Origin of the sequence: Pseudomonas sp. AS2.8, from assembly GCF_014190935.1 — a bacterium.
Lineage (GTDB): Bacteria > Pseudomonadota > Gammaproteobacteria > Pseudomonadales > Pseudomonadaceae > Chryseomonas.
The window spans coordinates 679,953-795,295 of record NZ_JACHVV010000001.1 but is presented as its reverse complement, the minus strand read 5'-3'; the positions used below and the strand labels follow the sequence as shown (position 1 = coordinate 795,295).

Sequence of the window (115,343 nt, the reverse complement as noted above, 5' to 3'; positions counted from 1 at the left end):
GCCGACCGGTGTGGAAGTGGCGTGGGCATTGATGTGTTGCACCTCGGCGGCGGCGATCCCGGCCTGGCGCAGGGCCTGCTCCATGGCGCGGCGGGCACCGCTGCCGTCTTCCGGACCGGCGGTGAGATGATAGGCATCGGCGCTGGTGCCGTAGCCCACCAGCTCGGCCAGGGGTGTGGCGCCTCGGGCCAGCGCGTGATCCAGTGACTCAATGACCAGGAGCCCTGCACCCTCGGCCATGACGAAGCCTGCCCTATCTCGATCGAAAGGCCGGGACGCCTCTTGCGGACGATCATTGTAGCCGGCTGCCAGGGCGCGGGCCGCAGCGAAACTGCCCAGGGTCACCGGATGGAGAGCGGCTTCGGTCCCCCCACAGATCGCGATGTCCGCCTCCCCTGCTCGGATAAGGCGGGCAGCATCGCCGATGGCCTGGACGCTAGCGGCGCAGGCTGTAACCGGTGCGCCGAGTGGCCCCTTGAAACCATGCTCGATGGATACATGGCCGGCGGCCATGTTGGCGAGAAATGACGGCGCGGTGAACGGCGAGAGCCGTCGCGCGCCGCGGGTATCCGTGGTGCGCACGGCACTGGCGATGGCATCGAAGCCGCCGACGCCCGAGGCAATAAGCGTGGCGGTTCGTTGCTGGGCGGCATCGTCACCGGGATGCCAGTTCGCCTGTTCGAGGGCCTCCCGCGCCGCGACCAGGGCAAACTCGATGAAGCGATCCATCTTCTTGCGATCCTTGGCATTGATATGGAGCTCGGGGTCATAGCCAGCCGTCGGATCCTCCGCCAGACCGGGCACCTGTCCGGCGATGCCGCAACCAGTGTCTCCGGCTACGCTCTCAGGTAACGCCCGTAGGCCTGACCGGCCGGCGAGCAGGCGCGACCAAGTCACCTCGGCTCCACATCCCAGCGGACCGACTAGGCCAACCCCGGTAACGACGATACGGACTGGATGCTGCTTGTTCATATGACTCCTCGGTAGACGGGACTGAAGGTCCAGCCGTCTGGACTGGTATCCCGTTGATGCAGGACCACTGCCCCATAAGATGATGGCCGACATATAAATCATATGATAGTCATCATGTAAAGGCTGTTAGCTGGCTTGCGTGGTTACCTATGAAAGCTGATCAGATGATCAGGCGCCTTCGCTGGATGCCGCGAAGGCATCTGGCTGGCGCGGGATCACATGCTTCGACCCTTGAGTGCGGAGATCAGGATCCAGTCAGCACTGGGCGCCCGACGACTTCGCTTCGAGCAGTTCGAGCAGCGCCGAACGGGCAGCATCAAGGATATGATCGGACAGCTTAGGATCTGCCACCCCACGCGACAGTACTAGAGCGCCAACCAGCGTGCTCAATACCAAGACAGCGTCCTGGGAATCCGGCAAGTGTTCGCCAAGCTGCCCCAACCTTGCCAGGAGCGCTTGGTCGGTTGCGGGGTGCGCCGCCCCGCGCTGGCCAAGTTCGGCGGAGACGGTCGGAAAGATACAGCCTCTGGCTGGCTCGTCCCGGTGAACAGTGGAAAGATAACGCTGGATGAATTCAGGCAGCGGCCGATCCCCGGTCAAGCTCACGGGCGTTACGGCCCCGATCTCCAGCAGGCAGTAGCGCAGCGCTTCATCGATCAGTTCGTCCTTGGACGTGAAGTGCCCGTAAAACCCTCCATGCGTCAACTTCAACGCCTTCATCAGGGTCTGCACGCTGGTCGCATTCACGCCGTCGCGGCGAAAACGCTTGGCAGCTTCTTCGATGATCCGCTGCCGAGTCTTCGCCTTGTGCTCTTCATCGTAACGCATGGGGTTCTCGATGCTTGGTATGTCAGTTGTCATGCTACGCCGCCAAGCCCACCGGTGGAATCGGCAGCCCATGATTGCTCATCGGCCGTTCAGCAGCGGGCGCCACCGAGCGCGCCGCTAGCGGCGTATCACGGCTACGTCCGGCCGCCTGCGGTAAGCCCGCTCATTACGGTCACAGAGGCACACGCCGCCTGGCGATCCGGGATCTCGTATTGCTCCTGCCGCAAGGCCGCGAAGCGCACCTGGGACAGCGGCCGCTGCAGGTGGAAGCCCTGGGCCTGGTCGCATTTGAGGTCGGCGATGCGCGCCAGCTGGCCGGCGGTCTCGATGCCCTCGGCCACCACCGTCAACGACAGTGCCCGCCCCATGCTGACGATGGCCTCGACGATGGCGGCATTGCTCTCGCTCACCTCGATGTTGGAAACGAAGCTGCGATCGATCTTCAGGCAATCGAAGGGATAGGTACGCAGATAGCTCAGCGAGGAATAGCCGGTGCCGAAGTCGTCCATGGACAGCCGCACACCCAGCGCCTTGAGCTTCTTCATCAACTCCAGGGCGCCCGCGGCGTCGTCCAGCAGGACGTTCTCGGTCAGCTCCAGCTCGACCCGCGCCGGGTCGATGCCGGTGCGATCGAGCACCTTGCGGATGCGGGCCACCAGGTCATCGCGCTGGAACTCCAGCGGTGACAGGTTGATGGACACGATCAACTCCGGCGCCCAGTCCAGCGCCTGACTGCAGGCTTCCTGCAGCACCCAGTCGCTCAGCCCCAGGATCAGCCCGGTCTCCTCCGCCACCCCGATGAACTCGGCGGGTGCCAGCCGACCGCGAGCGGGATGATTCCAGCGCACCAGCGCCTCGGCACCCAGCAATCGCTGGCCATTGGCGGCGAAGCGCGGCTGGAAATCCAGCTCGAATTCCAGTCGCTGCAGTCCCAGCCGCAATTCGGTTTCCAGCTGGCGCCGTTCGAGGATGCGCTGGTTCATGGTGGGTTCGTAGAACCTCAGGGTGTTGCGCCCCGCGGCCTTGGCCTCGTACAGGGCGATGTCCGCATAGCGCAGCAGGTCCTCGGCGCCGTGACCGTCCTGGGGCGCCCGGGCGATGCCGATGCTCGCGCCGATGTTGATGTCGTGCTCGTCGATGCGCATGGGCCGGCCGATGCCCTCCAGCATCCGGTTGCACAGCACGCTCACCTGCTCGGCGCTCAGGCAGCCATTCACCGCGATGACGAATTCATCGCCGCCGATGCGCGCGACCAGATCGCCTTCACGCACGCCGGCGCGCAACTCCCGGGCAACCTGGCAGAGCACCTGGTCGCCGGCGCCATGGCCGAGGGAGTCGTTGACCGGCTTGAAGCGGTCCAGATCGAGGGCCAGCAGATGCAGCGGCTGACTGGCGTTGACGCCCTCGGCGAAGCGCTGCGCCAGGTAGCGGTGCAGTTGATGACGGTTGGCCAGTCCGGTGAGGGCATCGTGCTGGCTGATGTGTTCGATGCGCGCCTTGGCCTCGATCTCCTCGGTCACGTCGCACACGGTGCCGCGAAAGCCCGCCAGCAGGCCACCGCTGATGATGGGTTGCGCCGTCAGCTGGCAGTACCTGAGCTTCGCCTGGGCGTCGCGCATCTCGCAGCGCAGGGGGCGCCGGGTGCGGCCGGCCGCCAGCGGCGTCCGGGCCACTTCCTCGACCTGGCTCGGCGGATAGCCGAGCAGTTCGTGCAGCGGGCGGCCCAGCCAATCCTCGCGGCTGAAGCCGGTCACCGCCACGAAGCGTTCCGAGAGATAGACCAGCCGCTGCTCGGCGTCGCTTTCCCAGATCCAGTCGGACGAGGCCTCGGAAACGGTGCGAAAGCGCTGCTCGCTGTGCCTCAGGGCATCTTCGGCCACATCCGTCTGCCGTGCGGCCAGGCCGATCCGGCGGCGCAGGTACCAGACCAGTAGCAGCGCCAGACCACACATCGCCACCAGCAACGGCAGGAACTGCGCCAGCAGGCGCTGCCCCATGCCATGCACCTGCCAGTGGAAGGTCACGGCGATACCCGGATCGGACTTCACCACCAGGGTCGGGCGCTCCGCCAGGGCAGGCAGTTCTCCGGGCTCCGCGGTCAGCCCGGGCAATTCGAAGGTCTGGCCGAGCTGGGCCAGCTTGTCCGGCGTGAGGATGTCGACGAACACCATGTAGGACAGCCGCTTGAAGTCCTGATAGGTGGCGTCCGGGCGGATCACCGCGGCCAGCACGCTGGCCGGCTTGCCTTCGATCAGGAAATAGCCCTGGGCATAGCCATCCTTGAGCGAGCGCTCCCGTGCCTGCGCCAGCAACGGCGCCTGGTCGTCGCCCAGCCAGGTATCCAGTTGCACCTTGCTGCGGCCGCCGCCGACCACGGCGTAGCGCGTCACACTGTTGGGCGCCAGGATGAAGGCGCCATTCACGCCGTAGCCGCTGTAGAGGGATGGCCCGACGTTGTCTTCTTCGTAGGCCCAGTTGACGTCGACCTTCTTGCTGGTCCGCGCATAGGCCTCCAGCCAGAAGGAATAATCGGTCAGCACCCGGCCCAGTTTGTCCACCCGCGTCTCCAGCGCGCGCTGGGCGTCCGCCTCGCTGTGATAGCGTTGCTGCTCGTCGATGCGCGCGCACAGGTCGAGCAGCATCAAGCCCGCCAGGGCAAAGATGAGGGTGACCAAGGCGAAGAAACCCAGAGAGGCCTGACGGGCGACACGATTGAGTTGGGTAGGCACGATAGCGACCTGTTGCAACGGGTTGTACGAGGGTGCTGACGGCAGGCGGCCAGGCCGAAATCGTCTGCCTTTATATCGGCACTGCTCCAGGCAGCTTGAAGTCCCCGCATAGATATTCCGAAGAAGGGCTCGCTAGAGCGGCTGTTTTTGCACCATGCATGGGCGCTGACGAACCGAATGCGCCAGGACGGCGCAGCCTTTCCAGGACCTCTTGCTTAAAAACGACAGAGGGGCGCCACTCACCCGGGCAAATGTTGACCTATCGGTCAGCTTTACCCACCATCAAGGCATTCGAGACCAGGTGGAGAGCGGCCGTGATCAGGTTTCTGCTGGACCAAAAGCTGCGCAGCGAAGAGCAGCTCGACCCCAACCTCACCGTGCTGCAGTACCTGCGCGAGCGCTGTGGCAAGACCGGCACCAAGGAAGGCTGCGCCTCGGGCGACTGCGGCGCCTGCACCGTGGTGCTGGCCGAGCGGGAGGGCGATCGGTTGCGCTATCGCACCGTCAACAGTTGCCTGACCTTTGTCGCGGCGCTAGACGGCCGGCAGCTGATCAGTGTGGAGGCCCTCAAGCACCAGGGTCGGCTGCACCAGGTGCAGCAAGCCATGGTCGACTGCCACGGTTCCCAGTGCGGCTACTGCACCCCGGGCTTCGTCATGTCGCTGTTCGCCTTGCAGAAGAACGTGGCCGCGCCCGATGACGCCGCGACCCACGAGGCCCTGGCCGGCAATCTCTGTCGTTGCACCGGCTACCGGCCGATCCTGGCCGCGGCCGAACAGGCTTGCACCAGCCGCCAGCCGGATCAGTTCGATGCCCGCGAGCAGCAGACCCTGGAACGCCTCAAGGCCCTGGCGCCAGCACCCGATACCCGACTGGAAGGTGCCAACCGGCGCTGCCTCAGCCCCACCACCCTGAGCGAACTAGCCCGTCTTTATCTGGCCCATCCCGAGGCGCGCCTGCTGGCCGGCGGCACCGACCTGGCCCTGGATGTCACCCAGCAGCATCGCCGCCTGGAGACCCTGATCTACCTGGGCAATCTGCCCGAACTGCGCGGCGTTACCGTCGGCGACGATTCTATCGAGATCGGCGCCGCCACCCCGCTGGCCGACTGTGCCGCCGCCCTCGCCGCCGACTACCCGGACTTCGGCGCCCTGCTGCAGCGCTTCGCCTCCCTGCAGATCCGTAACCAGGGCACCCTGGGCGGCAACATCGGCAATGCCTCGCCCATCGGCGACAGTCCGCCCTTGCTCCTGGCGCTGGGCGCCCGCCTGCTGCTGCGCCAGGGTGAACGCCTGCGCGAAATGGCGCTGGACGACTTCTTCCTCGACTACCGCAAGACCGCCCTGGAGCCGGGCGAATTCATCCAGGCGGTGCGGGTGCCGCGGGCGCGCGAAGGTCTCGTCTTCCGCGCCTTCAAGGTGTCCAAGCGGCTGGACGATGACATCTCCGCGGTCTGCGCCGCCTTCGCCCTGGAGCTGGAGCAGGACCGCGTCGCCAGCGTGCGCATCGCCTACGGCGGCATGGCCGCCACCCCCAAGCGGGCGGCGCGCTGCGAACAGGCGCTGCTCGGCCAGCCCTGGAACGCCGCGTCCATCGAGCGCGCCGCCCAGGCCCTGGCCGAGGATTTCGCCCCGTTGTCGGATTTCCGCGCCAGTCGCGAATACCGTCTGCTGACGGCGCAGAACCTGCTGCGCAAATGTCACCTGGAAACCACCCAGCCCGCGCTCGCCACGAGGGTCACCGCCCATGTCTAGCACCCTGCCCACCCGTACCCCCGAGGAAATGGCCGCGGCCTTCGCCGCCGGCCTGGCCACCGGCGTCGGCAAGCCGCTCAAGCACGAGAGCGCCGACAAGCATGTCAGCGGCGAGGCCCTGTACATCGACGACCGCCTGGAGTTTCCCAACCAGCTGCACGTCTATGCGCGGATGAGCGAGCACGCCCATGCGCGGATCAAACACATCGATCTCGCGCCCTGCTACGGGATCCCCGGCGTGGCTCTGGCCATCACCGCTGCGGACGTACCGGGCCAGCTCGACATCGGCGCCGTATTGCCCGGCGATCCGCTGCTGGCCGATGGCGAGGTGCAGTACCTGGGCCAGCCGGTGCTGGCGGTGGCCGCCACCAGCCTCGACGCCGCCCGCCGCGCCGCCCAGGCCGCCATCATCGAGTTTGAGCCGCTGGAGGCCATCCTCGACGTCAAGGAGGCGCTGCGCCGCGAGCACTTCATCTCGCCCAGCCACAGCCACCAGCTCGGTGACGCGGCCGCCGCCCTGGCCGCCGCGCCCCATCGCCTGCAGGGCGAACTGGCCATCGGCGGCCAGGAGCACTTCTACCTGGAAACCCAGGTGGCCTCGGTCATGCCCACCGAGGACGGCGGCATGCTGGTCTATTCCTCCACCCAGAATCCCACCGAGGTGCAGAAACAGGTGGCCGAGGTGCTGGGCGTCTCCATGAACAGGGTCACCGTCGACATGAGACGCATGGGCGGCGGCTTCGGCGGCAAGGAAAGCCAGGCCGGCATGCCGGCGGCGCTCTGCGCGGTGTTCGCCCATCTCACCGGGCGCCCGGTGAAGATGCGCCTGCCGCGGTTCGAAGACATGCACATGACCGGCAAGCGCCATCCTTTCCACGTCGAGTACGACGTCGGCTTCGACGACGACGGCCGGTTGCTGGGCATCCGCTTCGAACTGGCGGGCAACTGCGGCTATTCGCCGGATCTGTCCAACGCCATCATCGATCGCGCCATGTTCCATGCCGACAACGCCTATTTCCTCGGCAACGCCCAGATCACCGGCCACCGCTGCAAGACCCACCTGGCGTCCAACACCGCTTACCGCGGTTTCGGCGGCCCCCAGGGCATGCTGGCCATCGAGAACGTCATGGACGCCATCGCCCGCCATCGCGGCCTCGATCCGCTGGAGGTGCGCCGGCGCAACTATTACGGCAAGGAGACGCGCAACCTCACCCACTACCACCAGGTGGTGGAAGACAACCTGCTCGAGGAGATGACCGCGGACCTTGCCGCCAGCAGCGACTACCAGGTCCGCCGCGAAGCCATCCACGCCTTCAACCAGGCCAGTCCGGTACTGAAGAAGGGCCTGGCGCTGACCCCGGTGAAATTCGGTATCTCCTTCACCTCTTCCTTCCTCAACCAGGGCGGCGCCCTGATCAATGTCTACACCGACGGCAGCATCCACCTGAACCATGGCGGCACCGAAATGGGCCAGGGGCTCAACACCAAGGTCGCCCAGGTGGTGGCCGAGGTCTTCCAGGTCGATATCCAGCGCATCCAGATCACCGCCACCAACACCGACAAGGTGCCCAACACCTCGCCCACCGCCGCCTCCAGCGGCACCGACCTCAACGGCAAGGCCGCGCAGAACGCCGCCCAGACCATCAAGGACCGGCTGATCGACTTCGCCAGTCGGCACTTTCACGTCGGGCCCGAAGAGATCGACTTCCGCAACGGCCACGTCAGGGTGCGCGATCGCCTGCTGAGCTTCGAGGAGCTGATCCAGCTGGCCTATGTCGGCCAGGTGTCGCTGTCCAGCACCGGTTACTACCGCACGCCCAAGATCCACTACGACCGCGACCAGGCCCGCGGCCGGCCCTTCTACTACTACGCCTTCGGCGCCGCCTGCTCCGAGGTGCTGATCGACACCCTCACCGGTGAATACCGCCTGCTGCGCACCGACATCCTCCACGACGTCGGTGCCTCCCTGAATCCGGCCATCGACATTGGCCAGGTCGAAGGCGGCTTCGTCCAGGGCCTGGGCTGGCTGACCATGGAAGAGCTGGTGTGGAACGACGCCGGCAAGCTGCTCACCGCTGGCCCCTCCACCTACAAGATCCCCGCCGTAAGCGACGTGCCGCCGGACCTGCGGGTCCGCCTGGTGGAAAATCGCAAGAATCCCGAGGCCACGGTGTTCCACTCCAAGGCCGTGGGCGAGCCGCCCTTCATGCTCGGCATCTCGGTGTGGTGCGCCCTGCAGGACGCCGTGGCCAGCGTGGCCGACTACCGCTTCCACCCGGCGCTGGACGCACCGGCCACCCCCGAACGGGTGCTCTGGGGCGTGGAGCGCATGCGCCGCCTGGCCGCCGAGGCGCAGGCCGCCCAGGTCCCCGCCATGGAGGAGCCGGCATGAACACCAAACGTGGCTGGCTGGCCTTGCTGGCCGATTTCGAAGCGCGCGGCGAACCCTGCGTGCTGATCACCGTCGCCGACGAGCAGGGTTCCACCCCCCGCGAGGCCGGCACCAAGATGCTGGTGGGCCGGGACGAGCAGCACCTGACCATCGGCGGCGGTCATCTGGAATACCGCGCGGTGGAGATCGCCCGGGAACTGCTCGCCGCCGGCACCCGCCAGCCGCGCCTGGAGCGTTTCTCCCTGGCCGCCAGCCTTGGCCAGTGCTGCGGCGGCGTCACCACCCTGCTGTTCGAACCCCAGCTGGCGCAGGACGTCCCGGTGATCGTCTTCGGCGCCGGCCATGTCGCCCGCGCCCTGGTGCCGCTGCTGGCCGGGCTGCCTTGCGCGGTGCGCTGGGTGGACTCGCGTGCCCAGGAATTTCCCGCCGTCCTGCCCGCCGGGGTGGAAAAGCGCCTGACCGACGAGCCGGTCGACGAGATCGCCCAGATGCCGGCGGGTGCCTACTACATCGTCATGACCCATAATCACCCCCTGGATCTGGAGTTGACCGACGCCATCCTCGCCCGTGGCGACCATGGCTATTTCGGTCTGATCGGCTCCCGGACCAAGTGGGCCAAGTTCCGCCACCGTCTCGCGGCGCGCGGCCACGGTGCCGACCGCCTGGCCACGGTACGCTGTCCGCTGGGCCTGCCCGAGGTCCAAGGCAAGCTGCCGCTGGAGATCGCCATCGCCGTTGCCGGCGAGGTCATCGCCCACTACGGCCGCCAGGCCCAGCAGGCGGAGCTGCCGCTGCGCCTGGTCACCGCCACCCCCAATTAGCGCTATCCCTATCCGAGATCGTTATGACCGCCATCGCCCATCGCGCCGCCCTGCTCCACAGCCTCGCCGACCCGGCCGAGGTGGGGCTGGACGCCTCCTACGAATACCATGCCGACGGCCTGCTGCTAGTCGCGGACGGCCGCATCCAGGCCATGGGCCCGGCCGCCGAGTTGCTGCCCACCTTGCCCGTCGGCACCCAGGTCATCGAGCATCGCGACGCTCTGATCACCCCCGGCTTCATCGACACCCATATCCACTATCCGCAGACCGGCATGATCGCCAGCTACGCCGAGCAACTGCTCGACTGGCTGGACACCTACACCTTTCCTACCGAGGGCGCCTTTGCCGATCCGGCCAAGGCCGCCGAGGTGGCCGAGCTCTTCGTCGGCGAACTGCTGCGCAACGGCACCACCACCGCCCTGGTGTTCGGCAGCGTCCATCCGCAGTCGGTGGACGCCTTTTTCGAGGTCGCCGAACGCCTCGACCTGCGCATGATCGCCGGCAAGGTGCTGATGGACCGTAACGCCCCGGACTACCTGCAGGACACCGCCGAGTCCGCCTATGCCGACAGCAAGGCGCTGATCCAGCGCTGGCACGGCAAGGGCCGGCTGCACTACGCGGTCACCCCGCGCTTCGCCCCCACCAGCACGCCGGAACAACTGGCAGCGGCCGGTCGCCTGCTGGCCGAGCACCCGGACGTCTACCTGCACACCCACCTCTCCGAGAATCTCAAGGAGATCGACTGGGTCAAGGCGCTGTTCCCGGAGCGCAGCAACTACCTGGACGTCTACGACCACTTCCAGCTGCTTGGCCCACGCTCGGTGTTCGCCCACGGCATCCACCTCTGCGACGCCGAGTGCCAGCGCCTGCACGACACCGGTTCGGCGGTGGCGCACTGCCCCACCTCCAACCTCTTCCTGGGCAGCGGACTGTTCGATCTCGAGCGGATGGAAGCCTTCAGGGTCAACGTCGGTCTCGGTACCGACGTCGGCGCCGGCACCAGCTTCTCGCTGCTGCAGACCCTAGGCGAGGCCTACAAGGTGCAGCAACTGCGCGGCCATCGCCTGCACCCCTTCAAGTCGCTGTACCTGGCCACCCTTGGCGGCGCCCGCGCCCTGCGCCTGGACGATCGCATCGGCAGCCTGGCCCCCGGCCACGACGCCGACTTCGTAGTGCTCGACCTCAAGGCCACCCCGCTGCTGGACTACCGTCTGCAGCAGGCGAAGAGCCTGGAAGAAACGCTCTTCGTCCTCACCACCCTGGGCGACGACCGCGTGATACGGGAAACCCATGCCGCCGGCGGCCGGGTACACAGCCGCGACGCCTGAGCCTGCTGGGCTTCGGCGACGGAGCCCCCCCCCAACCCAACCTACCGGTCACCGTAGGTTGGGTTGAGCGTCAGCGAAGCCCAACAGCCCCAAGCGACTGCGACCGATCGAGCCTCAATCCGGTAGCGTGGAAAACCGCGCAGCGTTTTCCACGGGTGGGCCAAGGTCGGAGCCAAGATGCCCCGGTCTGCCGGGCTTCGGCGACGGAGCCGCCTCAACCCAACCTACCGGTCACCGTAGGTTGGGTTGAGCGTCAGCGAAGCCCAACAAGAACCACTTACACCCCATCCGACACCCACAAAAAAGCCGCCCCGAAGGGCGGCTTTCGCGTTTCAGCCTAAGCCGACTCAACTGCTGCGATAACGCTCCAGCCAGTGGGCGTAGGGCGCCGGCAGCACCCAGGACGGCTTGTCGACACCCAGGGCCTTGGCCGCATAGTAGGGCCAGTGCGGATCGGCCAGGTGGGCGCGACCCACCATCACCAGATCCAGCTGCCCATCGGCCACCACCTGGTTGGCCAGCGCCGGGGTGTCGATGTTCCAGGCCGAAGCGACCTTGAGGCCAGTGGCCTTGCGCACCTGTTCGGTGACGGGTGCCAGCAGGCCGGGGCCCCAGGGGATGTTGGCGGTCGGGGTGGAGAAGCCGATGCTGACGCTCAGCAGGTCGAGGCCTTCGCGCTTGAAGCCCTGGGCCAGCTCGATGGATTCGGCCAGGGTCTCTTCATCGCGACCATCGTATTCGATCACGCCGAAACGCGCGGTCAGCGGCAGGTGCTCCGGCCAGACCTGGCGCACCGCGGCCAGGGTCTCCAGCAGGAAGCGGCTGCGGCCGGCGAGGTCGCCACCGTACTGGTCGTCACGCTGGTTGGAGTGCACCGAGAAGAAGCTCTGGGCCAGGTAGCCGTGGGCGAAATGCAGCTCCAGCCACTCGAAGCCGGCCTCATAGGCACGCTTGGCGCCATCGACGAAGTCCTGGCGGACCCGGGCGATATCCTCCAGGGTCATGGCCTTGGGTACCTTGGGCAGGTTGGCACCAAAGGCCACCGCGGACGGGGCGATGGTGTCCCAGCCACGGGCGTCGTCGGCGGCGATGTGGTCATCGCCTTCCCAGGGACGGTTGGCGCTGGCCTTGCGACCGGCGTGAGCGATCTGGATGCCCGGTACCGAGCCGGCGGCCTTGATCGCCTGGACCACCGGCACGAAGGCCTGGGCATGGGCGTCCGACCAGATGCCGGTGCAACCGGGGGTGATCCGACCTTCCGGCGAGACTGCCGTGGCCTCGACGACCACCAGACCCGCACCACCGCGGGCCAGGCCGGCATAGTGCACCTGGTGCCAGTCATTGATCATGCCGTCGATGGCGCTGTACTGGCACATGGGCGGGATGGCGATGCGGTTGCGCAGCGTCACGTCCTTGAGGGTAAAGGGTTGGAACAATGCGGACATCTGAGCGGTCTCCAATATGGCGGATGCTGGTTCGTTATTTCGATATTAATCGAACATAACATAATCGCCAACCCCCGGTGTATGATTAGCGCATGCGCCCTTTCAAACATCCCAGTCCCGACGAATTCTCCCTTGAGCGCCTGTTCCATGCGCTCAGCGATCCGGTGCGTCTGGACATCGTCCGCTACCTGGCGCGGGTCGCCGAGGCCACCTGTGGCGAACTCGACGGGGGTCGTCCCAAGTCCAGCATGTCGCACCACTTCCGCGTCCTGCGCGACGCCGGCCTGGTGCACACCCGCAACGCCGGTACCACGCACATGAACCAGTTGCGGCGCGACGACCTGGATCAGCGTTTCCCCGGCCTGATGGCAGCCATCCTGTCGCAGTCTTCCGATCCCGTGAGCAAGCCGGACTAGCCCAGCCGCTGGGCATGCGGCTACGGCCGCGAAACCTCGGGCCCGCCCTTGCTATCCCGTGCTGATCGTCGCCTGCCGCTTCGGCTGGTCCGGCCGCCGGGAACTCCCGCCGGCCTTTTTCGCTCTTCCCGGTATGAAGGTTGCAAAAGACAAAGGCAGCACCGACGCTGGACGCTGCCGGGAGGTGGACGATGGGCAAGCACTGGGGATTGGCGACCGCACTCGCAGGTGTCGCCACGCTGCTCGCCCTCGTCCCTAGTCCCGAGCCCATCGCCGAGGCGCGGGGTATCCAGAGGGTCATCGCCTTTGGTGACAGCCTGATGGACTGCGGTACCTTCGGCCACATCTACGCGACCAATCCGGGGCGTACCTATCCCCAGGAAATCGCCGACGCCTATGGCATCGAGCTGGGTCCCAATCGCCAGGTGGAAGGCTATGGCCACGAGGGTCCGAGCGATCCCGACGGTCTCTGCTACGCCGAAGGCGGCGCCGTGACCGGCAGCTTCACCGAACCGGGCTTCGACCACAACGAGGCACCCCTGGCGTTTTCCCAGCAGATCCGCAACTTCGAGATGCAGCATGGCCGTTTCCGTCAGCAGGACCTGGTGCTGGTGCAGATCGGCGGCAATGACATCATCGGGCCCTTCTACGACAAGAAGCTCAAAGCCGCGCTGATGGCCGATGCCCCGCTGCCCCCCGAGGTCCGCGAGCAGGTCGAGGCTCGGATTCGCCACACGGCCATGAACGAGGTCAAGTTGCTGCGCTACCTGCTGGGCCTGGGTGCCCAGCGGCTGGTGGTGCTCAACAACACCGACTACGGCAAGGCGCCCTATCTCGAGCCCTGGACCGAGCAGGTCGCCCAGCGTAACCATGACCTGGTGAAGCTCTACAACGATACCCTGCAGGCCAACCTGCCGGCCGGAGACCGCCTGCTGCTGGTGGATGCCTACCGGGTGATGGAAGAGGTCTTCGCCCACTACGGCAACTATGGGTTCACCCATGCCGAAGGCGATGCCTGCCTGCCGGGTCGCGAGTTCTGCGATCCGGACAGCTACGTCGAACCCGGCGCCGACCAGGCCTATATCTTCGGCGCCCGGGGTCACTTCGCCAGCCGCACCCACAGCATGCTGGCCCAGGTGGTGCTGGAGCGCATCGCCCAGACCTGGCCGGGCAGTGCCGTACCGGATCGCCCGCTGCTGGCCAGCGCACGGCTGAACAGCGAGCCGACCTTCCACTAGCCCTACCGGATCTGCGCCCTAGGCTGGTGCCGGTTTACCTCCGCGCGCACCGCCGCGGAGCAAGCTTCCCTAACTGCCGCGATAGGTCGAATAGCTGTAGGGCGAAACCAGCAGCGGCACATGGTAATGCGCCGCTTCATCGGCGATGCCGAAACGCAGGACCACGGTGTCGAGAAACGCCGGTTCCTCCAGCGCCGTCCCCCGTCGCCGATAGTAGTCACCCACCTCGAACTCCAGCTCGAAGATACCCGTCGTGAAGGCTTCGCCCTGCAAAAGTGGCGCATCGCCGCGGCCATCGGCATTGGTCCGCAATTCACCCAGAGCCTGCCGCGACGCCCCCTCCAGGCGGTACAGGCGGACGACGATATCCGCGCCCGGGCAGCCGCCGGTGGTGTCCAGCACATGAGTCGTCAGGTAACCGCCAGGGGATGAAACGGACATGGGAGAGCTCCTGCAAGGGGATGAGCCAGCCTAGCAGTTTTTTGCCAGACGATTGTATACAGCCCTTTGCCCCGCCCTATCCAAGGGATCGCCGCCCTCCAGCGCATGAAAGTCTTCAGACTGGTCAGACCAGTTAGGCAGGATTCTTGCTGGGACTCGGCAAAGGTCTCCAAACATTGTATACAAAACATCTCGACTGCCAGGATGCCCTTCCCATGACCTATCCCCGCGATCTGATCGGCTACGGTGCCCAGCCGCCCCACCCTCGCTGGCCGGGAGATGCCCGCATCGCCCTGTCCTTCGTGCTCAACTATGAAGAAGGTGGCGAACGCAACATCCTCCACGGCGACAAGGAGTCCGAGGCCTTTCTTTCCGAGATGGTCGCCGCCCAGCCACTGCAGGGCGTACGCAACATGTCCATGGAGTCGCTCTACGAATACGGCAGTCGCGCCGGCGTCTGGCGCATTTTGGAGCTGTTCGCCAAGCACCAGGTACCCCTGACCATCTTTGCCGTGGCCATGGCCGCCGAGCGCCACCCCGAGGTCATCCGCGCCATGGTCCAGGCCGGCCACGAGATCTGCAGCCACGGCTATCGCTGGATCGACTACCAGTACATGGACGAAGCCGAGGAACGTGCCCATCTGCAGCGCGCCATCGAGATCCTCACCGAACTGACCGGCGAGCGTCCGCTGGGCTGGTACACCGGCCGGACCGGTCCCAACACCCGGCGCCTGGTAATGGAGGAAGGCGGCTTCCTCTACGACAGCGACACCTACGACGACGACCTGCCCTACTGGGAACCCGATACGCCCACCGGCAAGCCGCACCTGGTGATCCCCTACACCCTCGACACCAATGACATGAGATTCACCCAGGTGCAGGGCTTCCATACCGCCGAGCAATTCTTCCAGTATCTCAAGGACGCCTTCGACACCCTCTACGCGGAAGGCGCCAGCGCGCCCAAGATGCTCTCCATCGGCCTGCACTGCCGGCTGATCGGCCGCCCCGGTCGCCTGGTGGGCCTCAAGCGCTTCCTCGAATACGCCCAGAGCCATGAGCGCGTCTGGTTCGCCCGCCGGGTGGACATCGCCCGTCACTGGCACAGTGAGCATCCGCCGGCATGAGCACCTTCCAGACCGTCACCCCCAGCCAGCTGGCGCGCGCCGCCTTCGTCGCGACCTTTGGCGGCATCTACGAGCACTCCGCCTGGGTCGCCGAGCGCGCCTTCGACGAGGGCTCGCCGCTGCCGGACAGCGTCGAGGCCCTGCACCAGCGCCTCGCCGCCCAGGTCGCCCGGGCCAGCCGGGCCGAACAGCGGGCGCTGATCCAGGCGCACCCGGATCTCGCCGGCCGCGCCGCCCTGGCCGGCGAACTGACCGCCGCCAGCAGTGGCGAACAGGCCGGTGCCGGCCTCGATCAGTGCGCCCCGGACGAGCTCGAGCGCTTCACCCGCCACAACGCGGCCTACCGCGCCAAATTCGGCTTCCCCTTCATCATGGCGGTGAAGGGCAGCAACCGGCATCTGATCCTGGCGGCCTTCGAAGAACGCCTGCCCAACAGCCCGGAGCAGGAATTCCAGCGCGCCCTGGCCGAGATCGACCGCATCGCCCTCTTCCGCCTGCAGACCCTCTGACCTTCCCCGACAAGAGCACCCCATGAAACGCACCTACGCCGCGCCCTTCGAGAAGTACCTCAACCTCGCCGACGCCCGTCTCGGCACCCGCGTCATCAGCGTCACCGACGACTGGTTCGCCGCCGCCGATCGCATGCTCCAGCCCCATGAGCCGGAGTGGAAGGAAGGCGTCTACGACGACAACGGCAAGTGGATGGACGGCTGGGAATCGCGGCGCAAGCGTTTCGAAGGCTACGACCATGCGGTGATCCGCCTGGGCGTGCCCGGCTCGATCAGGGGCGTCGACATCGACACCCGCTGGTTCACCGGCAACTACCCGCCTTCCGCCTCCCTGGAGGCCTGCTTCTGCGCCGAGGGCGATCCGACCGCCGATGCCGCCTGGACCGAGGTGCTGCCGGCCATCGAGATGCAGGGCAACAGCCACCACTACCATGCCATCGCCGATGACCGTCCCTGGACCCACCTGCGCCTGAACATCTTTCCCGACGGCGGTGTGGCCCGCCTGCGGGTCTATGGCATTCCCCATCGCGACTGGTCGGCCCAGGCCGAAGACGAGGTGCTGGACCTGGCCGCCGCGCTCAATGGCGGTCGCGCCCTGGCCTGCAACGACGAGCACTACGGCCGCATGAGCAACATCCTCAACCCGGGTCGCGCCGATAGCATGGCCGATGGCTGGGAAACCGCGCGCCGTCGCACCCCCGGCAACGACTGGGTGATCATCGCCCTGGGCCATGCCGGCACCGTCGAGGAGATCCTGGTGGACACCCTGCACTTCAAGGGCAACTACCCGGACAGCTGCCAGATCCAGGGTGCCTTCGTGCGCGGCGGGACCGATGGCCAGATCGAGACCCAGAGTCTCTTCTGGAAGGAGCTGCTGCCACCGCAAAAGCTGCAGATGCATCAGGAGCACAGCTTCCGCGAGCAGGTGCGCGACCTCGGCCCCATCACCCATGTGCGCCTGAACATCTTCCCGGACGGCGGCGTCAGCCGGCTGCGACTGTTCGGCAAGGTGGCGCGGGGCCAGGCATGAGTCGGACCCTGCGCATCGAGCCGCTGACCGCCGAGGGCTTCGCGCCCTTCGGCGAGGTCATAGAGACGGCGGGCCGGGACTGGTATCCCATCAACAACGGCTCGACCCAGAGATACCACGCCCTGGCCCGGGTCGAGACGGGGCCGGCGGACGGCGCGGCGATCATCAGCATCTTTCGCGCCCGGCGGCTGGACTATCCGCTGACCATCGCCATGCTCGAACGCCATCCCCATGGCAGCCAGGCCTTCGTGCCGCTGCGCGGCGAGCCCTTTCTGGTGGTGGTGGCACCCCCCGCGGCGGAGCCGGATGCCGGCGCCATCCGCGTCTTTCGCACCGATGGCCAGCAGGGCATCAACTACCACGCCGGCGTCTGGCACCACCCGGTGCTGGCGCTGCGCGACGAGGATGAATTCCTCATCGTCGATCGCGCCGGCAGCCTGCCCAATTGCGACGAGTTCTTTTTCACCGCGCAGGAATGCCCGGTCCTGGCGCTCTAGGGCACAACCGGTGTGCGCCTGAGTTGCTTGCGCAGCAGGCGCGCGCTGTCCAGGCAGACCCAGGCCACCGCCAGCCAGATGGGGCCATAGGTCCAGATCGCGCCCTCCGGCAGTTGCTCACCGAGCACATAGAGGGCGACGAACACCAGCAGCGCCGGCTCCACATAGCTGAGGATGCCGAACAGACTCAGCGGCAGCATGCGACTCGACGCCAGCATGGCGGCGAAGGCGATGGCACTGAGCAGGCCAAGGCCCGGCAGGAGCGCCCAGAGCCAGGGCGACTGCTGCAGAATGGTGCCAGGTGAGAACCAGTGCAGGGCGAGCAGCGCGAAGGGCAGCAGGCAGCACATCTCCAGCACGAAGCCCGACAGCGCATCCACCGCCATCCAGCGGCGCAGGACGAAATACGGCGGATAACCCACCACCGGCAGCAGACTGACCCAGGACAGCGCCCCGGTCACCCAGACCTCGTTGACCACCCCCAGGAGCGCGCAGACCACCGCCACCCGCTGCAGCGGCCGCAGGCGCTCGCCATAGACCAGGCGGCCGGTCAGCACGATGGCCAGCGGCAGCAGGAAGTAGCCCAGCGACATGGCCATGGCCTCGCCATTCATGGTCGCCCAGACGAACACCCACCACTGGATGCCCATCAGCAGCGCCGCCGCCGGGATGGCCAGGCACAGCCGAGGTTCGCGCACCAGCCGCTTGAGCGTGGCCCACAGGGCGCGGCCCTCCCGCAGCACCACCACCAGCAGCAGCACCATCGGCAACGACCAGACCACCCGCAGGGCCACGACCTGCAGGCCATCCAGTGGCGCCAGCCAGGCGAAGTACACCGGCATCAGCGCGAACAGCACCGACGACAGCACCGAAAGGCCCAGCCCCTTGCCGGACAGCACATTCATGACGGGCGCCCCAGACGATTGATGAACAGTGACAGCAGGATGATCCCGCCGCCCAGCAACAGCCTAGGCAGATCGGCCGGGTGCTGCCAGATCAGCAGGCTGACCAGCAGGCCGGCCGGCACATGGGCCTCGTTCATGATCGCCAGGGTGCCGCCATTGACCCGCAGCGAGCCCAGGGTCCACCAGTACAGGCCGAACGCCGTGGCGAAGACGCCCATCCACACCAGCACGCCCCACTGCAACAGGGTGCTGGGCAGCCGCGCCGGATTGCCGAACAGCAGGAAGGACAGCGCCGCCACCAGCAGGGCACCGAGAAAGAACAGCCCGAAATGGCGATGCAGGGCGCCCTGCCCGGCATAGGCATGGCCCAGGTGCTTGCATAGCACCTGGCCGGCGGCGAAGGTCAGGTTGGCCACCTGCAGCAGGAGGAAACCCAGTAGATAGTCACCGGTCAGCGGCTGGAAGCGGATCAACGCCGCGCCGCCCACCGCCACCACGGCCGCCAGCAGCGACCAGAGGCGAAAGCGCCGCTGCCAGGCGTCGTCCAGCAGGGTCACGTAGATCGGCGTGAGCACGGTGAACAGCAGCACCTCGGGCACCGTCAACACCGCGAAGCTGCGGTACAGGCACAGATAGGTAATGCCGAATTGCAGGGCGCCCGCCGCCATCAGGCCCAGGGCGAAGCGTCCCGGCACCCCGCGCCAGCGGGTGAACGGCAGGAACAGCACGAAGGCGATGGCCACGCGGACCAGCACGGCGAAATCGCTGTCGACCCGACCGGCGAGGTACTCGCCGATCAGGCTGAAGGAAAACGCCCAGATGAGGGTGACGAGCAGGAGATAAGGCATGGTGGCGACGCACGAAAAAGGTGCGCGACCTTAACGTGCCCGCCGCCGGAGGGAAACCCCCGACCGGTCGCTGGCTAGCGGGTGGCGTTGAGGCCCGAGGGCTCGCCGCCGGTAAGCGCCGCCACCGACTGATTGGCCTGCAGCACATTGTCGGCGCCGGAGACCAGGGTCTTGGGTTCGGCCACGCCCGCGGCGCGCGACCAGTAGACCTGCTGGTTGGAGCCGCCCACGGCGATGTCGGCCTGGCTGAGCAGGGTCAGGCGCGCCTTGGCGCCGTAGCCGTAGGCATCGATCTTGGCCAGACCGTCGTTGCCGCGCACATTGGCCTGCACCTGCTGGTAGCCGCCGCCGATGCTCAGGCTGGCCACCGCGCCCTTGACCGTGGTCACGCTGCCCAGGCCATGGATGGTCAGCGCCCGGGCACTGTCGAGCACCAGGCGATGATGGCTGCCATAGACCGACACCTCACCGCACTGGCCCTTCAAGGTCAGGGTATTGCCCTCGCCGGACAGGGACACGTCCCGCCCCTCGCAGTCGAGGGTCCGACTGATGTTCATGCCTTCGATATCGATCGGCTCGGCGGCCGCCGCGCGGGATTCCTCGGCCTGGACCAGCAGCGGCGCGATGACCAGACAGCAACCCAGCAACGCCTTGAATGAGGACATGGAGACTCCTTGTCTTGCCTAGAGTGGGAAACTCATCGGCTGGCTTTGAGGGCGGCGCCGGCAAGACATTTGATCCTGCCGGCGGGATTTTTTCATGCCGTGATGGACGCCGCGTTTTGCCATTGCCACCCTAGGCACTAACATGCGCCCTTTCGTGGCCCCAGAGCGCTCGATGAAGACTCCTCGCGTTTCCCTCGATCAGTGGCGAACCCTGCAGGCGGTGGTGGACCACGGCGGCTACGCCCAGGCCGCCGAGGTGCTGCATCGCTCCCAGTCGTCGGTCAGCTATACCGTCGCCCGCATGCAGGAGCAGCTCGGCGTGCCGCTGTTGCGCCTGGAGGGTCGCCGCGCCGTGCTGACCGATGCCGGCGCCGTGCTCCTGCGCCGCTCGCGCCGCCTGGTGCAGCAGGCCAGCCAGCTCGAGGAACTGGCCTACCACATGGAACAGGGTTGGGAATCCGAGGTGCGGCTGGTGGTGGACGCCGCCTACCCGACCCGTCCGCTGCTGCTCTGCCTGCGCGAATTCATGCCACAGAGTCGTGGTTGCCGCATACGTCTGCGCGAAGAGGTCCTGTCCGGGGTGGAAGAGGCCCTGCTCGACGGCTCGGCGGACCTGGCGATCACCGGCCTGGTGATCACCGCCCATCTGGGCGCTTCCCTGGGCAATGTGGAATTCGTCGCCGTCGCCCATCCCGAGCATCCGCTGCATCTGTTGCAGCGCACCCTGGTGACCGCCGATCTGGAAGAGCAGTTGCAGATCGTCATCCGCGACAGCGGCCGCGCCCAGCCCCGGGATGCCGGCTGGCTGGCCGCCGAACAGCGCTGGACGGTGGGCAGCATCAGTACCGCCGCCACCTTCCTGCGCGACGGCCTGGGCTTCGCCTGGCTGCCGCGGGACGCCATCCAGACCGATCTCGACGCCGGCCTGCTCAAGCCGCTGCCGCTGGAACAGGGCGCCCAGCGCTTCCATCCCTTCCAGCTCTACAAGACCCGCCAGCACGAGCTGGGCCCGGCGTCGCAGATCCTCATGAACCTGCTGCGCAAGCATGCCCTGCCACGCTGACCGTGGCGGGGTGCCAGCCGGGTTGCTATCGTTCGCCAGTCGTCTCTGCCACTCAAGGATCCATCATGTTCAAAGCCCTGCTTGCCGCCTGCGCGCTATTCGTCGCCTCCACCACCTGGGCCGCGGACAATCCGCACGTGCTCATCAGCACCAACAAGGGTGACATCGAGGTCGAGCTGGATGCGGCCAAGGCGCCAGTCAGCACCGAGAACTTCCTCGGCTACGTCGACAGCGGCTTCTACAAGGGCACCCTGTTCCACCGCGTCATTCCCGGCTTCATGATCCAGGGCGGTGGCTACACCCGCGACATGCAGGAAAAGCGCACCAAGGCGCCGATCAAGAATGAAGCCGACAACGGCCTGAAGAACCTGCGTGGCACCCTGGCCATGGCGCGGACCTCGGACGTCAACTCCGCCACCAGTCAGTTCTTCATCAACGTCGAGAACAATGCCTTCCTCGACCACGGCTCGCGCGACTTCGGCTACGCGGTGTTCGGCAAGGTCGTGCGCGGCATGGAAGTCGTCGACCAGATCGCCGGGGTCCAGACCACCCGTCAGGGCATGCTGCGCGACATTCCACGTGAACCGGTCATGATTCTCGCTGCCAAACGGCTGTAGCCGACCCGTCCTGCCGGACGATCCGCTGGCGGTCGTCCGGTAAACCAGGCGAGGCCCCAGTGCGAGACGCCGTCTCCCCCTCACAAGGACCCCGCATGATCTTTCGCCGCTTCGAACGCATCATCGATGCGTTTCGGGAAGCCCCCGATGAAATGCCGCCCACTGGCATTGGCGCCTTCTATCTCCACTTCCTCAAGCAAGCCTGGCCGGCCTTCGCCCTGCTGCTGGCAGTGGGGCTGATCGGCGCCCTCGTCGAGGTCGCCCTGTTCAACTTCATCGGCCAGATCGTCGACCTGGCCGGCAGCGCGCCCAACAGCACGGTGTTCTTCCAGGAACACGGTGGCACCCTGATCTGGATGGCGGTGGTCACCCTGGTCATCCGACCCCTGTTCATCAGCCTGCACGACCTGCTGGTGCACCAGACCATCACCCCCAGCCTCACCACCCTGATCCGCTGGCAGAACCATCGCTACGTGCTCAAGCAGAGCCTGGGCTTCTTCCACAGCGACTTCGCCGGGCGCATCTCCAGCCGCATCATGCAGACGGGCGTCTCCCTGCGCGATTCGGCGGTGCAGGCGGTGGACGCCATCTGGCACGTGCTGATCTTCGCCGTCACCTCGCTGATCCTGTTCGCCCAGGCCGATGTCTGGCTGATGGTCCCGCTGATCCTCTGGATCATCGGCTACATCATCGCCCTCTGGTATTTCGTGCCCCAGACCAAGGAGCGTTCGGCCATCGCCTCCGAAGCCCGCTCGCAACTCTCCGGGCGTATCGTCGACGGCTACACCAACATCTCCACCCTCAAGCTGTTCTCCCACTCGGCCCAGGAAGAGCAATACGCCCGCCAGGCCATGGAAGAGCAGACCGAAAAGGCCGAGAGCGCCGCCCGGCTGATCACCGCCATGGGCGTAACCATCGCCATTCTCAGCGGCTTCCTGATCGCCGGCACCACCGGCCTCGCCCTCTGGCTCTGGCACCAGGGCGTCATCTCCGTCGGCGCCATCGCCCTGGCCACCGGCCTGGTGATCCGCATCAACAGCATGTCCGGCTGGATCATGTGGGTGGTCAACGGCATCTTCGAGAACATCGGCATGGTGCAGGATGGCATGAGCACCATCGCCAAGCCGCGCCAGGTCGGCGATGCCGAGGACGCCAAGCCGTTGCAGGTGACCCGCGGCGCGGTGCTCTTCGAGGACATCGCCTTCCACTACGGCAAGGGCGCCGGCATCATCGAGGGCCTGACCCTCGACGTGGCCCCGGGCGAGAAGATCGGCCTGGTCGGGCCCTCGGGCGCCGGCAAGTCGACGCTGATCAACGTGCTCCTGCGCCTCTATGATCTGGAAGGCGGTCGCATCCTGGTCGACGGTCAGGACATCGCCCATGTCACCCAGGAAAGCCTGAGATGCCAGATCGGCGTGGTCACCCAGGACACCTCCCTGCTGCACCGCTCGATCCGCGAGAATCTGCTCTACGGCCGTCCCGAAGCCACCGATGAAGAGCTGCACGCCGCCCTGCGCAAGGCCAAGGCCGACGACTTCATCGCCCGCATCACCGACGCCCATGGCCGCACCGGCCTGGACGCCCAGGTGGGCGAACGCGGCGTCAAGCTCTCCGGGGGCCAGCGCCAGCGCATCGCCATCGCCCGCACCCTGCTCAAGGACGCGCCGATCCTGCTGCTGGACGAAGCCACCTCCGCCCTCGATTCCGAGGTGGAAGCGGCGATCCAGGAAAGCCTGGAAACCCTGATGGAAGGCAAGACGGTGATCGCCATCGCCCACCGGCTGTCGACCATCTCGCGCATGGACCGGCTGGTGGTCATGGAGCGCGGCCAGATCGTCGAGATGGGCTCCCACGACGAGCTGATCGCCTACAACGGTCTCTATGCCCGCCTATGGCGCCACCAGACCGGCGGCTTCGTCGGTCATGGCGTGCCGGGCAGGCAGCGGGTGCGCAGCAGCTCCAGCTGACGCTGCTGGTCCAGGCCCGGATAGAAGCCTTCGATCTTCTGCAGGCCGCCCAGCCAGCTGCGCTTCTCCACCACGCACTCGAACACCGGGCAGGCGGCCTGCCCGGTCTTGCCGCAGTCCTGGTAGTAGCTGAGGCGCTGGCTCTTCTGCGCCGTACCCTGGAACGGACCGTGGCGCTCCTGCAGCACATAGAAGTCGATATCCGCGGCACTGCGATGATTCTCCCACTGGAACGCCAGGGTGCTGGGATAGAAGAGCACCAGCAGGCCCGCCAGCAGCACCCAGAGAATGCCCGCCGTCACCGGCAGGGGCAGCCGCGAACGGAAGCGCTGGCCACCGCGGATGATCAGCGCCGTCACCACCGTGACCAGCGCCAGGGCGATGCACAGCGACGGCAAGCCGGTGATGACCTGCCCCGCCCCGCCGATGTCCAGGCCGCTGGGCGACGGTACCGTCCGGTAGCCGATCTCCACGCGCTCCCATCCCACCTGATTGCCGATCAGACCGACGAGGCCGAAGACGGCGGCCAGGCCAAGGAGCACCCAGAAGGTACGGGGATTGCTGCTGCGCATAGGGAATCTCGTCCGGACAAAGACCGGGAGACTGCCTAAGCCCGCCGGCGAAGGCAAATCGGAATTCCGCCGGTCCCGGCGCCTGCAGCCGGAGGTTCGGCAAGCCGCTGCCGAGCTGATAGACTGCCGCCCCGCAGCCGCCACACACCGTGGCCCAACGCGAGTGGTTATCGTGGAAATTTTCAAAGAATTCGTTTTCGAAGCCGCACACTTCTTGCCCAATGTTCCGGCCGGGCACAAGTGCGGTCGTCTCCATGGGCATTCCTTCAAGGTAGGCCTGCACCTCGAGGGTGCCATCGACCCTCATACCGGCTGGGTCCGGGATTTCGCCGACATCAAGACGGTCTTCAAACCCCTGTACGAGCGTCTCGACCATCACTATCTGAACGACATCCCGGGCCTCGAGAATCCCACCAGCGAAGTGCTCGCGCGCTGGATCTGGCAACAGCTCAAGCCCCTGCTGCCCGAGCTCAGCCAGGTTCGCGTCCACGAGACCTGCACCTGCGGCTGCATTTACCGCGGCGACTAATTCGCCCCTCCCATTCAAGGCGGCGATGGCGGCAGTCATTTTTCTGCCATAATTCGCGCCTGCCAACTGTCGACGTATCCCCATGTTCGAACTTTTCAGCGGACTCCACGCCTGGGTCGCCATCAGCCTCGTCTTGGCCCTGGCCTTTGTGCTGGCCTTTGAATTCATCAACGGCTTCCACGACACCGCCAACGCCGTCGCCACGGTGATCTACACCAAGGCGATGCCACCGCACCTCGCGGTGTTCTTCTCCGGCATCTTCAATTTCCTCGGTGTGCTGCTCGGCGGGGTCGGCGTCGCCTATGCCATCGTCCACCTGCTGCCGGTGGAACTGCTGATCAACGTCAACACCGGTCACGGTCTGGCCATGGTGTTTTCGCTGCTCGCCGCGGCCATCACCTGGAACCTGGGCACCTGGTACTTCGGTATCCCCGCCTCCAGCTCCCACACCCTGATCGGCTCCATCCTCGGCGTCGGCGTGACCAACGCCCTGCTGACCGGCCTGCCGGTGAGCGAGGGCGTGAACTGGCAGAAGGCGATCGACATCGGCCTGTCGCTGATCTTCTCGCCACTGGCCGGCTTCGCCGTCGCCGGTCTGCTGCTGCTCGCCCTCAAGCGCTGGCGCCCGCTGTCGAAGATGCACAAGACCCCGGAACAGCGTCGCGAACTGGATGCCAAGAAGCACCCGCCCTTCTGGAATCGCCTGATGCTGGTCCTCTCGGCCATGGGCATGAGCTTCGTGCACGGCTCCAACGACGGCCAGAAAGGCATCGGCCTGATCATGCTGGTACTGATCGGCATAGTCCCGGCCAAGTTCGTGCTGGACCTGGACAGCACCACCTACCAGATCGAGCGCACCCGCGACGCGGCCATCCACCTGGGCCAGTTCTATGAGCGCCAGGGCGACAACCTCAAGGACTTCCTCGCCGAAGTGCCCGGCAATCGCGACCTGCCCCAGGAATTCCGCTGTGCCCCGCACATGACCGTGCCGACCCTGCAGGCACTGCTGGCCGATCTGGAAGGCATCACCGACTACCGCGCCATGAGCGACGACCATCGCCAGCAGGTGCGCCGCTACCTGCTGTGCCTGGACGACACCGCCAAGAAGGTGAGCAAGCTGCCGGTGCTCACCGCACGCGATCGCGACGACCTCAGCCGCCTGCGCAAGGACCTCACCAGCACCACCGAATACGCGCCCTTCTGGGTCATCATCGCGGTCGCCCTGGCCCTGGGCATCGGCACCATGGTCGGCTGGCGCCGCGTGGTGCTCACCGTGGGCGAGAAGATCGGGCGCCAGGGCATGACCTATGCCCAGGGCGTCAGCGCCCAGGTGACGGCCGTGGCCGCCATCGGCATGGCCAACGTCTTTGCCCTGCCCGTCTCCACCACCCACGTGCTGTCCTCGGGCGTGGCCGGCACCATGGTCGCCAACCGCAGCGGCCTGCAGGGCAGCACGGTGCGCAACATCCTCATGGCCTGGGTCCTGACCCTGCCGGCCTCCATGTCCCTCTCCGCCGGCCTGTTCTGGCTGGCGCACCTGTTCCTGTGACCCGTACCGACCGGGCCCCGCGCGAGCGGCGCCCGGTCGGACCCCTCGTCGGGAAAGCCTGAACAGGATAGCTATTGACGAGTCTAGTGAAATGTGTCCCAGCAGAGACACCTTTCCGAGACAGCCGTACGGTGAACGTCAATGACTCCTGCGACCTACATCCTTCTTCTGGTACTTGGCTGGCTGGCCCTGGCGCTGGCCATACTCTGGGCCATGCTGCGCCTGGCACGCCGCGCCAGACCCGCGACCACGTCTGCGCCCAGGGAGCTGCCCACGGCAACGCCCACCGCCCCCGTGAGTCCGGGCAAACACATGGTCTGCTAGCGCTGCGGACGTGACGAGGCCACCTCGACACCCAGGGAGTGCGCGGGAGAAAAAAGAAGGATTCTTATTGTTTGAAAGGAAGGGATTCGAACGGAGGCGAATCAGGTGAGCAGGGTATTTTCCTGAGCACTGCGGCTCATCTGCTCGAGGATCTGGTCTTGCTGCTGCGGGGTCAGGGTGTCCCAGCAGTGGTGCTTGATGAACAGCCCGGCGCCAAAGGCGACGTACAGCGACAGGGCAACGATGACGAGCGTTTCCAGCCCGACGATAGCCCAGGAACGACTCTTGGACGCATTGTCCTTGGTTTTCATAACGACCTCATCAGATTAAGAGGGGCAATAGTTTAGTCCCTTAAGCAACTGCCGTGCAGCGCCAGCCGTCGAATGGTCAAGTCTCTTGACCTGGTTGCTCGATGCAGCTGATCGCTTCTACCGGACCCGTCACATCGGCAACATCTCTCCGCAGCCAGGCCGCGGTGGCGCGAATGCACGCCAGGCGCCGCGCTGGTATACTCCGCCGACTGACGGGTCGCTGCAGGCCCTGCCGGTTCCGCTGGCTGTATCGGCCGATCCCGCAATTTCCGCAGCGACGCTTTGTCGCATCGCACGTCCATCGCCGCCGCGCCTGTCGCGCGGCCCGATAACGCCTTCTTGGGGCGTCTATCGACTCAAGGGTCGATCCTCGCTCGCCCGGCTTCGCGCCACAGCTGTGATAAAGAGGAGTTAAAGCAAGACATGTCCACCACGTCGAAGATCATCTACACCCTGACCGACGAAGCGCCCGCCCTGGCGACCTATTCGCTGCTACCCATCGTCGAGGCCATCACCGCCTCCTCCGGCGTCGCCCTCGAAACCCGTGACATCTCCCTTGCCGGCCGCATCATCGCCCTCTTCCCCGAGCACCTGAAGGAAGAGCAGCGCATCTCCGACCACCTCGCCGAACTCGGCGAACTGGCCACCACTCCCGAAGCCAACATCATCAAGCTGCCCAACATCAGCGCCTCGGTACCGCAGCTCAAGGCCGCGATCAAGGAACTGCAGGGCCAGGGCTACGCCCTGCCGGATTATCCGGACGAGCCCAAGGACGACAAGGAAAAGGACGTCAAGGCACGCTACGACAAGGTCAAGGGCAGCGCCGTGAACCCGGTCCTGCGCGAAGGCAACTCCGACCGCCGCGCGCCGCTGTCGGTCAAGAATTATGCCCGCAAGCACCCCCATCGCATGGGTGCCTGGAGCGCCGACTCTAAGTCCCACGTCGCCCACATGGACGCCCATGACTTCTATGGCAGCGAGCGCTCGGCCACTATCGAGAACGCCGGCAGCCTGAAGATCGAACTGATCGGCAAGGACGGCAGCAGCAAGGTCCTGAAAGAGAAGACCGTGGTCAAGGCCGGCGAGATCGTCGATGCCTCGACCATGAGCCGCAAGGCCCTGCAGAGCTTTATCGCCGCCCAGATCGAAGACGCCAAGGCCAAGGGCGTGCTGTTCTCCGTGCACCTGAAGGCCACCATGATGAAGGTCTCCGACCCCATCATGTTCGGCATCATCGTCGGCGAGTTCTACAAGGACGTGCTGGCCAAGCACGAAGCCGCCCTGAAAGAAGCCGGCTTCGACCGCAACAACGGCATCGGCGACCTCTACGCCCGCCTGTCCAGCCTGCCGGAAGCCACCCAGGCCGCCATCAAGGCCGATTTCGACGCCCAGTACGCCCAGCGTCCGGCGCTGGCCATGGTCAACTCCGACAAGGGCATCACCAACCTGCACGTACCGAGCGACGTCATCGTCGACGCCTCCATGCCGGCCATGATCCGTGACTCCGGCAAGATGTGGAACACCGAAGGCAACCTGCAGGACACCAAGGCCATCATCCCCGACCGCTGCTATGCCGGCGTCTACCAGGTAGTGATCGAGGACTGCAAGCAGCACGGCGCCTTCAACCCCAGCACCATGGGCAGCGTGCCCAACGTCGGTCTGATGGCGCAGAAGGCCGAGGAATACGGTTCCCACGACAAGACCTTCCAGATCCCCACCGACGGCAACGTGCGCGTGACCGACGACCAGGGCAAGGTGGTCTTCGAGCATCCGGTCGAGGCCGGTGACATCTGGCGCATGTGCCAGACCAAGGACGCGCCGATCCAGGACTGGGTCAAGCTGGCCGTCAACCGCGCCCGTGCCAGCGGCACCCCGGCGATCTTCTGGCTGGACCAGAATCGCGCCCACGACGCCCAGGTCATCGCCAAGGTCGAACGCTACCTCAAGGATCACGACACCAACGGCCTGGACATCCGTGTCCTGGCGCCCGAGGAAGCCACCCGTGTCTCCCTGGAGCGCATCCGCAAGGGCGAGGACACCATCTCGGTGACCGGCAACGTCCTGCGTGACTACCTGACCGACCTCTTCCCCATCATGGAACTGGGCACCAGCGCCAAGATGCTGTCCATCGTCCCGCTGATGAACGGCGGCGGCCTGTTCGAGACCGGCGCCGGCGGCTCCGCGCCCAAGCACGTCCAGCAGTTCGTGCAGGAAAACCACCTGCGCTGGGATTCCCTGGGCGAGTTCCTGGCCCTGGCCGAATCCCTGAACCACCTGGGCGAGACCACCGGCAATGCCAAGGCTAAGATCCTGGCCAAGACCCTGGACCAGGCCAACGGCCAGTTCCTCGACAGCAACAAGTCGCCGTCGCGCAAGGCCGGTGAACTGGACAACCGCGGCAGTCACTTCTACCTGGCGCTGTACTGGATCCAGGCGCTGGCCGAGCAAAGCGAAGACGCCGAGCTCAAGGCCCAGTTCGCACCGGTGGCCAAGTCGCTGACCGCCGACGAAGCCAAGGTGGTCGCCGAGTTGAACGGCGTCCAGGGCCAGGCCGTGGACATCGGTGGCTACTACCACCCCGACCAGGCCAAGACCCGCCAGGCCATGCGTCCGAGCGCCACGCTCAACGCCGCCCTGGAACAGCTCAAAGGCTGAACCTGAGGGCTGCGCCCGCAGCCTTTATGGGTGATCACAGCGAACCCCGGCCCCGGCCGGGGTTCGCTGCATTTGGGGCACGCAAAGCTTAAGGCGTATACTGCGCGATTACCGATAGCGGAGTCCGAGATGGATTGGCACGCCCACGTCACCGTGGCCACCGTGGTGGAAGACGCCGGTCGCTTCCTGCTGGTGGAAGAAGAGAAGCAGGGTCGCCTGGTGCTCAACCAGCCGGCCGGGCACCTGGAGCCGGGCGAGAGCCTGATCGAGGCCGCGCGGCGCGAGACCCTGGAAGAAACCGCCTGGCAGGTGGAGATCCAGGGCGTGATCGGCATCGGCCTCTATGTCGCGCCGGCCAATGGCGTCACCTACTACCGCACGGCCTTCCATGCCCGGCCCCTGGCCCACGAGCCCGGGCGCGCACTGGACGCCGACATCACCCGCGCGGTGTGGCTGACGCTCGACGAGATTCGCGCCGAGCAGGCGCGGCTGCGCAGCCCCCTGGTCCTGGACGCCATCGAGAAATACCTGGACGGCCACCGCTATCCCCTGTCGATGATCGTAGATATGAGAGGTTTTTGAAGTGAACGGCACCCGCGTCATCGTCGGCATGTCCGGCGGAGTGGATTCCTCGGTCTCGGCCCTCTTGCTCAAGGAGCAGGGCTATCAGGTCGAGGGCCTGTTCATGAAGAACTGGGACGAGGACGACGGCACCGAGTATTGCACCGCCAAGGAAGACCTGGCCGACGCCCAGGCGGTCTGCGACCGCATCGGCATCACGTTGCACACGGCCAACTTCGCCGCCGAGTACTGGGACCACGTCTTCGAGCACTTCCTCGCCGAATACAAGGCCGGCCGGACACCGAATCCGGACATCCTCTGCAACCGCGAGATCAAGTTCAAGGCCTTCCTCGACTACGCCCTGGCCCTGGGCGCCGACCTGATCGCCACCGGCCACTATGTGCGCCGTCGCGACGTCGACGGCCAGACCCTGCTGCTCAAGGGACTGGATGCCAACAAGGACCAGAGCTATTTCCTCCACGCCGTGGGCGGCGAGCAGCTGGCGCGCACCCTCTTCCCGGTGGGCGAGCTGGAAAAGCCCGAGGTCCGCGCCATCGCCGAACTGCATGGCCTGGCCACCGCGCGCAAGAAGGACTCCACCGGCATCTGCTTCATTGGCGAGCGCCGCTTCAGCGACTTCCTCAAGCAGTACCTGCCGGCCCAGCCGGGCGACATCGAGACCACTACCGGCGAGGTCATCGGCCGCCACCACGGCCTGATGTACCACACCATCGGCCAGCGCCAGGGCCTGGGCATCGGTGGCATGAAGGACGCCGGTGACGATCCCTGGTACGTGCTGAGCAAGGACCTGACGCGCAATGTGCTGATCGTCGGCCAGGGCAATGCCCACCCCTGGCTGTTCGCCGAGGCGCTGACCGTCAGCGAGATGTTCTGGGTCAATGACCTGGAGCTCGCCCAGCCGCGCCGCCTCACCGCCAAGGTCCGCTATCGCCAGCAGGACCAGCCCTGCCGGATCGAACGCCAGGGCGTCGGCTACCGGGTGGTCTTCGACGAACCCCAGCGCGCCGTGACCCCTGGCCAGTCGGTGGTCTTCTACGACGGCGACGTCTGCCTGGGCGGCGGCGTGATCGAACACTATCAACCCGCCTGCGCCGAGGCGCCCGCCGCATGAATCGTACCCAGGAACAACTCATCGCCCTGGGCGGTGTCTTCCAGGCCGCCCTGCTGGTCGACCAACTGGCGCGCACCGGCCAGGTCGCGGAAGAACCCCTGGCCTGCCTGCTCGGCAGCCTGCTGGTGCGCGATCCGGGCAGCACCCTGGACGTCTACGGCGGCAGTGTCGCGCCCCTGCGCGAGGGCCTGGGCGCCCTGTCCAGCACCCTGGAGCGCAATCCCAACAGCCTGCAGCGCGAGCCCCTGCGCTATGCCCTGGCGATGACCGCCCTGGAACGCAAGCTGGAGAAGCGGGGCGACCTGCTCGACCTCATCGGCCGGCGCCTAACCACGATCCAGTCCCAGGTCGAGCACTTCGGAGTGGCCCACGAAAACGTCATCGCCGCCTGCGGAGGCCTCTACGAGGACACCCTGAGCACCTTCAAGCAGCGCATCCAGGTGCACGGCGAGATGCGCTACCTGCAGCAGTCCGCCACCGCCTCGCGGGTGCGCGCCCTGCTGCTGGCTGGCATCCGCTCCGCCCGCCTGTGGCGCCAGCTCGGCGGTCATCGCTGGCAGCTGGTGCTCAATCGTCGCAAGCTGCTCGACAACCTCTATCCCCTGCGCAACGGGTGATCCCGGACCGGCCGGTGGCGGTACTAAAGCGCCGGCCTTTGCGTGTAGAATTCCGCCCCTTTCTCCCCCGCTACCAAGAGAATGCCCATGCAGCTCTCCTCGCTCACCGCCGTATCGCCCATCGACGGCCGTTACGCCGGCAAGACCGCCGCCCTGCGCCCCATCTTCAGCGAATTCGGTCTGATCCGTTTCCGCGCCCAGGTCGAGGTCCGCTGGCTGCAGCGCCTGGCCGCCCACGCGGGCATTCCCGAGGTCGCACCCTTCTCCGCCCAGGCCAATGCCCTGCTGAACAAGCTGGCCACCGACTTCAGCGTCGAGCAGGCGCAGCGGGTCAAGGACATCGAGCGCACCACCAACCACGACGTCAAGGCCATCGAGTACCTGCTCAAGGAAGAGGTCGCTGGCCTGCCGGAACTGGCCGCGGTGAGCGAATTCATCCACTTCGCCTGCACCTCCGAGGACATCAACAACCTGTCCCATGCGCTGATGCTGCGCGAAGGCCGTGACCAGGTGCTGCTGCCGCTGATGCGCCAGATCGCCGGCGAGATCCGCGTGCTGGCCCACCGCTTCGCCGACGTGCCCATGCTCTCGCGCACCCATGGCCAGCCCGCCTCCCCCACCAGCCTGGGCAAGGAACTGGCCAACGTGGTCTATCGCCTGGAGCGCCAGATCGAGCAGATCGCCGCCGTCCGCCCGCTGGGCAAGATCAACGGCGCCGTGGGCAACTACAACGCCCACCTGTCCGCCTACCCGGACGTAGACTGGGAAGCCAATGCGCGCACCTTCATCGAAGGCGACCTCGGCCTGACCCTGAATCCCTACACCACCCAGATCGAGCCGCACGACTACATCGCCGAGCTGTTCGACGCCATCGCCCGCTTCAACACCATCCTGATCGACTTCGACCGGGACATCTGGGGCTACATCTCCCTCGGCTACTTCAAGCAGAAGACCGTAGCCGGCGAGATCGGCTCCTCGACCATGCCGCACAAGGTCAATCCCATCGACTTCGAGAACTCCGAAGGCAACCTGGGTATCGCCAACGCGATCCTCCAGCACCTGGCCAGCAAGCTGCCGATCTCCCGCTGGCAGCGCGACCTGACCGACTCCACCGTGCTGCGCAACCTGGGCACCGGCCTGGCCCACGGCGTGATCGCCTACGAAGCCACCCTCAAGGGCATCAGCAAGCTGGAACTCAACGCCGCCCGCATCGCCGAAGACCTGGACGCCTGCTGGGAAGTCCTGGCCGAGCCGGTGCAGACCGTGATGCGCCGCTATGGCGTGGCCAATCCCTACGAGAAGCTCAAGGAGCTGACCCGTGGCAAGGGCATCAGCGCCAGCGCCCTGCAGGACTTCATCGACGGCCTGGAAATCCCCGAGGCCGCCAAGGCGGAACTGCGCCAGCTGACCCCGGCCGGCTATATCGGCAACGCCGCCGAGCAGGCCCGCCGGGTCTGAGGCTGGCCACTTTTCTGCGCCCGGCCTCGCCGGGCGTTTTTCATTGCGCGAGGTGTGCATGAACCCGGATCAACCCCTGCAACTGCTCGGCGGCCTGACCGCCCGAGAATTCCTCCGCGACTACTGGCAGCAGAAACCCCTGCTGATCCGCCAGGCCCTCCCGGACTTCCAGAATCCCCTGGAACCCGACGAACTGGCCGGCCTGTCGCTGGAAGAGGAAATCGAATCCCGCCTGATCATCGGCCAGGACCGGACCTGGGAGCTGCGCCGCGGCCCGCTGCCGGAAGACACCTTCGCCGGCCTGCCCGAGCGGGACTGGACCCTGCTGGTGCAATCGGTCGACCAGTTCGTGCCCGAGGTGGCCGAGGTGCTGGAGTCCTTCCGTTTCCTGCCCAACTGGCGCGTCGACGACATCATGGTCAGCTATGCCGCCCCCGGTGGCGGTGTCGGCCCGCACTACGATCACTATGACGTCTTCCTGCTGCAGGGCCATGGCCGCCGCCGCTGGCGCATCGGCCAGCCGTGCAGCGCCGACAGCCCGCTGATCGATGGCCTGGAGCTGAAGATCCTCGCTGATTTCCAGCAGACCGACGAATGGGTCCTGGAACCGGGTGACATGCTCTACCTGCCGCCGGGTCTGGCCCACGACGGCATCGCCGAAGACGAGTGCATGACCTACTCCATCGGCTTCCGCGCGCCCAGCGCCGGCGAGGTGCTCACCCACTTCACCGACTTCCTCGCCCAGTTCATTCCCGAGGACGAGCGCTACAGCGACGCCGGTTGCGCACCGGCCAGCGCGCATCCGGCGGAGATCCCGCCCGAGGCCATCGAGCGCCTGCGCGGTCTGATGGAGCGCCACCTGAGCGACGATCGCCTGTTGCTGGCCTGGTTCGGCCAGCACATGACCGAGCCGCGCTATCCGGAGCGGGTCGCCGGGGAAAACCTCAGCGCCAAGCAGCTGCGCAAGGAGCTCGACGAAGGCGGCCTGCTGATGCGCAATCCCAGCGGGCGCATCGCCTGGAGTCGCATGGAAGACGAGGTGATGGTCTTCGCCAGCGGCCAGAGCCGCCTGCTGCCCATGCGACTGCAACCGCTGCTCGACCTGCTATGCTCGGCGGAGGTCCTGCACGAGGCCAATCTCGCGCCCTGGCTGCAGGACGAAGACGCCATGCGTCTGATCCGCGAGCTGCTCCAGCAGGGCAGTCTGATCTTCGCCGGAGAAGACGACGACGAGTGATAGGGAGCCGCCGTGGACGAGTCCTTTGCCGATCTGACCCTGGACGGCCTGCCCGAACCCCAGCTCGGCCAGGACTTCGCCCTGCGCCTCGAAGGCCTGGACGCCCTGCGTGAGCACGGCGTCCGCCTCATCGCTCAAGCCAGCCGCCAGCTGTGCCTCCAGACGCCCGATCTGGAGGGACCGCTCTATGACAACCTCGCGGTCGAGGCGGCGATCAAGCGCCTGCTGCTGGGCCATCCGCGGCATCAGGTGCGCATCCTGATCAACGACAGCGCCAGTGCCGTGCGCCAGGGCCATCGACTCATCGCCCTGGCGCAGCGCCTGACCAGCAATCTGCTGATCCGGCGGCCACCGCCCGATCGGCAACCGGAAGGCAGCTGCCTGATCGTCGACGACCAGGCCCTGCTGCGGCGCACGGGCAGCGCCCCCACCGGCTTCGTCCGCTATGGCGACCGCGCCGCCGTCAAGGTCCAGCAGCAGGTCTTCGATCGCCTCTGGGCGATCAGCCAGGCGGATCAGGAATTGCGGAGGATGGTGCTGTGAAGGGCCTGCTGGCGATTCTGCTGCTGTTGACGGCCACTGCCTGGGCCGCCCCTCGTACCGAAGTCATTCCCCTGCAATACCGCACCGCCGACGATCTGCTGCCTACCCTGCAGGCTGTCCTGGGCAGCGAAGGCAAAATCAACGTCTATGGCAATCAGCTGATCGTCAACGCCGAGCCGGCCAAGCTGGCCGAGATCAAGAATCTGCTGGCCCAGCTGGATACCCAGCCCCGGCGCCTGCTCATCACCCTGGCCACCCGCGCCGGCAGCTCGGGCGCCAGTCAGGGTTATTCGGTAAACGGCAACCTGCGTTCGCCCCAGGTACGCATCATCGAGGACAGCACCGACCAGAAGGAGGATGGTGCCCAGCGCGTCCAGGTCACGGAGGGCTACCCCGCCTTCATCCGCTTCGGCGAAGACGTGCCGGTGACCACCTACCAGACCTCGCCCTATGGTCAGAGCTCCGCCCAGACCGATTACCGCCGCCTCGAACGGGGCTTTCAGGTCACTGCCCGCCTGAGCGGCAATCTGGTGCACCTGGACATCAACAGCGTCGACGATCGGGCCGCCGCCATGCGCCCGGGCACGGTGCAGACCCAGAGCGCCGCCACCCGCATCAGCGGCCCCCTGGGCCAATGGCTGGATCTGGGCGGCTTCCGCCAGCAGGTGGAGGGCGACCAGAACGGCCTTACCCGCTACTACTCGACCGAGGGCCGTAACGACCGTCAGTTGAGCATTCGTGCCGATCTCGTCGACTAGCAAAGCGGCGAACGGTAGAACTCCTGCAGCTGCCGGCAATCTAGGACACAGGAACGGAAAGAACTTATTTGAGAATAATTCTTATATTCATTCTCAAATAAACTTGAAGTTCCGTTTAGTTTGATTCAAAGCAGTCCAATAGAATCTTTTTGGACCAATAAATTTACAGAATGAATCGATAGAGCATAAAATCTGTCTGTCTTGCGACACCGTGTCGCACTGATAGCGCCTGATACCCAATAATTAAGGATTCAAAGCATGTCTGAGTCGATCAGCCTACTGACCCACAACTGGAGCTTCGCGGTATTTCTCCTGGGCGTGGTTGGTCTGATCGCCTTCATGCTCGGAGTCTCGAGCCTGCTCGGCAGCAAAGCCGTGGGCCGCAGCAAGAACGACCCCTTCGAGTCCGGCATCGTCCCCACCGGGGGTGCCCGTCTCCGTCTCTCTGCCAAGTTCTACCTGGTCGCGATGCTCTTCGTGATCTTCGACGTCGAAGCCCTCTTTCTCTTCGCCTGGTCGGTGTCCATCCGTGAATCGGGATGGGCCGGCTTCGTGGAAGCCTCCATTTTCATAGCAATTCTGTTGGCGGGTCTTGTCTACCTGTGGCGAATCGGAGCGCTCGATTGGGCGCCTGCGAGCCGTCGCGAGCGGCAGGCGAAGTCGAAACAATGAGGCTTTGGCAATGCAATACAATCTCACCCGGATCGATCCCGATGCGGCAGTAGACCGCTATCCGGCCGGCCAGCGGGAAACCGTAGCCGACCCCGTCGAAAGTCAGGTCAACCGCAGCATCTTCATGGGCAAGCTCGAAGATGTCCTGCGGGGCGCGGTCAATTGGGGACGTAAGAACTCCCTGTGGCCGTACAACTTCGGCCTGTCCTGCTGCTATGTGGAAATGACCACCGCCTTCACGGCGCCCCATGACATCGCCCGCTTCGGCGCCGAAGTCATCCGGGCCTCGCCGCGTCAGGCCGACTTCATGGTCATCGCCGGCACCCCCTTCATGAAGATGGCCCCGGTCATCCAGCGCCTGTACGAGCAGATGCTGGAACCCAAGTGGGTGATCTCCATGGGCGCCTGCGCCAACTCCGGCGGTATGTACGACATCTACTCGGTCGTTCAGGGCGTGGACAAGTTCCTGCCCGTCGACGTCTACGTGCCCGGCTGCCCGCCTCGCCCCGAAGCCTTCCTCCAGGGCCTGATGCTCCTGCAGGACTCCATCGGTGAAGAGCGCCGCCCCCTGTCCTGGGTGGTGGGCGACCAGGGTATCTACCGCGCCGAGATGCCTTCGCAGCGCGAGCAGAACCGCGAGCGCCGCATCCAGGTCACCAACCTGCGCAGCCCAGACGAAGTGTAGGTCCCTTCCGGGACCTGCACGCTGACGACGATCGATTAGCGACGGAACATCATGACCGCAGACACCGCTCTGTCCGCCTCTGCGCTCGCCCCTGCCGGCGAAGCGTCGGTGGTTGGCGAACTCCAGGGCCAATTCGGCGCCGACGCCCTGACCCTGCAAGACACCCGTACCGGCATGCCGGTGATCTGGGTGGCGCGCGAAAGAATCATCGAAGTACTGCGCTTCCTGCGCAACCTGCCCCGCCCCTACGTCATGCTCTATGACCTGCATGGCGTGGACGAGCGTCTGCGGACTCACCGCCGCGGTCTGCCCAACGCGGACTTCACCGTTTTCTACCACCTGCTGTCCATCGACCGTAACAGCGATGTGATGCTCAAGGTGGCCCTGTCCGCCAACGACCTGCGCCTGCCCACCGCCACCGGCATCTTCCCCAATGCCAACTGGTACGAGCGGGAAGTGCTGGACATGTACGGCATCCATTTCGACGGTCACCCGCTGCCCAAGCGCATGCTGATGGCCGACAACTGGCAGGGTCATCCGCTGCGCAAGGACTATCCGGCGCGCGCCACCGAGTTCGATCCCTATGCGCTGAACGCCGCCAAGCAGGATCTCGAACAGGAAACCCTGAGATTCAAGCCCGAGGAATGGGGCATGAAGGAGCATGCGGAGAATTCCGACTTCATGTTCCTCAACCTGGGCCCGAACCACCCCTCCGCCCACGGTGCCTTCCGCATCATCCTGCAGCTGGACGGCGAGGAGATCGTCGACTGCGTGCCGGAGATCGGCTACCACCACCGCGGTGCCGAGAAGATGGCCGAGCGCCAATCCTGGCACAGCTACATCCCCTATACCGACCGGATCGATTACCTGGGCGGGGTGATGAACAACCTGCCCTACGTCCTGTCGGTGGAAAAGCTCGCCGGCATCAAGGTGCCGTCGCGGGTCGACTTCATCCGCGTGATGATGGCCGAGTTCTTCCGCATCAACAGCCACCTGCTGTACCTGGGTACCTATATCCAGGACGTCGGCGCCATGACCCCGGTGTTCTTTACCTTCACCGACCGCCAGCGCGCCTACAAGGTGATCGAGGCCATCACCGGCTTCCGCATGCACCCCGCCTGGTTCCGCATCGGCGGCGTCGCCCACGACCTGCCGCGCGGCTGGGACAAGCTGGTCCGCGAATTCCTCGACTGGATGCCCAAGCGTCTGGACGAGTACGAAAAGGCCGCGATGAAAAACAGCATCCTCATCGGCCGGACCAAGAACGTCGCCGTCTACAACACCAAGGAAGCCCTGGAGTGGGGTGTCACCGGCCCCAACCTGCGCGCGACCGGCCTGGACTTCGACCTGCGCAAGGCCCGCCCCTACTCCGGCTACGAGAACTTCGAATTCGAAGTGCCCATCGCCCACAACGGCGACTGCTACGACCGCGGCATGCTGCGCGTCGAGGAGATGCGCCAGAGCCTGCGCATCATCGAGCAGTGCCTGCAGCACATGCCCGAGGGCCCGTACAAGGCGGATCACCCGCTGACCACGCCGCCGCCCAAGGAGCGCACCCTGCAGCACATCGAGACCCTGATCACCCACTTCCTGCAAGTGTCCTGGGGTCCGGTCATGCCGGCCGGCGAAGCCTTCCAGATGATCGAGGCGACCAAGGGCGCCAACAGCTACTACCTGACGAGCGATGGCAGCACCATGAGCTACCGCACCCGCATCCGGACGCCGAGCTTCCCGCACCTGCAGCAGATCCCGGCCGTCATCCGCGGCAGCATGGTGTCCGACCTGATTGCCTACCTGGGCAGTATCGACTTCGTCATGGCCGACGTGGACCGCTGAGCATGAGCACCGAAACCCTGATCCAAACCGACCGTTTCGTCCTGAGCGAAACCGAGCGCTCGGCCATCGAGCACGAGATGCATCACTACGAGGACCCGCGCGCGGCGTCCATCGAAGCCCTGAAGATCGTCCAGAAGGAACGTGGCTGGGTGCCGGATGGCGCCATCTATGCCATCGGCGAAGTACTGAGCATTCCCGCCAGCGACGTCGAGGGCGTGGCGACCTTCTACAGCCAGATCTTTCGCGTGCCGGTCGGCCGCCACATCATCCGGGTGTGCGACAGCATGACCTGCTACATCGGCGGCCACGAATCCGTGGTCGGCGAGATCCAGCGCCAGCTGGGCATCGGCCTGGGCCAGACCACCACCGACAGCCGCTTTACCCTGCTGCCGGTCTGCTGCCTGGGCAATTGCGACAAGGCCCCGGCACTGATGATCGACGACGACACCCATGGCGATGTCCAACCTGCGGGCGTGGCCAAACTGCTGGAGGGATACGCATGAGACTGACCTCCTTCGGGCCTGCCAACAGCATCGCCCGTACTCCCGAGACCCATCCCCTGACCTGGCGCCTGCGTGAAGACGGCGCCCCGGTCTGGCTGGAGGAATACCAGGCGAAGGACGGCTATGCCGCCGCGCGCAAGGCGCTGACCGAGCTGGCGCCCGACGCCATCGTCCAGGAAGTCAAGGACTCCGGTCTCAAAGGCCGCGGCGGTGCGGGCTTCCCCACCGGCGTGAAGTGGGGCCTGATGCCCAAGGACGAATCCCTCGATATCCGCTACCTGCTGTGCAACGCGGACGAGATGGAGCCCAACACCTGGAAGGACCGCCTGCTCATGGAGCAGCTGCCGCACCTGCTGGTGGAGGGCATGCTGATCAGTGCCCGGGCGCTCAAGGCCTATCGCGGCTACATCTTCCTGCGCGGCGAGTACGTCGACGCCGCCGCCAACCTGCGGCGCGCGGTGGAAGAAGCCAAGGCTGCCGGCCTGTTGGGCAAGAACATCCTCGGCAGCGGCTTCGACTTCGAGCTGTTCGTCCACACCGGCGCCGGTCGCTACATCTGTGGCGAAGAGACCGCGCTGATCAACTCCCTGGAAGGCCGCCGCGCCAACCCGCGCTCCAAGCCGCCCTTCCCCGCCGCCGTCGGCGTCTGGGGCAAGCCGACCTGCGTCAACAACGTCGAGACCCTGTGCAACGTGCCGGGCATCGTCGCGGGTGGCGTCGACTGGTACAAGAGTCTGGCCCGCGAAGGCAGCGAAGACATGGGCACCAAGCTCATGGGCTTCTCCGGCAAGGTGAAGAATCCCGGCGTCTGGGAATTGCCCTTCGGCATCACCGCCCAGGAACTGTTCGAGGACTACGCCGGCGGCATGCGCGACGGCTTCACGCTCAAGTGCTGGCAGCCCGGTGGCGCCGGTACCGGCTTCCTGCTGCCCGAGCACCTCTCGGCGCAGATGTACGCCGGCGGCATCGGCAAAGTCGGCACCCGCATGGGTACCGGGCTGGCCCTGGCCGTGGACGACAGCGTCAACATGGTCTCGCTGCTGCGCAACATGGAAGAGTTCTTTGCCCGCGAATCCTGTGGCTGGTGCACCCCCTGCCGCGACGGGCTGCCCTGGAGCGTCAAGCTCCTGCGCAGCCTGGAAAAGGGCGAGGGACAACAGGGCGATCTGGACACCCTGCTGCAACTGGTCAACTTCCTCGGCCCGGGCAAGACCTTCTGTGCCCACGCACCGGGCGCCGTCGAGCCCCTGGGTAGTGCCATCAAGTATTTCCGCGAAGAGTTCGAGGCCGGTGTGCGCAAGGCGCCCAGCGAGCCGCGACCGACTGCTTCGGCGAGCGTGACCTGAGGACCGGCCCCCACGGGGGCCGCTCCCATCGCTTTCTGGCCGGACCCGCTCCGGCCGGCGCCGCCTCTGGCGATCGTCAGGGCGGCGCGAACGTTTTCCCATTAGCCAGACCCGCCCCGCGCGGGTGAGAAGAAAACCCTATGGCCACTATCCACGTAGACGGCAAGACGTACGAGGTCGACGGGGCGGATAACCTCCTCGAAGCCTGCCTGTCCCTGGGGCTCGACATCCCCTATTTCTGCTGGCACCCGGCGCTGGGCAGCGTCGGCGCCTGCCGCCAGTGCGCGGTCAAGCAGTTCGCCGACGAGAATGACACCCGCGGGCGCCTGGTCATGTCCTGCATGACCCCGTCCAGCGACAAGACCTACATCTCCATCGAAGACGCCGAAGCCAAGGAATTCCGCAGCTCGGTCATCGAATGGCTGATGACCAACCATCCCCACGACTGTCCGGTCTGCGAAGAAGGCGGCCACTGCCACCTGCAGGACATGACGGTGATGACAGGCCACAACAAGCGCCGCTATCGCTTCACCAAGCGTACCCACCAGAACCAGGACCTCGGCCCGTTCGTCGCTCACGAGATGAACCGCTGCATCGCCTGCTATCGCTGCGTGCGCTATTACAAAGACTATGCCGGCGGTACCGACCTGGGCGTCTACGGCGCCCACGACAACGTCTACTTCGGCCGCGTCGAGGACGGTGCCCTGGAGAGCGAATTCTCCGGCAACCTGACCGAGGTCTGCCCCACCGGGGTGTTCACCGATAAGACCCACTCCGAGCGCTACAACCGCAAGTGGGACATGCAGTTCGCCCCGAGCATCTGCCATGGCTGCTCCTCGGGCTGCAACATCAGCCCCGGCGAGCGCTATGGCGAACTGCGCCGCATCGAGAACCGCTTCAACGGCTCGGTGAACCAGTACTTCCTCTGCGACCGTGGCCGCTTCGGCTATGGCTATGTCAATCGCAAGGATCGTCCGCGCCAGGCCCTATTGAAGGACGGCAGCCTGGAGACCGGCATCGACGCCGCCCTCGATCGTGCCGCCCTGCTGCTGCGCGGCAAGAAGGTGATCGGCATCGGTTCGCCGCGTGCCAGCCTGGAAAGCAACCACGCCCTGCGCGAGCTGGTCGGCGCGGAGAACTTCTCCAGCGGCATGAGTGCCCGTGACCTGGCCAACGTGCGCCTGGTCCTGCAGGTGCTCAAGGACAGCCCCCTGCCCGTCCCGACCCTGCGCGCCATGGAGAAGCACGATGCCGTCTTCGTCCTCGGCGAGGATCTGACCCAGACCGCGGCCCGCCTGGCGCTGTCCCTGCGGCAGTCCGTCAAGGGCAAGCCCGAGGCCATGGCCGCGGCGCAGAAGATCCAGCCCTGGCTCAACGCGGCCGTGCAGAACATTGGCCAGAGCGAGCGCAATCCGCTGTTCATCGCCAGCGTGGCAGCCACCCGCCTGGACGACGTCGCCGACGCCCGCCTGCATGGCTCGCCGCTGGAACTGGCCCGTTTCGGCCATGCCGTAGCCCATGCCATCGACGCCAGCGCTCCGGCCGTCGACGGTCTGAGCGACGAGGTCGCCGAGCAGGCGCGCCTGCTAGCCGAAACCCTGCTGGCGGCCGAACGTCCGCTGGTGGTGTCCGGTACCTCCCTGGGTGAGCCGGCGCTGATCGAGGCCGCCGCCAACCTGGCCAAGGCCCTGGCCGCCAAGGGCAAGGCCGGCTCCCTGAGCCTGGTGGTGCCCGAAGCCAACAGCCTGGGCCTGGCGCTCTACGGCGGCGAGTCCGTCGAAGACGCCTTCGCGGCCCTGGAAAACGGCCAGGCCGACGCCCTGGTGGTGCTGGAGAACGACCTCTATCGCCGTGCCCCTGCCCAGCAGGTGGAGCAGGCCCTGGCTCGCGCCCAGGTGCTGGTGGTGCTGGATCACCAGCGCACCGCCACCGCCCAGCGCGCCGATCTGGTGCTGCCGGCGGCGAGCTTCGCCGAAGGCGACGGTACCCTGGTCAGCCAGGAAGGTCGCGCCCAGCGCTTCTTCCAGGTCTATGAGCCGAGCTACTACGATCCCTCCAGCCTGGTCCGCGAAGGCTGGCGCTGGCTGCACGCCCTGCGCAACACCCTGGACAACCGTCCGGTGGACTGGACCCAGCTGGACCATGTCACCGACGCCGTGGCCACCGCCGCCCCGCAACTGGACGGCATCCGCGACGCCGCGCCCAACGCCAGCTTCCGGGTCAAGGGCCTCAAGCTCGCCCGCGAACCGCATCGCTACAGTGGCCGCACCTCCATGCGCGCCAACCTCAGCGTGCACGAGCCGCGTGCGCCCCAGGACGCCGACACCGCCTTCGCCTTCTCCATGGAAGGCTATGCCGGCAGCGCCGAGCCGCGTCAGCAGATCCCCTTCGCCTGGTCGCCGGGCTGGAACTCGCCCCAGGCTTGGAACAAGTTCCAGGACGAGGTCGGTGGTCACCTGCGCGCTGGCGATCCGGGCGTGCGCCTGATCGAGACCCAGGGCGATCGCCTGGGCTGGTTCGCCGTCCCGGCCGCGGTCGTGCGCGATAACGCGTCCGGCTTCCAGGCCGTGCCGCTGTACCACCTGTTCGGCAGTGAAGAGACCTCTTCGCGCGCCGAGCCGGTGCGCGAGCGCATCCCGGCCGCCTACGTGGCGCTGGCCAAGGCCGATGCCGACCGCCTGGGCGTCAACGAAGGCGCACTGCTGCGCCTGCAGGTCGCCGGCCAGGAATTGCGCCTGCCGCTGCAGATCAAGCCCGAGCTGTCGGCTGGCCTGGTCGGCCTGCCCGCCGGCTTCGAAGGGATTCCGGTGGACTTCGCCGGCCTCACCGTGGAAGGACTGCAGGAGGCCGCGGCATGACCTGGCTCACCCCCACCCTCATCGCCGTGGTGATCGGCATCCTCAAGGCCATCGTCATCCTCCTGGCGGTGGTCATTTGCGGCGCGCTGCTGAGCTTCGTCGAACGGCGCCTGCTGGGTCTCTGGCAGGACCGCCACGGCCCCAACCGGGTCGGTCCCTTCGGCGCCTTTCAGCTCGGTGCCGACATGCTGAAGATGTTCTTCAAGGAGGACTGGACGCCTCCGTTCGCCGACAAGATGATCTTTAGCCTGGCGCCGGTGATCGCCATGGGTTCGCTGCTGGTGGCCTTCTCGGTCATCCCGATCACCCCCACCTGGGGCGTGGCGGACCTGAACGTCGGCCTGCTGTTCTTCTTCGCCATGGCCGGCGTCAACGTCTATGCCGTGCTCTTCGCCGGCTGGGCGAGCAACAACAAGTTCTCGCTGCTGGGCGCCATGCGCGCCTCGGCCCAGACCCTCTCCTACGAGGTGTTCATGGGTCTGTCGGTGATGGGCATCGTCGCGGTGACGGGTTCCTTCAACATGAGGGACATCGTCGAGGCGCAGCACCAGGGCTGGTGGTTCATCGTTCCCCAGTTCTTCGGCTTCTGCACCTTCTTCATCGCCGGCATCGCCGTCACCCACCGCCATCCCTTCGATCAGCCGGAGGCCGAGCAGGAGCTCGCCGACGGTTACCACATCGAATACGCGGGCATGAAGTGGGGCATGTTCTTCGTCGGCGAGTACATCGGCATCGTGCTGATCTCGGCGCTGCTGGTGACCCTGTTCTTCGGCGGCTGGCACGGTCCCTTCCTGGACACCCTGCCCTGGCTGTCGTTTTTCTGGTTCGCCCTGAAGACCGCCTTCTTCATCATGATCTTCATCCTGCTGCGCGCGTCCATTCCGCGTCCGCGCTACGACCAGGTAATGGCCTTCAGCTGGAAGTTCTGCCTGCCCCTGACCCTGATCAACCTGCTGGTGACCGGCGCGGTGGTGCTCTACAGCGCCTCGCCGGCCATCGGCCAGTGAGGTATCCGTCATGATCAAGGAAATCTTGCACGTCCTGCATGGCACCTACACCCAGTTGCGCAGCATCGTGATGGTCTTCGGCCACGCCTTCCGCAAGCGCGACACCCTGCAATACCCCGAGGAACCCGTGTACCTGCCGCCGCGCTACCGGGGCCGCATCGTGCTCACCCGTGACCCCGACGGCCAGGAGCGCTGCGTGGCGTGCAACCTGTGCGCCGTGGCCTGCCCGGTCGGCTGCATCTCGCTGCAGAAGACCGAAGCCGAAGACGGTCGCTGGTACCCGGAGTTCTTCCGCATCAACTTCTCGCGCTGCATCTTCTGCGGCATGTGCGAGGAGGCCTGCCCCACCACCGCCATCCAGCTGACCCCGGATTTCGAAATGTCCGAGTTCAAGCGCCAGGAGCTGGTGTACGAGAAGCAGGACCTGCTGATCTCGGGTCCGGGCAAGTATCCGGAATACAACTTCTACCGCGTGGCCGGCATGGCCATCGCGGGCAAGCCCAAGGGTGCCGCGCAGAGCGAGGCAGAGCCGATCAACGTGAAGAGCCTGCTGCCCTAAGGAGCTGTCGTGGAATTCGCCTTCTATTTCTCCGCTGGGGTGGCCGTCCTGGCCACCTTCCGGGTGATCACCAACACCAATCCGGTGCATGCGCTGCTGTACCTGATCATCTCGCTGCTGGCCGTGTCCATGGTGTTCTTCGCCCTGGGCGCGCCCTTCGCCGGCGCCCTGGAGATCATCGTCTACGCCGGTGCCATCATGGTGCTGTTCGTCTTCGTGGTGATGATGCTCAACCTCGGGCCGGTCGTCGCCGAGCAGGAACGCAAGTGGCTAACCCCCAAGGTCTGGATAGGTCCGTCGATCCTTGCCGGTGCGCTGCTGGTGGAACTGCTGGTGGTGCTCTCGCGCACGCCGGGCGGCGCCGCCATCGGGCATACCTCGGTAGAGGCCAAGGCCGTCGGCATCAGCCTGTTCGGACCCTATCTGCTGGCGGTCGAACTGGCCTCCATGCTGCTGCTGGGTGCCCTGGTCGCGGCCTATCACCTGGGTCGCAGCGACGTCAAAGACGGGATCGGCGAGTGAGTCGCCAAGGACTGGAGAACAGCCAATGAACGCCATACCTCTGGAACACGGCCTGGCCCTCGCCGGCGCCCTGTTCGCCCTTGGCCTGGTGGGCCTGATGGTCCGCCGCAACATCCTCTTCGTGCTCATGAGTCTGGAAATCATGATGAACGCCTCCGCCCTGGCCTTCGTGGTCGCGGGTAGCCGCTGGGGCGCTCCCGACGGCCAGGTGATGTTCATCCTGGTGCTGAGCCTGGCCGCCGCCGAGGCCAGTATCGGCCTGGCGATCCTGCTGCAGCTCTATCGCCGCTTCCACACCCTCGACGTCGATGCCGCCAGCGAGATGCACGGATGAACCTGCTACCCCTCACCTTCGCCTTTCCCCTGGTCGGCTATTTCCTGCTGGCCTTTTCCCGCGGTCGGCTGTCGGAGAATCTTTCCGCGCTGATCGGCGTGGGTTCGGTGGGCCTGGCGGCGCTGGTCGCCGCCTGGGCCGGCTGGAACTTCCACGTCGCGCCGCCCACCGATGGCCACCTGACCCTCGTCCTCTGGCAGTGGATGAACGTGGAGGGCTTCGCGCCCAACATGGCGCTCTATCTGGATGGCCTGTCGCTGACCATGCTCGGCGTGGTCACCGGCGTCGGCTTCCTGATCCACCTGTTCGCGTCCTGGTACATGCGCGGTGAAGAGGGCTATTCGCGCTTCTTCGCCTACACCAACCTGTTCATCTTCAGCATGTTGCTGCTGGTTCTCGGCGATAACCTGCTGCTGCTGTACTTCGGTTGGGAAGGCGTGGGTCTGTGCAGCTACCTGCTGATCGGCTTCTACTACAGCGAGCGCGCTAACGGCAACGCGGCGCTGAAGGCCTTCATCGTCACCCGCGTCGGCGACGTCTTCATGGCCTTCGGTCTGTTCATCCTGTTCATGACCCTCGGCACCCTGGACATCCAGGAGCTGCTGCAGAAGGCGCCCGACGTCTTCGCCAGTGGTGATCCGCTGATCGTGCTGGCCACCCTGGCGCTGCTCGGCGGCGCGGTCGGCAAGTCGGCCCAGCTGCCGCTGCAGACCTGGCTGGCGGACGCCATGGCCGGCCCCACCCCGGTCTCCGCCCTGATCCACGCGGCGACCATGGTGACCGCGGGCGTCTACCTGATCGCCCGGACCCACGGCCTGTTCCTGCTGGCACCGGAGATCTTGCACCTGGTCGGCATCATCGGTGCGGTGACCCTGGTGCTGGCCGGTTTCGCCGCCCTGGTGCAGACCGACATCAAGCGCATCCTGGCCTATTCGACCATGAGCCAGATCGGCTACATGTTCCTGGCCCTGGGTGTCGGCGCCTGGCAACCGGCGATCTTCCACCTGATGATCCACGCCTTCTTCAAAGCGCTGCTGTTCCTCGCCTCGGGTTCGGTGATCCTGGCCTGCCACCACGAGCAGAACATCTTCAAGATGGGCGGCCTGTGGAAGAAGATCCCCCTGGCCTACGCCAGCTTCGTGGTGGGCGGCTCGGCCCTGGCGGCGCTGCCGCTGGTGACCGCCGGTTTCTACTCCAAGGACGAGATCCTCTGGGAAGCCATGGCCAGCGGTCATACCTACCTGCTCTACGCAGGCCTGGCCGGTGCCTTCCTGACCTCGATCTACACCTTCCGCCTGATCTTCATCACCTTCCATGGCGCGGCGCATACCGAGGCCCATGCTGGCCACGGCATCGCCCACAACCTGCCGCTAGCGGTACTGCTGGTGCTCTCGACCTTTGTCGGCGCGATGATCGTGCCGCCACTGGCGGGCGTGCTGCCGGAATCGATCGGCCATGCCGGTGGCGAAGCCAAGCATTCCCTGGAGATCACCTCGGGGGCCATCGCCATCGCCGGTATCCTGCTGGCCGCCCTGCTCTTCCTCGGCAAGCGTTCCTTCGTGAACGGCCTGGCCAAGAGCGCGCCGGGTCGCTTCTTCGGGACCTGGTGGTATCACGCCTGGGGCTTCGACTGGCTGTACGACCTGATCTTCGTCAAGCCGTACCTGCTGCTGACCCGCCTGCTGCGTCGCGATCCCTTCGACCAGGCCATCGGCCTGATCCCGATGCTGGCCCGCGGCGGCAACCTGGCACTGAGCATCACCGAGAACGGCCGTCTGCGCTGGTACGCGGCTTCCATCGTGGGAGGCGCCGTGCTGTTGCTCGGCGCGCTGCTGCTGGCCTGACCCCCTGACTAAGGATAAGTACACGTCATGCTTCTGCCCTGGCTAATCCTGATCCCCTTCATCGGCGGCCTGCTCTGTTTCCTCACGGAAAAGACCGGCCCGCTGGTGCCCCGCTGGATCGCCCTGTTCACCATGCTGCTGGAGCTAGTGCTCGGCCTCTGGCTGTGGGCCCACGGCGACTACAGCCTGGCTCCGGCCCCTGGCGCCGATACCGCCTGGACCGCGGAATTCCAGATGAACTGGATTCCGCGCTTCGGCATCAGCCTGCACTTCGGCCTCGATGGCCTGTCGCTGCTGATGATCCTGCTCACCGGGCTGCTCGGTGTGCTGGCGGTGACCTGCTCTTGGCGCGAAGTGCAGCGCCACGTCGGCTTCTTCCACCTCAACCTGCTGTGGATCATCGGCGGCGTGGTGGGGGTGTTCCTGGCCCTGGACCTGTTCCTGTTCTTTTTCTTCTGGGAAATGATGCTGGTGCCGATGTACTTCCTGATCGCGCTGTGGGGCCATAGCTCCGCGGACGGCAAGAAGAGCCGCATCACCGCTGCCACCAAGTTCTTCATCTTTACCCAGGCCAGCGGCCTGATCATGCTGGTGGCGATCATCGCCCTGGTGCTGGTGAACTACGGTGCCACCGGCGTCCTGACCTTCGACTACGAAGACCTGTTGCAACTGCAGCTGGATCCCAAGCTGGAATACCTGCTGATGCTGGGCTTCTTCATCGCCTTCGCGGTGAAGCTGCCGGTGGTGCCGCTGCACTCCTGGCTGCCGGATGCCCACGCCCAGGCGCCGACCGCCGGTTCCGTCGACCTCGCCGGCATCCTGCTGAAGACCGCCGCCTACGGCCTGCTGCGCTTCGCCATCCCGCTGTTCCCCAACGCCTCGGCGGAATTCGCGCCGATCGCCATGTGGCTGGGCATCATCGGCATCTTCTACGGCGCCATCCTGTCGTTCGCCCAGACCGACATCAAGCGCCTGGTGGCCTACTCCAGCGTCTCGCACATGGGCTTCGTGCTGATCGGCATCTACTCCGGCAGCCCCCAGGCGCTGCAGGGCGTGGTGGTGCAGATGATCGCCCACGGCCTCTCCGCCGCCGGTCTGTTCATCCTCTGCGGCCAGCTCTATGAGCGCATGCACACCCGTGACATGCGCCAGATGGGTGGGCTCTGGGCACGGGTGCCCTACCTGCCGGCGCTGAGTCTGTTCTTCGCCTCGGCCTCGCTGGGTCTGCCGGGTACCGGCAACTTCGTCGGCGAATTCCTGATCCTGCTGGGCGCCTTCCCGGTGGTGCCGATGATCACCGTCATCGCCACCTTCGGCCTGGTGTTCGCCTCGGTCTACTCGCTGATCATGATCCACCGCGCCTACTTCGGTCCGGCCAAGGCCGAAGGCGCCCTGCCGGGTCTGAACGCACGGGAACTGTCGATGCTGCTGTTGCTTGGCGTGCTGCTGGTGCTGCTGGGCGTCTATCCGCAGCCGGTGCTGGATACCTCGGCCGCGAGCATGGCCGGTGTCCAGCAGTGGCTCGGCGAAGCCTTCTCCTCTCTCGTTTCCGCCCGGTAAGAGCGCCATGACCTTTACCTACGAACACTTCATCGCCCTCCTGCCGATCATCATCACCGGCTTCACCGCCGTGGTGGTGATGCTGGGCATCGCCTGGCGGCGGGATCACACCCTCATTCCCACCCTGGGCGTGATCGGTCTCAACCTGGCCCTGCTGTCCTGCATCCCGGCCCTTGGCGTCGGTGCCATCGACGTCACCCCGCTGCTGCGCATCGACGGCTTCACCTGCTTCTACATGGCGCTGATCCTGATCGCCACCCTGGCCTGCATGACCCTGTCGCATGCCTACATGGAAGGCTATCCGGGCAACCGTGAAGAGCTGTACCTGCTGCTGCTGATCTCCGCCACCGGGGGTCTGGTGCTGGTGGCGGCGCAGAACGTCGCCGGCCTGTTCATCGGTCTGGAACTGCTGTCGGTACCGGTCTACGGCCTGGTGGCCTACAGCTACTTCAATCGCCGCTCCCTGGAAGCCGGCATGAAGTACCTGGTGCTGTCCGCCGCCGGCTCGGCCATCCTGCTGTTCGGCATGGCCCTGCTGTACGCCCAGTCCGGCAGCCTGAACTTCGCCGACATCGGCATGCAGATGGACGCCCCGGCGAGCACCGGCCTGCTGATGGAAATCGGCCTCGGCATGCTGATCGTCGGTCTCGGCTTCAAGCTGTCGCTGGTGCCCTTCCACCTCTGGACCCCGGACGTCTACGAGGGCTCCCCGGCTCCGGTCGGCGCCTTCCTGGCCACCGCCAGCAAGGTCGCCGTGTTCGCCGTGCTGGTGCGGGTGTTCCAAACCATGCCCATGGCCACCGAAGACGGCTGGCTGCACGATGCCATCGCCTTCATCGCCATCGCCTCTATGCTGGTGGGCAACCTGCTGGCGCTGATGCAGAGCAACCTCAAGCGTCTGCTGGGTTACTCCTCCATCTCCCACTTCGGCTACCTGCTGGTGGCGGTGGCCTCGGGCGAAGGTCTGTCGATGGAAGCCGTGGCGGTCTACCTGGTGACCTATGTCTTCACCAGCCTGGGCGCCTTCGGCGTGATCACCCTGATGTCCAGCCCGAGCAACGGTCAGCGCGACGCCGATGCCCTGTTCGAGTACCGCGGCCTGTTCTGGCGCCGTCCGTACCTGACCGCGGCGCTGACGGTGATGATGCTGTCCCTGGCGGGCATTCCCCTCACCGCCGGCTTCATCGGCAAGTTCTACGTCATCACCGTGGGCGTGGAAGCGGGCATGTGGTGGCAGACCGCAGCCATCGTGCTGGGCAGCGCCATCGGCCTGTTCTACTACCTGCGCGTGATGGTTACCCTGTACCTGACCGAGCAGGGCCTGCAGCGCCACGATGCGCCGATGAACTGGGGGCAGCGCGCCGGTGGCGTGATGCTGATCGCCATTTCCATCGCGACCTTCGTCCTCGGCGTCTATCCGCAGCCGCTGCTGCAACTGGCGCAGCTGACGGTGTTCTGATCCAGGACATTGCCCTCGATCCCCGCTTCGGCGGGGATCGTCGTTTCTGGGGTCCGCAAGAGACCCGCCCTTGGCAGGGTCGCACCCCGACCGCTACCCTCGCCCCCTACCCTGCTTTCCCTGTCCTTTCCAGGAGACCTTTTTCTCCCATGCCTGCGTTGAAACCCCTCACCCTCGCCATCGGCCTGCTGCTCGGCAGCCAGGCCTTCGCCGCCCCTGTCTTCGACGTCACCGAACTCGGTGACCCGGCCACCGCTTGCAGCGACCTCGACACCTTCGTCAATGAAAAATGGGTCGCGGCCAATCCGATCCCGCCGGACAAGTCGCGCTGGGGGTCCTTCATGGCCCTGGGGGAGAAATCGCTCAACGACCAGCACACCATCCTGCAGCGCGCCGCCCGCACGGCGGATCGCGCGGCGGCGGGTTCGGTGGAACAGAAGATCGGCTGGTTGTATCGCTCGGGCATGGACGAGGCCGCCATCGAGCGGGCCGGCTATCGGCCGATCCAGGCGCAATTGGCGGCCATCGACGGATTGCGCACCACGGCCGATGTCGTGAAGTACCTGCAACAGAGCTTCGCCCGCGGCGACATGCAGGTGTTCTCCTTCGGCTCCGGCGCCGACTACCAGAATGCCAAGCAGCAGATCGCCTACGCCTATCAGGGTGGTCTGGGCCTGCCGACCCCCGACTACTACACCGAAGCCGACTACGCCAAGCTACGCCAGGCCTATCTCGGCCACATCGCCCGGCTGCTGGTGCTGACCGGCGTACCCAAGGCCCAGGCCGCCGCCCAGGCTGAGCTGGTGCTGGCCTTCGAAAGTCGCCTGGCGCGCGCCTCGGTCAAGCCGGTCGACCTGCGCAATCCGGAAAACCAGTATCACTACCTGAGCTTCGCCGACGCCAACAAGGTGACGCCGCACTTCGACTGGCAGGCCTTCTTCGCCAGCCAGGGCGTCACCGGCCAGCAGGGCTTTTCGCTGTCCCAGCCGGGCTTCTTCGCCGAATTCGACCGCATGCTGGCAGAGACCCCCATCGAGCAGTGGCAGGCCTATCTGCGCGCCCATGTGATCGATGACGCCGCCCCACTGCTGTCCAGGCCGTTCCAGCAGGAAAGCTTCGAATTCAACCAGAAGACCCTGAGCGGCCAGCAGCAGCAGAGCGAACGCTGGAAGCGGGTGCTGCGCGCGGTCAACGGCGCCATGGGCGAAGGCCTCGGCCAGCTCTATGTGCAGGAGCATTTCTCGCCCCAGGCCAAGGCCCGCGCCCAGGAGTTGGTGGACAACGTGATGCTGGCGCTCAAGGCGCGCATCGAGCAGCTCGACTGGATGAGCCCGGAAACCAAGCAGAAGGCACTGGCCAAGTGGGACAGCTTCCTGCCCAAGATCGGCTATCCGGAACGCTGGCGTGACTGGAGCGGCCTGACGCTCAAGCCCCAGGGATTCTATGCCAACCTGGAAGCCGCCTCGCGCTTCAACTATCGCCATGACCTGGACAAGATCGGCAAGCCCACCGATCGCCAGGAATGGGGCATGTACCCGCAGACGGTGAATGCCTACTACAGCCCCACCGACAACACCATCAACTTCCCCGCGGCCATCCTGCAGCCGCCGTTCTTCCATCCGGACGGCGACGACGCCATCAACTACGGCGGTATCGGCGCGGTGATCGGCCACGAGGCCAGCCATGGCTTCGATGACCAGGGCAGCAAGTTCGATGGCGCCGGCAATCAGGTCGACTGGTGGACCCCGGCCGATCGCAAGGCCTTCGAGGCGCGCACTGGCAAGCTGGTGGAGCAGTTCGACAACTACCAGCCGCTGCCGGACCATCCGGAGCTGCACGTCAACGGCAAGCTCACCCTGGGCGAGAACATCGGCGACCTCGGCGGCATCAATGCGGCCTACGACGCCCTGCAACTGGCCCTGGCGAAGAAGCCCGAGGAAGCGAAACGCAAGATCGACGGCTATACCCAGCAGCAGCGCTTCTTCCTCAACTGGGCGCGGGTCTGGCGGGGTTCGATCCGTGAAGAGCAGGCCCGCCTGTTCCTCAACACCGATCCCCATGCGCCCATGAGATTCCGTGCGCTCGGCGCGCCATCCAACATGCCGTCCTTTGCCCAGGCGTTCAGCTGCAAGGCGGGCGATGCCATGGTCCGGCCGGACGAGAAACGCGTGGAAATCTGGTGACGGCCCAGGGGCGTCCGGCGGGCGGGTATCGCTTTTGCATCGCCCGCCTTCTTTCCTCTCCGGCGCCCCCTACATGCCTCTAGAACTCGCCTTCGCCGAAGCCACCGCGACCGGTCCGCGCAAGGAGAATCAGGATGCCTTGCGCAGTGTCCAGCCCAGCGCGGCGCTGGCGGCGACTAAGGGGCATCTGTTCGCCCTCGCCGATGGCGTCAGCGGCTGTCCGGACGGTGGCCTGGCCGCCCGCGCCACTCTCCAGGCGCTGGCCCAAGATTACTATTCGACGCCGGAGACCTGGCCGGTGGCCCAGGCCCTGGAGCGATTGCTGCTGGCGCAGAATCGCTGGCTGCAGGCCGCGGGCAATGGCCAGCCGCTGCTGACCACCCTCACCGCCCTGGTGATCCGTGGACGCCGCTATACCCTGGCCCACGTCGGCGACTGCCGCGCCTACCGCTGGCACGGCGACCGGCTGACCTGTCTCACCGTCGATCACGTCTGGCAGCAGGCCGGCATGCAGCATGTGCTGACCCGCGCCCTGGGGCTGGAGAACCATCTGGTGGTGGACTTTCGCGAAGGCGAGCTGGAAGCCGGCGAAACCCTGCTCCTGGTGAGCGATGGCGTCTGGGCCGCGCTGGGCGAAGACAGCATGAGGCGGATCCTGGTCGATGGCGTCACGGAGCTGGATGCCACTGCCCAGGCCCTGGTGGCCGGCGCCCTGCATGCCGGTGGCCAGGACAACGCCAGCGCCCTGCTGGTACGGGTCGACAGCCTACCCGAGGTGTCCCTGGCCGATACCCTGGCCAGCGCCGACACCTGGCCGCCCTTGCCGGCGCTTAAGCCCGGCCAGTCCTTCGAGGGCTGGACGGTGGTGGAGCGCCTGGCCGAGTCGCGGCAATCGCTGCTCTACCGGGTCAAGGACGAGGGTGGCCGTCCCTGGCTGCTCAAGACCCTGCCCGCGGCGCTGCAATTCGACACCCTGGCCGGTCATGCCCTGCTCATGGAGGAGTGGTTCCTGCGCCGGGTCGCCGGGCGTGCCTTCGTCGAGGTCCATCCGTTGCCGCGGCGGGCGCATCTCTACTTCGTGCAACGGGAATATGCCGGTCGCACCCTGGCGCAGCAGCTACGCAGCGAAGGCCCCCTGGCCCTGGCCGACTGGCTGGACGTCGCCTCCCGCCTGCTGCGGGCCCTCGGCCAGCTGCACAGACGCAACATCCTTCACCGCGACATCAAGCCGGACAACCTGCATCGCGGCCAGGATGGCGAACTGCGCCTGCTGGACTTCGGCCTGGCCTACTGCCCGCAGCTGTCCGAGGATCTGCATGACAGCCCGGGCACCCCCAGCTACCGGGCGCCGGAGTCCTTCGAGGGCGCCGAGCCAAGTCCGGCCCAGGATCTCTATGCGACCGGGGTGACCCTCTATCAGCTGCTCACCGGCGGCTATCCGTACGGCGAGGTCGAACCCTTCCAGCGTCCACGCTTCGGCGCGCCCGCCAGTGCCCTGCGCCGACGTCCGGATGTACCCGCCTGGCTCGACGACTGGCTGCAGCGCGCCGTGGCGGTCGATCCCGGCGACCGCTTCGAAACCGCCGAAGAAGCCCTGCTGCTGCTGGAGCAGGGCGAGCGCCAACCCCTGGCCCGCCCGCTGCCGCTGTTGCAGCGCGATCCCCTGCGTACCTGGCAGATCGTGGCTGCCGGTTCGCTGCTGCTGAATCTGCTGCTGGTGCTGCTCTGGCTCTATCGGCACTAAAGACGTCGCGGCGTCATGCCCTCTTTTGCAGCACGCTGCGCCCAAAAGAGGCAGCTGGATGCCCATTTCCAGCCGCAAACCGCCTGAAAGGACGGATCCGGGCCTTGGCATGAAGCCTGCAATTCCACAGTACACATAGGTCTTTCTTCAACGGCGAGGAAAGACCTTCCGGACGAAGGCGTCCCAGCTGCTTGCAGCGGGACGCCTTTTTTTTGCGTTACAGTCGCCACCCTGGAAACGAGAGGTCACTACATGAGTGGGAAAGTCTGGTTGATCGGTGCCGGCCCCGGCGATCCCGAGCTGCTGACCCTCAAGGCGGTGCGCGCCCTGGGCGAGGCCGAGGTGGTGATGATCGATGACCTGGTCAATCCGGCGGTGCTCGAACACTGCCCGACCGCCCGGGTGATCCGCGTCGGCAAGCGCGGCGGCTGCCGCTCCACGCCCCAGGCCTTCATCCACCGCCTGATGCTGCGCTATGCCCGCCAAGGCCGATGCGTGGCCCGGCTCAAGGGCGGCGACCCCTGCATCTTCGGTCGCGCCGGCGAAGAAGCCGAATGGCTTGCCGCGCGCGGCGTCGCCAGCGATATCGTCAACGGCATCACCGCCGGCCTGGCCGGCGCCACCGCCTGCGGCATCTCCCTGACCCTGAGAGGCGTGGCCCGTGGCGTGACCCTGGTCACCGCCCACACCCAGGACGACAGCGCACCCAACTGGCCGGCCCTGGCGGCCACCGGCACCACCCTGGTGGTCTACATGGGCGTGGCGCGCCTGGCCGAGATCCAGCAGGGCCTGCTGGACGGCGGTCTCGCGCTGACCACGCCGGTGGCCATGATCGAGAACGCCTCCCTGCCGGACCAGCGCGAGTGCCGCTCGACCCTGCAGGACCTGCAGGTGGACGCCGCCCTCTTCCAGCTGCGCAGTCCGGCGATCCTGGTGATCGGCGAGGTGGTCGGCCAGGCCGCCCTGCAACAGGCCCTGAGCTTCGCCGCCCAGGCCTGAGCGGCGAACTCCGGAGCCCAGCCGCCGTTCCTATGGGTATTCCCCAGCAGAGCGGCGCCCATGGACCTCGTCATCGCCCGACCGGACGGCCTCTATTGCCCGCCCGGCGACTTCTACATCGATCCCTGGCATCCGGTGGAGCGTTCGGTCATCACCCATGGCCACGGCGACCACGCCCGGGTAGGCAACGGCCACTATCTCGCCACCTCTGGCAGCGCCGGCATCCTGCGCGCCCGGCTGGGTGCCGATATCAATCTCCAGACCCTGGAATACGGCGAGGTCATCGACCATCACGGGGTCAGGCTGAGCTTCCACCCGGCCGGCCATGTGCTGGGCTCGGCCCAGGTGCGCCTGGAGTACCGCGGCGAGGTCTGGGTGGCCTCGGGCGACTACAAGGTCGAACCCGATGGCACCTGCACCCCCTTCGAGCCGGTGCGCTGCCACACCTTCATCACCGAATCCACCTTTGGCCTGCCGATCTATCGCTGGCGTCCCCAGGCGGAGATCTTCGCCGAGGTCAACGAATGGTGGCGCGCCAACCAGGCCCAGGGGCTGGCCAGCGTCCTCTACAGCTATGCCTTCGGCAAGGCGCAACGCTTGCTGCACGGCCTGGATCCGGAGATCGGTCCCATCCTCGCCCATGGCGCGGTGGAACCGCTGAACCGGGTCTACCGCGAAGCCGGCATCCGCATCCCGGAAACCCACTACGCCGGTGACTTCAAGAAGAGCGACCCGACGCTGCGCCAGGCGCTGATCATCGCGCCGCCCTCGGCCGGCGGCAGCACCTGGATCCGCCGCTTCGGCGAGCACAGCGACGCCTTCGCCAGCGGCTGGATGATGCTGCGCGGCACCCGCCGCCGGCGCGGCGTGGATCGCGGCTTCGTGCTCTCCGACCACGCCGACTGGCCGGGCCTGCTGTGGGCCATCGAGCAGACCGGCGCCGAGCGGGTGATGGTCACCCATGGCTCCGTCGCCACCCTGGTGCGCTACCTGCGCGACAAGGGCCTCGACGCCCAGGGCTTCACCACCGAATACGGTGAGGAAGACGACACCCCCGTCGCCGCGGAGGCCCAGGCATGAAGGCCTTCGCCGAACTCTATGGACGCCTCGACGCTACCACCTCCAGCAATGCCAAGCTCGCGGCCCTGGTGGACTACTTCGGCAGCGCCCCGGCCGCGGATGCCGCCTGGGCGGTGTACTTCCTCGCCGGCGGCCGTCCGCGCCGGCTGGTGCCGACCCGGCAGCTGCGCGAATTGACCATGGCCCTCTCCGGGCTGCCGGAGTGGCTGTTCGAAGAGAGCTACCAGGCGGTGGGCGACCTGGCCGAAACCATGGCACTGCTGATTCCCACCGCCGACGCCGCCAATGCCGAGGGCCTGGCCTTCTGGCTGGAAGAGTACCTGCTGCCCCTGCGCGGCCTGCTACCGGAGGAGCTGGCCGAGCGCCTGCCGCCACTGTGGGGCCAGCTGGATCGGCAGAGCCTGATGGTCTGCATCAAGCTGATCACCGGCGAATTCCGCGTCGGTGTCTCCAAGCTGCTGGTGACCCGCGCCCTGGCGACCCTGGCGGACCTGGATCCCAAGCGCGTCGCCCAGCGCCTGGTGGGCTATACCGATCTCTCCCACCGCCCCACCGCCGAGGGCTATGCCCGCCTGGTCGCCCCGGAAAGTCCGGACGAGCATGCGCAGCGCGGCGGCCAGCCCTATCCCTTCTTTCTCGCCCACGCCCTGCAACTGCCGGAGGACCAGTTCGAGGCGCAACTGGGTCCGGCCGAGGACTGGCAGGTGGAATGGAAGTGGGATGGCATCCGCGCCCAGCTGGTCAAGCGCGACGGTCGCCTGTGGATCTGGTCGCGGGGCGAAGACCTGGTCACCGATCGCTTTCCCGAATTGCATCCCCTCGCCGAATCGCTGCCCGACGGCACCGTGATCGACGGCGAGATCGTGGTCTGGAAGGAAGACGCCGCGCCCGACGCCCTGCTCAGCAGCGAGGAAGTGAGCGAGCAGCAGGACGGTCGCGATCCGGCCGCGCCCATCCCCTTCGGCGTGCAGCCGTTCGCCCTGCTGCAGCAACGCATCGGCCGCAAGACCCTGGGCAAGAAGATCCTCGAGGACGTGCCGGTCATCTTGCTCGCCTATGATCTCCTGGAATGGCAGGGCCACGACCTGCGCAGCCAGCCGCAACGCCAGCGCCGCGTCGAGCTGGAGCGGGTGGTGGCGCGCTGCGCCAGTCCGCTGCTGAGACCCTCGCCCCTGTTGCACGGCAAAGACTGGCAGGACCTCGCCCGCCAGCGCGAGGCCTCCCGCACCCTGGGTGTCGAAGGCATGATGCTCAAGGCCCAGGATTCGCTCTATGGCGTCGGTCGCACCAAGGATATGGGTACCTGGTGGAAGTGGAAGGTCGATCCCTTCTCGGTGGATGCGGTGCTCATCTATGCCCAGCGCGGCCACGGGCGGCGCGCGAGTCTCTATTCCGACTACACCTTCGCCGTCTGGGACGGCCCGCCGGAGAGTAGCGAACGCACCCTGGTGCCCTTCGCCAAGGCCTACTCCGGCCTCACCGACGAAGAGATGCGCAAGGTGGACGCCATCGTCCGGCGCACCACGGTGGAGAAGTTCGGCCCGGTACGCAGCGTCGAGCCGACCCTGGTGTTCGAACTGGGTTTCGAAGGCATCGCCCTGTCCAAGCGCCACAAGAGCGGCGTCGCCGTGCGCTTTCCGCGGATGCTGCGCTGGCGCCACGACAAGCCGGTGGCCGAAGCCGACACCCTCGACATCCTGCAGAATCTGCTGGCCTAGCGATGGCTGGCCAGACAGCGCCGCCGGTGGCCGATGGCGCCATAGGCGCGCCGCGGGAACCGCGCTGGGCCCTGGCACTCGCCTGCCTGCCGGCCGTGGCGGCGATTCTGCTCGCCGGCGGCTGGACCGGGGCCTGGCTCCCCTGCGTGGTGGCCCTGGGTGGCGCCTACACCGTCGGCTTCGGCGCCTACAAGAGCTTTGCCGCCGAACCCCTGGCGCCCATGCTGGTGGCGGCGCTGGGCATGGCCTTTTCCGCCGTGGTCGGCTCCCTGCTGGGTCATCAGCTGCCGACGCTGGTCCTGGCCGGCGCCCTGTGGGCGGCCTGTTGCGCCTGGCTGTTCGCCGTGGGCAATGGCCCCTGGTGGATCACCCAGCAATGGACGGTGGCCCTGCTGGTGGCGGGCGGCTTTCCCGGTGACCTGCACCAGGCCCTGCTGCGGGGCGGCCTGGTACTCGGCGGCGGGCTGCTGCAACTGCTGCTTTTCGCCCTGGTGCAAAAGACACTCTATCGCTCCCAGTGGCGGCTGCGCACCGGCTCCCTCAAGGCCCACCTCAGGGACGTGGTGGTGCTGTTCGAGGACAGATTTCGGCTCGGCCGCTACGGCTTCTATGCCGCCGCCGTGGTCGCCCTCTGCCAGACCCTGACCGGCCTGCTCGATTACGGCCACGGCTACTGGGCGCCGATGACCGCGCTGCTGGTGCTCAAGCCGCGACTGGGCGACACCTGGCGGCGCGGCCTGGGTCGACTGGGCGGTACCCTGGCCGGTTGCCTGCTGGCGGGCGCGGTGGTCTGGCTCGACGATACCCCCATCGTCCTGGCCGCTGTTTGCCTGCTGTGCGCGGCGGGCGCCTATCTGCTGCAGGACGGTCGCTACTCGCTGCAGACGCTGTTCATCACCGGCACCACGGTACTGATGGTCGCCCTGGCTGGCGCCCCCGAGGCGAGCATCGCCCGCGAACGGATCGGCAGCACCCTGCTCGGCGGTTCGGTCGCCCTGCTCTTTCTGGCGCTCGAAGCCGGCGTCGCACGGATCATCGCCCGGCTTCAGCGGCGACGCCGGTTGCGCCAGGCGAACACCAGCAACCCCAGCAAAGCGCCCAGGTAGCTGCCATCGTGCATCCAGGCCGCCAACAGGAAACCTCTGCGGTCCTGAACGCAGTCCGGCATCCGCAGGACGCTGCCCAGGTCCAGCGCGAGCCAACCCAGGCCAAGGCCCAGCACGGCGCAGCCCAGCGCCCCGAGCAGCACGGTCGCGCTGCCGCGCCAGAGATAGCCGTCACCGGCAGGACGCCCGCGTGCCAGCCAGAGCAGCGCCAGGCCCAGGGGCAGTCCTGCCGCCGCGCCGGCCTGCAGGCCGACCCGGACGGCTCGCCAGCGGGGCGCCAACTCGCTATCGAGCAGCCCGAATTGCGGAAATTTCAAGCAATCGAAGTAATCCGGACCCAGGCCATAGCTGAGCTGGTCATGCAGCGCCCCATAGAGCGCGGCCAGGACGACCAGCGCCGGCAACCTGCCCAGGCTCCGCGCCACCGGCTAGCCCAGTGCCTTGTGGCAGCCGAGCAGGCCGGTCGCCGTCACCCATGGCCGGCGCACATGGCAGCGTCGATGGACGCTCAGCGCCTGAATCCTGCTGAAGGTCCAAGTCTTTTCGCTAAAGCTCATCTGGCTTCGCTCCCGTTTCCTTTGCACACAGCTGCCCACCGTTACTGCTACCGAACAGATAGGCTGTCTTGGCGAAGCGGGCCTTCTGCTACCTTTCTGCCCACCTTTGGCGCATGCGTATATTTTTAGACCCAAAGCGGTGCGTTCGTCCGCGCCGGGCAGGAAAGCCGCGCCTTTCCGGTGCATAATGCGCGCCGCTCGGCGGGGTCGGCTGCTACAGGATGTAACCAACGCGGCAACCGCGTACAGATTTGGGACGATCTTCGCCGACTGGTAAGCTTATTGCTCCCGCGAGGGCACGGGCGTCGTACTGGCGCCATGATTTCATCCACATTCGCACTAGGATCCGACATGAAAAAAAGCTGGCTGACTCTCTCTGCGCTCGCCCTGTGTCTGGCCGCCGGTTCGGCGATGGCCAAGGAATGGAAAGAGATCCGCTTCGGTGTGGATACCACCTATCCGCCCTTCGAATCCCAGGCCGCCGATGGCAGCTTCGTCGGCTTCGACATCGAGCTGGGCAACGCCATCTGCGAAAAGCTGGAAGTGAAGTGCAAGTGGGTGGTGAGTGACTTCGACGGCCTGATCCCCGGCCTGCGCGCGCGCAAGTTCGACGGCATCCTGTCCTCGCTGACCAAGACCCCGGCCCGTGCCGAACAGATCGACTTCTCCGACCTGCTGTGGTCGGGCCCCTCCTCCATGGTCACTAAGGAAGGCGCCAACCTGCAGGCCACCGCGGAAAGCCTGAAGGGCAAGACCGTGGGCGTGCAGCAGGGCACCATCCAGGAAACCTTCGCCAAGCAGAAGCTGGCGCCCAACGGGGTCAACGTCCAGAGCTACCAGAACCAGGATCAGGTCTATGCCGACCTGGTGTCCGGTCGTATCGACGTCGCCATGCAGGACATGCTGCAGGCCGAAGGCGGCTTCATGAAGTCGCCCCAGGGCAAGGGCTACACCAACACCGCCATCCACGACGAGTTGCTGCCGGCCGATACCGCCATCGGTATCCGCAAGGGCAACGACGAGTTCAAGACCTTCGTCAACAAGGGTATCGCGGCCATCCACGCCGACGGCACCTACGACAAGATCCAGAAGAAGTACTTCGGCGACCTGAACCTCTACGATCCCAAGTAAGGTCGGTTCGGCAGACGCCCCCGGTGCCGCCGGGGGCGTTTTACGTATGACCGCCGGCGCCCTCCGCGCCGGCGGCCTCACCAGGCGATTCCCCCAAGACGCATGCAGCAGAATTCCTTCGACTCCTTCTTGCAGTCCATCGGACTGGGCACGCTCAGCCTGCATGGCTACGGCCCGCTGATCCTGGAAGGCACCCTGACGACCCTCAAGCTCGCCGGCTTCGCGCTGATCGTGGCGGTCATCCTCGGCCTGCTCGGCGCCTCGGCCAAGCTGTCGCGCCTCGCGCCCCTGCGTTTCATTGCCCAGAGCTACACCACCCTGATCCGTGGCGTGCCCGATCTGGTGCTGATGCTGCTGATCTTCTACAGCCTGCAGAACTGGCTGGGCGCCCTCACCGACTACATGGGCTGGGACTACATCGACATCGATCCCATGGCCGCCGGTATCGCCACCCTCGGCTTCATCTACGGCGCCTACTTCACCGAGACCTTTCGCGGCGCCATCCTCGCCGTGCCGCGCGGCCAGGGCGAAGCCGCCCTGGCCTACGGGCTGAGCCGCTGGCAGACCTTCACCCTGATCACCTTTCCGCAGATGATGAGATTCGCCCTGCCCGGCATCGGCAACAACTGGCAGGTGCTGCTCAAGGCCACCGCGCTGGTCTCCATCATCGGCCTGGCCGATCTGGTCCGCGCCTCCCAGGAGGCCGGCAAGGGCACCTTCAAGCTGTTCTACTTCCTGATCGTCGCCGGCGTCATCTATCTGCTCATCACCGCCGTGACCAATGCCATCCTCGGGGCCCTGGAACGGCGCTATCACGTCGGCGTGCGGGAGGCCAAGCGATGATCGAACTCCTGCAGCAATACTGGAAACCGCTGTTGTGGACCGATGGCTACCACATCACCGGCCTGGCCATGACCCTCTGGCTGCTGGTGGCCTCGGTGGTGATCGGCTTCATCGTCTCGGTGCCGCTGTCGGTGGCCCGGGTCTCGGAGCGCCGCTGGCTGCGCTGGCCGATCGGCTTCTACACCTACGTCTTTCGCGGCACCCCGCTCTATCTGCAGCTGCTGATCTGCTACACCGGCATCTACAGCCTGGGCTTCGTGCGTGACCAGCCGATGCTGGGCAGCTTCTTCCGCGACGGCCTGAACTGCACCATCCTGGCCTTCGCCCTGAACACCTGCGCCTACACCACCGAGATCTTCGCCGGGGCCATTCGCAACACCCCCCACGGCGAGGTCGAAGCGGCCAAGGCCTACGGCCTGGATGGCTGGCGCCTGTACGTGCACGTGATCCTGCCGTCGGCGCTGCGCCGCTCGCTGCCCTTCTACAGCAACGAAGTCATCATGATGCTGCACTCCACCACCCTGGCCTTCACCGCCACGGTGCCGGACCTGCTCAAGATCGCCCGCGACGCCAACACCGCCACCTTCCTGACCTTCCAGGCCTTCGGCCTGGCCGCGTTGCTGTACCTGGCGGTGTCCTTCATCCTGATCGGCCTGTTCCGCCTGGCGGAGCGCCGCTGGCTGGCCTTCCTCGGCCCGACCCACTGACCCAAGCGGCCGCGCCTGGCGCGGCTCCGGAGTTGTCATGCGCCATCTCACCCATCCGCTGGTCGCCCCGGTCCCGGGCACCGAGCGCTGCATCCACAGCTTCCACTTCGGTCCCGCCGACAGTGGCCGCAAGGTCTATATCCAGGCCTCGCTGCATGCCGACGAATTGCCCGGCATGCTCACCGCCTGGCACCTCAAGCAGCGCCTCCGGGCGCTGGAAGCCGCCGGTGAGCTCCTGGCGGAGGTGGTCCTGGTACCGGTGGCCAACCCCATCGGTCAGGACCAGCATGTCGCCGACGTCCACCTCGGTCGCTACGAGCTGGAAAGCGGGCAGAACTTCAATCGCCGCTTCCGCGACATGACCGCCCAGGTCGAGGCCGCCATCAGCGAACGCCTCGGCGACGACGTGAGTGCCAACCAGGCGCTGGTGCGCGAGGCCTTCCGCACGGCCCTGGCCGCGGAATCCGCCACCACCCAGCTCGACAGTCAGCGTCTGACCCTGCAGCGCCTGGCCTGCGACGCCGAGGTGGTGCTCGATCTGCACTGCGATTTCGACGCCGTGGCCCACCTCTACACCACGCCGGAAGCCTGGCCCCAGGTCGAACCGCTGGCGCGCTACTTCGGTTCCGAAGCCAGCCTGCTCGCCACCGATTCGGGCGGCCAGTCCTTCGATGAATGCTTCACCCTGCTCTGGTGGAATCTCAACCAGCGCTTTGGCGAGCGTCTGCCCCTGGGCAGCCTGTCGGTGACCCTGGAGTTGCGCGGCCAGCTGGACGTGCGCGACGAACTCGCCGCGGCGGATGCCGAGGCCATCGTCAACTACCTGCGCCACCAGGGCTTCCTGAGCGGCACCGCCGCCCCGCTGCCACCGCTGCTGCAACCGGCCACTCCGCTGGCGGCCGTGGAGCCCGTGGCGACCTCCCAGGGCGGTGTGCTCGTGCTCAAGGCCCAGGTGGGCGAACGTATCGCGGTCGGCCAGGTGCTGGCGCAGGTCGTGGACCCCATCAGCGATAGCGTCGAAGAGGTGCGCAGCGCGGTCGCCGGCATCCTCTATGCGCGCTCCAATCGCCGCATGGCCACGGCCGGCATGGTGATCGCCCATGTGGCGGGCACCGAGGCCTATCGCAGCGGCTACCTGCTCTCGCCGTGACCCCTACCCCTTTTCAGCTGTGGAATTCCTATCCATGTACAAACTGACCGTCGAAGGCCTGCACAAGCGTTACGGCGACCACGAAGTGCTCAAGGGCGTCTCGCTCAAGGCCAAGACCGGCGATGTGGTCAGCCTGATCGGCGCCAGTGGCTCGGGCAAGAGCACCTTCCTGCGCTGCATCAACTTCCTCGAGCAGCCCAACGCCGTGACCATGACCCTGGATGGCGAGACCATCCGCATGGCCGAGGATCGCGGCGCCGTCCGGGTGGCCGATGCGGCCCAGCTGCAGAATCTGCGCACCCGCCTGGCCATGGTCTTCCAGCACTTCAATCTCTGGAGTCACCTGAGCGTGCTGGACAACATCACCCTGGCGCCGCGCAAGGCGCTGGGCATCAGCAAGGCGGAAGCCGAAGCGCGCGCCCGCAAATACCTGGACAAGGTCGGTCTGCAGCCGCGGGTCGCCGACCAGTATCCGGCCTTCCTTTCCGGCGGCCAGCAGCAACGAGTCGCCATCGCTCGCGCCCTGGCGATGGAGCCGGAGATCATGCTGTTCGACGAGCCCACCTCGGCGCTCGACCCGGAACTGGTCGGCGAGGTGCTGAAGGTGATCCGCGCCCTGGCGGAAGAGGGACGCACCATGCTCATGGTGACCCACGAGATGGCCTTCGCCCGCGAGGTCTCTTCCCAGGTGCTGTTCCTGCACCAGGGGGTGGTGGAGGAAGAAGGTCCGCCCAGCGAAGTGCTGGTCAGCCCGCGTAGCGAACGCCTGCGCCAGTTCCTCAGCGGCAACCTCAAGTAAGCCTGGGTCCCCGCCCCGGGGACCCTGCGCGACCCGGACGGCTCCAACCGGCCGGATTCGCGTCCATCAAGGCCGGGTGGCCTTAGCGGCGCTGCTGCTGGCGACGACGCTGGGCAGGCAGCTGCTCGCGTTCACGGCTGGGAATCGGGATGGCCTTGACCAGACCAAGTCGAGCGAGCAGGTCCAGCATCAGAGCTTGTATACGATCGTTCATGAAAACTCCTCGAGCCAGCGCTCAATCAGGGACAGCCTTGGCGGGCAGAGCTTGCTGCCCTCCTCCACAATATTGAGTCTTCTCGGGTCGATTCAATCCACCCACATGCGGTTGTTCGTCGCAACAGGGCTGCGCTTTGTCAAAAAGTGTGTCTTTTTCCGGCAGACAGCGCGGTTGCCGCTCTGACGCCAGCCTGGCGAACCTCCGCTGATTGTTATCGGAACCCATATCAAATCCGCCTGTCTTGATACCGGTAACGAGTTCAATTCTCGACACGAAAACTGACGAATGGTGAAAATATGCCGCCATCGTTGGTTATCATCGAGGGACGATAACGGGTTAGCCGCGGTTTCTCATCCAATAACAACGATGTCATCAGGGTGCTCGCACCTCGATGTTCTCCCTGCTTGTTGTTATCCCCATCACATCCTCTTTCAAGTTAGCGTGACCGGCACGGCAGGAGTGCTCCCATGACCAGATCCTTACCTTTCTTCATCGTGCTCGGGCTGCTGGCCAGTCCGGCGCTGGCGGCTAGCTGGGGCATGCAGCGCGAGGTAGGGGATTTCGATCTGAAGATGGGCACGGCGCCGTCACGCAGCATGGCCCAGGGCCTGGTTGCACCGAATTCCGCCGGGATGGGCGGTGGCTTCGATCTCACCCACGACAGCGGGCTGTATTTCGGCCAGTGGACGACCAACAATGCCTCGTCCGCGGATGCGCCGCTGCTGGAGATGGACACCTACGCGGGCTACAAGCACCGCTTCGCACCCGGCTATGGCTACGAGCTGGGCGTGATCAACTACAGCAACCTGATCCAGAACGTCGATCCCAGCCGCGAGCTGTATTCCGGGATGACCGTCTATGGCAAGCGCCTGGGCGCCGCCTTCGCCAATGACCCGGGGCGCCACAACGCCTCGGTCTATGCCGACCTGGGGACGCTGCCGCTGATCAAGACGGGTGTCTCGCTCAAGTACACCAACTATGTGCTGGATGTGCCCTCGACCCTGGACAGCGGCGGCATGGTGCGCAGCTTCAACGACTGGTCGGTGAATCTGAGTCGCAAGTGGGTGAACACCCTGTTCAACCTGACCTACAGCGGCACCAGCCTGAGAGGCGCCGACTGCTCGGTGTATTCGGGCCACAACACCTACTGCGACAGCGCCCTGATGCTCAAGGCCTCGCACCCCTTCTTCTAGTCGCTACTGCCGCAGCAGGCTGCGCCCGATGCCGACCTGGGGCCGTTCCCGCCCCAGTTGCTGCAGGGCCTGCCGCGCCCGCACCTGCTCCCCGGCTTCCAGCTCCACCAGCCAGCTGACCTTCGTCCCTACCCGCGCGGCGATGGGCACCCCGTCGCGATAGAGCAGGCGATTGCCGGCCACGGCGGGCACCTTGGCGCCGGGCAGCAGGGTACCGACCAGATTGAGCGGATCCAGCGCCGAGACGCACACCCACAGATCCTCCGCCGGGCGCTGGCGCCACTCGCGCAGGGGGGCGATGGCGGCCGGATCGGCGAATTGCTCGCCGGAGAGACCGGCAATGAAGCGACCACCGCGGATCTCGCCGCGGGCTTCCAGGCGATGGCAGGCACGCAGGAGATCGCGCCAGGGCGGCAGAACGGCGCTCTCCCGCTGCAGCAGCTGCCAGCAGAGCACGCCATAGCGGCGCAGCAGCAGCCCGACCAGGCGCTCCAGCAGCGCATCGGGCAGCCGCGCCTCGCCCGGCGCCTCGGCGGGCCGCAAGGCGACCCAGCGGCCGGCATCCTCCATCCCGCCATAGAGCGCCATGCGTCCACGGCGCGAACCGCTGCGACCGCTGCCGCGCTTGGCCGCCGGCTGCAGCAGGGCGCGCAGGCCGGCGAAGCTGTCGGCGTTGACCGCACCGGCCCCCACCAGCTCGCCCAGGGCCGTCTCCAGCTCGCTGCGCAGCAGGCGCGCCTCGCCGAGCAGTTCATCGAAGAAGGAGGCGCCGCGGCGCGCCAGCACCTCCAGCACCCGTTGCGCCTTGGGTGACAGCGTCTCGCTGCCGGTGGGCTCGGTCAGGCCGTTCCAATCGGCCAGGTGCCGCCGCGGCAGCAGGACGATGGGCGAACCCTTGACCGGTCCGCTACCGCCACGCCCCGCCTGGGGCAGGCGCAGCCAGACCACCCGACCGGCGCGACAGAGGTCATCGAGGTAGGTGAACTGATAGCTCGGCAGGCGACTGGGCAGGATCTCGCCTTCCCAGCCGGCGGCGGCGACCTCGAAACCTTCCAGCAGGCCGATCACCTGCTCCAGGCCCTCGCTGCCTCTGAGGGTCGCCGGACCGGCCAGATGCTGGTGCTCCAGCAGAAATCTCAGGTAGTCGGCCAGGGCTACCGGCTCGATGGCCTTGCGCAGGCGCCCCAGGGTATAGCGATGGATCCGTGCCAGCAGGTGGCGTTCGCACCACTCCACGCTACTGCCTGCCGCGGTGAAGCGCCCCTGCAGGACATAGCCCTCGCCCTGCAGGGCCAGCAGCGCCGGCGTGAGCTGCGCCGGCGGCAGCCCGAGGCTAGCCGCCAGGCCATCCTGGTCCATCGGGCCGAGGGCGGTGAGGCGCGCGCGCAGCAGCTCGACCAGGGCCGCCTCGGCATCCGCGGGTGCTGCGAAACCTGGCGGCGCCTCGAGCGCCGGTTCCGTGGTGGCTCCCGGAAACAGCACCTGAACCAACGGCAGTCGCTCGGCCGCGATCCAGAGGGTCGCCGTCGGCAGCCGCAGCCGCCCTGCCCGCCCGGCCTTGACCAGCTGGCGCGCCTGGGCCTGCTGCGGTGCGACTTCGGCCTCGGTGAGGAAGCCGACGCCGAGCAGGGCTTCGTGCAGGTCATCGGCGCTCTCCAGCCGCGGCCAGGCTTCCTCCCGGACCAGGGCGATGGCCGCCGGATCCAAGGCGCCCAGCTCGTCGGGATCGGCGCCGCCGAATCGACGATTCTGCACCGCCAGGGTCCGCCGCTCCTCGACGGGCGCGTCGTCCAGATAGGCATAGGGCTTGGCGGTGAGCACCTCGGCAGCCAGTGGCGAGGGTCCCGGCAGGTCGCGGGTCAGCAGGGTCAGCCGGCCTGCCGTGATGCGTGCCAGCAGGGCCAGCCAGCCGCGGCTGTCGAGGGATTCGTGCAGGCAGTCATCAAGGGTCTGGCGGACCAACGGATGCTCCGGCACCTGCCGCTCGCCGGCGAGATTTTCCAGGCAGGCCGCCTGATCGGGAAAGACCGTGGCCAGGAGGTCTTCGCTGCGCATGCGCTGCACCTGGGTGGCCACCTTGCGCCCGGCGTTGAAGCGCGGCAGGGCCAGGGCCGTGGTGGCGTTCCAGCGCCAGCGCACGGCGAACAGCGGGGCGTCGAGCAGCGCCTGGATCAGCACGGTCTCGGCGCTGGCCGGATGCAGATAGCGCCAGACCTCGTCGAGCACGAAGCTGTGGCTAGTCGCCAGCGACAGGATCAGGGCGTTCTCGGTCGCCGCCGCCTGCAGCTCGACATTGAAAGTGCGGCAGAATCTCTTGCGCAGGGCCAGGCCCCAGGCGCGGTTGATACGGCTGCCGAAGGGCGCATGGATGATCAGCTGCATGCCGCCGGCCTGGTCGAAGAATCTTTCCATCACCAGGGTCTGCTGGGTCGGCAAGGCGCCCAGCGCCAGGCGGGCGCGCCCGAGATAGTCCACCAGTTGGCGAGCGGCGCCCTCCTCCAGGTCATAGGCCGCGCCGATCCGAGCGATGGCCGGCTCCGGGGGCTCGTCAGCGCCGGGCAGCAGGGGTTCGAGCTCCGCGCGCAACCGCGCGAGCCCGGCTGACAGCTCATCGCTGCGCCCTGGCGCCTCGCCATGCCAGAAGGGAATGTTGGGCGGCTGTCCCTTGGCATCCTCCACCCGCACCTTGCTGCCCTCAATCTTGACGATGCGGTAGGCGGTGTTGCCCAGCTGGAAGACATCGCCCACCAGGCTTTCAAAGGCGAAGTCCTCGTTGACGCTGCCGACGGTATGGCCCTGGGGTTCGAGCAGCACGCTGAAATCGCCGCTCTCCGGGATGGTGCCACCGCTCATCACCGCGGTCGCCTTGCCGCCCCGACGGCCACGCAGGAGTCCGTTGACCGCATCCCGATGGACGTAGGCGGCGCGCGGACCGCGGCGATCCGTATAGCCCTGGCTGAGCATTTCCACCACGGCCCGGTAGTCGGCTTCGCTCAGCGCCGCATAGGGTTCGGCCTGGCGCAGCACGGCCAGCAGGCCTTCTTCCGACCACTCCTGGCAGGCGACCTCGGCCACCAGCTGCTGGGCCAGGACGTCCAGGGGCGCCACGGGGATGTGCAGGGTATCCAGCTCACCGCGCCGCACGCAGTCGAGCAGCGCCACGCACTCCACCAGGTCATCGCGCGAGGTGGGAAACAGCCGTCCCTTGGGCAGCCCGCCGACCTGGTGATTGGCGCGGCCGACCCGTTGCAGAAAGGCGGCGATGGAACCCGGCGAGCCGATCTGGCAGACCAGGTCGACCTCGCCGATGTCGATGCCCAGCTCCAGGGAAGCGGTCGCCAGCAGCAGGCGCAATTCGCCGCGCTTGAGGCGCTGCTCGGCGTCCAGTCGCTGCTCCCTGGCCAGGCTGCCGTGGTGGGCGGCGACCTGGGCATTGCCGAGGCGATCCGAGAGCTGCCGGGCCATGCGCTCGGCCAGGCGGCGGGTGTTGACGAACACCAGGGTGGTGCGGTGCGCCTCGGCCAGTTCGGCCAGGCGGTCGTAGACCAGCTCCCAGGCCTGGGTGGACAGCATGGCCTCCAGGGGAAGGGGCGGCACCTCCAGCGCCAGGTCGCGGGCGCGCTGGTGGCCGATGTCGATCACCGTACAGGGCCGGGGCTGACCCTGAGCATCGCGCCCGACCAGAAAGGCGGCTACGGCGGCCAGCGGCTTCTGGGTGGCGGACAGGCCGATGCGCTGCAGTGGCTGCCCGGTCAGGGCCTCCAGTCGGGCCAGGCTCAGGGTCAGGTGGCTGCCGCGCTTGCCATCGGCGATGGCATGGATCTCGTCGACGATGACGCCGCGCACGCTGGCCAGCATCCGTCGCCCGGAATCCGAACCCAGCAGCACATAGAGGGATTCGGGGGTGGTGACCAGCAGGTGCGGCGGCCGCCGGCGCATGGCGGCCCGCTCCTTCTGCGGGGTATCGCCGGTACGCACCGCCGTGCGCAACGCCAGCGGCGGCAGGGACCGTGCCTCCAGCGCCGCGCCGATGCCGGCCAGGGGTTCTTCGAGATTGAGGCGGATGTCATTGGACAGGGCCTTGAGCGGTGACACATAGAGCCAGAGGCAGGCCTCGGGCAGGCCGCCTTCCTGCAAGGACTCCTGCACCAGGCCATCCAGCACGGCGAAGAAGGCGGTCAGCGTCTTGCCCGAGCCGGTGGGGGCCGCCACCAGCACCGAGGCGCCGGCGCGAATGGCCGGCCAGGCCTGCAGCTGCGCCTCGGTCGGGGCGGGAAAGCGCGTGGTGAACCAGCTGCGTGGCGCTTCGTGAAAGTCCGCCAGGACGGTGGCAGGCGAATTCGAGGTCATGCGCCCAATATGGGAGTGGCCATCAGGGGCCACAACCCAAGCCGACCGGCGGCTCAGGCGATGCGATTGCGCAGCTCCCCGCCCTGCAGCTTGGCCTCGATATTGGCCAGCATCACCTGCTGCTGGGCGGTCTGGGCCGAGGCCGCATTGGCGGCGACATGGGGGCTGAGCACCAGGTTAGGCTGCTGGCGGAGGCGCTCGGGCACCGCGGGTTCGTGGGCGAAGACATCCAGCGCGGCGCCGGCGATCACCCCCTGCTCCAGGGCGTCGGCCAGGGCATCCTCGTCGACCACGCTGCCGCGGGAGATATTGACCAGATGGCCCTCCGCCCCCAGCGCGGCCAGGACCTCGGCATCCACCGCCCCCACGGTCTCGGCGCTGGCGCGGACCGCCACCACCAGCACATCGCTCCAGCGCGCCAGCTCCAGCAGGCTGCCATGGTAGGTGTAGTCCAGCCCCTCCCGCTTTGAGCGATTGAAGTAGCCGATTTCCATGTCGAAAGCTTCGCCGCGCCGGGCGATGCGCTGGCCGATCTCGCCCAGGCCATAGATGCCCAGGCGCCGCCCGGCCAGGCCCGGGACCTGGGGCATGCGCTCGATGGCGTTGCCCTGCCAGCGGCCGCTGCGGACGAAGGCATCGCCCTGCAGCAGGCGGCGCGCGCTGGCCAGGATCAGGCCAAAGGTGAATTCCGCCACGGCGGTAGCATTGGCGTCACCGGCGGTGGTCACGGCGATGCCGCGCTCGCGACAGGCCGCCAGGTCGACTCCCTCGTAGCCGGTGCCGTAGCAGGCCACCAGGCGCAGGGCCGGCAGGGCGTCCAGCAGCGCGGCGTGGGTCGGCAGGCCACCGATGGTCAGCAGCGCCACGGCTTCCTCGGCCCCGGCGGGCAGCGCCGCGGGATCGGCTGAGGGAAAGGGACCCAGAACCCGGTAGTGGGCTTCGAGCTGGGTCACCAGTCCCTGGGGCAATTGCGGGGCCATCAGCAATGTCTGTTTCATCTTGTAATACTTTCCCTGAGGCAAAACCCAAGCGTCGCCAGCAGGAGCCGTGGTCGTCAACCATTCTCTTTAGGCCGCTGCTTTCAACCGCCTAAAGCCTAGCTTCAGAGCTTAGCCAAGTCCCTGATCTGCCGGGATTTTCGTGCAACTTGGCGCCCCGACCCCAGGTCCGATCGGCGTCCGCCAACCACACAGGGATTTTCGGGATGACAAGAGTTCTCCGCCAGGCCGGCACCGCCTCCTGCCTCGCCTTGCTCGCCGGTCTGCCGCTGAGCGCCACGGCGCTGGAATTCAGCGGCTACGGCCGGGTAGGTGTCGGTGGCTCCGCGGAAGGCGGCAAGCAGAGCTGCTTCCAGCTGCCCGGGGCACCGGCCAAGTACCGCCTGGGTAACGAATGCGAGACCTACTGGGAACTCGAACTGCACCAGACCCTGTACAAGGGCGGCGATGGCACCGAACTCAAGGTGCACGGCATGGCCAGCCTCTACAACGTCTATGACCAGACTCCCACCTTCAGCGGCGACAACGGCAACGTGCGCCTGCCGCAGATCTGGACCAGCCTCAGCCTGCCGGCGCTCAATGGCGGCGGACTCTGGGCCGGTCGCCGCTACTACAAGCGTCACGACATCCATATCAACGACTTCTACTACTGGAATCCGAGCGGCACCGGTTTCGGCGTGGAAGACTACGGCCTGGGCGACAGCGGCCTGCGCCTGAGCTACGCCTTCAGTCGCGAAGACAACGTCGACCAGCCGGACAAGGCCAATCGCCACGACCTGAACCTGGGCGGCATCAAGACCAATCCCGGCGGCGAGATCGAACTGGGCCTGTCCTACATCCAGCGCGCCGGCCAGGTGCAGAACGCCCATAGCGGCTGGTCGGCCACCGCCGAGCACAAGCAGTCGCAGTTCTTTGGCGGGGTCAACGTCTTCACCGTGCAATACGGCCGCGGTCCGGGCACCGGCCTGGGCGCCACCGGCAGCCTGACCGCCGACCGGGACTACGAAAGCCTGCGCGTGCTCGAATCGCCGCGCTGGCAGCTCACCCCGCGCTTCGGCGGCCAGTTGCTGGCGCTCTACCAGCGCGACCGGGCGCCGGGCGATGGCGGCCAGACCTGGTATTCCTTTGGCGTACGGCCCAGCTATGCCTTCACCCGCCTGTTCAAGCTGCAGGTGGAGTTCGGCCACGACCAGATCCACCCCGACAGCGGTGCCACCCGCACGCTGAACAAGGTCACCGTGGCGCCGACCCTGGCGCTGGGCGGCATGGGGCTGATGGACCGCCCGGAGATCCGCCTCTACTGGACCTACGCGAGCTGGAATCGTGGCGCCCAGGACGCTGCCGTGGCCGGTACGGCGCTGTCCGACAGCGGCGCCTTCGGCGATGCCCGCCACGGCAACAACTTCGGTGTGCAGCTGGAAACCTGGTGGTAGACGGCAGCGAGCGAGACCGCCCGTCATAACCGGGCGAACTAAACGTAGGCCGCCCGGTCGGTTTCCTGACCACAGGAAGACCGATCAGGGAAATCGCCATGAATCCTCTCGCCCGCACACTGCCCGCCGCGAGCCTTGCCGCCGCCACCCCGCTGGAGCGCTTTCGGCGAGTCCGGGCCGCCAGCGAGGCGCTCTGCGCCCCGCTCACCGTCGAGGATTACGTCATCCAGAGCATGGCCGACGTCAGTCCGCCGAAATGGCACCTGGCCCACGTCACCTGGTTCTTCGAGGCCTTCATCCTCAAGCCCTTCCTGAAGGGTTACCAGACGCCCAATCCGGCCTACGACTACCTGTTCAACTCCTATTACGAGACCCACGGCAAGCCCTTCCCCCGGGCGGCCCGCGGGCACCTGTCGCGGCCGGGCGTGGACGACGTCTATCGCTTTCGCGCGGCGGTGGACACGGCCATGGCCGAGCTGCTCAGCGCGCCGCCCGCCGAACATGCCGCCGAGATCGCCCGACGCCTGGAACTCGGTCTGCACCACGAACAGCAGCACCAGGAATTGCTGCTCATGGACATCAAGCACATCCTGGCGCAGAACCCGCTGCATCCGGTCTATCGCACCGACCTGGCCAAGGGCCCCGCGGGCGCGGTCGCGCCCCTGGGTTGGGAAGCCCATCCGGGCGGCGTCCGGCATGTCGGCCATGGCGGCAAAGGCTTCGCCTTCGACTGCGAGACGCCGGTCCATCGGCAATTCGTCGACGATTTCCAGCTGGCCGATCGGCTGATCACCAATGGCGAATACCTGGACTTCATCGAAGACAACGGCTACGGCCGCAGCGATCTCTGGCTGTCCGACGGCGCCGCAGCCATCCGCACCCTCGGCTGGCAGGCGCCGCTGTACTGGCAGAAGCTCGACGGCGTCTGGCATCACTTCACCCTGAGCGGCCTGGCCCCGGTGGATCCGACCGCGCCGGTCTGCCACCTGAGCTTCTACGAAGCCGATGCCTACGCCAGCTGGGCCGGCGCGCGGCTGCCCACCGAGGCGGAATGGGAAACCGTGGCGGCGCGCCAGCCGATCCAGGGCAACTTCGTCGACCAGGATCACCTGCAACCGGTCGCCAACACGGACCAGGGCATGCGCCAGCTGTTTGGCGATGTCTGGGAGTGGACCGGCAGCGCCTTCCGCCCCTACCCCGGCTTCAAACCGCTGCCGGGCAGCCTGGGCGAATACAACGGCAAGTTCATGTCCGGCCAGATGGTCCTGCGCGGTGGCTGCTGCGCCACGCCCCAGGACCATGTGCGCGCCTCCTACCGCAACTTCTTCTATCCCACCATGCGCTGGCAGTTCTCCGGCCTGCGCCTGGCCAGAGAGGTCTGACCCATGGCCCTAGCCGTGCGCTTCTTCGATCAGCAACCGGCGACCGTCGCCGACAGCTCGTTGCGGGACGATGTGCTCCAGGGCTTCGCCCAGACCCCCAAGGCGCTGTCGCCCAAGTATTTCTACGATCAGCGCGGATCCGAGTTGTTCGAGGCCATCACCCGGCAGCCCGAGTACTATCCCACCCGTACCGAAGAGGGCATCCTCACCACGGCGGCCGGAGAGATCGCCCGCCTGGCCGGGCGCGACGCCGCCCTGGTCGAACTGGGCAGCGGCGCCAGTCGCAAGGTTCGCCTGCTGCTGGAAGCCATGCACCCGGCCGGCTACCTGGGCATCGACATCTCCCGGGAATTCCTGCTCAGCAGCACCCAGCGCCTGGCGGCCGACTATCCCTGGCTGGACGTCAGCGCCGCTTGCGCCGACTTCAGCCGGCCCATGACCCTGCCCAACAGTCTCGACGGCCTGCGCCCGATCGCCTTCTTTCCCGGCTCGAGCATCGGCAACTTCACCCCGGAAGAAGCCGGCGTCTTCCTGCGCAACCTGCACCGGATGCTGCCGGCGACCGGGGGCCTGCTGATCGGGGTGGACCTGATCAAGGACAAGGCGCGGCTGGATGCGGCCTACAACGACGCCGCTGGGGTGACCGCCGACTTCAATCTCAACCTGCTCGAACGCATCTGCCGCGAGCTGGACACCGACCTGGATCCGCAGCGCTTTCGGCACCTGGCCTTCTTCAACGAGGAACAGGCGCGCATCGAGATGCACCTAGTCAGCACCCGCGACCAGACCGTACATCTCGAAGGGCGTCGATTCACCTTCCATGAAGGGGAGCGACTGCATACCGAGAATTCCTACAAGTACAGCCTGGAGAGCTTTCGTGCGCTGGCCGAAGACGCCGGTTTCAGACAGGTGCGGGTGTGGACCGACCCCCAGGCGCTGTTCGCCGTCTTCTACTTCGCGGCCTGAGCCTTTCGACAGATAAATGACGACTGGCAGAGTGTGAGGCGGGTGGTGAGGGAACTCTCGACCCGATCACGCTCTAAGTAGCAATCTGCTACTACAGCGCACCGAGACGTTGCTATGGAGCCCGCTCCACTCACTGCGGCCAATGAACGCCAGCGTCTTGCACTGCTGCGCGATCTCGCCTTGATCGATCGTCCTTCCGACCGTGCCTTCCAAGATCTCACCGATCTCTGCGCGCGGCTGTTCGACGTCCCCTATGCAATGATCTGCTTTCTTGACGGCCAGCAGGTCCATTGTCGAGCCACCGTGGGCTGCGCGCCCCTGACCGTGCCGCGCGGCCAGTCGTTCTGCCAGCACCTGCAGGAAACCAACCTGCCGCTGCAGGTGGAAGACGCCCGCAACGACGCCCGCTTCGCCGATCTCCAGGTGGTCACGGGCGCGCCCCACATCCGCTATTACCTGGGCGCACCGCTGCGCACGACCGAAGGGCTGATGCTCGGCAGCCTCTGCCTGTTCGATTCGGCGCCCCGCGCCGCCCTGCCCCAGGATCGGCTGATAGCGCTGCAGCAACTGGCGGCCCTCGCCAGCCAGCACATCGAATTGCTGCGTACCGAGGCCTTCTGGGATCCGGTCACCCAACTGCCCAATGGCCAGCGCTTCATCGAAGATGCCGAAGCCCTCACCCGGGCGGGCACCCGCGTGGTGGCCGTGGCGGCCGATCTGTTCGCCCAGAGCTATCTCAACGACTTCATCAAGGCCATGGGCCAGGCGCACTTCGATGGCCTGCAGCGCGCCATCAAGCAGCACCTGCGGCGCCTGTTGCCGGTCGAGCTGCCCCTGTATCGCCTGGGGCCGGCTCGCTTCGGCTTTCTGCTGCACGACGCCGACGAGGCCGCGCAACAGGCGCTGCTCGAACGCCTGCAGGAGGAATTGACCGGGGTGCTCGACTACAACGGCATTCCCATCCAGACCCGCCTGGGCCTGGGGGTGATGTCCCTGACCGACGATCACCCGGCCGACTGGCTGCGCGCGCTGATCGCCACCGCCGACGATGCCCGCGCCGAGATGCGCGGCTGCCGGCATTTCGATCCGCAGCACGACGCCGCCTACCGCCGCGCCTTCGCCCTGCTCAGCGCCCTGCCCCAGGCGCTGCGCGCCGAGGATCAGCTGAGCCTGGTCTACCAGCCGCGCATCGACCTGGCCACCGGTCGCTGCCACAGCGTCGAGGCACTGCTGCGCTGGCAGCATCCGCACCTGGGCCCGGTCAGTCCGGCGGAATTCATTCCGCTGGCGGAAAAGACCGCACTGATCACCGCCCTGAGTCGCTGGGTGATGCAACAGGCCATCAGCCAGGCCTATACCTGGCAGCGGGAGGGCCGGAGTCTGGGCGTGGCGATCAACATCTCCGCCCACGACCTGAACGATCCGGACTTCACCGAGCAGACCACCGAGTTGCTGCAGCGCTATCCGGTCAATCCCCGGCGCCTGGAGCTGGAGGTCACCGAGAATGCCCTGCTGGGTGACGTGGCCCTGATCCATCGCCAGCTGGCCGCCCTGCGCGAGCTGGGCATCGGCATCGCCATCGACGACTTCGGGACCGGCTACAACAACCTCTCGCACCTGCGCGAATTGCCGGCCGACACCATCAAGATCGACCGCAGCTTCGTGCGCGAGCTGACCCATCGCACCAAGGACCGGCTGATCGTCAGTTCGCTGATCGAACTGTCCCATCAACTGGGCTTTCGCATCACCGCCGAGGGTATCGAGACCGCCGAGGCCCTGGCCAGCCTGCTGGCCATGGGCTGCGACGAAGGCCAGGGCTTCTGGATCGGCAAGCCCATGCCCGAACCGGAGTTGCAGGCCTGGCTGCTGATCCAGCAACCGGATCTGCAACGCTCGACCCGCCGCGCCCCGGTCTTCCAGCTGTTCGACAACGCCGCCAAGCACTGAGTCCGCCCTGCCCCGCGGTCTCGCCGCGGGTTGGCGCCTCAGGCCCGGCGCGGGATCACTCCTGGGTGCGCTTGCGCGGCGGCGCGAAGCCGTCGGCCGAGGTCGGCACCAGGGCGCCGGGGCGGCGCTCGGACTTGGGTTTGGCCTTGGTCTTGGCCTTGCCGTCCTTCTTGCCCTCGGTCTTTTTCTTCTTCACGCCGGCGGCCTTGCCCGACGCCTTGAGCTTTTTCGGACCGTTGTAGCTGGCCTTGAGACCCGGCAGGTGACGGCGCTCGAATCTCAGCTTGAGATAGCGCTCGATGCTGGACATCAAATTCCAGTCGCCATGGGTGACGAAGGAAATCGCCAGACCGGCCTCGCCGGCGCGGCCGGTGCGGCCGATGCGGTGGACGTATTCGTCGCCACTGCGCGGCAGGTCGTAGTTGATCACCAGGTCCAGGCCGTCGACGTCCAGGCCACGGGCGGCCACGTCGGTGGCGATCAGCACCTTGACCGCGCCGCTCTGCAGCCGCTCCACGGCCAGCTTGCGGTCCTTGGTGTCCTTGTCGCCGTGCAGCACGAAGACCTTGAGGCCCTCGGCCACCAGGCGGCCGGTCAGGCGATCGGCCTGCACCTTGGTGTTGGTGAAGACGATGGCCTTGCGATAGGTCTCGTTGGCCAGCAGCCACTGCAGCAGGCGCTCCTTGTGCGGCGGCTCGTCGGCCAGGATCACCTGCTGCAGCACGGCTTCGTTGAGTTCGCCCGTGCGGTCCAGCATGAGATTCTGCGGCTCGCGCAGGACCTGCTCGACCACCTGACGCAGGCTGTTGCCACCGCTGGTCGCGGAGAACAGCAGGGTCTGGCGACCTTCCCGCTCGCAACTCGCGGCGATCTGCAGCACGTCCTCGGAAAAGCCCATGTCCAGCATGCGGTCGGCTTCGTCGAGTACCAGCATCTCGATGTCTTTCAGGTTGACGTTGCCGGCGTTGCGCTGCTCCAGCAGGCGTCCGGGGGTGGCCACCAGGATTTCCGGATTCTTGCGCAGGCCGGCGGCCTGGACGCGGAAGTCCTCGCCGCCGATCACCAGGCCGGCCTTGAGAAAGGTGAACTGGCCGAAGCGTTCGATTTCCTTGGCGGTCTGCTGGGCCAGCTCGCGGGTCGGCAGCAGGATCAGGGCACGGGCGCCGGAGCGGGGCTTGGGATCCTTGAGCAGGCGATCCAGCAGCGGCAGCAGGAAGGCGGCGGTCTTGCCACTGCCGGTGCGGGCGGTGACACGCAGGTCGTGGCCTTCCAGGGCGGGGCCCACGGCAGCGGCCTGGACCGGGGTGGGCGTCTTAAAGCCCAGGGTATCGAGGGCCTTGAGCAGGCGCTCGTGCAGAGCGAGTTCGGTAAACACGGGTAGACCTCGGTAAAGAAAGGGCGGCCGCCGCGGGCGACCGCAGGTGATCAGGGGACCAGACGGCTGCGGAACAGCGCCTGGTGCTCGCGGCACTGGGCGGCGGCCAGCAGGAAGACGCCATGGCCGCCACGCTCGAATTCGAGCCAGGTGAAATCGACTTCCGGATAGAGCGCCTCGACGTGGACCTGGCTGTTACCCACCTCGACGATCAGGATGCCCTGTTCGGTGAGGTGATCGGCGGCCTCGGCCAGCATCCGCCGCACCAGATCCAGGCCGTCCTCGCCACAGGCCAGGCCCAGGGCCGGTTCGTGCTGGTATTCGGCCGGCATGTCGGCGAAATCCTCGGCATCCACATAGGGCGGATTGCTGACGATCAGATCGAAACGCTGCCCCGGCAGTCCGGCGAAGCCGTCGCCCTGGACGGTATAGACGCGATCCTCTAGGTCGTGGCGCTCGATGTTCTGCCAGGCCACTTCGAGGGCGTCGTAGGACAGATCGCCCAGGGCCACCTCGGCCGCGGGGAAGGCATAGGCGCAGGCGATGCCGATGCAGCCCGAGCCGGTGCAGAGATCGAGGATGCGCGCCGGCGCGGCCGGCAGCCAGGGGACAAATTGCGCTTCGATCAGCTCGCCGATGGGCGAACGTGGCACCAGTACCCGCTCGTCGACGGTGAACGGCAGGCCGCAGAACCAGGCTTCGCCGAGCAGATAGGCAGTCGGCACGCGCTCCTGGATGCGCTTGTGCAGCAGCACCCCGAGTGCGTAGCGCTCGTCGTCTTCCAGGGCGCAGTCCAGGTAGCGATCGGCGGTGTCCCAGGGCAGGTGCACGGCACCCAGCACCAGGGCGCGGGCCTCGTCCCAGGCGTTGTCGTGGCCATGGCCGAAGAACAGCTCTTCGGCATGGAAGCGGCTGACGGCCCAGCGGATGTGGTCGCGCAAGGTGCGCAGGCGGGATTCGCTCATGAAAGGCTCCGGATGATCAGCCGCGCATTCTACCCCGCGCCCGGTCCGGCTGCAGGAACTTAACGCCAGACCCCTTCTTCCTAACCCTAGACCTTCAACGAGGAGAACGTCATGAGCAAGACCGTAGCCGACCATCTCTGGGAGCGACTCGGCCAGTGGAACGTCGAGCGCATCTTCGGTTATCCCGGCGATGGCATCAACGGCATCATGGGCGCCCTGGGGCGGGTGGCCGAGCAGTTCGACTACGTACGGGTGCGCCACGAAGAGATGGCCGCTTTCATGGCCTGTGCCCATGCCAAGTTCACCGGCGAGGTGGGCGTCTGCCTGGCCACCTCCGGGCCCGGCGCCATCCACCTGCTCAACGGCCTGTACGACGCCAAGATGGACCATATGCCGGTGGTCGCCCTGGTCGGCCAGCAAGCCGCCTCTTCGCTCGGCAGCGACTACCAGCAGGAAGTCGACCTGCACACCCTGTTCAAGGACGTTTCCGCCTATGTGGAGACGGTGGTGCATCCGGCGCAGCTGCGCCATGTCATCGACCGCGCCTTTCGCGTGGCCATCGCCGAGCGCCAGGTGGCCACGGTGATCATTCCCAACGATATCCAGCAGCTGCCGGCGGTGGAAAGCCCGCCGCACCAGCATGCCAATGTCCTTTCCGGTGCCGGCGCCATCCCGCCGCGACCCTATGCCCAGGAAGACGACCTGCAGGCCGCCGCCGACATCCTCAATGCCGGCAAGAAGGTGGCCCTGCTGGTAGGCGCCGGCGCCCTGCAGGCGCGTAGCGAGGTGATGGCGGTGGCCGAGAAGCTCAGCGCCGGGGTGGCCAAGGCGCTGCTGGGCAAGGGTGTGCTCTCCGACGAATTGCCCTATGTCACCGGCTCCATCGGCCTGCTCGGCACCGAGGCCAGCGATCTGCTGATGAAGGAATGCGACACCCTGCTGATCGTCGGCTCGACCTTTCCCTATACCGAATTCCTGCCCCAGGAAGGCCAGGCGCGAGCGGTGCAGATCGACCTGCATGCCCGCAACATCAGCATGAGGTATCCCATCGAGCAGCCGTTGCTAGGCGATGCCGCCGAGACCCTGCGGCGCCTGCTGCCGCTGCTGCAGAGCAAGCCGCACGACAAATGGCGGGCCCGCATCGAGAAGAGCGTGGCCGCTTCCTGGCACTCCATCGAGCAGCGCGCCCTGGCACCCGCCGATCCGATCAATCCGCAGCGGGTGTTCCATGAACTGTCCAGCCAGTTGCCGCGCGACGCCATCCTCTGCGGCGACAGCGGTTCCCACACCAACTGGTATGCCCGCGACATCCGCATGAGCGGGCAGATGCTGGGGTCGCTGTCGGGCAAGCTGGCGACCATGGGCTGCGGCATTCCCTATGCCATCGCGGCCAAGTTCGCCCATCCGGATCGCCCGGTGATCGCCCTGGTGGGCGACGGCGCCATGCAGATGAACGGCAATGCCGAACTGGTCACCCTGCAGCAGTACTGGAAGAGATTCAGCAACCCGACCTTTATCGTCATGGTGCTCAACAACGGCGATCTCAACCAGGTGACCTGGGAGCAGCGGGCCCTGGCCGGCGATCCCAAGTTCGCCCCGGCCCAGGACGTGCTCGACTTCCCCTATGCCCGCTATGGCGAATTGCTGGGCTTCAAGGGCCTGCGCATCCATCGCCCGGACGAGGTGGCCGATGCCTGGCAGCAGGCCTTCGAGGCGGATCGCCCGGTGGTGCTGGAATTCGTCACCGATCCCAGCGTACCGCCGTTGCCGCCGCACATCAGCTTCGAGCAGGCCCGGGCCTTCCTCGGCGCTATCGCCAGTGGCGATCCGAATCGCTGGGACATGCTCAAGCAGGGGGCCCGGCAGCTGCTGCGCTAGCCCGCGCCGCTCAGGCTCGCCAAGGATCGCCGAGGCGTATAACCTCGGCGGCCTTACAGAGCCTGGGGTATGAGCATGCAGTTGCCCGAGCAAGACCGTTTCGATCCGCCGCCGCTGCGCCTGCGGCGGCCCTTTCTGACCTCCCTCGCCGCCGGCCTCGGCACCCTCTTGGTGCTAACCGGCCTGGCCGCGCTGCTGGCGGGCGGTGCCGCGCTGCTCCAGCTGCCGCAGCTGGCCCCCTATCTGACCCTGGCCCGCGAGACCGCCCAGGGCTTCCTGGGCGGCGGTGCGCTGCTCTTGCTCGTCGGGCTCTGGTTGCGCCGCCGTAGCCAGCGGCGTTGGCGCTATCGCAATGCCCTAAGCCTCTCGCCCGAGCTCAGGCGGCGGCGCTAGCTAGCGCTGCCGCAGGCGTGCCAGGCCACCGCCCAACAGTCCGGTGAGGCAACCCAGCACCAGGCCGCCGACATGGGCGCCATTGGCGATGGAGCCGAAACCGAGCAGGTCGAAGACGCCGGTCAGGCAGATCACCAGCCAGATCAGCATCATGGCCACTACGCCGCGCGGCATGCGATAGGCCGGATTGGGCGCCAGCCACTGGAACAGCCAGCAGTGGCCGAGCAGGCCATAGAGCACCCCGGAAAGGCCACCGAACAGCGCCGGGCCGGTCCAGGCGTACTGCACCAGGTTGGAGCCGGCGGCGAACACCAGGGTCAGGAGCAGCAGCATCAGGCCGCCCTGGCGGAATTCTATGCGCCGACCCAGTTCCCAGTACCAGAGGGCATTCATCGCCAGGTGCAGCAGGCCGAAGTGCAGGAAGATCGGGGTGACCAGTCGCCACCACTCGCCGCGGGCCAGACTGGCGTCGAGATCGAGAAAGGCGATGTGCTCGGCGTCGATCAGGCGGAATTCCTGCAGCGTCAGATAGTGGATCAGCGCCAGGTTGTCGCCCAGTTCGGTGGCCAGCCCCAGCAACAGGGTGATGGCGAGAAAGATAGCGCTGACCGGACTGGCCTTGAGTTGCGCCAGCAGACCGAAGCCCCGGGGTCCGCGCCGGGCCTGGACCTCGCCGCGCGGATCGCCGTCGGGATAGCGCTCATAGAGCGTGCGGGTCTCCTCGACCCGCGCCGGGTCCAGCACCCAGAGCACCTGGCTGTCGCCCTCTTCGACCACCCGATGGCGGATCTGCAGGCGCCGCAGCAGGCGCGTGAAGCCCAGCAGGTCTTGGCCCAGGGGCACGCGCAGCACGGGTTGCGGCTGGTTCATCGTCCCTCCTCGCGCTGGACGTCGATCCAGACGAACTTGGCCGGGTCGATCTGGCGTTCGTCATCGAGGCGGTAGGCCACCAGCTTGCCGTACTTGACCGCGCTGTAGTCCAAGCAGGCCAGGTTGGGCCGCAAGGGTTCGGGATGGCCGTCGCGCCAGTAGTGACCGACGAACAGCATCGGCTCATCCTCGCCGTAGCAGAGCAGCCCAGCCTTTTCCTCGTCGCTCAGGGGTTCGCAGGCGATTTCCGCCGGCAGCGCATCGGGCTGGAAAACGACGTCGCCATAGGTCTGGGGATCGCTCTCCCAGAACTTGGTGCGAAAGCGCGCCCGCACGGAGCCGTCACTGCCGGTGAGGCGCAGGCCATGGGGCAAGGGCAGCGAGACGCCATTGAGCAGGCGCGAGGCGACCCGACTGGCCAGGCTGCCGCCGACGATGGACTGGCGGACGAAGTCCTCGTCGATGCAGGCATCCGGATAATGGTGGAGAAATTCGTCGATCAGCCGCTGATCCCAGCAGGCATGGACGATGCGGAAGTGACCGAAGTCCCTGCACAACGGCAGCCGGTACAACCAGCGCAGGTGGTCCTGCCACTCCCGGGGATGGTCGGCGAAGGCCGCCAGGGTCTCCTGGATCAGCTGGCGATGGCGCGGCGTGTGCTCGCGCACCCAGGTCTGCCCAGTGCCGGGGAGCGCCGGGGTGTGCCAGGCCAGGGCATTGAGTTCGTGATTGCCGAGGATGCAGTGGGCATGGCCGCCTTCGACCATGGCCCGTACCCGGCGCAGCGAGCCGCGGATGCGCGGGCCACGATCGACAAGGTCACCGAGAAAGATCGCCTGGCGCTCGGGGTGCTGCCAGACGCCATCCACCTGCCGGTAGTCGAGCCGCTCCAGCAGCAGGTCCAAGGTATGGGCGCAGCCGTGGAGGTCGCCGATCAGATCGTAACCGCGGTGCATCAGTCGTCTCCCAGGCGACTGCCCCAGCCGAGCTTGGTCCGGCAGATCTCGTAGTAGTTGTGATCCAGCGGGTGGATCAGCCTGAGCTTGTGGGGCTTCTTCTGAATGGTCACGGTATCGCCGGGTGCGCAGGTGAAATGATTCTGGCCATCACATGAGACCTGCGGATAGATCGTCATGTTCGGCGACACCAGGATCGACAGGGTGCTGTCGCCGGACACCACGATGGGTCGGCTGGACAGGGTGTGGGGATACATGGGCACCACCACGATGGCATCCAGCTTGGGATGCATGATGGGGCCGCCCGCCGACAGCGAGTAGGCGGTGGAACCGGTGGGGGTGGCGACGATCAGGCCGTCGGCGCGCTGGCTGCAGACGAACTGGCCGTCGATGTACAACTCGAATTCGATCATCCGGGTGGACTTGCCCGGGTGCAGCACCACGTCGTTGAGGGCATCGCCCTGGCCGATCATCTCGCCGCCGCGCTCGACGAAGGCGTCCAGCAGGAAACGCGTCTCCATCAGGTACTGGCCGTCGAGCACCTCGGCGACCTTGGTCTCCAGCTCGTCGGGGCGGATGTCGGTGAGAAAGCCCAGCTTGCCGCGGTTGATGCCCAGCACCGGCACCCGCGGGCGCACCAGGGCGCGCGCGGCGCCGAGCAGGCTGCCGTCGCCGCCGACCACAATCACCAGGTCGCAGATCTCGCCCATGAGCTTGCGCGATACCGTCTGCAGGCCGTGTCCGGGCAGCACCTCGGCGATGGTGTTTTCCAGGATGACGTTGCGCCCGCGTTGCAGCAGAAAGGTCTTGAGCCGGCGGATGGTGTCCAGCACCTGGGTGCTGCCGAGTCGACCGATGATGCCGATGTTACGAAAGGAGTCCATGACGCGCCGGCGGCCCCGTTGGCTGGAAAGTGCGGAAAGTATGGGCGAAAGGCCGTGGCAGCGGCAAACCGCCCTCATCCGACCGCGGGTCGCCGCCGGTGATCCGCAGCGACCCGGCTTGGCCTATGCTGGCGCCATGACGCCCTTCGCCGAGCTGCACGCCCTGCCCCGCCGCCTGAGCCAGCCCCAGGTGCGTGACCTCGCCTGGACCCTGATCGCCCCGCCCGTGCTGGAAGCCGCCGACACCCGCCATCCGCTGGCCGCCAGCGACTGGGCGAGCCATCCCGAAAGACTGGCCGACTGGCTGCGGCAACAGGACGCGGCCCCCGCGGCCCTCGCGGCCTGGCTCGCCCAGGGCAGCGACCGCCGTCTGGGGCGCCAGTACGAAAGACTCTGGCAATTCGCCCTGGACCGGGCGCCGGGACTCAGGTTGCGCGCGGCCAACCTGCCCCTGCGCGACGGCGACCGTACCCTGGGCGAGCTGGACCTGCTGGTGGAAGACGCCGAGGGGGTCCATCACCTGGAACTGGCGGTGAAGTTCTACCTGGGCGAAGGCCCGCCGGACACGCCCCGCTGGCTGGGTCCCGGTGGCGAGGACCAGCTGGCGCGCAAGCTCGCCCATCTGCGCCAGCGCCAGCTGCCGCTGTCGGCCACGCCCCTGGCCCAGGCCAGCCTGGCGGCGCTGGACATCGCCCCGCCGCGGGCGGCGCTGTGGCTGGGCGGCTACCTGTTCCAGCCGCTCGATCGCCCCCTGCCCTGGCCGGCGGAGGCCCTGCCACCCCGGCAACCCCAGCTGTGGTGCGCGCGCGGGCAACTGCCGGAGGGTCCCTGGGAGGTGCTGCCCAAGGGGCACTGGCTGGCACCCGCGGTCGCCGACACGCCCTGCCTGCCGCTGCCGGACGGCGAGCCGATCTGGCCGCAATTGCTGGTGCGGCGCGATGCACGCGGCGACGAGGATGCCCGGTTGTTCCTGGTGCCTGCGGATTGGCCGGCTCAGCCGCCGGCCAAGGCCGCCAGCTGAGGCACTAGCGCGCGACGGCCCTGGAGGCCACCGCTGTGGATCAGCACCAGGCGACTGCCCGGTGCCATTGCCCCACCCTCGATGGCCTGGCGCAGCGCCAGCCAGAGTTTGCCGGTATAGAGCGGATCCAGGGCGATCCCGGTCTGCGCCTCGAACTCCTCCATGGCCCGCGCCAGTTCGGCATCGAGGCGGCCGAAGCCACCGCGGCTGGCGTCCAGCAGGCGCCAGTTCGCGGCGGCGTGCTGGGCGAGCAACCGATCGAGGTTGGCTTCGACCCCATGCCCAGGTGGCACCGCCAGGCCGCCCACCACCTGCCAAGCGGGATCGGCGGCGCGGATCACCCCAGCCAGGGTGGTGCCGGTGCCCGCGGCCAGCCAGAGTTGCTGGCAATCGGGCCAGCCCAGGGCGGCGAGGCCCTGGCGCAGCTCCGTGACGATGGCCGCGCAGGCCGCGGCGGCCTGCTCGTCGCAGCCGCCTTCGGGAACGGGTAGCAACTCGGGATAGCGAGCCTGCCAGGGCTGCCAGAAGTCGCTGTCATGGCGGCGGCGATAGCCGCCATAGCCGAGCCAGTGCAGGGTCATGCCATCGGCCTGCAGATCCTGGACGGTGGGCGTCCGGCAGGGCTCGCCACGCAAGAGGCCGACTGTGGCGAAGCCCTCCTCCCGACCCAGAGCGGCCAGCGCATGCAGATGATTGGAGTGGGCACCGCCGAGGCTGATGAGCCCGCGGCCCTCGCCCCGGGCCAGGCGTTCGCGCCAGGGCCGCAGCTTGTAGCCCTTGTTGCCGTTATGCGCGGCCGGACGCTGGTCCAGGCGCAGCACCGCCAGGCGCAGGTCGCGCGCCGCCAGGGCGGCGAGCTGCACCTCCTGGAGCACGGCGGGCGGGGGAAAGGTCATCAGCCAGGAGATCAGAGATTGGCGACGTCGCCATCGCTGTCATCGCCGCGGTGCTCGGCGCACAGGGTCGAGCGCAGCGGATCGAACTGGGCGGGATGCTCCACCCGCACCACCGGCCGCCCGCAGCGCTCGCCATCCACCTCGGCCTGGCACACCGGCTGCTGGTGGTGCTCCAGCCAGCGCTGGTATTGCTCGCGACTGACCTTGCAGTGCTCGGCGACATAGCCCAGGGGATCGGTGCTGAACCGCGGCACGTCCTGGCGACTGAGGATCAGATGACCGGCGCCGGGCTGGAAGGTGACGAACAGGATGCCCTGGCGCGCCAGGCGCTCCAGCTGGCCTTCGTTGCTGTCGCCGATCAGCTGGGTGCAGCGCTCGCGCAGCTGGCGGATGTCTTCCTGCAACTGGCCGTCCAGTTCGTCGCGGTACTTGAGTTCCACCTCGCGGATGGTCAGCTGGTTCTTCAGCTCACCCACTGCGGCGGCCACCCGGGCCTCGCTCTCGGCCTCGGACTGGATGCGCAGCGCCTCGATCTTGTAGAGGGCGTTGCGCTCCAGGGTGCGCATCTGCTCGTTGAGTTCTTCGCGCTGCTGGCGGGCCTGCTCGTGCTGCTGCTCCAGGTGCTGGGCCAGGGCGGCGTAGCGCACCTCCAGCTCGGCCTTGGCGGCGCGCACCTCGTCGGCGTCGCGCTGCAGGCGCGCCAGGTCTTCCTGGTGCTGGCGGGTCAGGGTCAGCAGCCGGGTGCGCTGACCGGCGATCAGCTTGTCCAGCGCCTCCTGGTGTTCCTGGGCGAGGATGCGGCGGACCCGTTCGAGACGGGCCTCGACATCGATGCCGTCGGCGGCGCTGGGGTGGTATTCCCCGGCCAGCTCCACCTCGCCATCGCGTGGCGCGACCAGGCCCAGGCAATCGCGGATCGCCTGCCAGTCGTCGTGCTCGGCCTCGCTGCGCGGATCCCAGAGATCGCCCTGGTGCCAGGAAATCGGGCAATGACTGCGACTGGCCAGGCGGATCGGTCCGGCGCCCAGGTCGGGACCGACGTCGCCGCGCTCGGCCAGCTCTCCCAGCGGCAGGTCCCATTCCGGCAGCGGTTTGCCCTGGGCATCGAAGGCCAGCAGGAAAAACACCGCGGCCTTGACCCGGCGGTGGTCGTCCAGCAGCAGATAGACGAAGCGATGGCGCCGTCCGGCGCAGTCGAGCAGCGTCTGGTCGCCCTGCCAGAGCGCCTGAAAATCGGGAAACAGCAAGGCGCGATTCACACCCTGGTCGCCGAACCCCAGCACCACCGGGGTCAGTACCGCCTCTTCGTTCAACGTCTCTGCCATCTCTCGCCGCGTGCTCTGTCGATCCCACATGAATACCGAGGCCGGCGTCTCGCCAATTGGCGACCGGACCTGCGTCCGCCCGCGACCTCTGGCGGCGACGCGGTGACCCGCGTTTCCGCCCGACTCCTTCGACGCGCCGGGCCCCCACCCGACGCATCAGGACGGCAGCTTAGCCAATCCTGGTCGGCGGGATGGAAGAGAGGCCAGACATTGGGACGAGGGTCGGTCCGGAACCGATGTTATGCGGAGTGGATCACAGAAATCATCCATGATTGCAACGAAGAGTTACAGCTGGGCGGCAAGTCGAGTGGCCTGATCGATGGCGCGCTTGGCGTCCAGCTCGGCGGCGACATCCGCGCCGCCGACCCGATGCACCGCCACGCCGGCGCCGAGCAACTCGTCTTCCAGCTCTCGCAGGGACTCCTGGCCCGCGCAGAGCACGACGTTGTCGACGTCCAGCACCTGCTCGCCGCCATCGGGCAGGCGCAGGTGCAGACCGGCGTCGTCGATACCCAGGTATTCCACCCCGCCAAGGGCCTTGACGCCACGCTGCTGCAGGCGCGCGCGGTGGATCCAGCCGGTGGTCTTGCCCAGGCCCTTGCCGGGTTTGCCCGGCTTGCGCTGCAGCAGCCAGACCTCGCGCGGCACCGCCGGCGGCGCAGCCGGGGCCAGGCCGCCACGGCTGCTGAAGCTGGGGTCTATGCCCCACTCGCGGTAGAAGGCGGTGATGGGCTCCGCCTCCTGGTGGCCATGGGTCAGGAAATCCGCCACGTCGAAGCCGATGCCGCCGGCGCCGATCAGGGCCACCCGCCGGCCGACCGGCTTGCGCTCCAGCAGGACGTCCAGATAGCCCAGCACCTTGGGATGGTCGACCCCGGGAATGGGCGGCACCCGCGGCGTCACCCCGGTGGCCAGGATCACCCCGGCGAAGCCCTCGGCCTGCAATTCAGCGGCGCTGACGCGATGGTTGAGGCGGACATCCACCGCCAGGCGCTCCAGACGCCGCTGGAAATACCTCAGGGTCTCGCCGAATTCCTCTTTGCCGGGAATGCGCCTGGCGACGTTGAACTGGCCACCGATGCGCTCGCTGGCTTCGAACAGCACTACCTTATGGCCGCGCTCGGCCAGGGTGCAGGCGGCCGCCAGGCCGGCCGGTCCGGCACCGACCACGGCGAAGGTGCGCGCCTCGGCGGCGGGCAGGATCTGCAACTCGGTCTCGTGGCAGGCGCGCGGATTGACCAGGCAGCTGGTCAGCTTGCCGGCGAAGGTATGGTCCAGGCAGGCCTGGTTGCAGGCGATGCAGGTGTTGATCTCGTCGGCGCGGCTGGCGGCGGCCTTGGCGACGAAGTCCGGATCGGCCAGCAGCGGCCGGGCCATGGACACCAGGTCGGCCTGGCCGGCGGCGAGGATGGCCTCGGCCACCTCCGGGGTGTTGATGCGGTTGGTGGCGATCAGCGGCACCCGCACCCGACCCTTGAGCTGGGCGGTGACGGCGGCGAAGGCGCCGCGTGGCACCAGGGTGGCGATGGTGGGGATGCGCGCCTCATGCCAGCCGATGCCGGTGTTGATCAGGCTGACCCCGGCGTCTTCCAGCCAGAGCGCCAGTTGCAGGCATTCCTCGGGGGTGCTGCCCTGTTCCACCAGATCCAGCAGCGAGAGACGGAAGATGATCAGGAAATCCGGCCCGGTCGCGGCGCGAATGCCCGCGACGATAGCCAGCGGCAAGCGGCAGCGCTGGGCGAAGTCGCCGCCCCAGCGATCCGTGCGGTGGTTGGTCCGCGCGGCGATGAATTGATTGATGAAGTAGCCTTCGGAACCCATCACCTCGACGCCGTCGTAACCGGCCTGCTGCGCCAGCGTGGCACAGCGGACGAAGGCGGCGATCTGCCCGTCCACTTCGGCCTCGTCCAGTTCGCGCGGGGTAAAGGGATTGATCGGTGCCTGCAGCGCCGAGGGTGCCACCAGCTGGGGGTTATAGGCATAGCGCCCGGCGTGCAGGATCTGCAGGCAGATACGGCCGCCGGCGGCGTGCACCGCGTCCGTTACCGGCCGATGGTGCTCGGCTTCCTCGGCCGTGGTCAGCTTGGCCGCGCCCTTGGCCACGGCGCCCTCTTCGTTCGGCGCGATGCCGCCGGTGACGATCAGCCCCACCCCGCCCCGCGCCCGTTCGGCGAAAAAGGCCGCCATCCGCGCGAAACCGCCCGGTCGCTCTTCCAGCCCCGTGTGCATGGACCCCATCACCACGCGATTGCGCAAGGTGATCGACCCCACGGGCAGGGGTTCGAGCAGATGCGGATAACTATCGATAGGGGTGGTATTACGGGGGGCAAGCGCGATCATGGCGGTCTCCGGTGGTTGGCCTTTCTGGGAAAGCCTGGCGTCACCATAGGAGCAGCGCGTCCCCGTCTCAATCACCGGAAATGACAACCTCTTTACCCAAATGCACAGCCATCCCTTGGCAGTGGCGGCATGGTCTCCTACCCTGAGCACCTTTATCTCGCCCGGCCCGGGAGGCCGGGACCGCTCTGGAGTGCCGATGCGCAAGCTCGTGTTCCTGGTGCTGATCGCCCTGTTCGCCGTGCTGGCGGGCTGGGTGGCCCAGCGGCCAGCCTTCCATTACCTGTCGGATCTGCGCAGCAGCCTGGCGGTGGACCTGACCACCACGCCAGCGGCGGCGACCACCGGCAACCTGCTGGGGATCGAGCCCGAACTGATCGCCCTGGACTACGGCAATCCCGAGCGACTGCGCCTCAAGCTCGATGCCTATCTGGCCAATGCGCGGCGCCTGGGCCTGATCGGCGCCCAGACCATCGTGGTGCTGCCCGAGCACCTGGGCACGCCCCTGGCGCTGATGGGCGAGAAGCCCGAGGTCTATGCCGCCGCCCGCAGTGAGGAAGCCATCCAGTGGCTGCTGCTGGGCAATCCGCTGCGCGTGGCCCGCGCCTGGTTCCAGGCCGAGGGTGACCGGCGCCTGGCCGACAGCCTCCTGCGCATGAAGGCCTGGGACATGGCCAGCGCCTATCAGCAGCTGTTCGGCGGACTCGCCCGCCAGTACGGCGTCACCCTGGTGGCCGGCTCCATCGTCCTGCCCGGTCCGACCCTGGTCGATGGCGAGTTGCAGGTGGGCACGGGACCTTTGCGCAATGTCACCCTGGTCTTTGGACCGGACGGCAAGGTCCTGGGACAGCCGCTGGTGCGACCGCTGACGACACGGGAACGCGGCGACGATCTCAGCCCGCCCCTGCTGCGGCTGGAGACGCCGCTGGGCCGTCTCGGTGTCATCCAGGGCAGCGACACCGGGCGCGCCAGGGTGCTCGACGACCCCCAGGTGGAATTGCTGGCGATCCCCGCCCTCGCCTCGCGCGCCACTCCGGCACCGGCGCCCTTCGATGTGCAGCGCCTGCGCGCCGCCGGTATCCGCGCCGCCCTGGAGGTGCAGTTGCGCGGCCGCCTCTGGGAATGGCAGGCCGGCGGCGGCAGCCAGGCCTTCACCCCGGATGCGGCAGCGGCCACCGATTCCGCCCAGGCCGGCAGCAAGCTGATCAACCTGCGGCTATGAGCGCGCCGGCGCTGCGCCTGGGCGACCTCTCCACCGGCTTCGTGCTGGCGCTGGCGGCAGCCGTCGCCCGGCAGGGCGCGGATGCCGCGGGTCTGCTGGCGCGCTTCGGCCTGACCCCGGCGAGGCTGGCCGAACCCGGCGGACGACTGTCGATTCCCCACTACATGCGCCTGGGCCACGCCGCCCTGGAGCTGACCGGCGATCCGGTGCTGGGCCTGGCCATGGGCCAGGCGATGCGACCAGCCTTTCTCGGCCTTGCCGGCATCACCGTGGGCCAGGCGCCGGACGTGCGCCACGCCGCCGAGACGCTGCTCAGGCTGGAGCCGCTCTATGGCCGCAACTACCGGGGCCAGTCGCGCTATGCGGCCCGGGGCCGCGACGCCTGGCTGCACTTCTATAGCATCAGTCCCTACAACGGCTACAACCGCTTCGTGGTGGACGTGGTGCTCAGCGCCTGGCTGGCGCTGTTGAGCGCCGTCGCCGGGCGCCCGCTGCACCCGCGCCGTGTGCTCATCGAATATCCCGCACCGGCGGACGTGGCGCCCTACGAGGCGGCCTTCGGTTGCCCGGTGGAATTCGGCGCCGCCGAGAATGCCCTGCTGCTCGATGCCGCGACCCTGACCCTGCCCGGGCCCGAGCATTGCCCGGCCACCTGGCGCCAGCTGCTGGCGCTGAGCGACGTCGAACACGGCCGCCTGACGCGCACCCGCGGCCTCACCGAGCGAGTGGTGGAAGTCATGGGGCCGCTGCTGCGGCATGGCGAGCCGACCCTGGAGCAGATCGCCAGCCGGCTGCGCCTGCCCTCCTGGACCCTGAGGCGCAAACTGGCCGAAGAAGGCACCCAGTACCGCACCCTGCTCAACCTGACCCGCCGCGACCTGGCGCTGGCCTATATCCGCGACACTGAAGCCAGTTTTGGCGAGATCGCCTACCTGCTCGGCTTCGCCTCCCCGGCCGCCTTCCAGCGCGCCTTCAAGCGCTGGACCGAGCAGACGCCCGGTGACTGGCGGCGTCTCCAGCGGCAGGGAGTGGCCAACTGAAGGGAGCATAGGCGAGGATCACGGGTCCTAACTGGCTGATCCTTCATCAGGACCGCTGTCGCCCCATGCCGAACTTCCTGCTTGCCCTGTTGCTGCTGTGCCTGGCGCTGCCCCTGCGCGCCGCCGAAACCCCTGCCCAGGCCCCGGCCGGTCTCGATCCCCAGCAGGCGCGCCAGGTCGCGGCCCTGCTGCAGGATCCGCAGCGGCGCCAGGAACTGATCCTGACCCTGCAGGCCATCGCCAGCCAGCCGGCCAGCACGACCGCAGCGAAGGCGGCGCCGGCGAGCACGGCAACCACCGCTGCGCCGGCCGCCGCCACCCCGGCGGCAGGCGAGGAAAAGACGCTGGTGCCCCTGGAAGCCAATGGCCTGATCGCCCAGACGCTCAGTCGCGTCGGCCGCTGGGCCGACAACCTGGGCAGCGAGCTGAACCAGGTGCAGCGCGCGGTGCGTACCCTGCCGGACTGGTCGCGCGCCAGCTTCACCTCCGAGGCGGGTCGCCGCGCCCTGCTGGAAGCCCTGCTGACCCTGGCGACCCTTTTCGCCGCCGGACTGATTGGCGAATGGCTGCTGCGCCGGGCGCTCCACAGCCCCCGGCAACGGCTGCAACGCCATGCCGATCAGGCTGACAGCCGGGCCCGGCGCGCGGCCCAGCAGGCGACGGCCAAGCAGCCCGCACCCGAGGCCGCGCCCCCTGCGGCCGAAGCGGCCGCGACCCGCCCCGGCGAACCCGCGGTGGCCCTGGTCAAGACCCAGCGCGATGGCGTGGATCAGCTCGAGGAGGTACCCATCGCCCCGTCCGACAGTGCCGCGCCCGCGGCGCCGCTGCCCGAATCCGGCGCTACCGATCCCGCGCCGTCCAGCCGCGCGCTGCCTGGTGCCGAGGAGCACTGGACGACCCTGCGCCACCTGCCCTTCGCGCTCGGGCTGCTGTTGCTGGAACTGCTGCCGCTGCTGGCCTTCTGGGCCATGGCGGCGCTGCTCATCCACTACCTGGTGGGCTCGGACGCCAAGCTGCGCGAGCTGATCGGCGGCTTCGTCGGCGCCTATCTGACCACCCGCCTGGTACTGATCGTCATTCGCCTGCTGATCGATCCCGCCGCCCACGGCATCCGCCTGCTCAGGGTCAAGGCAGCCCTCGCCTGCACGCTGCTGCGCTGGCTGCATGCCTTCGTCGCCCTGATCACCTTCGGCCTGGCGCTGGCCCAGGCCGCGGACATCCTCGGCGCCAACGAAGAAGGCCGCGAAGCCATCGTCAAGCTGGTCTCGCTGCTGGCTCACCTGCTGGTGGTGGGGCTGATCTTCCACGTGCGCCGGCCGGTGGCCGCGCGCATCGCCGGGCGCCAGGACGGCAGTGGCGCCCTCGCCGTGCTAAGGGCCTGGCTGGGTCAGGTCTGGGCGGTGTTCGCCACGGTGTTCATCATGGGCGGCTGGACCATGTGGGCGCTGGACATCGAGGACGGCCTGCCGCGACTGATGAACTTCGTCGCGCTCTCCGCCGGCATCGTCATCCTCGGGCGCCTGGCCGCGGTGTTCCTGCTCGGACTGCTCGGGCGGCTGTTCCAGCCGGCGGCGCGCGAAGGCGCCAGCGGCAGCGAGCTGCACCTGCAGCGCTACTATCCGCTGGCGCGCTGGCTGGTGGGGGTGATCGTCACCCTGATCACCGCCCTGGCGCTGTTCCAGTCCTGGGGCTGGGGCGTGCTGGACTGGTTCGGCGACGGCAGCATCGGCCGCAGCCTGCTGTCCGCCTTCCTCACCATCCTGATCGCCGCCATCATCGCCGTGGTGGTCTGGGAAGGCGCCAACGCCGCGGTGAATCGCCGGCTCAGCCGCTGGAGCGAAAGCGGCGACACGGTGCGCGCCGCGCGGCTGCGCACCCTGCTGCCCATGCTGCGCACCGGGCTGTTCATCCTGGTCGCGCTGATCGTCGGCCTGACCGCCCTGAGCGAGCTGGGCATCAACACCACGCCGCTGCTGGCCAGCGCCAGCATCATCGGCGTGGCCCTCGGCTTCGGCTCGCAGAAGCTGGTGCAGGACTTCATCACCGGTATCTTTCTGCTGCTGGAAAACGCCATGCAGGTGGGCGACTGGGTCACCGTGGCCGGGGTCTCGGGCACCGTGGAATACCTGTCGATCCGCACCGTGCGCCTGCGCGCCGGCGACGGCTCCCTGCACATCGTGCCCTTCAGCTCGGTATCGGCGGTCAACAACATCAACCGCGGACTGGGCAACGCCGCCCTGCGCATCAGCGTCGGCTACGGCGAAGACATCGAGCGTGTCATCGCCGAACTCAAGGACATCGGCGCCGGTATGCGCGCCGACGACGCCTTCAAGGAGCTGATCCTCGCCGACCTGGAGATCTGGGGCGTGGACGCCGTCGATGGCTCCATGGTGACCATCGCCGGGCAGATGAGATGCCTCGACAAGGGCCGCTGGGGCGTGCAGCGCGAACTCAACCGCCGCATCCTCGAACGCTTCCGCGAGCGTGGCATCGAGATCGCCAATCCGCGGGCCAGCCTGCTGCTGCCCAGCGAAGCCGGTATCGTGCCCTCCTCGCCCATCCAGCCACGCCCTGCGGAGTAAGCCCCGTGCAGTACCGCCAAGACGCCTTCAACGGCCTGATCATCGACGCCGCCTCGCTGCCCACGACCCGCGAAGCCTTCGCCCCGGCGCTGGCGGAGCTGCTGGACCAGGCCCGCGGCGACGGACGCAACCTGATCTGGCTGACCCTGCCGCTGGCGCTCGGCGAGCTGGTCGGGGTGGCCACCGCCGCCGGCTTCGTCTTTCACAATTGCCTGGAGCAGGAGCTGACCCTGGTCTGGCGTGGCACGGCCACGGCCTTCGCGCCCTTCGTGCCGACCCACAGCCTGGGCGTGGGCGGCCTGGTGCTCAACGCCCGTGGTGAACTGCTGGCGATCCGCGAGCGCGGCAGCCAGGGCTACAAGCTGCCGGGCGGCCATGTCGAGCTGGGTGAAGACCTGGCACCGGCGGTGGTGCGCGAGGTCTGGGAGGAAACCGGCATCCACAGCGCTTTTCGCAGCGTGGTCGGACTGGTGACCACCCACCCCTACCGCTTCGGCAAGTCCAATCTCTATGTGGTCTGCCGTCTCGATCCCCTGAGTGCCGACATCGCCATCCAGGATCCGGAGGAAATCGAAGACGCCCGCTGGCTGGCGCTGCCCGACTACCTGGCGGATCCGGGCAACAGCGCCTTCAATCGCGAGCTGGTGCGCAGCCTGGCGCAGGCTGAAGGCCTGCAGGCGAGCGCGCTGAACAGCGAGCGCTATCCCAAGGCCGAGGTCTTTCTCGCTCAGCCGTCGAAGGACTGATCCATGCTCTCGGCGGGGTGAGCGTCGCGCGGGCGCCCCACCGGGCGCGCCGGAATGCCCACCACCGTGGTGTGGGGCGCCACGGGGTGCAGAACCACGCTGTTGGCGCCGATCTTGGCGCCTTCGCCGATCTCCAGATTGCCGAGGATCTTGACCCCGGCGCCGATCATTACCCCGCGACGCACCTTGGGATGCCGATCGCCCTGCTCCTTGCCGGTACCGCCCAAGGTCACCTGCTGCAGGATGGAGACGTCGTCTTCCACCACCGCGGTTTCGCCGATGACGATACCGGTGCCGTGGTCGAGCATGATGCCGCGCCCCAGTCGCGCCGCCGGGTGGATGTCGATGGCCAGCAGCCGATTGCAGCGCGCCTGCAGGTGCAGAGACAGCAGGCGCTCGTTGTTGCGCCAGAGGGCATGGCTCAGGCGCTGGGTCTGCAGCGCCAGGAAGCCCTTGGAGAACAGAAAGATCTCCAGCAGGCTGGCATAGGCCGGATCCCGCGCCAGTACCGCTTCCAGATCCGCGCAGGCCGCCGTGGTCAATGCCGGCCACTCGGCATGCAGGGCGGCGAAGCGCTCGGCGAGGGCCTCGGCCTGTGCTGGATCCTCCGCCAGAGCCTCGGCGCAACGCCGGACCAGGGCGGCGGCCAGATCCACCGGCTGCAGCAGCATTCGCGTCAGGCTTTCGGACAGGGCCGGGGCGTCGCGGCGCCCGGCTTCGGCCTGGGCGCGTAGGAGTTGCCAGAGTTCGGAAGCGGAGCGAGGTGGCATGGTGGGTAGGCGTCCTTAACTGAAGGCGCCCAGCTTAACGGGCGCGGCTGGTAGCGTCTTGTACATCAGGGTGGTGCTGTCGCGGCGTTCCGGTTGGCGGGCATCCAGGGCATAGCCGGGAATCCTGCCGACCACCTGATAGCCCAGCGACAGATAGAGCGGCTCGGCGTGGTCGTCGCTACGGGTGTCCAGGGTCAGCAATTCCCGCCCCTCGGCCTGGGCGGCCGCTTCCACCGCCTGCATCAGCCGGCGCGCCAGCCCCTGGCGACGGCAGTCCGGATGCACCAGCAACTTGACCACGTCGGCGCGGTGCGGCTGGTTGGCCGGGGTATCCAGCACCAGCTGCACGCTGCCGACCACGCGACCGTCCTGGCGCGCGGCGAACAGCAGGCGGGTGCCCCGGGCCAGGCCTGGCGCCACGGCTTCGGTCCAGAAGCGCCGATTCACACTGTCGCCGAGCGGCAGGATGAAGCCGATGCTGGCGCCCTGCTCGACACAGGCCGCGAGCAGACGCTGAAAGTCATCCAGGTGGGTCGCGAAGGCAACAGCGTCGAGCCGCTCGATACTCAGGGAAGCATTCATGGACACACCTCAGATCATAAACAGGAGATAACGGGCGCCCGCCGGACCGCTGAGGAACCGGCTGCTGCCCCAGAGGCGATAGCGCAGGCAGTCGCCGATATCCAGGCGGTAGGGCTGCTCTTCGATCCACAGCTGCAACTCGCCTTCGAGCAGCAGCAGATGGTGTTCGAGGCCTGGGCGGGGCGATGTCTCATAGCGGATGTCCACACCCGGCCCGAGCTTGCTTTCGATGACTTCGCCCGCCAGGGCCTGGGCCGGCGGCGAGACCGAACGGCGGGTGAAGGCCTGCTCGGGATCGCTCCAGATCTGCTGCGCCTGGCGTGCGACCTGGGCCGGATAGGCGCTTTCCACGCTGTGCAGCAGACGCGTCAGGGTCAGGCCGTAGGCCGAGCAGAGTTGCCCGAGAACCGCCGTGGTCGGGCTGACCTCGGCGTTTTCCAGCCGCGACAGCGTCGCGCGACTGACCCCGCTCAGGGTCGCCAACTGCTCCAGGGACAATTCGCGCTCCAGGCGCAGCGCCTTGAGCCTGGCTGCCAGACGTTGATCGAGCATGGTCACCTCCCAAATTAGGGATTTTTTCTCACATAAGAGATTCCTCTGCAAGATCTTTTTGCTCGCTCGCTCTACACCCGTTATCCTGCAAACCAACTATCGCATTAAACTTTATCGAAAGAATCCTTATCCGCCGAATCTTTCGAGTGGTATTTATTTTCAGCCGGGGCCGGTCGTAAAACGCTCTAGCTGAGAGGTCAGGCGCTCTAGCGGGTTAAAGAAATAGCGTTACCCTGTAACAACGAATACAGACCACTTCTCCGTTTTAATGATAAATTCTCGGGCGAGTGCAGAACGCCGGGCCAGCAAAGTCGTCTGAGTTCCTGATCGTGATAAAGCTCAGCAAAGACGTGCCCTGCCGCAAGATATTTCAAAAAATTTCAATGCCGACAAGCCTGTTTTCCTAATTGTTGCCACCTTGCCTGGCAGATTCTTTTACAACCCCTGTACAGCTTCTTCCGCGACGGCTCTAGCGCGGGACCCCCGAATATTAATCCTGTATTCGACTTGAACGTTGTATAACAATACAGCCCTCGATCAGTTCGCCCGAACTCGCTCTATAACCTCCTACTCTCAATATCCGAATCGCTTAGCCTTTAGGGGCGCGGCATTCGCCCTGTCAATCACTGAAAGTGGGAGAAGTTCTTATGGCTAACAAGAGCAGCAATCCAGGCAACTTCGCCAACAACCGCGATCGCGCCGCCGAGGCTGGGCGCAAGGGCGGCCGTGCCAGTGGTGGCAACTTCGCCAACAATCCGGCTCGCGCTTCCGAAGCCGGGCGCAAGGGCGGCCAGAACAGCCATGGCACCCGCCGGTCCGAGGCAGCGAACGACACCGAGGCGACCTGACTTGCGCTGACTCGCCGGCAGCCTTCCTGTCGTGATGACATCTGGCAGGCTGCCTTCTCGGTACGCATCGCTTCCCGATCCTGGCACTGCTGGCCACTGGCCCTGAAGTGCGTCGCAACTCACACAAATGCATGACCGTGCTACTTTTATCGGACAACCCAAGTGGCCCCCAGGGCTCACTTCCTTCGCCTCTGTCCGTCAGCGCCGGTGCCCATGCTCAAAAACATTCGCATCCAGAACAAACTCTTCGCCGGCTTCGCCGCCATCATCGCCCTGGTGGTCCTGCTGCTCTGGCTGACCTATGCCGCGTTGCAGAGCCTGGTCGACGCCAATCGCTGGGACAGGCACACCGCCGAAGTGCTGCTGTCGGTCACTACGCTGGACAACACTCTGCTCGAGACCCGGGCCAAGCTGCGCAACTACTGGTATTCCGGCGCCCCCGCGGATGCCGACCTCGCTCGCCAGGCGCTGGCGCCATTGGCCGCAGCCGTGCGCGTGCCACAGCAGCTGACCCAGGACAATCCTGACCAGCAGCAGCGCTTCGCCCGCCTTGCCGCGGACATCGACACCTGGCGGCAGCAGACCTTCGAACCCCTGCTGCGCCTGCGCGACACCGGCAATCTGTCACCCGTGCAACTGGCCAACGAGCCCCTGATCGCCACCCTGACCAATCAGGTCGCGGCCATGCGTCAGCAGATCCAGAACATCGCAGACGAGGAGCGCCGCCTGTACGCACAACGCGCGGGCCATACCGAGCAGGTGCGCGACCAGCTGACCTGGACCCTGGTGGCTGGCGGCGCCCTCTGCGTCCTGCTGGCCGCCCTCATCGCCTGGTTGCTGTCCCATCACCTGCTGCGCTCGATTCGGCGCCTGACCGATACCGTGGCGCGCATCTCCGCCGGTGACAGCGGCGCGCGGGTGGAGGTGCAAGGCCGTGACGAACTCGCCCAGGTCGGTCTGGCCTTCAATCAGATGGCGCAGCAGATCCAGGATGACCACGCCCGCGAACAGGTGCTGATGCAGCGCCTGCGCGCCGATGTCGACGACCTGCTCGGGCTGGTCAACAAGGCGGCCGCCGGTGACCTCACCGGGCGGACCGCGATCAGCGGTGACGACGCCATCGGCCAGTTGGCCCGCGGTCTGGGCAAGATGATCGAGGACCTGCGCGGCATGATCGCCAAGGTGCAGCGCGCCGGCATTCAGGTGACCTCTTCCACCACCGAGATCGCCGCCTCTTCCCGCCAGCAGGAGGCCACCAGCATCGAGCAGGCGCAGACCAGCGTGGAGGTGCTGAGCACCACCCGGGAGATCGCCGCCAACGCCAACGCCCTGGTACGCACCATGGAAGAAGCCGTGCAGCTGGCGGACGAGACCACCGAGGGCGCGGAACAGGCGCGCAGCAGCCTGGCGAGCATGGACAGCACCATGCAGCGCATGGTCGCCGCGACCGATTCGATCAACGCCAAGCTCGCCGCCCTGTCGGAGAAATCCAGCCACATCAACAAGGTGCTGACCACCATCACCAAGGTGGCCGACCAGACCAACCTGCTGTCGCTTAATGCCGCCATCGAGGCGGAGAAGGCCGGCGAGGCAGGACGGGGTTTCTCGGTGGTGGCCACCGAGATCCGCCGGCTGTCCGACCAGACCACCGCGGCCACCGACGACATCGAGCAGATGCTCAAGGACATGAATTCCGCGGTCTCCGCCAGCGTCATGGGCATGGACAAGTTTTCCGAGGAGATCCGCCGCAGCGTGCAGGAGGTAGCCAGCGTCAGCGACCAGTTGGCCGAGGTGATCGAGGACGTGCAGAAGCTGCCGGCGCGTTTCGACATCGTCCTCGAGGGCATGCAGTCCCAGGCGGTGGGCGCCGGCCAGATCGCCGAGACCATCACCCAGCTCAACGACAGTACCCAGCAGACCACCGAGGCGCTCAAGGCCACCAGCGAGGCGGTCCAGTATCTGCAGCAGGCGGCGCAGGACCTGCAAAGCAGCGTCGCCACCTTCTCGGTCACCCGTTGACCATGCAGATCCTGATCTTCCAGTTGGCCGCTGCCGCGGCAGCCCTGCCGACGACGGCGATCCGCCAGGTCCTGCCCTTGCTGCAGTTGACCCGCTTTCCCGCTGCGCCACCCGGGGTGGCCGGGTTGATGAATCTGCATGGCACGGCCATTCCGGTGGTGGACGTCACCGCCATGAGCGGCGGCCCGGGCGCCCAGGCGCGCCAGGACACCCGTATCCTGCTGATGGACTTCATGCTGCCCGGGGGCGATAGCCGTCCGCTCGGCCTGGTGGTGGAAGGCGTCGCCGGCGTGCGCCGGGTCACCGCCCGCGCGCCGCGGCCGGCGGGCGTCCAACTGCCCGACTACCCCTGGCTCGGCGAGGTGCTGGAGACGCCCGAAGGGCTCTGGCTGTGGCTGGAGCCGGAGCGTCTGCTCTCGCCAGCCCTGGCCACCCTGCTGTTCCGGGAGGCTGCGTGAAGCTCGATCCGCGGCTGGCGCCCCTGGTGCGGGCGCGCACCGGCCTGGCCATAGCCGACGACATGCTCGGGCGCGCCATCCGCCAGCGGCTGCGCGAGCGCCAGGAGGGTGATGCGGAAGGCTACATGGCACGCATCCTCGACGACGAAGCCGAATTCGCCGATCTGCTGGACCTGCTGGTCATTCCCGAGACCTGGTTCTTTCGCGATCCCCAGGCCATCGCCCACGCCGCCCGCTTCGCCCAGGAACGCCATGCCCGCAGCGGCGTGCCGGTGCGGCTGCTCAGCCTGCCCTGCTCCACCGGGGAAGAGCCCTATACCCTGGCCATGGCGCTGTTCGACACCGGCCTGCCGGCGGCGGCCTTCGAGGTGACCGCGGTGGACATCAACGAGCCGTCCCTGGAGCGCGCCCGCCGCGGCCTCTACGGACGCAATTCCTTTCGCGCCCGCGACCTGAGCTTTCGCGACCGCTATTTCGACGCCGAGGGCGATCGCTATCGGCTGGCCGAACGGGTGCGCAACCAGGTGCGCTTTCGCCAGGGCAACATCCTGCAGCTGGGCAGCCTGCGCGACGGCACCGCGTTCGACGTGGTGCTCTGCCGCAACCTGCTGATCTATTTCGACGACCAGACCCAGGGCCGCGCCCTCAGTCACCTGGCCGCGCTCATGCACGACGACGGCCTGCTCTGCGTCGGCAGTTCGGAGATGGTCAGTGCCATGCGTCATGGCTTTGCCAGCCTGGGCGTGGCTCACGCCTCCGCCCTGGTCAAACGCCAGGCCGCAGCACCCGAACAACCGCGTTCGCCCACGCCGGCTGCGCCGCCACGGCGCAAGGCGGCAGCGCGCTCGCCCGCCACAGCGACCCTGCCCGCGCGCCTGCGCGCCAGAAGTCTGCCGGCATCCGCCCCGGTCACCCCCGTCTCCGCCGGCCCTGCGCCGCTCGACGAAGCCCAGCGCCTGGCCGATGCCGGACGCGGCGCCGAAGCCGAGATGCTGCTGCGCAACCTGCTCGAGGCGGATCGCAGCCAGGCCGGTGCCCACTTCCTGCTGGCGCTGATCCTGCCCGACGCCCGCGCCGCCGAGGCGGAGCGGGCGCTGCGCCAGGCCCTCTATCTGGAGCCGGGGCATTATCCCGCGCTCTGTCGCCTGGCGCTGATCTGCGAAAGAGCCGGTCGACTCGATGAAGCCGGGCGCCTGCGCGAGCGGGCCGCGCGCATCCAGACCCGCGCGGGTGACGAGGCATGAGCCTGAATCGCGAACTCGACGCCCGGGAGCGTGCCAACTGGGCCTCACACTATGCCGAGCCCCTGGACGACCGCCAGGCGCGCTCGGCCAGCGCCCTGGTCTTTCGCCTCGGTGCGGAATGGCTGGGGCTGCCGGGCAGTTGCCTGGTTACCGCCGCCGATCCCACCGCCGTGCACCGCGTTCCCCATCGGCGCTCGCCGCTGCTCCGCGGCATCGTCCCGGTGCGTGGCCAGCTGCAACCCTGCATCGCCCTGGAGCTGTTGCTGGCGGTGGCGCCGGGAGCGCAGACGCGCGGCTTTCCGCGCCTGTTGCTGCTGCACATCGGGCGCCGCGACTGGGCGGTGCAGGTGGACGAGGTCCTGGGTCTGCAGCGCTACGCCCCTGGCGAGGTGCAGCCGCCGCCAGCCACCCTGGGCGGCGAATTGCTCAGCTACCTGGGCGGCGTCTATCGGGAAGGTGAGTACCAGGTAGGCCTGCTCGAACTGCCACGGCTGGAGCGGGCGCTGGAAGAGGCGCTGCGATGAGTCAGCCACCGCGCGACGTGCGCGAGATGTCCCTCTACGACCTCTTCGCCAGCGAGGTGCAGAGTCATTTGCAGGCGCTGGATGCCGGCCTGTTGCGCCTGGAGCGCGACCCCACCGACACGGGGGTGATCGAGCCGATGATGCGCGCGGCCCACTCCATCAAGGGCGCGGCGCGCATCGTCGATCTCGACGGCCTGGTGGAGCTGGCCCACGCCATGGAGGATTGTCTGGTCGCGGTCCAGACCGGACGCCGCCAGCTCGGACCAGCGGACATCGACCAGCTGTTTCGCTGCGTCGACGTCCTCGGTGAGGTCAGTCGCCTGGACGAGGCCGCTAGCCAGCGCTGGCAGCGCGAACAGCGCGATAGCCAGCGGGCGCTGGCGCAGGCGCTGAGCACCGGCGCGGGTGATCCGCTGCCAGCGGGCGCCGGCGCCCCCCGTGAGCCGGCACCGGCGCCCGTCGCACCCGAAGAACCCGCCCCCGACGCCGAGCGCAGCCGGGACCCGCTGCGCGTGGACAGTGGTCGCTTCAACCAGATTCTCGCCCTTACCAGCGAAGCCCGGGTCATGGGCCTCGGCCTGCATGGCCTGGTCCAGGGCTTCCAGGGCTATCGCGCGGAATTGCAGGGCCTGTTCGGCCAGGCCCAGGCGGTCAGCAGCGAAGTGCGTCAGCGCCAGGAAGGCCTGCTCGATCGCTATCAGCAGCAGCTGCAGGCCCTGGAAGCCTACGAGCGGCGCCTGCTCGGCGTCTGCCAGGGGTTGCTGGACGAGGTGCTGGGGGTGCGCATGCGCCCGCTGCGCGATGCCGTCCAGGGCTTTCCGCGGCTGGTGCGCGACCTGGCCCGGGGTCTGGACAAGGATGCCGTGCTGCAGGTGGACGGCGCCGACACCCTGATCGATCGCGAGGTGCTAGCGCGGCTGGAAAGCCCGCTCAATCACCTCCTGCGCAATGCCGTCGACCATGGCTTGGAAACCCCGGCCGAACGCCGCGCCCTGGGCAAGCCCGACTGCGGCCAGATCCGCCTGGAGGCCCGCCATGTCGCCGGGCGCCTGCAGGTCAGCCTGCATGACGACGGGCGCGGCCTGGATCTGGAGCGCATCCGCGCCGCGGTCATCGCCCGGCGCCTGAGTCCGCCACCGGTGGCCGCCGAGCTGAGCCCGGCGGAATTGCTGGAATTCCTGCTGCTGCCCGGTTTCAGTCTCAAGGAGACGGTGACCGAGCTCTCCGGTCGCGGGGTGGGCCTGGATGTGGTGGCCGACGCCATTCGCGCCCTGGATGGCGAGGTCCGCCTGGAAACCCGCCCGGGACTGGGCTTCAGCACCCACCTGCTGGTACCGGTCAGTCGCTCCATCGTCCGGGCGCTGATCGTCGACATCGCCGGCGAGGCCTATGCCCTGCCGGTCAACCGGATCGAGCGGGTCCTGCGCCTGGATCCGGCCGAGGTGCACTCGCTGGAGGGCAAGGCCTTCTTCCTGCTCGGCGAGGATCACCTGGGGTTGGTCGCGGCCCATCAGCTGCTGGAACTGGACGGCGCGCCGCCCAGCGGCGATCTCGCCGTGCTGGTGATCGGCAGCGGCGACCGGCGCTACGGCCTGGTGGTGGATCGCCTGCGCGGCGAGCAGGGCCTGGCGCTCAAGCCGCTGGACGAGATCTTCGGCAAGTTGCGCTCGGTCACCGCCGGGGCGCTGCTCGACGACGGCAGTCCGGTGCTCCTGCTGGACGTCGCCGATCTGCTCACCGGCATCGAGCGACTGCTCGGCGAGGGCCGCCTGCGGCAGGTGCAGAGCGGCGCGGCCCTGGACAGCCGCCGGGTCAAGCGGATCCTGGTGGTGGACGACTCCCTCACCGTGCGCGAGATGGAGCGCAAGCTCTTGGAAGGCCAGGGTTATCAGGTGGAAGTGGCAGTGGATGGCATGGACGGCTGGAACGCCGTGCGCGCCGGCGAATTCGACATGCTGCTTTCGGACATCGACATGCCGCGCATGAACGGTATCGAACTGGTGGAACTGGTGCGCCGCGATCCGCGTCTGCATGCCCTGCCGGTGATGATCGTGTCCTACAAGGATCGCCCGGAAGACCGGCTCAAGGGCATGCAGGCCGGAGCCGACTACTATCTGACCAAGGGCAGCTTCCACGACGACGCCCTGATCACCGCCGTGCAGGACCTCATCGGAGCGCCATGAGAATCGCCATCGTCAACGATCTGCTGCTGGCCACCGAGGCCCTGCGCCGCCTGCTGATCGGCGACGGGCGCCATACGGTAGCCTGGATCGCCCATGACGGCGAGGAAGCCGTGGCGCGCTGCGCCGAGGACCGCCCGGACCTGATCCTCATGGACCTGCAGATGCCCCGTCTGGACGGCATCGAGGCGACGCGGCGGATCATGGCGCAGTCGCCCTGCGCCATCCTCATGGTCACCGCCACCCCCGACGACTGCGAGGGCGTGTTTCGCGCCATGGGCGCCGGCGCCCTCGACGTGACCGCCACCCCGGCCCTGAGCGGCGGTGCCGATGGCGGCGCCCTGCTGCGCAAGATCGCCCGCATCGAACCCCTGGTCCGGCTGCCCGAACGCCCCGCGCGCCCGCCCCAGGCCATCGCTGCCGCGCCGAGCACCGCGGCCGAGGCCGCCACCGACAGCCTGGTGGCCATCGGCGCCTCCACGGGTGGACCGGCAGCCCTGGTCAGTCTGTTCGAGGCCTGGGCGCCCACCCGAGAGGCCAGCGTGGTGCTGGTGCAACACATCGACCGGCGCTTCGCGCCCAGCTTCATCGGTTGGCTCGGCACCCAGATCGCCTGGCCGGTCACCGCCGCCCTGCCCGGCGCCCTGCCGGAGCCCGGCCAGGTCGCGGTGGCCCTGGGCGACGATCACCTGCTGCTGGATGGGCGCGGCCGCTTCGCCTATACCGCCGAGCCGGTGGACTACCCCTATCGTCCCTCGGTGGATGTGTTCTTCACCCAGCTCGCCAGCCATCCGCTGCGCGCCAGCAAGGCCCTGGGCATCCTGCTGACCGGCATGGGCCGCGACGGCGCCAGCGGCCTCTATGCCCTGCGCCAGAGCGGCTGCCCGACTCTGGCTCAGGACGAGGCCACTTGCGCCGTATACGGCATGCCCGCGGCTGCGGTTAGAATGGGCGCCGCGGAGCGCGTGCTCAACCCCGTGCAGATCGGCGCCTGGCTGCAAAGACGCTTCGGCAATGGCTCGCGTAACATGACATGAAAGGTCGCCAACAGGAGCGTTGGACGGCGCAGTGGCAGGGATTGGCCAAGAAGAGATGCGGGACGTCCGACCCCGCCCGCACAAGGACTCGCAGTAATGGCCACGCACGAGGGTAATACCCTGGACAGCCTGACCGCACCCAAGGTGCGCCTGCTGCTGGTGGACGATCAGCTGATCATCATCGAAGCCTTGCGACGGATGATCGCCGATCAGCCCGACATCGAGCTGCATTACTGCCTGGACGCTCACCAGGCGGTCAACATGGCCCTGCAACTCAAGCCCACGGTGGTCTTGCAGGACCTGATCATGCCCGAGATCGACGGCCTGGAAACGGTCAGGCGTTTCCGCGCCGAACCGACGCTGCGCGACGTGCCCATCGTGGTGCTCTCTTCCAAGGAGGATCCCCAGGTCAAAGCGCAGAGCTTCGCGACCGGGGCCAACGACTATCTGGTCAAGCTGCCCGACAAGCTGGAACTGTTGGCGCGGGTGCGCTACCACTCCGAAGCCCATGTGCTGCGCGCCCAGCGCGACGAGGCCTTTCGCTTCCTGCGCGAAAGCCAGCGCCAGCTCGCCGAGGCCAATATCCAGCTGCAGAAGCTGGTGGCCATCGACAGCCTCACCGGCATCAACAACCGTCGTCATTTCGACCAGACCTACGAAGGCGAATGGCTGCGCGCCCGGCGCAATCGCCAGCCGCTGGCCCTGCTGCTGTGCGACGTCGACCACTTCAAGCGCTACAACGACACCTATGGCCACCTCAGTGGCGATCTCTGCCTGAAGAAGGTGGCGGCGGTGCTCACCGAGCAACTCAAGCGCCCGGCCGACCTGGTGGCCCGCTACGGCGGCGAGGAATTCGCCATGGTGCTGCCGGAGACCGACGCCGAGGGCGCGCTCAAGGTCGCCGAAGCCTGCCGGGCCGGCGTGGAGCGGCTGCAGGTGGCGCACTCCGGCAGCGACCTCGGCTTCGTCACCATCTCCATCGGCGTCGGCAGCATCCAGCCGCAGAGCGGCGACGATCACGAAGCCTTCATCGAACGCACCGACCAGGCGCTGTACCAGGCCAAGGCCGAGGGCCGCAACCGGGTGCATCTGGTCAAGGGTGGCAAGGACCTCGCGCCCTAGGGCGCTGCGACAACCGTCTAGAAGCTGCGACTGACCAGGCGATTACGCCCTTCGGCCTTGGCCTGGTAGAGCAGGTTGTCGGCGGCCTTGAGCAGCCCGTCCGGGGTCTGTTCGGGGGTCGGATTGCAGCAGGCCAGGCCCATGCTCATGGTCAGCCAGAGTCGGTCCTCCGCCAGCGGATGAGCGATGCGCAATTCGGCGATGCCCTGCCGGCAGCGCTCCAGTACCGCTTCCGCGGCCGTGCGAGAGGCGCCCGGTAGCAGGAGCACGAATTCCTCGCCGCCATAGCGCGCCAGGCAATCCCGCTCGCGGATGCGCTGCTCCAGCACCTGGGCGACCCGCGCCAGCGCCTGATCCCCGGCGCCATGACCGTGGGTATCGTTGTACTGCTTGAAGTAGTCGATATCGAGCATGGCGATGGCCAGCGAGCCCCGCCGGCTGACCGCCAGCTGCCACTCGATCGTCAGCTGCTCGTCGAAGCGGCGGCGATTGCCCACCGCGGTCAGCGGATCCATGTGCGCCAGTTCTTCGAGTAGCCGCCGCTGACGGGCCAGCTGCAGGTGCAGCCGCACCCGCGCCAGCACGGCCAGCGGATTGAAGGGCTTCTGGATGAAGTCGCTGGCGCCCAGCTCGAAGCACTCCACCTCGCGGTGCAGGTCGTTGGCCGCGGTAATGAAGATCACCGGGATGGCGCTGGTCTCGGCGCGGCGCTTGAACAGCTGGATCAGCTGCAGGCCGTCGATGCCGGGCATCACCACGTCCAGCAGGATCAGATCCGGGTGTTCGCGGGCGGCCTTGGTCAGCGCCTGGACCCCGCTCTTGGCCAGCATGATGCGCGCCTCGTTGCGCAGCAGATCGCCGAGGACGCGCAGATTGCTCTTCTGATCGTCGACGATGAGGATCAACGGCAGGTCGGGACGACGCCCCTCCATCGGCAACTATCCCGACCGCTTGCCGGCGTGCCGTACCCGCCGCAGCAGATCCGCGGTGGCATCGGCGGCATGTTCGAACTCGACATCGTTCACCCACTCGCGGATGCGTACCACATCGGCGCTGTGGGGCGTGCTGACGCAGGCGCGCAACAGGGTGTCGAGCACCTCCTCGGCGGCGAAATCCGACGTTTGCAGGAGCCCGACCAGGCGTTCGAGCAGGGCTTCGAGTTCCTCGACGGAGGCCTCCTCGCCGCCGGCGACCTCGACCAGGATCTCGTCGAGAGACGCCAGGCAGCGCTCGGCCTCGGCATGCAGACGACGCACGTCCTCGCCGATGGGCTGGGCCAGCCGGATCCGGGTGGTCAGGCGTTGCGCCGCTTCCTGCAGGGCGATGGCGCCGACATAGGCGGCGGTGGCCTGCAGGCCGTGGGCGCATTCGAACAGCGCGGTGACATCGTCGGCCGCACGCCAGGCGGAGATCCGCCCGGGCAGTTCGGCCTGTTGCACGCGGAAATCACGCATCAGCTGTTCATAGAGTTCGGCGCTGCCGCGCAGCAGGCGCAGTGCCGACTCGGGTTCGAGCACCGCACTGGCACGCGCCCGCGCCAGCACGCCGACTTCCTTGACGTCGACGACCTCGTCCACCGCCTTGCGCTCGGCGCGCTGCAGCTGCTCCAGATTGGCCCAGGCGGCGATGATGCGGAACAGCTCGGCGGGATCGAGCGGCTTGACCAGGTGATCGTTCATGCCCGCATCCAGGCACCGCTCGCGATCGCCCGGCAGGCCGTTGGCGGTCATGGCGATGACCGGCAGCGCGGCCAGCGCCGGGCGGGTACGCAATTCGCGGGTGGCCGACAGGCCGTCCAGGCGTGGCATATGGACGTCCATCAGCACCAGGTCGTAGCGCTGTCGCTCCAGCTGGTCCAACGCCGCCTGGCCGTCTTCGGCCACGTCGATCAGGATGCCGCTGCCCTGCAGGAAGCCGATGACCACCTGGCGGTTGATGGCATTGTCGTCCACCAGCAGCAGGCGAATGCCCTGCAGATCCACCACGCTCTGGCCCACCGTCGGCGCAACGACCGGTGCCAGGCCCAGGCCGGCGAGCAGGCGCTGCACGGCGGGGCCGGTGACCGGTTTGTCGAGGAGTTCCAGGCCCGGCAGATCCTCGCCCAGGCTGCGCACCTCTTCCGCCTCGTAGGGCGAGGCCAGCAGGGTCAGCGCCAGCTCCGGCTGACGGAAGCGCAACTGGCGCGCCAGCGCCAGGCCGTCCTCGGCGCCCAGGCGCCAGTCGACGATGGCCAGTTCGAAGACCGACGTGGCCATGGCCGCCAGGGCCTGTTCGGTGGACTCCGCTTCCACCACCTGCATGCCCAGTTCGCGCAGGCGTTGCCCCAGGATGCGCCGGGCCAGGCCGTGGTCGTCCACCAGCAGGACCTGCCGCGGCGTCTGGCTGGGCAGCCGCTCGGGCTCGCCCACCACCGGCAGGGTCAGGCGCAGGGTAAAGCAGGAGCCGCGCCCGGCTTCGCTATGGACCTCGAGGGTGCCGCCCATGAGTTCGGTAAGCTGGCGGGAGATCGCCAGGCCCAGGCCGGTACCGCCGTAGCGGCGGCTGATGGACCCATCCGCCTGGGTGAAGGGCTGGAAGAGTTGCGCCTGCTGCGCCTCGGTTAGGCCGATGCCGGTGTCTTCCACCGCCAGGCTGAAGTGGGCACGGCCCTCTTCGCAGACGGCGCCGACGCGGATCAGCACATGGCCCCGCTCGGTGAACTTGATCGCATTGCTCAGCAGATTGACCAGCACCTGCTGCAGACGCAACGGATCGCCTTCCAACGCCAGGGGAATGTCCGGACCGCAATCCAGCACCAGTTCGACGCCCTTTTCGTGGGCCTTGATGGCGCAGAGGTTGAGGGTACGTTCGAGCACCTTGGCCAGGTTGAAGCCCAGTTGTTCGAGCTGGGTACCACCGGCTTCGTTGCGCGAATAGTCGAGGACGTCGTTGATCACCCCCAGCAGGGTCTCGCCGGAATCGAGGATCTTGCCGACGTGGCCGCGCTGTTCGCCGGACAGCCGGGTGCCCAGGGTCAGGCGGCTGAGGCCGATCACCGCATTGAGCGGGGTGCGAATCTCGTGGCTCATGGTCGCCAGGAACAGCGACTTGGCCGCTGCCGCTTCCTCGGCCCGGATGCGCGCCTGGTCCAGTTCGAGGGTGCGTTCGCCGACGCGCTGCTCCAGGGTTTCGTAGATCTGCGCGTGCTCCAGGGAGATCGCCGCCTGGGTGGCCAGGATGCCCAGCACCTGCAGTCGGCCCGGGGTGAAGGCCTGGGCCAGCAGGTTGTTTTCCAGATAGAGGATGCCGATCAGGCGCCCCTGGCGCAGCACCGGCAGGCAACAGACCGAACGCGGGCGCCGCGCGCGCATGTAGGCGTCGCGGACGAAGCGGCCGGCGCGGGCGGCGTCGTCGAGGATCACCGGTTCGCGATGACGGATCACGTGGGACACCAGGGTCAGGGGCACCAGCCCCTCGCCGGAGTCCTGTTCGTTCAGCGCCAGCGGCAGACCCTGGAGCACCTTGGGCTCGCCCGAGCCGCTGCAGATCGAGGCCTGCACCAGCCAGCGACCGCCCTCGGGCAACAGCAGCAGGCCATGCTGGGCGCCGCCCTCCTCCAGGATGATGCGCATCATCCGCGCCAGCAGCTGATCCAACGCCAGTTCGTTGGAGATGGTCTGCAGCGACTTGAGCACCGACAGCCAGTCCAGCCGCATCATCTCGCTGGTGGACTGGCTATGGGTCCGCTGCACGGTCAGGGCGTTGGCCTCGGCGGCGCGCAGCCATTGCGGGAATTCGTTCTCCAGCGCCTGGGCCTTGGCCGCGGCGCCCCAGTGCAGATAGCTGCGCTGGGCATCCTGCAGATAGGTCCGGGCGATCCGCGGGCGCTGCTGTTCCAGCCAGAAGCGCCCATAGAGTTCCTCGGCCAGTGCCGCGCCCTGGCGGAAGCCGTGCAGGCGCGCGGATTCCAGGGCCTGTTCGTAGAGATCCATGGCGGCCTCGACCCGGCCCTCGCGGCGGGCCCGTTCGGCCGCCACCAGGTCGCGCTTGTGGGCGAAGTTTTCCGGGCAGTGCGCAGCCCAGCCGCTCAGCCGTTCCTGGGCGACCTCGACCTTGGCCAGCGCCTCCCCGGCCAGGTCGCCCTCGGCCAGCAGGATCAGCGCCTGGTAGAAGGCGTGCTCGGCGATGCTGAACCAGCCGAAACTCGCCGCCAGCGAGGCTTCCATGGCTTCGGCGTGGTGCCGCGCCTGGGGCAGCCGGCGGAACAGCAGCGCCGCCTGCATCTTGTTGAAGTCGTAGTAGTTCAGACAGAGCACATGGCCGCTGTCCTGCATCTGCCGCACCAGCGCCGCTTCGTCCTGGCCTTCTTCGTCCCAGGTCTCCTGGCCCGGCGTGAGTCCCTGCAGCAGACGCAGCGACTGGCGCAGGATGGTGAAGATCTCCAGGGTGTTGGGATCGCCGATGCCCAGCAGGATCCGCTCGATCTCCGCGGTTTCGCCGAGGATGTCGTCCAGCGGCGCCCCGGCGTGCTGCAGGTGCTTGAGGATGTGGAAGGCGCTGTAGGCGGTGAAGATGATCTCGCCGGTGCGCTGGCCGGCGGCCAGGGCCTCGCGCAACAGGGCGACGTTGTCCGCGATGGGGCTCGACCAGGGACTGTTGGTCACCGCGAACATCGTATAGACCTTGCACTTGAGCGGCAGATTGCCGGTGCGGTCGACCAGGTCGACCGCCAGGCGCCCGACCTGGTAACCCAGTTCGTAGCGACCGTGGAAGGCCGACAGCAGCGAGCCGTAGTTGGCATAGCCGAAGGGCGAGAGATCGCCGTTGCCGTACTGGATCGACAGCTTGACGATGCGCATGACCGCCAGCAGGCTCATCGGCAGGTCGACGTTGATCGCCGGCCCCCAGAGCAGGCCCAGCAGGCGGATCAGCAACTGCGCACGCGGATCTTCCATGCGTGGCAAATCGAGCAGGGCCGCCGGATGGCGCTCGGCGAGCCAGGCCTCGACCTCGGCGCTGTCGGCGCCGATGGCCTGGTTGATGTCGTCCGGCGCCTCCGGCCAGGGTTCGTCCAGCGCCTGGAGGCCGGCCTTGGCCACCACCAGGGCTTCGGTGAAGCGCCCGAGTCCGCTGTAGAGGTCAATCTGCAAGGCGCGCACCCCGGCTTCCTCGAAGGTGGTGCGCGCCCGTGGCAGCAGCACTTCGCAGATGCGCAGGGCTTCGTTGGCATCGCCACAGAGGTGCGCCACCTCGGCCCATTCCCGGTGCAGCTGGAACAGCAGCGCATGGCGACTCTCCCAGGCCGCGTCGTCGATCAGCGCGACCGCCGTGCGCAGGAAATCCTGGGCGGCGGGATAGGCGTTGGCCTGGCGCGCCTTGCGCGCGGCGTCCAGATTGAGTTCCAGCAGCTGCAGGCGCTCGGCGGGCGTCTCAATCAGCGCCAGCGCCAGGTTGAGGTGATTGACCGCGTCCAGCCGCGTGGCGCTGCCTTCGGCGAGATACAGCTGACCGGCGCGCAGATGGACCCGCTCGCGCTCGGCGGGCGCCAGCAGCGAATGAGCGGCATGGCGCACCTGATCGTGCAGGAAACTGTAGTGCGTGGGCGTCTGCTCCCCCGCCGGGCCGCCTTCGGGCTCGGTGAGCAGGCCCTCCTGCACCAGCGACTGGCAGCGGCGGCGGATGTCCGCAGGCGATTCCGCCATCAGCGCGGCAAGCCGATCGCTGGAGAAATGGGTGCCCAGACAGGCTGCCCACTGCAGCAGTTGCGAGGTGCTGGCCGGCAGCTCCTTGAGCTTGCCGACCATGAAGTCGACGACATTGTCGTAGACGTCCAGGGCCTGCAGCCGCGCCAGCTCCCAGTGCCACTGACCCTGCTCGCCGTCGAACTCCAGCAGGCCTTCCTGCTGCAGACTGCGCAGCAACTGCTCGATGAAGAAGGGATTGCCGAGGGTCTTGTCCAGGCAGAGCCCGGCCAGGGCCGCCTGCTCCGCCGCCGGTGCCGGCAGCAGTTCGGCGATCAGGCGCTCGATCTCCACCCGCGACAGCGGACCCAGCGACAGGGTGCGGATCAGCGCCGCGCCGAGCAGGCGTTCCAGGGCACTGCCGGCCAGCTGTTCTTCACGATGGGTCGCCACCAGCAGCAAAGGCCCCTGGTCGGTCCGCGCCAGCAGGCGCTCGATCAGGCGCAGCGACGCGCTGTCGGCCCACTGCAGATCGTCCAGCCACAGCAGCAGCGGACGGGTGTCCGCGGCGAAGGCCAGCAGCAGCGCGATCACGGCTTCGTCGAAGCGTTGTTCGGCCTGTAGCGGCGGCAGTTCGGCCACCGGCGCCTGGGGTCCGAGCCAGGTGGCCAGCTCAGGCGAGACCTCGGTCAGCACCCCGGCGTTGCCGCCTAGGGCCTCGACTAGGCGGTGGGCAAAGGCCTCGCCCAGGCTCTGGCCGACCTCGACCAGCTCGCGCACGGCCTGGCGCAGGGCGCCATAGGGCACGCCGCTGCCAAGGGTCTCGAACTTGCCGTGGGCGAGCAGCACCCGCTCGCCCTGGCGGCGGACGAAGGCTTGCACCAGCGCCGACTTGCCCACCCCGGAACTGCCACTGACGAAGACGGCTTCGATCCGACCCAGGGTCGCCCGGGCCAGCGCCTCTTCCAACAGGCGCAGGGGCGCGCCGCGGCCCTGCAGGGTGCGTACCGGCATCAGGCGTGCCGGCGGATCCTGCTCGCCCAGGGCGAAGGGCGTCCGCTCACCGGCCTGATGGGCCGCCTGGCAGCGCTGCAGGTCGCGCAGGATGCCGAAGCAGCCCTGGTAGCGTTCCTCGGCGGCCTTGGCCATGAGCTTGTCCACCAGCGCCGCCAGCATCGGCGGTACCATCGGCACGCGCTCGACCAGCGAGGGCGCGCGCATCGCCAGGTGCGCATGCACCAGCTCGAGCGGGTCCTGGGCGCGGAACGGTGGCTCGCCCGCGAGCATCTCGTAGAAGGTCACGCCCAGGGCATAGAAGTCGCTGCGATAGTCCTGGTGCCGCCCGGTCCGCCCGCTCTGCTCCGGGGCCAGATAGGTCAGCGAGCCCTCCAGACGGCTGTCGCTGCCCTGGACGGCGCCAAAGACGGTGGCGATGCCCAGATCGGTCAGCCGCAGGCTGCCCGTGGTGCAGTTGCAGACGATGTTGCGCGGATTGAGGTCGTTGTGGGCGATGCGCAGCCGGTGCAGCCGCGCCAGGGCGCGGACGATGGCCAGCGCCCAGTCGAAGAAGTCGTCCAGCGCCAGGGGTCCGGTGGCGAGCAACGCGGCCAGGTCGCTACCGCCGATGTCTTCGAGCACCAGCACCTGGCGGCCCTGGTATTCCAGCAGTTCCAGAGCGGCGCTCACCGCCCCGCTGGCACTGGCGCGGCGGGTCAGTTCGAATTCGTGGCGCAGCCCGGCCTGGGCCTGGGGCGTCGGATAGTCGGTAGCCAGTTGCTTGAGGATCACCGGCTGACCATCGGCCAGGCGCGTGCCGCGGTAGATCAGGGCATGGCGGCTTTCGCTCACCTGCGTCTTGCAGCTGTAGCCTGGAATCCTCAACACCGCGTTCGCCTCGATCCTCGGCCGACCGGGGATACCGGGCCAGCGCCTCAACTATTTCCGTTGCCTTGCTAAAGTCTCAAGGGAACTTTTCGATAAAGTGATATTACCCTAGCCATCACATGGCATTCGTCCACTGGTGCAACAATTTGCACACTTCGGAGCAATACGCATGGACGCTGTACCTTCGGTCCGCAAGATCGCCATCTTGGGCGGCGGCGTTTCCGCCGTCACCACCGCCTTTCGTATTACTAATGAGCCCAACTGGCAGGACCGTTATCAGATCACCCTGTACCAGCAGGGCTGGCGTCTCGGCGGCAAGGGCGCCAGCGGGCGCAATGCGACTGACCACCAGCGCATCGAAGAACATGGCATCCATGTCTGGTTCGGCTTCTACTACAACGCCTTCCACAGCCTGAGGCAGTGCTACGAGGAACTGGACCGGCCTGCTGG

Annotated in this window: 95 protein-coding genes and 1 pseudogene (2 of these 96 cut by a window edge); 69 read left to right on the top strand and 27 right to left on the bottom strand. The window is 67.2% G+C overall.

Annotation, left to right across the window (positions count from 1 at the left end; all coding sequences use genetic code 11):
- The 3 genes from fabF to FHR73_RS03590 all read right to left on the bottom strand — a co-directional run.
- Positions 1-972: the 5' portion of a beta-ketoacyl-ACP synthase II gene (fabF, locus tag FHR73_RS03600; RefSeq protein WP_183629601.1), read on the bottom strand. The gene continues 315 nt to the left of window position 1, outside the view; 972 of the gene's 1,287 nt are visible here — the first part of the coding sequence; its start codon is at positions 970-972; its stop codon lies beyond the left edge, outside the window.
- A 255-nt stretch (positions 973-1,227) separates the two neighbouring features.
- Positions 1,228-1,800 carry a TetR/AcrR family transcriptional regulator gene (locus FHR73_RS03595; RefSeq protein WP_183629600.1) on the bottom strand — a complete coding sequence of 191 codons (573 nt, stop codon included), beginning with the start codon at positions 1,798-1,800 and terminating at the stop codon, positions 1,228-1,230.
- A gap of 134 nt (positions 1,801-1,934) precedes the next feature.
- On the bottom strand, positions 1,935-4,529 hold the full coding sequence (locus FHR73_RS03590; RefSeq protein ID WP_311628867.1) for an EAL domain-containing protein: 2,595 nt from the start codon (positions 4,527-4,529) through the stop codon (positions 1,935-1,937).
- A 314-nt stretch (positions 4,530-4,843) separates the two neighbouring features.
- On the opposite strand from FHR73_RS03590, the gene xdhA reads away from it, so the two are divergent.
- Genes xdhA through guaD form a run of 4 tightly spaced genes read left to right on the top strand, consistent with a single transcriptional unit; the run spans position 4,844 to position 10,824 of the window.
- A complete protein-coding gene (xdhA, locus tag FHR73_RS03585; RefSeq protein ID WP_183629599.1) occupies positions 4,844-6,283 on the top strand; it encodes a xanthine dehydrogenase small subunit in 1,440 nt (479 codons plus the stop codon).
- Positions 6,276-8,675 carry a xanthine dehydrogenase molybdopterin binding subunit gene (xdhB, locus tag FHR73_RS03580; RefSeq protein ID WP_183629598.1) on the top strand — a complete coding sequence of 800 codons (2,400 nt, stop codon included), beginning with the start codon at positions 6,276-6,278 and terminating at the stop codon, positions 8,673-8,675. The genes xdhA and xdhB overlap by 8 nt, the downstream gene beginning before the upstream one ends.
- The gene (xdhC, locus tag FHR73_RS03575; protein ID WP_183629597.1) at positions 8,672-9,496 is read left to right on the top strand and encodes a xanthine dehydrogenase accessory protein XdhC; all 825 of its coding nucleotides are present in this window, start codon (positions 8,672-8,674) and stop codon (positions 9,494-9,496) included. Before xdhB ends, xdhC begins: the two co-directional genes overlap by 4 nt.
- A gap of 23 nt (positions 9,497-9,519) precedes the next feature.
- Complete coding sequence (gene guaD, locus FHR73_RS03570; RefSeq protein ID WP_221191400.1) at positions 9,520-10,824, top strand: guanine deaminase; 1,305 nt, start codon at positions 9,520-9,522, stop codon at positions 10,822-10,824.
- Positions 10,825-11,171: 347 nt separating this feature from the next.
- Here guaD and FHR73_RS03565 read toward each other — a convergent pair whose 3' ends face one another.
- Positions 11,172-12,269 (bottom strand): NADH:flavin oxidoreductase/NADH oxidase, encoded by a 1,098-nt coding sequence (locus FHR73_RS03565; RefSeq protein ID WP_183629596.1) that lies wholly within the window; start codon positions 12,267-12,269, stop codon positions 11,172-11,174.
- A gap of 92 nt (positions 12,270-12,361) precedes the next feature.
- Here FHR73_RS03565 and FHR73_RS03560 point away from each other — a divergent pair, with 92 nt between their 5' ends.
- Both FHR73_RS03560 and FHR73_RS03555 read left to right on the top strand, forming a co-directional pair.
- The gene (locus FHR73_RS03560; protein ID WP_183629595.1) at positions 12,362-12,685 is read left to right on the top strand and encodes a helix-turn-helix transcriptional regulator; all 324 of its coding nucleotides are present in this window, start codon (positions 12,362-12,364) and stop codon (positions 12,683-12,685) included.
- A gap of 191 nt (positions 12,686-12,876) precedes the next feature.
- Positions 12,877-13,923: an SGNH/GDSL hydrolase family protein gene (locus FHR73_RS03555; RefSeq protein ID WP_183629594.1), complete on the top strand. Its 1,047-nt coding sequence runs from the start codon at positions 12,877-12,879 to the stop codon at positions 13,921-13,923.
- Positions 13,924-13,992: 69 nt separating this feature from the next.
- On the opposite strand, the gene uraH is transcribed toward FHR73_RS03555, so the two are convergent.
- Entirely contained in the window at positions 13,993-14,364 is a 372-nt protein-coding gene (gene uraH / locus FHR73_RS03550) for a hydroxyisourate hydrolase (RefSeq protein WP_183629593.1), read from the bottom strand.
- Positions 14,365-14,579: 215 nt separating this feature from the next.
- Between uraH and puuE the strand changes: the two genes are divergently transcribed.
- The 4 genes from puuE to FHR73_RS03530 are packed head-to-tail and all read left to right on the top strand — an operon-like array spanning position 14,580 to position 17,524.
- A complete protein-coding gene (puuE, locus tag FHR73_RS03545; RefSeq protein ID WP_183629592.1) occupies positions 14,580-15,488 on the top strand; it encodes an allantoinase PuuE in 909 nt (302 codons plus the stop codon).
- Positions 15,485-15,997: a 2-oxo-4-hydroxy-4-carboxy-5-ureidoimidazoline decarboxylase gene (gene uraD, locus FHR73_RS03540; protein WP_183629591.1), complete on the top strand. Its 513-nt coding sequence runs from the start codon at positions 15,485-15,487 to the stop codon at positions 15,995-15,997. Before puuE ends, uraD begins: the two co-directional genes overlap by 4 nt.
- A 22-nt stretch (positions 15,998-16,019) precedes the next feature.
- Entirely contained in the window at positions 16,020-17,027 is a 1,008-nt protein-coding gene (alc, locus tag FHR73_RS03535; RefSeq protein WP_183629590.1) for an allantoicase, read from the top strand.
- Positions 17,024-17,524, top strand: coding sequence for an ureidoglycolate lyase (locus tag FHR73_RS03530; protein ID WP_183629589.1), 501 nt, complete (start codon positions 17,024-17,026; stop codon positions 17,522-17,524). Before alc ends, FHR73_RS03530 begins: the two co-directional genes overlap by 4 nt.
- Here FHR73_RS03530 and rarD read toward each other — a convergent pair.
- The 3 genes from rarD to FHR73_RS03515 all read right to left on the bottom strand — a co-directional run bounded on the left by rarD (position 17,521) and on the right by FHR73_RS03515 (position 19,942).
- Positions 17,521-18,429, bottom strand: a complete 909-nt coding sequence (rarD, locus tag FHR73_RS03525) for an EamA family transporter RarD (protein ID WP_183629588.1) — start codon at positions 18,427-18,429, stop codon at positions 17,521-17,523. The genes FHR73_RS03530 and rarD overlap by 4 nt on opposite strands.
- On the bottom strand, positions 18,426-19,277 hold the full coding sequence (locus tag FHR73_RS03520) for an EamA family transporter (RefSeq protein ID WP_183629587.1): 852 nt from the start codon (positions 19,275-19,277) through the stop codon (positions 18,426-18,428). Before FHR73_RS03520 ends, rarD begins: the two co-directional genes overlap by 4 nt.
- A 74-nt stretch (positions 19,278-19,351) precedes the next feature.
- On the bottom strand, positions 19,352-19,942 hold the full coding sequence (locus tag FHR73_RS03515; RefSeq protein ID WP_183629586.1) for a DUF3060 domain-containing protein: 591 nt from the start codon (positions 19,940-19,942) through the stop codon (positions 19,352-19,354).
- A gap of 172 nt (positions 19,943-20,114) precedes the next feature.
- Here FHR73_RS03515 and FHR73_RS03510 point away from each other — a divergent pair, with 172 nt between their 5' ends.
- From FHR73_RS03510 to FHR73_RS03500, 3 genes are all read left to right on the top strand, one after another.
- Complete coding sequence (locus FHR73_RS03510; RefSeq protein WP_158894236.1) at positions 20,115-21,005, top strand: LysR family transcriptional regulator; 891 nt, start codon at positions 20,115-20,117, stop codon at positions 21,003-21,005.
- A 62-nt stretch (positions 21,006-21,067) separates the two neighbouring features.
- Positions 21,068-21,622 carry a peptidylprolyl isomerase gene (locus FHR73_RS03505; RefSeq protein ID WP_222613601.1) on the top strand — a complete coding sequence of 185 codons (555 nt, stop codon included), beginning with the start codon at positions 21,068-21,070 and terminating at the stop codon, positions 21,620-21,622.
- A gap of 95 nt (positions 21,623-21,717) precedes the next feature.
- Positions 21,718-23,589, top strand: coding sequence for an ABC transporter ATP-binding protein (locus FHR73_RS03500; RefSeq protein ID WP_183629585.1), 1,872 nt, complete (start codon positions 21,718-21,720; stop codon positions 23,587-23,589).
- On the opposite strand, the gene FHR73_RS03495 is transcribed toward FHR73_RS03500, so the two are convergent.
- On the bottom strand, positions 23,544-24,161 hold the full coding sequence (locus FHR73_RS03495) for a hypothetical protein (RefSeq protein WP_183629584.1): 618 nt from the start codon (positions 24,159-24,161) through the stop codon (positions 23,544-23,546). The genes FHR73_RS03500 and FHR73_RS03495 overlap by 46 nt on opposite strands.
- 172 nt (positions 24,162-24,333) lie before the next feature.
- On the opposite strand from FHR73_RS03495, the gene queD reads away from it, so the two are divergent.
- The 3 genes from queD (at position 24,334) to FHR73_RS03480 (ending at position 26,563) form a co-directional block, all read left to right on the top strand.
- A complete protein-coding gene (gene queD, locus FHR73_RS03490; protein WP_133861037.1) occupies positions 24,334-24,690 on the top strand; it encodes a 6-carboxytetrahydropterin synthase QueD in 357 nt (118 codons plus the stop codon).
- Between the two features lie 82 nt (positions 24,691-24,772).
- Complete coding sequence (locus tag FHR73_RS03485) at positions 24,773-26,239, top strand: inorganic phosphate transporter (RefSeq protein ID WP_183629583.1); 1,467 nt, start codon at positions 24,773-24,775, stop codon at positions 26,237-26,239.
- 141 nt (positions 26,240-26,380) lie between these two features.
- On the top strand, positions 26,381-26,563 hold the full coding sequence (locus FHR73_RS03480; RefSeq protein ID WP_183629582.1) for a hypothetical protein: 183 nt from the start codon (positions 26,381-26,383) through the stop codon (positions 26,561-26,563).
- 101 nt (positions 26,564-26,664) lie between these two features.
- Here FHR73_RS03480 and FHR73_RS03475 read toward each other — a convergent pair whose 3' ends face one another.
- Positions 26,665-26,874, bottom strand: coding sequence for a hypothetical protein (locus FHR73_RS03475; protein ID WP_007158876.1), 210 nt, complete (start codon positions 26,872-26,874; stop codon positions 26,665-26,667).
- A gap of 423 nt (positions 26,875-27,297) precedes the next feature.
- On the opposite strand from FHR73_RS03475, the gene FHR73_RS03470 reads away from it, so the two are divergent.
- The 27 genes from FHR73_RS03470 (at position 27,298) to FHR73_RS03340 (ending at position 59,850) form a co-directional block, all read left to right on the top strand.
- Positions 27,298-29,529 (top strand): NADP-dependent isocitrate dehydrogenase, encoded by a 2,232-nt coding sequence (locus FHR73_RS03470; protein ID WP_183629581.1) that lies wholly within the window; start codon positions 27,298-27,300, stop codon positions 29,527-29,529.
- Positions 29,530-29,658: 129 nt separating this feature from the next.
- Positions 29,659-30,111, top strand: a complete 453-nt coding sequence (locus tag FHR73_RS03465) for an NUDIX hydrolase (protein WP_183629580.1) — start codon at positions 29,659-29,661, stop codon at positions 30,109-30,111.
- A gap of 1 nt (position 30,112) precedes the next feature.
- On the top strand, positions 30,113-31,222 hold the full coding sequence (gene mnmA, locus FHR73_RS03460) for a tRNA 2-thiouridine(34) synthase MnmA (protein WP_183629579.1): 1,110 nt from the start codon (positions 30,113-30,115) through the stop codon (positions 31,220-31,222).
- Positions 31,219-31,839 (top strand): high frequency lysogenization protein HflD, encoded by a 621-nt coding sequence (gene hflD, locus FHR73_RS03455; RefSeq protein ID WP_183629578.1) that lies wholly within the window; start codon positions 31,219-31,221, stop codon positions 31,837-31,839. Before mnmA ends, hflD begins: the two co-directional genes overlap by 4 nt.
- A gap of 87 nt (positions 31,840-31,926) precedes the next feature.
- Positions 31,927-33,297, top strand: coding sequence for an adenylosuccinate lyase (purB, locus tag FHR73_RS03450; RefSeq protein ID WP_183629577.1), 1,371 nt, complete (start codon positions 31,927-31,929; stop codon positions 33,295-33,297).
- Between the two features lie 58 nt (positions 33,298-33,355).
- Positions 33,356-34,534: a cupin domain-containing protein gene (locus FHR73_RS03445; RefSeq protein WP_183629576.1), complete on the top strand. Its 1,179-nt coding sequence runs from the start codon at positions 33,356-33,358 to the stop codon at positions 34,532-34,534.
- A 12-nt stretch (positions 34,535-34,546) separates the two neighbouring features.
- Positions 34,547-35,077 carry a histone acetyltransferase HPA2 gene (locus tag FHR73_RS03440; RefSeq protein WP_183629575.1) on the top strand — a complete coding sequence of 177 codons (531 nt, stop codon included), beginning with the start codon at positions 34,547-34,549 and terminating at the stop codon, positions 35,075-35,077.
- Positions 35,074-35,835 (top strand): secretin N-terminal domain-containing protein, encoded by a 762-nt coding sequence (locus FHR73_RS03435; protein WP_183629574.1) that lies wholly within the window; start codon positions 35,074-35,076, stop codon positions 35,833-35,835. The genes FHR73_RS03440 and FHR73_RS03435 overlap by 4 nt, the downstream gene beginning before the upstream one ends.
- A 258-nt stretch (positions 35,836-36,093) precedes the next feature.
- On the top strand, positions 36,094-36,507 hold the full coding sequence (locus FHR73_RS03430) for an NADH-quinone oxidoreductase subunit A (RefSeq protein ID WP_007158885.1): 414 nt from the start codon (positions 36,094-36,096) through the stop codon (positions 36,505-36,507).
- Between the two features lie 10 nt (positions 36,508-36,517).
- On the top strand, positions 36,518-37,192 hold the full coding sequence (locus FHR73_RS03425) for an NADH-quinone oxidoreductase subunit B family protein (RefSeq protein ID WP_007158886.1): 675 nt from the start codon (positions 36,518-36,520) through the stop codon (positions 37,190-37,192).
- A 51-nt stretch (positions 37,193-37,243) separates the two neighbouring features.
- Positions 37,244-39,028, top strand: a complete 1,785-nt coding sequence (gene nuoC, locus FHR73_RS03420) for an NADH-quinone oxidoreductase subunit C/D (protein ID WP_017642311.1) — start codon at positions 37,244-37,246, stop codon at positions 39,026-39,028.
- Between the two features lie 2 nt (positions 39,029-39,030).
- The gene (nuoE, locus tag FHR73_RS03415; protein ID WP_183629573.1) at positions 39,031-39,531 is read left to right on the top strand and encodes an NADH-quinone oxidoreductase subunit NuoE; all 501 of its coding nucleotides are present in this window, start codon (positions 39,031-39,033) and stop codon (positions 39,529-39,531) included.
- Positions 39,528-40,877: an NADH-quinone oxidoreductase subunit NuoF gene (nuoF, locus tag FHR73_RS03410; RefSeq protein WP_058790402.1), complete on the top strand. Its 1,350-nt coding sequence runs from the start codon at positions 39,528-39,530 to the stop codon at positions 40,875-40,877. Before nuoE ends, nuoF begins: the two co-directional genes overlap by 4 nt.
- A 140-nt stretch (positions 40,878-41,017) precedes the next feature.
- Positions 41,018-43,735, top strand: a complete 2,718-nt coding sequence (gene nuoG, locus FHR73_RS03405; protein WP_183629572.1) for an NADH-quinone oxidoreductase subunit NuoG — start codon at positions 41,018-41,020, stop codon at positions 43,733-43,735.
- The gene (nuoH, locus tag FHR73_RS03400; protein ID WP_183629571.1) at positions 43,732-44,742 is read left to right on the top strand and encodes an NADH-quinone oxidoreductase subunit NuoH; all 1,011 of its coding nucleotides are present in this window, start codon (positions 43,732-43,734) and stop codon (positions 44,740-44,742) included. Before nuoG ends, nuoH begins: the two co-directional genes overlap by 4 nt.
- Before the next feature lie 10 nt (positions 44,743-44,752).
- Positions 44,753-45,301, top strand: coding sequence for an NADH-quinone oxidoreductase subunit NuoI (gene nuoI / locus FHR73_RS03395; protein ID WP_017642306.1), 549 nt, complete (start codon positions 44,753-44,755; stop codon positions 45,299-45,301).
- A 9-nt stretch (positions 45,302-45,310) separates the two neighbouring features.
- Complete coding sequence (gene nuoJ, locus FHR73_RS03390; protein ID WP_027599799.1) at positions 45,311-45,823, top strand: NADH-quinone oxidoreductase subunit J; 513 nt, start codon at positions 45,311-45,313, stop codon at positions 45,821-45,823.
- Between the two features lie 25 nt (positions 45,824-45,848).
- Positions 45,849-46,157: an NADH-quinone oxidoreductase subunit NuoK gene (gene nuoK, locus FHR73_RS03385; RefSeq protein ID WP_183629570.1), complete on the top strand. Its 309-nt coding sequence runs from the start codon at positions 45,849-45,851 to the stop codon at positions 46,155-46,157.
- A complete protein-coding gene (gene nuoL / locus FHR73_RS03380) occupies positions 46,154-48,001 on the top strand; it encodes an NADH-quinone oxidoreductase subunit L (RefSeq protein ID WP_183629569.1) in 1,848 nt (615 codons plus the stop codon). The genes nuoK and nuoL overlap by 4 nt, the downstream gene beginning before the upstream one ends.
- A 27-nt stretch (positions 48,002-48,028) precedes the next feature.
- Positions 48,029-49,561: an NADH-quinone oxidoreductase subunit M gene (gene nuoM / locus FHR73_RS03375; protein ID WP_183629568.1), complete on the top strand. Its 1,533-nt coding sequence runs from the start codon at positions 48,029-48,031 to the stop codon at positions 49,559-49,561.
- Between the two features lie 7 nt (positions 49,562-49,568).
- Positions 49,569-51,020, top strand: coding sequence for an NADH-quinone oxidoreductase subunit NuoN (gene nuoN, locus FHR73_RS03370; protein WP_183629567.1), 1,452 nt, complete (start codon positions 49,569-49,571; stop codon positions 51,018-51,020).
- A gap of 149 nt (positions 51,021-51,169) precedes the next feature.
- Entirely contained in the window at positions 51,170-53,203 is a 2,034-nt protein-coding gene (locus tag FHR73_RS03365) for a M13 family metallopeptidase (RefSeq protein ID WP_183629566.1), read from the top strand.
- 73 nt (positions 53,204-53,276) lie between these two features.
- A complete protein-coding gene (locus FHR73_RS03360) occupies positions 53,277-54,947 on the top strand; it encodes a bifunctional protein-serine/threonine kinase/phosphatase (RefSeq protein WP_183629565.1) in 1,671 nt (556 codons plus the stop codon).
- A gap of 252 nt (positions 54,948-55,199) precedes the next feature.
- A complete protein-coding gene (cobA, locus tag FHR73_RS03355) occupies positions 55,200-55,946 on the top strand; it encodes a uroporphyrinogen-III C-methyltransferase (protein WP_183629564.1) in 747 nt (248 codons plus the stop codon).
- A gap of 60 nt (positions 55,947-56,006) precedes the next feature.
- Complete coding sequence (locus FHR73_RS03350; protein WP_183629563.1) at positions 56,007-57,026, top strand: ligase-associated DNA damage response exonuclease; 1,020 nt, start codon at positions 56,007-56,009, stop codon at positions 57,024-57,026.
- Positions 57,023-58,744: an ATP-dependent DNA ligase gene (locus tag FHR73_RS03345; protein WP_183629562.1), complete on the top strand. Its 1,722-nt coding sequence runs from the start codon at positions 57,023-57,025 to the stop codon at positions 58,742-58,744. Before FHR73_RS03350 ends, FHR73_RS03345 begins: the two co-directional genes overlap by 4 nt.
- Before the next feature lie 2 nt (positions 58,745-58,746).
- The gene (locus FHR73_RS03340; protein ID WP_183629561.1) at positions 58,747-59,850 is read left to right on the top strand and encodes an FUSC family protein; all 1,104 of its coding nucleotides are present in this window, start codon (positions 58,747-58,749) and stop codon (positions 59,848-59,850) included.
- Here FHR73_RS03340 and FHR73_RS03335 read toward each other — a convergent pair.
- Positions 59,790-60,254: a hypothetical protein gene (locus FHR73_RS03335; protein ID WP_183629560.1), complete on the bottom strand. Its 465-nt coding sequence runs from the start codon at positions 60,252-60,254 to the stop codon at positions 59,790-59,792. The genes FHR73_RS03340 and FHR73_RS03335 overlap by 61 nt on opposite strands.
- Before the next feature lie 504 nt (positions 60,255-60,758).
- Here FHR73_RS03335 and FHR73_RS03330 point away from each other — a divergent pair.
- The 5 genes from FHR73_RS03330 to FHR73_RS03310 all read left to right on the top strand — a co-directional run bounded on the left by FHR73_RS03330 (position 60,759) and on the right by FHR73_RS03310 (position 65,037).
- Positions 60,759-61,538: a transporter substrate-binding domain-containing protein gene (locus FHR73_RS03330; protein WP_007158910.1), complete on the top strand. Its 780-nt coding sequence runs from the start codon at positions 60,759-60,761 to the stop codon at positions 61,536-61,538.
- 102 nt (positions 61,539-61,640) lie between these two features.
- Positions 61,641-62,381, top strand: a complete 741-nt coding sequence (locus tag FHR73_RS03325; RefSeq protein ID WP_133861065.1) for an ABC transporter permease — start codon at positions 61,641-61,643, stop codon at positions 62,379-62,381.
- Positions 62,378-63,088 carry an ABC transporter permease gene (locus tag FHR73_RS03320; protein ID WP_007158912.1) on the top strand — a complete coding sequence of 237 codons (711 nt, stop codon included), beginning with the start codon at positions 62,378-62,380 and terminating at the stop codon, positions 63,086-63,088. The genes FHR73_RS03325 and FHR73_RS03320 overlap by 4 nt, the downstream gene beginning before the upstream one ends.
- A 37-nt stretch (positions 63,089-63,125) precedes the next feature.
- Complete coding sequence (locus FHR73_RS03315) at positions 63,126-64,238, top strand: succinylglutamate desuccinylase/aspartoacylase family protein (RefSeq protein WP_183629559.1); 1,113 nt, start codon at positions 63,126-63,128, stop codon at positions 64,236-64,238.
- Positions 64,239-64,272: 34 nt separating this feature from the next.
- Entirely contained in the window at positions 64,273-65,037 is a 765-nt protein-coding gene (locus tag FHR73_RS03310) for an ABC transporter ATP-binding protein (protein ID WP_183629558.1), read from the top strand.
- Between the two features lie 82 nt (positions 65,038-65,119).
- Here the strand turns inward: FHR73_RS03310 and FHR73_RS22500 are convergent, their stop codons facing one another.
- Positions 65,120-65,251: a hypothetical protein gene (locus FHR73_RS22500; RefSeq protein ID WP_260175588.1), complete on the bottom strand. Its 132-nt coding sequence runs from the start codon at positions 65,249-65,251 to the stop codon at positions 65,120-65,122.
- Positions 65,252-65,721: 470 nt separating this feature from the next.
- Between FHR73_RS22500 and FHR73_RS03305 the strand changes: the two genes are divergently transcribed.
- Complete coding sequence (locus FHR73_RS03305) at positions 65,722-66,447, top strand: TorF family putative porin (protein WP_183629557.1); 726 nt, start codon at positions 65,722-65,724, stop codon at positions 66,445-66,447.
- 3 nt (positions 66,448-66,450) lie between these two features.
- On the opposite strand, the gene FHR73_RS03300 is transcribed toward FHR73_RS03305, so the two are convergent.
- Positions 66,451-70,797, bottom strand: a complete 4,347-nt coding sequence (locus FHR73_RS03300) for a DEAD/DEAH box helicase (RefSeq protein ID WP_183629556.1) — start codon at positions 70,795-70,797, stop codon at positions 66,451-66,453.
- Between the two features lie 53 nt (positions 70,798-70,850).
- The gene (locus FHR73_RS03295; protein WP_183629555.1) at positions 70,851-71,795 is read right to left on the bottom strand and encodes a 2-hydroxyacid dehydrogenase; all 945 of its coding nucleotides are present in this window, start codon (positions 71,793-71,795) and stop codon (positions 70,851-70,853) included.
- A gap of 206 nt (positions 71,796-72,001) precedes the next feature.
- Here FHR73_RS03295 and FHR73_RS03290 point away from each other — a divergent pair, with 206 nt between their 5' ends.
- From FHR73_RS03290 to FHR73_RS03275, 4 genes are all read left to right on the top strand, one after another.
- On the top strand, positions 72,002-73,228 hold the full coding sequence (locus FHR73_RS03290; protein ID WP_183629554.1) for a carbohydrate porin: 1,227 nt from the start codon (positions 72,002-72,004) through the stop codon (positions 73,226-73,228).
- Between the two features lie 98 nt (positions 73,229-73,326).
- Entirely contained in the window at positions 73,327-74,610 is a 1,284-nt protein-coding gene (gene egtB / locus FHR73_RS03285) for an ergothioneine biosynthesis protein EgtB (RefSeq protein ID WP_183629553.1), read from the top strand.
- Between the two features lie 3 nt (positions 74,611-74,613).
- Positions 74,614-75,576 carry an L-histidine N(alpha)-methyltransferase gene (gene egtD, locus FHR73_RS03280; RefSeq protein ID WP_183629552.1) on the top strand — a complete coding sequence of 321 codons (963 nt, stop codon included), beginning with the start codon at positions 74,614-74,616 and terminating at the stop codon, positions 75,574-75,576.
- Between the two features lie 114 nt (positions 75,577-75,690).
- Positions 75,691-77,523, top strand: coding sequence for a bifunctional diguanylate cyclase/phosphodiesterase (locus tag FHR73_RS03275; protein WP_183629551.1), 1,833 nt, complete (start codon positions 75,691-75,693; stop codon positions 77,521-77,523).
- A 55-nt stretch (positions 77,524-77,578) separates the two neighbouring features.
- Here FHR73_RS03275 and FHR73_RS03270 read toward each other — a convergent pair whose 3' ends face one another.
- Together FHR73_RS03270 and prmB are read right to left on the bottom strand one after the other, a co-directional pair.
- A complete protein-coding gene (locus FHR73_RS03270) occupies positions 77,579-78,898 on the bottom strand; it encodes a DEAD/DEAH box helicase (protein WP_183629550.1) in 1,320 nt (439 codons plus the stop codon).
- Between the two features lie 50 nt (positions 78,899-78,948).
- Positions 78,949-79,863: a 50S ribosomal protein L3 N(5)-glutamine methyltransferase gene (gene prmB, locus FHR73_RS03265; RefSeq protein WP_183629549.1), complete on the bottom strand. Its 915-nt coding sequence runs from the start codon at positions 79,861-79,863 to the stop codon at positions 78,949-78,951.
- Between the two features lie 111 nt (positions 79,864-79,974).
- Between prmB and FHR73_RS03260 the strand changes: the two genes are divergently transcribed.
- A complete protein-coding gene (locus FHR73_RS03260) occupies positions 79,975-81,741 on the top strand; it encodes a thiamine pyrophosphate-requiring protein (RefSeq protein ID WP_183629548.1) in 1,767 nt (588 codons plus the stop codon).
- Positions 81,742-81,810: 69 nt separating this feature from the next.
- Positions 81,811-82,134 carry a hypothetical protein gene (locus FHR73_RS03255; protein WP_183629547.1) on the top strand — a complete coding sequence of 108 codons (324 nt, stop codon included), beginning with the start codon at positions 81,811-81,813 and terminating at the stop codon, positions 82,132-82,134.
- On the opposite strand, the gene FHR73_RS03250 is transcribed toward FHR73_RS03255, so the two are convergent.
- From FHR73_RS03250 to FHR73_RS03240, 3 genes are read right to left on the bottom strand one after another with little or no spacing between them, the layout of a single operon-like run.
- A complete protein-coding gene (locus tag FHR73_RS03250; protein ID WP_183629546.1) occupies positions 82,135-83,004 on the bottom strand; it encodes a rhomboid family intramembrane serine protease in 870 nt (289 codons plus the stop codon).
- Positions 83,001-83,960, bottom strand: a complete 960-nt coding sequence (locus tag FHR73_RS03245) for a metallophosphoesterase (protein WP_183629545.1) — start codon at positions 83,958-83,960, stop codon at positions 83,001-83,003. The genes FHR73_RS03250 and FHR73_RS03245 overlap by 4 nt, the downstream gene beginning before the upstream one ends.
- On the bottom strand, positions 83,960-84,844 hold the full coding sequence (locus FHR73_RS03240; RefSeq protein WP_007158929.1) for an NAD(+) kinase: 885 nt from the start codon (positions 84,842-84,844) through the stop codon (positions 83,960-83,962). Before FHR73_RS03240 ends, FHR73_RS03245 begins: the two co-directional genes overlap by 1 nt.
- 40 nt (positions 84,845-84,884) lie before the next feature.
- On the opposite strand from FHR73_RS03240, the gene FHR73_RS03235 reads away from it, so the two are divergent.
- Positions 84,885-85,865 carry a DUF1853 family protein gene (locus FHR73_RS03235; RefSeq protein WP_183629544.1) on the top strand — a complete coding sequence of 327 codons (981 nt, stop codon included), beginning with the start codon at positions 84,885-84,887 and terminating at the stop codon, positions 85,863-85,865.
- Here the strand turns inward: FHR73_RS03235 and FHR73_RS03230 are convergent.
- The 3 genes from FHR73_RS03230 to FHR73_RS03220 form a co-directional block, all read right to left on the bottom strand.
- Positions 85,838-86,761 (bottom strand): 1-aminocyclopropane-1-carboxylate deaminase/D-cysteine desulfhydrase, encoded by a 924-nt coding sequence (locus tag FHR73_RS03230; RefSeq protein ID WP_183629543.1) that lies wholly within the window; start codon positions 86,759-86,761, stop codon positions 85,838-85,840. The two genes, FHR73_RS03235 and FHR73_RS03230, sit on opposite strands and share 28 nt — an antisense overlap.
- Before the next feature lie 11 nt (positions 86,762-86,772).
- Positions 86,773-88,086 (bottom strand): chromosome partitioning protein ParA, encoded by a 1,314-nt coding sequence (locus tag FHR73_RS03225; protein WP_183629542.1) that lies wholly within the window; start codon positions 88,084-88,086, stop codon positions 86,773-86,775.
- A 285-nt stretch (positions 88,087-88,371) separates the two neighbouring features.
- Positions 88,372-90,426 (bottom strand): NADPH-dependent 2,4-dienoyl-CoA reductase, encoded by a 2,055-nt coding sequence (locus FHR73_RS03220; RefSeq protein ID WP_183629541.1) that lies wholly within the window; start codon positions 90,424-90,426, stop codon positions 88,372-88,374.
- 196 nt (positions 90,427-90,622) lie between these two features.
- Between FHR73_RS03220 and FHR73_RS03215 the strand changes: the two genes are divergently transcribed.
- The 4 genes from FHR73_RS03215 to FHR73_RS03200 all read left to right on the top strand — a co-directional run bounded on the left by FHR73_RS03215 (position 90,623) and on the right by FHR73_RS03200 (position 96,013).
- Positions 90,623-91,645, top strand: a complete 1,023-nt coding sequence (locus tag FHR73_RS03215; protein WP_183629540.1) for a carbon-nitrogen hydrolase family protein — start codon at positions 90,623-90,625, stop codon at positions 91,643-91,645.
- On the top strand, positions 91,642-92,685 hold the full coding sequence (locus FHR73_RS03210) for an AraC family transcriptional regulator (RefSeq protein WP_183629539.1): 1,044 nt from the start codon (positions 91,642-91,644) through the stop codon (positions 92,683-92,685). Before FHR73_RS03215 ends, FHR73_RS03210 begins: the two co-directional genes overlap by 4 nt.
- A 65-nt stretch (positions 92,686-92,750) precedes the next feature.
- Positions 92,751-95,267, top strand: a complete 2,517-nt coding sequence (locus tag FHR73_RS03205) for a mechanosensitive ion channel domain-containing protein (RefSeq protein WP_183629538.1) — start codon at positions 92,751-92,753, stop codon at positions 95,265-95,267.
- A 5-nt stretch (positions 95,268-95,272) separates the two neighbouring features.
- The gene (locus FHR73_RS03200; protein ID WP_183629537.1) at positions 95,273-96,013 is read left to right on the top strand and encodes an NUDIX domain-containing protein; all 741 of its coding nucleotides are present in this window, start codon (positions 95,273-95,275) and stop codon (positions 96,011-96,013) included.
- Here the strand turns inward: FHR73_RS03200 and cysE are convergent.
- From cysE to FHR73_RS03185, 3 genes are read right to left on the bottom strand one after another with little or no spacing between them, the layout of a single operon-like run.
- Positions 95,995-96,783 carry a serine O-acetyltransferase gene (gene cysE / locus FHR73_RS03195; protein WP_183629536.1) on the bottom strand — a complete coding sequence of 263 codons (789 nt, stop codon included), beginning with the start codon at positions 96,781-96,783 and terminating at the stop codon, positions 95,995-95,997. The two genes, FHR73_RS03200 and cysE, sit on opposite strands and share 19 nt — an antisense overlap.
- 15 nt (positions 96,784-96,798) lie before the next feature.
- Positions 96,799-97,365, bottom strand: a complete 567-nt coding sequence (locus tag FHR73_RS03190) for a GNAT family N-acetyltransferase (RefSeq protein ID WP_183629535.1) — start codon at positions 97,363-97,365, stop codon at positions 96,799-96,801.
- A gap of 9 nt (positions 97,366-97,374) precedes the next feature.
- Positions 97,375-97,917: a helix-turn-helix domain-containing protein gene (locus FHR73_RS03185; RefSeq protein WP_183629534.1), complete on the bottom strand. Its 543-nt coding sequence runs from the start codon at positions 97,915-97,917 to the stop codon at positions 97,375-97,377.
- 671 nt (positions 97,918-98,588) lie between these two features.
- Here FHR73_RS03185 and FHR73_RS03180 point away from each other — a divergent pair.
- The 8 genes and pseudogenes from FHR73_RS03180 to FHR73_RS03145 form a co-directional block, all read left to right on the top strand.
- A pseudogene (locus FHR73_RS03180) lies at positions 98,589-98,765 on the top strand (general stress protein); the annotation flags it as partial.
- 213 nt (positions 98,766-98,978) lie between these two features.
- The gene (locus FHR73_RS03175) at positions 98,979-100,784 is read left to right on the top strand and encodes a methyl-accepting chemotaxis protein (protein ID WP_183629532.1); all 1,806 of its coding nucleotides are present in this window, start codon (positions 98,979-98,981) and stop codon (positions 100,782-100,784) included.
- A gap of 2 nt (positions 100,785-100,786) precedes the next feature.
- On the top strand, positions 100,787-101,242 hold the full coding sequence (locus FHR73_RS03170) for a chemotaxis protein CheW (RefSeq protein WP_183629531.1): 456 nt from the start codon (positions 100,787-100,789) through the stop codon (positions 101,240-101,242).
- Positions 101,239-102,486 carry a protein-glutamate O-methyltransferase CheR gene (locus FHR73_RS03165; protein WP_183629530.1) on the top strand — a complete coding sequence of 416 codons (1,248 nt, stop codon included), beginning with the start codon at positions 101,239-101,241 and terminating at the stop codon, positions 102,484-102,486. Before FHR73_RS03170 ends, FHR73_RS03165 begins: the two co-directional genes overlap by 4 nt.
- A complete protein-coding gene (locus tag FHR73_RS03160) occupies positions 102,483-103,010 on the top strand; it encodes a chemotaxis protein CheW (RefSeq protein WP_183629529.1) in 528 nt (175 codons plus the stop codon). Before FHR73_RS03165 ends, FHR73_RS03160 begins: the two co-directional genes overlap by 4 nt.
- Entirely contained in the window at positions 103,007-105,193 is a 2,187-nt protein-coding gene (locus tag FHR73_RS03155; RefSeq protein ID WP_183629528.1) for a hybrid sensor histidine kinase/response regulator, read from the top strand. The genes FHR73_RS03160 and FHR73_RS03155 overlap by 4 nt, the downstream gene beginning before the upstream one ends.
- Positions 105,190-106,227, top strand: a complete 1,038-nt coding sequence (gene cheB / locus FHR73_RS03150) for a chemotaxis-specific protein-glutamate methyltransferase CheB (protein ID WP_183629527.1) — start codon at positions 105,190-105,192, stop codon at positions 106,225-106,227. The genes FHR73_RS03155 and cheB overlap by 4 nt, the downstream gene beginning before the upstream one ends.
- A 96-nt stretch (positions 106,228-106,323) precedes the next feature.
- Complete coding sequence (locus FHR73_RS03145) at positions 106,324-107,349, top strand: diguanylate cyclase (protein WP_183629526.1); 1,026 nt, start codon at positions 106,324-106,326, stop codon at positions 107,347-107,349.
- Positions 107,350-107,366: 17 nt separating this feature from the next.
- On the opposite strand, the gene FHR73_RS03140 is transcribed toward FHR73_RS03145, so the two are convergent.
- Entirely contained in the window at positions 107,367-108,281 is a 915-nt protein-coding gene (locus tag FHR73_RS03140) for a diguanylate cyclase domain-containing protein (protein WP_183629525.1), read from the bottom strand.
- Between the two features lie 6 nt (positions 108,282-108,287).
- On the bottom strand, positions 108,288-114,857 hold the full coding sequence (locus FHR73_RS03135; RefSeq protein ID WP_311628821.1) for a response regulator: 6,570 nt from the start codon (positions 114,855-114,857) through the stop codon (positions 108,288-108,290).
- A gap of 205 nt (positions 114,858-115,062) precedes the next feature.
- On the opposite strand from FHR73_RS03135, the gene FHR73_RS03130 reads away from it, so the two are divergent.
- On the top strand, positions 115,063-115,343 hold the 5' portion of the coding sequence (locus tag FHR73_RS03130; protein ID WP_183629521.1) for an NAD(P)-binding protein. 1,822 nt of this gene lie beyond the right edge of the window; 281 of the gene's 2,103 nt are visible here — the first part of the coding sequence; the start codon lies at positions 115,063-115,065; the stop codon falls past the right edge of the window.

Bases quoted from the DNA above. Each gene is read 5' to 3' on its own strand.
- FHR73_RS03595 (WP_183629600.1), bottom strand. From the start codon at position 1,800: ATGCGTTACGATGAAGAGCACAAGGCGAAGACTCGGCAGCGGATCATC.
- xdhB (WP_183629598.1), top strand. From the start codon at position 6,276: ATGTCTAGCACCCTGCCCACCCGTACCCCCGAGGAAATGGCCGCGGCC.
- xdhC (WP_183629597.1), top strand. From the start codon at position 8,672: ATGAACACCAAACGTGGCTGGCTGGCCTTGCTGGCCGATTTCGAAGCG.
- guaD (WP_221191400.1), top strand. From the start codon at position 9,520: ATGACCGCCATCGCCCATCGCGCCGCCCTGCTCCACAGCCTCGCCGAC.
- FHR73_RS03565 (WP_183629596.1), bottom strand. From the start codon at position 12,269: ATGTCCGCATTGTTCCAACCCTTTACCCTCAAGGACGTGACGCTGCGC.
- FHR73_RS03560 (WP_183629595.1), top strand. From the start codon at position 12,362: ATGCGCCCTTTCAAACATCCCAGTCCCGACGAATTCTCCCTTGAGCGC.
- FHR73_RS03555 (WP_183629594.1), top strand. From the start codon at position 12,877: ATGGGCAAGCACTGGGGATTGGCGACCGCACTCGCAGGTGTCGCCACG.
- uraH (WP_183629593.1), bottom strand. From the start codon at position 14,364: ATGTCCGTTTCATCCCCTGGCGGTTACCTGACGACTCATGTGCTGGAC.
- puuE (WP_183629592.1), top strand. From the start codon at position 14,580: ATGACCTATCCCCGCGATCTGATCGGCTACGGTGCCCAGCCGCCCCAC.
- uraD (WP_183629591.1), top strand. From the start codon at position 15,485: ATGAGCACCTTCCAGACCGTCACCCCCAGCCAGCTGGCGCGCGCCGCC.
- alc (WP_183629590.1), top strand. From the start codon at position 16,020: ATGAAACGCACCTACGCCGCGCCCTTCGAGAAGTACCTCAACCTCGCC.
- FHR73_RS03530 (WP_183629589.1), top strand. From the start codon at position 17,024: ATGAGTCGGACCCTGCGCATCGAGCCGCTGACCGCCGAGGGCTTCGCG.
- rarD (WP_183629588.1), bottom strand. From the start codon at position 18,429: ATGAATGTGCTGTCCGGCAAGGGGCTGGGCCTTTCGGTGCTGTCGTCG.
- FHR73_RS03520 (WP_183629587.1), bottom strand. From the start codon at position 19,277: ATGCCTTATCTCCTGCTCGTCACCCTCATCTGGGCGTTTTCCTTCAGC.
- FHR73_RS03515 (WP_183629586.1), bottom strand. From the start codon at position 19,942: ATGTCCTCATTCAAGGCGTTGCTGGGTTGCTGTCTGGTCATCGCGCCG.
- FHR73_RS03510 (WP_158894236.1), top strand. From the start codon at position 20,115: ATGAAGACTCCTCGCGTTTCCCTCGATCAGTGGCGAACCCTGCAGGCG.
- FHR73_RS03500 (WP_183629585.1), top strand. From the start codon at position 21,718: ATGATCTTTCGCCGCTTCGAACGCATCATCGATGCGTTTCGGGAAGCC.
- FHR73_RS03495 (WP_183629584.1), bottom strand. From the start codon at position 24,161: ATGCGCAGCAGCAATCCCCGTACCTTCTGGGTGCTCCTTGGCCTGGCC.
- FHR73_RS03485 (WP_183629583.1), top strand. From the start codon at position 24,773: ATGTTCGAACTTTTCAGCGGACTCCACGCCTGGGTCGCCATCAGCCTC.
- FHR73_RS03480 (WP_183629582.1), top strand. From the start codon at position 26,381: ATGACTCCTGCGACCTACATCCTTCTTCTGGTACTTGGCTGGCTGGCC.
- FHR73_RS03475 (WP_007158876.1), bottom strand. From the start codon at position 26,874: ATGAAAACCAAGGACAATGCGTCCAAGAGTCGTTCCTGGGCTATCGTC.
- FHR73_RS03470 (WP_183629581.1), top strand. From the start codon at position 27,298: ATGTCCACCACGTCGAAGATCATCTACACCCTGACCGACGAAGCGCCC.
- FHR73_RS03465 (WP_183629580.1), top strand. From the start codon at position 29,659: ATGGATTGGCACGCCCACGTCACCGTGGCCACCGTGGTGGAAGACGCC.
- hflD (WP_183629578.1), top strand. From the start codon at position 31,219: ATGAATCGTACCCAGGAACAACTCATCGCCCTGGGCGGTGTCTTCCAG.
- purB (WP_183629577.1), top strand. From the start codon at position 31,927: ATGCAGCTCTCCTCGCTCACCGCCGTATCGCCCATCGACGGCCGTTAC.
- FHR73_RS03445 (WP_183629576.1), top strand. From the start codon at position 33,356: ATGAACCCGGATCAACCCCTGCAACTGCTCGGCGGCCTGACCGCCCGA.
- FHR73_RS03430 (WP_007158885.1), top strand. From the start codon at position 36,094: ATGTCTGAGTCGATCAGCCTACTGACCCACAACTGGAGCTTCGCGGTA.
- FHR73_RS03425 (WP_007158886.1), top strand. From the start codon at position 36,518: ATGCAATACAATCTCACCCGGATCGATCCCGATGCGGCAGTAGACCGC.
- nuoC (WP_017642311.1), top strand. From the start codon at position 37,244: ATGACCGCAGACACCGCTCTGTCCGCCTCTGCGCTCGCCCCTGCCGGC.
- nuoE (WP_183629573.1), top strand. From the start codon at position 39,031: ATGAGCACCGAAACCCTGATCCAAACCGACCGTTTCGTCCTGAGCGAA.
- nuoF (WP_058790402.1), top strand. From the start codon at position 39,528: ATGAGACTGACCTCCTTCGGGCCTGCCAACAGCATCGCCCGTACTCCC.
- nuoG (WP_183629572.1), top strand. From the start codon at position 41,018: ATGGCCACTATCCACGTAGACGGCAAGACGTACGAGGTCGACGGGGCG.
- nuoH (WP_183629571.1), top strand. From the start codon at position 43,732: ATGACCTGGCTCACCCCCACCCTCATCGCCGTGGTGATCGGCATCCTC.
- nuoI (WP_017642306.1), top strand. From the start codon at position 44,753: ATGATCAAGGAAATCTTGCACGTCCTGCATGGCACCTACACCCAGTTG.
- nuoK (WP_183629570.1), top strand. From the start codon at position 45,849: ATGAACGCCATACCTCTGGAACACGGCCTGGCCCTCGCCGGCGCCCTG.
- nuoL (WP_183629569.1), top strand. From the start codon at position 46,154: ATGAACCTGCTACCCCTCACCTTCGCCTTTCCCCTGGTCGGCTATTTC.
- nuoM (WP_183629568.1), top strand. From the start codon at position 48,029: ATGCTTCTGCCCTGGCTAATCCTGATCCCCTTCATCGGCGGCCTGCTC.
- nuoN (WP_183629567.1), top strand. From the start codon at position 49,569: ATGACCTTTACCTACGAACACTTCATCGCCCTCCTGCCGATCATCATC.
- FHR73_RS03365 (WP_183629566.1), top strand. From the start codon at position 51,170: ATGCCTGCGTTGAAACCCCTCACCCTCGCCATCGGCCTGCTGCTCGGC.
- FHR73_RS03360 (WP_183629565.1), top strand. From the start codon at position 53,277: ATGCCTCTAGAACTCGCCTTCGCCGAAGCCACCGCGACCGGTCCGCGC.
- cobA (WP_183629564.1), top strand. From the start codon at position 55,200: ATGAGTGGGAAAGTCTGGTTGATCGGTGCCGGCCCCGGCGATCCCGAG.
- FHR73_RS03350 (WP_183629563.1), top strand. From the start codon at position 56,007: ATGGACCTCGTCATCGCCCGACCGGACGGCCTCTATTGCCCGCCCGGC.
- FHR73_RS03345 (WP_183629562.1), top strand. From the start codon at position 57,023: ATGAAGGCCTTCGCCGAACTCTATGGACGCCTCGACGCTACCACCTCC.
- FHR73_RS03340 (WP_183629561.1), top strand. From the start codon at position 58,747: ATGGCTGGCCAGACAGCGCCGCCGGTGGCCGATGGCGCCATAGGCGCG.
- FHR73_RS03330 (WP_007158910.1), top strand. From the start codon at position 60,759: ATGAAAAAAAGCTGGCTGACTCTCTCTGCGCTCGCCCTGTGTCTGGCC.
- FHR73_RS03325 (WP_133861065.1), top strand. From the start codon at position 61,641: ATGCAGCAGAATTCCTTCGACTCCTTCTTGCAGTCCATCGGACTGGGC.
- FHR73_RS03320 (WP_007158912.1), top strand. From the start codon at position 62,378: ATGATCGAACTCCTGCAGCAATACTGGAAACCGCTGTTGTGGACCGAT.
- FHR73_RS03315 (WP_183629559.1), top strand. From the start codon at position 63,126: ATGCGCCATCTCACCCATCCGCTGGTCGCCCCGGTCCCGGGCACCGAG.
- FHR73_RS03310 (WP_183629558.1), top strand. From the start codon at position 64,273: ATGTACAAACTGACCGTCGAAGGCCTGCACAAGCGTTACGGCGACCAC.
- FHR73_RS22500 (WP_260175588.1), bottom strand. From the start codon at position 65,251: ATGAACGATCGTATACAAGCTCTGATGCTGGACCTGCTCGCTCGACTT.
- FHR73_RS03305 (WP_183629557.1), top strand. From the start codon at position 65,722: ATGACCAGATCCTTACCTTTCTTCATCGTGCTCGGGCTGCTGGCCAGT.
- FHR73_RS03300 (WP_183629556.1), bottom strand. From the start codon at position 70,797: ATGACCTCGAATTCGCCTGCCACCGTCCTGGCGGACTTTCACGAAGCG.
- FHR73_RS03295 (WP_183629555.1), bottom strand. From the start codon at position 71,795: ATGAAACAGACATTGCTGATGGCCCCGCAATTGCCCCAGGGACTGGTG.
- FHR73_RS03290 (WP_183629554.1), top strand. From the start codon at position 72,002: ATGACAAGAGTTCTCCGCCAGGCCGGCACCGCCTCCTGCCTCGCCTTG.
- egtB (WP_183629553.1), top strand. From the start codon at position 73,327: ATGAATCCTCTCGCCCGCACACTGCCCGCCGCGAGCCTTGCCGCCGCC.
- egtD (WP_183629552.1), top strand. From the start codon at position 74,614: ATGGCCCTAGCCGTGCGCTTCTTCGATCAGCAACCGGCGACCGTCGCC.
- FHR73_RS03275 (WP_183629551.1), top strand. From the start codon at position 75,691: ATGGAGCCCGCTCCACTCACTGCGGCCAATGAACGCCAGCGTCTTGCA.
- prmB (WP_183629549.1), bottom strand. From the start codon at position 79,863: ATGAGCGAATCCCGCCTGCGCACCTTGCGCGACCACATCCGCTGGGCC.
- FHR73_RS03260 (WP_183629548.1), top strand. From the start codon at position 79,975: ATGAGCAAGACCGTAGCCGACCATCTCTGGGAGCGACTCGGCCAGTGG.
- FHR73_RS03255 (WP_183629547.1), top strand. From the start codon at position 81,811: ATGAGCATGCAGTTGCCCGAGCAAGACCGTTTCGATCCGCCGCCGCTG.
- FHR73_RS03250 (WP_183629546.1), bottom strand. From the start codon at position 83,004: ATGAACCAGCCGCAACCCGTGCTGCGCGTGCCCCTGGGCCAAGACCTG.
- FHR73_RS03245 (WP_183629545.1), bottom strand. From the start codon at position 83,960: ATGCACCGCGGTTACGATCTGATCGGCGACCTCCACGGCTGCGCCCAT.
- FHR73_RS03240 (WP_007158929.1), bottom strand. From the start codon at position 84,844: ATGGACTCCTTTCGTAACATCGGCATCATCGGTCGACTCGGCAGCACC.
- FHR73_RS03235 (WP_183629544.1), top strand. From the start codon at position 84,885: ATGGGCGAAAGGCCGTGGCAGCGGCAAACCGCCCTCATCCGACCGCGG.
- FHR73_RS03230 (WP_183629543.1), bottom strand. From the start codon at position 86,761: ATGACCTTTCCCCCGCCCGCCGTGCTCCAGGAGGTGCAGCTCGCCGCC.
- FHR73_RS03225 (WP_183629542.1), bottom strand. From the start codon at position 88,086: ATGGCAGAGACGTTGAACGAAGAGGCGGTACTGACCCCGGTGGTGCTG.
- FHR73_RS03220 (WP_183629541.1), bottom strand. From the start codon at position 90,426: ATGATCGCGCTTGCCCCCCGTAATACCACCCCTATCGATAGTTATCCG.
- FHR73_RS03215 (WP_183629540.1), top strand. From the start codon at position 90,623: ATGCGCAAGCTCGTGTTCCTGGTGCTGATCGCCCTGTTCGCCGTGCTG.
- FHR73_RS03210 (WP_183629539.1), top strand. From the start codon at position 91,642: ATGAGCGCGCCGGCGCTGCGCCTGGGCGACCTCTCCACCGGCTTCGTG.
- FHR73_RS03205 (WP_183629538.1), top strand. From the start codon at position 92,751: ATGCCGAACTTCCTGCTTGCCCTGTTGCTGCTGTGCCTGGCGCTGCCC.
- cysE (WP_183629536.1), bottom strand. From the start codon at position 96,783: ATGCCACCTCGCTCCGCTTCCGAACTCTGGCAACTCCTACGCGCCCAG.
- FHR73_RS03190 (WP_183629535.1), bottom strand. From the start codon at position 97,365: ATGAATGCTTCCCTGAGTATCGAGCGGCTCGACGCTGTTGCCTTCGCG.
- FHR73_RS03185 (WP_183629534.1), bottom strand. From the start codon at position 97,917: ATGCTCGATCAACGTCTGGCAGCCAGGCTCAAGGCGCTGCGCCTGGAG.
- FHR73_RS03175 (WP_183629532.1), top strand. From the start codon at position 98,979: ATGCTCAAAAACATTCGCATCCAGAACAAACTCTTCGCCGGCTTCGCC.
- FHR73_RS03170 (WP_183629531.1), top strand. From the start codon at position 100,787: ATGCAGATCCTGATCTTCCAGTTGGCCGCTGCCGCGGCAGCCCTGCCG.
- FHR73_RS03160 (WP_183629529.1), top strand. From the start codon at position 102,483: ATGAGCCTGAATCGCGAACTCGACGCCCGGGAGCGTGCCAACTGGGCC.
- FHR73_RS03155 (WP_183629528.1), top strand. From the start codon at position 103,007: ATGAGTCAGCCACCGCGCGACGTGCGCGAGATGTCCCTCTACGACCTC.
- cheB (WP_183629527.1), top strand. From the start codon at position 105,190: ATGAGAATCGCCATCGTCAACGATCTGCTGCTGGCCACCGAGGCCCTG.
- FHR73_RS03145 (WP_183629526.1), top strand. From the start codon at position 106,324: ATGGCCACGCACGAGGGTAATACCCTGGACAGCCTGACCGCACCCAAG.
- FHR73_RS03140 (WP_183629525.1), bottom strand. From the start codon at position 108,281: ATGGAGGGGCGTCGTCCCGACCTGCCGTTGATCCTCATCGTCGACGAT.